The sequence below is a fragment of the Pleionea sediminis genome (genome assembly GCF_007570825.1).
In the GTDB taxonomy this organism is placed as follows: domain Bacteria; phylum Pseudomonadota; class Gammaproteobacteria; order Enterobacterales; family Kangiellaceae; genus Pleionea; species Pleionea sediminis.
The window spans coordinates 634,385-749,727 of record NZ_SUNB01000002.1 but is presented as its reverse complement, the minus strand read 5'-3'; the positions used below and the strand labels follow the sequence as shown (position 1 = coordinate 749,727).

The following is a 115,343-nucleotide window of genomic DNA, read 5'->3' as shown; positions in this document are numbered from 1 at the left end:
TGTGTAAATCCGTCGGAAATTTCTTTATTTCCCTTGGCGATCAAACATTGCATGTATTGATCCCATCCTTCGACCTTCCATTGTTCGATATCGACTTTGAAGGCATAGTTTATTTTACTTGGATTAATGTATTCCAATGTATCCACTTCGAGGTCATTTGATATATATTGAGCATCAGAGTGATTAATCCAGAATATATAAAAGAAGGGTTGTTCAACAAGTTCATCAATGACAAAAAGAAGATGGGCGTTAAAGGGTTCTTTTGTTTTTTCAAATTGAAGTTTTAAATGCTCAACGCACTGATGAGTCATACTTGAAAAGCTCAAATTGCCGTCTTCAACCTTTTGGATCAGCGCCGGAATCGGATTGTCTGATTGTTCCGGATTAAAAAGCCCATACTGTTTTTGAGTGCTTCTTTGAAATGTCAATTTCAATTGCTCAAATAGCGACACAATAGGACCTTCCGCATCTAACTCATTGGGGCGCAACTGAATTTTTACTTCAGCGCCTGGTTTTGAGCGAGTGACCTTGTGAATCGAGCAGTTTTTAATCGACATACGAACTCCTGTTGAACAATTTGGACGCCGATTATATCTCAGGGACAAGAATTAAAAAGGGGGATTGAAGAATAAAAAGCGTGATAATTCTTTAATCCGAAATAGAGAAGTAAAAAGGTTGAAAGCAAGCCTTGGTATCTGGTGACGTCGCAATTTGTACTATGAATCTTAAGGTTGAATCTTTATCAATTGCATAACTTCACAAAACCCCACTGTATATTCCAAAATGCTATATTTCGTAGGTGGAATTTCCATTGAGGGTTTTCTAGGCTTAGATCGGTAGTCATAAAAACATTCTCACCCATAAGTTTTTCAAAGCAGTTTCAAAGTCAGACATTGTGTTGTGAGTTGAAAAGGCAAATTGCTCGAAAGGGTAATACGCAAAGCCACCGGTCTAAGGGTAAGTACTTATCTACGATAGCGGGGTCGCCAACAGACGATAATTGTTGATGATTCAATTGCTTTCAATGAGGTTTGCCCGATACGCCTTGTATTGGAGTTATTAGTGAAGATCTTTCAACATTTCAGGATTCTGCTCAAACAAGGTGTTGCGCGACTTATTTTGCTGTCTTCACTTTTGGTATCGCAACTTTTTGCCGCAACCTTAAGTGGTGTTGTCAAAGATCATAACGGAAACCCAATTTCAGGCGCGTCTATTTCCTTGTATGAAGTAAATGGCAACGAAATTTCTCAGGTTGGCGACTTGTTAGCGGTTGGGGAAGATGGAGCCTTCTCATGGGTTGTTCCTAATGGCGATTATTTGATTCGCTCATTCATTAACAAAGAAGATGTCAATTTAGTAAACGCACCCGATAATGCCGCCCACTTTACTGAAGATTTCACCCTCAGTGGTGATATGACGCGTGATGTGGTTTACAACTTCGTAGAATTAACCGGGCAAGTGGTTGATCAAAATAATTTACCCGTGAACGGCTTTGAGCTGGTTACCAGCAAAGCCTGGAATGGGCCTGAACAGGGGCCAAATGGCCACGAATCACGTTACACCGTGATTCACCAAAATGGCAGTACTCAAACAAATAATAACGGGCGATACATCATGCTGTTACTGGCGACCAGCGATTGTCTGGCATCAGGAGCAACAGACTGTCATTACGATATCGCTTTTAATGCGCCAGAAAATAGCGGCTTTGATAGCACCAGTGAAGTTAACTTCACTGTTAATGGTGGAGAAACACTTAATAAACAAGTTAATTTTAGTGATCCTGTTGCGCCACAAATTATTGTTGGCCCACATATTAAAGAAATCACTAACAATTCTGCCTTAATTGAGTGGACGACGGATAAAGACGCGACAGGCTCGGTTGAGATTGTAGGCGGTAATATTTTTGTCTCTAACAAATTGACGACTCGACATAGTGTTGCGGTGTCTGGATTGTCGGAGAGTACCAGTTACTCTCTGATCGTTAAATCGACAGACAGTTTTGATAATATTTCAAATCCATCAAATACGAGTTTGACGACAACCGCAACTCCTGACACGGTTTCCCCGGTGATAACTGAAAACTTGTCGGTCGTTTCTGTGACTGACATTGGTTTTACTCTTTCATTGTGCGCTGATGAAGCCATCAACGGTTACTTTACGGTTGATGGTATTGACTATTCAATGGGAGAGGCTGCGAGTTGTCAGCAACAGACGTTTGACAATTTACAACCGGCTACCAGGTATTCTGTTTCAGCCAGAGTTACTGATCTCGCTGGCAATGGACCGGTTTCGAGTTCCGCGATAGAACTCACAACCAAATCTACCAACGATACAGACGCTGCGGTCATTACTTATGGGCCGGTTGTCACTGATGTTTCAGATAAAACGGCGATAGTCACCTGGCGAACAAATGAACCTACGACGAGCAATGTGTCTTACAACGATGGCGTAACTTATCGAGTTTTAAGCCAGCGAGAATTAACGACGTTGCACAGTGTCCAGTTAACCAGTTTGAATCCGGAAACCAATTACAACGTTTTCGTATCCTCGACCGATGCCAACGGCAATGGTCCGACCGTTTCTGATTTTCGTGTTTTTACGACGCTAGCCCTGCCAGATACTACAGCGCCTTTGTTAATAGGGCGACCACAAATTGAGGATGTTCAATCCGACTCTGTGGTGGTTCGCTGGCAGACCGATGAAGCCGCGACAACGTTGATACATTTAGGTACTGCTGCTGATCAACTCAATGAACTAAAGTCTCGTGCCGGATTTAACGCCGAACACTTAATGCCACTGACGAACCTGACTCCTAACACGACCTATTTTTTAACTGTCGAGTCTTCCGATATTAGCGGTAATACAATTATTAGTAATGTGTTGTCATTCACAACGGCAAGTGATTCATCCAGCTTGCCAGAAATTATTCGCGGTCCGATCATTGAACGAGTGACCAGTGATAGTTTAACGATTAATTGGAGTACTAATGTTAACAGTGACAGTCGTTTAGTGTGCGAATCAACATCGGGTGTTGACGAAGTAAATCGTAATGAATTAACGAAAGAACATCGGCTGACATTAATTGGATTACGTACCTCTACTGGTTATCGCTGTCGTATTTTCTCTACGGACATTAATGGTTTTATTTCCAGTAAAGTTTTTTCTACGATTACTGATAACGAAACCGATACTGTAGCACCACAATGCATTGGTGACGTTGAGGTGAGTCCTTTTTCCACGCAAGTAGAATTGAGTTGGCAAAGTGATGAGCCTGCAGTTGCCAAAGTGTTTTATCGACAGACCGGTGACAGTCAATGGTTGAAAAAGTCTGTGACGAAAGAGCAGCTCAACGGTGTAGCTCTACTCACCGGATTGTTGCCAAATTCAGAATATGAGCAACAAATCTTTTTAACCGATGGTGCGGGCAATGAAGGTGCGTGTGAAACTGGCATTTTTAACACTGGTAGTGAAGTGATCCCTGCACCTGTTTTTTTAATTCAACCGACCATTACCAACATAACTCACGATTCAGCGAAAGTAAGTTGGAGAACCGAATTAGCGTCAACCGGAATAGTTAAGTATGGTTTATCAAGCGATGCACTCGATCGACAAGAAGCGGATGGTTCTTTTTCTCGCGGGCACCAACTTCCTCTTGAAAATTTAACTCCTGAAACAACGTATTTTTTACAAGTTGACGCCTATAATTCAGAAGGTGTCATGACACAAAGTGAGATTGTCAGTTTTACGACATTACCGCTTCCTACCGTTGAGGAGTTGCCGCCAAAAATCATTGCTGGTCCTTTTGTTATTAATATTACTCAGTCAACAGCGGTTGTGGAATGGGAAACTGACAAGCCTGGTGATAGTCAGGTTAACATTAGCGGTGTCGGTGATTTTAATTTTTCATCATTAACCTCTCAACATAGTGTTCCAGTGAGCGGCTTAAGTCCCAGTACATTGTATACTGCTGTCGTTCGTTCAACTGGTGAAAACAATTTAATTTCTGAACCGAAAAGTGTTGATTTCACGACTGCTGCTTTACCTGACACAACTCCGCCATGGTACGTCGATGGCCCGACAATTATTGCACTGGATTACAACCGTTTTACCGTATCCTTTTGTGCAAACGAACCTGTTACGGGAAATATTAATGTCAGTGGTACGGATTATGAATTAACTCAATTATCGAAATGTCATAAATTAACCGTTACGGATTTAACTCCAGATACACTGTATATTTTAAATTTCGAAATTACCGATGCGGCAGGAAATGGGCCGGTTGCTGCCGGGCCTCTCGAAGTTACAACGTTAAGCAATTTGGATTTGGAAGCGCCTGAAATAAGAGGTCCTATTGTTGTCGCGATAACCGACACGACAGCAATTGTTAAGTGGACCACGAATGAAGTCGCTGATAGTCGAGTCGATTTTAATGATGGAATTTATTTCAATACGTTGACGAGTGGTGAGTTAGTTACTCGGCATCAAATTCCTTTAACCGGACTTACTCCGGCAACGACTTACACTTTAACTGTTGCTTCCACCGATGCGTTTGGTAACGGTCCAAGTGTGGCAGGGCCTGTAGAATTCACGACCGATAGTTTACCGGATACAACCGCACCGAATATTTTATACGGTCCAGAGGCTATCGATATTACCGATCAGAGCGCCGCCATTGTGTGGCAAACGGATGAGTCTGCTACCTCGGTCGTCAGGTTAGGACTTAGTGCGGATGATTTAAATCAGACGTATTCTAAAGCCAGTTTTAAGACAAACCATAAAGTCGATCTCAGCAGTCTCATTGCAGATACTTTGTATCACTATCAGGTAGAGTCTAGTGACGCTGCTGGTAATTCTGTGACCAGCAGCATTCAAACGTTTCGCACTCTTGTGACGCCAGAGATTTTACCTGAAATTATTGCTGGTCCGCGAATTGACGACGTTGCTTTTGATCGGATGACCATAAGTTGGCGAACCAACATCAATACGAACAGTCGTTTAGTGTGCCAGGGGAGCGATGGTAGTTTTGAAACGAGCAGTAGTGAACGCGTTACCGAGCATCGTTTAACGCTGACCGGCGTTAGAGCGACAACCATATATCGTTGCCGAGTAACTTCGGTTGATATTAACGGTAACTCGGTTTCAGCCGACATAAGTGCAACAACAAGTGATTCACCTGATACAACGGCTCCTCAATGCATTACACAACCAGAGGTGCTTGGTTTTGGTGACTCTGCCGAAATCACTTGGGCAACAGATGAATTAAGTAGCGCAATTGTTCAGTACCGCCCTGTTGGAGATACTCAATGGCGGCAGCAAGGAAGTTTAACCTTGAGTGTGGAAGAGCAAATGCTGTTAACTCTGTTAATTCCCGAAACCGATTATGAGCATCAAGTTACGATTACTGATGTTGCAGGAAATACAGCAACTTGTGAAGCTGGAGTTTTTAACAGCGGCATAAAAGTAATTCCAGCGCCTGAGTTTGATGTACAACCTTATGTGACGAATATTAAAGATCACAGTGCGCAAGTTAACTGGCAAACTCAAATAATGACAACGGCACTGGTTCGTTATGGTGTGTCACCAGACAATTTAGATCAAGAAATGCCCGTTGCTTCTTTGAGTAAAAAACATCGAGTGACGCTCACCGGATTAACTGAAAATACAGTTTACTATGTAAAAGTTGATGCCATTAATATTGAGGGCGTTGTGACGACCAGCGACCTTGTGAGTTTTAAAACCACTCATCCGGATAATGACTTGGACAAAGATGGCATTCTCAATGATGTCGATAATTGCCCAATAACACCAAATACTGATCAAGCTGATGCGGATGGCGACGGTGTTGGTGATGTGTGTGAAGATGCTATTGAGTTGCCCGTTGATTCCAATCAAATAACAGGCGTTAAAGTGAGTGGCATTGTGACGGGTGAAAGCGTTCCCATTGCCAGTGTAGAAGTGACTTTATTTAATCAGCTCTTCGAAGAAGTAAAAACCGTAACGACTAAAAATGATGGCTCTTATGGTTTTCGCTCGATTCCTGCGGGTGATTATTTTATTACGGCACAAGCACCGGTAGAGACTGGATTTCCGGTTACACCATTAGAAGATTTAAAAATAGGCGACGAAGATGTTGTGCATTTCATTACGTTAATTGGAGATGCGCAAAAATTATCGGGTAATGTAATCGACAATCAAGGGCGAGCGATTGATAGTGTACAAGTCAGCCTTCACTTGCAATCTAATGGAGATCAAGTGGGTAAGCGAGTGACTACCGACAGTTCCGGTTATTATGAATTTCATGTTGCACCGGGTACCTATCAGTTACGTCCGGTTATCGATGTTTTTGGTCCTCGACCTGATGGTGCCGGGGTTATCATTCCGACTTATCCTGTTCCTGATTTTGCTGCAGTATTTCATCAGCCTCAACAAATAGAGGTAGCAGGAGCGACAGACGTTGACATTGTAATGCCTTTCGCTATTGTCTCTGGCCAAGTGATTGACCCCTTGGGCTCTCCGGTTGTTGGTGTCAGTTTATTGATCGATCATCGTTTTGATAATGATACGCAAAGTTTCTATCTACAAAATTATGGAACGGATACCGGTAGTAATGCAATTACTGACACTAATGGTGAGTTTTCTTTTGCTGTATTTACCGATCAGACTTTTGATATCAGTTTAATTCCGCCAGACGAGCGCAGCGATTTAGCTGTGACAACAGTGGCCAATTACAGTGTGACGGCAGACACTAACGAAATATTTTCGTTAGTCGAAGGTTCAGCCATTAGTGGTGTCTTGCAAGATACGATGGGGCGTCCGGTGGATTACACGCGTTTAACATTGCATCGGCAAGACAATGGCAATCAAATTGGCAGGGCTATTTATACGGATGGTTTTGGAAATTATCAATTTAAAGTGGAAGACGGGAACTACAAAATTCAGGCCCACTTAAATCCATTTGGTGCCAGTGTTGATAATTCGAGCCCATCGCCCAGTTATCCATTGCCTGATTTTGCCAGCCAACTTTATGTACAAGAAAATATATTAGTCGCTGGCGATACTACTCAAAACTTAATTTTGCCTATGGCACAACTTTCGGCATTGGTGGTTGATGGCAATGGCACTCCATTGTCAAATGTTCGGCTTGAAATCAGTCATGTTTTTAGTGAAAACAATGTGACATATTATTTGGAAAGTCACGGTAAGTCAGCGGTTACACATGCGAAAACCGATGCTAATGGTGAGTTTTTAGTTGCACTGTTTACTGATCAGCCGATGGATATTCAATTTTCGCCTCCGGCGAGCAATCGTCAATTGGCCACCACGCAATTTTCCGATTACACCCTGACCGGCGATGTTAGTGATACCTTTGTTCTGACAGATGCGTTGACGTTATCGGGTTACCTGCGTGATGCAGAAGGCAATGCAATCGATAACACGCTGATATCCGTTCACCATCAGGAAAATCATCAAGCTGCTGATTTGCCAGCGACGACAGATGCAAGTGGTTATTTCGAGTTTAAACTAGCTCCTGGGCTTTATAAGTTACGGCCTTATTTGCAAATGCAAGAAGGGCAAACGAATCCGAGTTATCCGATACCCGATTACTCGGCGACTTATTATTTACCGGACAACATTGAATTGAGTGTTGATACTGAAATTGACGTTACTTTGCCAATGTCGATCTTAACAGGTGACGCACTCGATGCTAATGGCGTTGCGGTACCTGGTGTTCAATTGCAAATTGATCATGCGTATACCCAACAAGGCACGAGTTACTATTTAGAAAATCAAGGTGAATTGGCTATCAGTAATGCGCTGACCGGCGCCAATGGTGAGTTTGGCTTTGCTCTTTTTAACAATCAACCGACCGATATAATAGTTAACCCGCCCGCGGGCTCGGGATTTGCGGTTACGCGAGTCGAGCGTGAAATTGCGCAGGCCAGTAGCGAAGATATCTTTTTGCTGCACAATGATGTCGCTCCTAAGATTGTGATGGGGCCTGTGGTTACTTATATATCTGACCGATCGGCAATTATTGTTTGGGAGACCGATAAGCCGGCACGAGGTTATATTGAATTGTCCGATGGGCAAGTCTTCGAGTCGAATCAATTGTCGACCTACAACTGCCTGTTTGTTTATGGCCTGGAACCACTCACAAATTACACAGCCAATGTGCATTCTAAAGATAAAGACGAACAGGTATCAGACAGTCGAACTGTCGAATTTTCCACAACGGGCGAACCCTATGATAAAGCACCGCAATTTACCAATGGACCGCTGATCACCAACATTACTGATACTCAGTTTGAAGTGAACTTTTGCGCCGACGGCCCTGTTTATGGAACTGTCACTGTGAATGGTGTTGATTATATTTTAAATAATTTAGATGTTTGTCATTCGCTGGAGATTGATGGCTTAACTGAGAGCAGTGAATACGACGTTGTAGTGTCGCTCACCGATCCTTGGGGTAATGGACCTTCAGTCAGTACGTCGCAAACAGTGACGACATTATCGAATCCCGATGTGACTCCACCACACATATTATTAACGCCAATGATCATTGATATTTCTGCAACGGAAGCGACGGTGATCTGGACTACCGATGAGCCTTCAACCAGTGGCGTATCTTACAACGACAGTACTCAATACCACGTGGTGACCGAAGAACACTATGTTTTAGAGCATGAGTTTCAACTGACCGATTTAACTCCGGAAACAACTTATGAACTCACAGTCTCGTCGCAAGATAATAACGGCAATGGGCCAACGTTAAGTGAACCGATTAGTTTCACAACATTACCTGAGGTTGATAATGAGCCTCCGACAATGATTGGGCCCCCGTTAATTCAAAATATTACGCATCAAAGTGTTGTTATTCGTTGGGAAACCGATGAGCCCGCTTCCACGGTATTGGTGATGGGAACTTCGCCAGACAACCTGGATCGAGTAGAAACCAAAAGTGGTTTGCGCACTTTCCATAATCTGGCGATTACCGGTTTAGAACCCGAAACGATTTATTATTATCAAGTACAAACAGAAGATGCCTCGGGTAATTTATTAACCAGCGAAATTGATTGGTTCAAAACGAAAGAGAGAGGTCATCAGGGCGATCCTCATTTTATGCGCGACGTTACGGTTGATCATGTTACAGACACGTCGATCATTGTAAGTTGGGTAACCGATGTTAATGCCGATGGTCGGCTAGTGTGTATTGGTGGCGGTGAAACACTTGAAACGAGTGATACCAAACGAACCAAAAAGCACACTTTAACCTTAACCGGTTTAATACCGAACACGGCCTACGATTGCACGGTGTATTCCACCGATCATCATGACTTTACTGCCAGTCAGGTAGTGCCGGATGCATTGGCAAAATTTGGAACTGTGGACGGGACTCAATATCGAGCAAAAACATTGAATAAGAATATGACCGTTACAACTGCTAGTGTGCCAGATACGATAATTCCAACGGTTAGCGCTGGTCCTGACATTAACAGTTTTGGCGATCGAATGATCTTTAGTCTTACAACGTCTGAACCGAGTGCGCTTCAAGTACAATATCGAATTATTGGAACAACGCAATGGCAAAGTGTTGGCTCGCAGGCAATTCGAACACAACATTTAATGGTGTTAAACAAGTTATTGCCGAGCACTGAATACGAGTATCAATATCAATTGGCAGATATTGCAGGCAATAAAGTGTGGTCAACAATTGCTAGCTTTAATTCGAGCGACACCATTCGGTTGCTCACTCCTTCTTTTAGTCAGCAACCGCAAATCTCTAACTTGGCCAGCAACTCCTTAACGCTTACTTGGCAAACTAACGAATTATCATTTGGCCAAATCAGTTACGGTGTGCTCAATAATGAACTGGGTGATAAAGAAGCGGTATTTGAACTCAGTCAAAATCACTCTGTTACCATGGTACGTCTCAATGCAGCGACGCGTTATTTTATTAAAGTGACAGCATTTAATATTGCCGGTGAAGCTATCGATAGTTCCGTCGTAACCTTTACGACACCGGCAAAAAATGACAGTGCCGATAGCGATGGTGACGGCATGACGGATAGTTGGGAACTTGCAAATAATTTAGATCCGCAAGATGCTAATGACGCGGCGAGTGATTCCGATAACGATGGATTAACTAATCTCGAAGAATTTGAAGCGGGAACTGATCCATCTGTCGCTGATTCTGATGATGATGGTATGCCTGATGGTTGGGAGGTTGATCGTAACTTAAATCCTCTTGATGCTACTGATGCAACTACCGATCGAAATGGAGATGGAGAATCCAATCTTGATGAGTATCTTGCGGCAACGGACACACTGGGACCCGAAATTACTTTGTTGGAAGAGGTGACTCTGAACGCTACTGGTTTCCTAACGCCGATACCTAAAGATTCTGTTTCCGCAGTTGATAATATTGACGGTGCAATTACTGTAACGATTGATGGTGCGGATGTGTTACCTGCTGGACGACATCAGGTTGTCTGGCAGGCGATTGATTCAGCGGGAAATCGAAGTGTTGCAATTCAAAGGGTTAACATAAATCCGATCGTACAATTGGAAATGGCTCAGACAGCAGCAGAAGGTAACTCGATTCGTATTCCTTTATCGTTATCGGGAAATGCAGCGACATATCCTGTCTCTATTCCATATACCATCAGTGGTAGTGTTGATTCGAGCGACTACTCACCAGCAATTGTTGCGGGAAGGATTTCAATTGAAGAGGGCACTGAAGCGAGCCTTGAATTTCAATTGTTAGAGGATGAGTTAAACGAAACATCTGAACAGTTAGTGATAACATTTGCAGATCCAACCAATGCTGTCTTAGGTGCTAATGCCACGCATACAGTTACGATTTATGAACTTAATATTGCTCCGCATGTGAATTTGGTTGCCAGTCAAAACGGAATTCTTGTTACAACTATTACTCAAGATGGTGGAGTAGTCACTTTAACCGCAGGAGTTGAAGATGCAAATGTTCAAGACACTCATATTTATGACTGGAATAGTACAAGTAATACACTGGTGGATCTGGATAATGATCCGTCCACATTTACATTTGATCCTTCCACCGTATCCTTAAGCATCCACTCTGCACAAGTTGTTGTCACCGATGATGGATTACCTTCTCGTTCGACCCAAGATCGTCTGAATTTAAAAGTGATTGCGACAGCGCCAATATTATCACCTTCGAATGATAGTGATGGCGATGGAATCAATGATGCAGATGAAGGCATTGCAGATTCGGATAACGATGGAATTCCTGATTATCTTGATAGCGTTACAAGCACTCATTTATTGCAGCAGTTAGTTGGCGATCCAGACAACAATGTGGGTTATTGGTTAGAGTCTGAGCCTGGGTTGAATTTAAAATTGGGAGTGGTTGCTTTATCTGCAGAACAGGGCGGCGCTATGGTAGATCAATCAATCATTAATACGGTTGGTCCTTATCTAAACCATGGAAGTGATGAAGGTTACGATCCGGTTGGTGGATTGTTTGACTTTTCTATCACGGATTTACCCGCGACCGGTAGTTCTGTTTTATTGGTTATTCCGCAACGGGAATTCATTCCTGCAAACGCAGTGTATCGCAAACTTCATCCGACAAGAGGCTGGAGTGATTTTGTGGTTGATGATAATAATCAACTTTATTCGGTAGCCGGGAGTCCGGGGGCATGTCCTTCGCCTGATTTAAATGTTTATGCCAGTGGTTTAACGGAAGGGCATTGGTGCATCATGATGTCAATTGAGGATGGAGGACCTAATGACAGTGATGATGTTGCAAACGGGACGATAGTTGATCCTGGTGGTGTCAGTGAAATATTGTCTGCACCAACGGTTAGTATTAATGAAATCGCTGAGTTAACTGCCGGCGCTAACGTTTCACTTTCGGCTAATGTTAACGACAATGGAAATACAATTGTCAGTTCTTTGTGGGAACAAACTTCTGGCTCTGCAGTAACAATTATTAATGCCGAGCAACTGAATGCCAGTATTAATAATATACCTTCGGGAAATTACACTTTTCGTTTTACCGTTACTGACGGTTCGAATCGTAGCGTTAGCGACTCAGTTACGGTTGTTGTAAAAGCACAAGCAGGAAATAATAATTCGGAAAGATCCTCTAGCGGTGGCGGAAGTACCGAAGGCTTTTTTATTCTGTTAATGATTCTTTTAACTATTACTCGACAACGTCGTTTCAAACAGGGAGAACGTGTTTGTTTTGATAGTTAAAACAAACACATTCTTCACTGATCATAAATTTTTATTAGTACATCTCACTAAATGGCTTGCATAAAAAAGAAGCCACTTAGTGAGTAAGACAGCACTCATAAAAATTTTAAATAAAGAAGTCCAATTTAGAACTTCGCCAGGATTGTCGCTGAATATTTAGACTTAAGTAACTGCTGCTGGTCGGGGGCTAATTTCTCGATCGATTTAAACTCCTCGATAACTGTATTCGTGATCGGTAGCTGTAGATAACTCGACTTGTTCCCGGTCAATACACGCGTGTGGTAGTAGCCTTTGGCCGGTTCAGAGGTTACTTTACCGTCTTTGACAAGCCATATATTCATACCCGACATACCATAGTAAGTGATTACATAATCACCATCGAAATAGCTAACGCCGAGTCGATTAAAACGATTTTCGGTATCTCCGGGAATTAATGCATAGACGATAACTCCGATGATTAAGCTAACGACGATTGCGATGACGTATTTTTTCATTATTGTTACAACCCCTGTAAAGTTAGTAGTCTGAGACCTAGTCTATTTCGTTTGTGATAACCGATCAATTCTATGCCGCATTCTAATAGTGAATTATAGTCTTCGAGGTAATTTCGAGAGATGTAGTAAAGAAGTGAACAAAGTGGTTAAGTCGGATAATCTTTATTGAGACACTTAAATTTAATCAGCACCCTACGGGGTGCCGATTAGCTTAATCCTAATGACTAACCATTTAATGATTAATAAATTTATGGAATCGGTGAGGGAGGCTGAACTTGCATCATTAAATCGTTATCCCAATCTCCGCTTACTTCTATTTGCGCTGCGGCTCCTAAAAGAATGGCTTCGATGAGATTATGATTAACATAAACATAGGTTCCAGGCTGTTTAAACTCGTACAACGCTGCGACAGCTGACCCTCCGGGAACAAACCAGGTTTCAATATCAGCCAAGGCCCGGTTAGCAAACGAGCCGGCTTGCCAAACCCAATCGGCATGACCGCCAACAATGTGTGGGCGAGAATCACGTGTGGCTTGTGAGTGAATCAGTAATACATTGTCTCCAACATTTGCTGTTAATGCATTGGCACCCAAAAGGGCGCCTTTTCGACCGTTAAAGACAACATGCGAAGGTGTTAGTGTTCGCATTACTTCAAAGGTTGGCTCAAGCGCATCGGCTAAGTTGGTAAACCGGCGGAAATTACCTTGAGCATCTTGTGGAACATAGAAATCTTGCTCACCAATGTAATAGGCTTTGTCGTAAGTGACTCTTTGGTTATTACCATCGCGTAACCCGTCTTTGGGTAACACCATCATTGCTCCATTCATTCCCGCTACAACATGGTAAGGTGTGAGGTCTCCTCCTGGCGCACAGTGGTAAACAAATACGCCTGTTTTAGTGGCTTTGAAACGTAAGATGGCTTGTTCTCCAGGAGCAATGTTCGTTAAGGCCGCGCCGCCCATGGCGCCTGTAGCTGAATGAAAATCAATATTATGCCGCATAGTGTTCGTTGCCGGGTTGACTAAAGTAACTTCAACATAATCACCTTCGTGGGCAACGATCATTGGAGCCGGCACGCTACCATTGAATGTCAGGGCTTGAATAAAAACACCGTCGTCAATTTCGAGTTCCTTTTCTTCAATTGTTAGCGTAACCTCGATAATTTTAGGTTGTCCTGGCGATGTTAATTCATGAGCTGGTAATAAGGGCGGAGGAACTAAAGTTTGTTGAATTCGTTCAAGACTGATTGCTGGTTGTAAGAACATGAGAGCAACAGTAAGTAAAAAATAATGACGCATAAAAAATACCTCGAATCAATCACTGGGACGATAACTATAGTTCAGTGACGAGCGACAATTAGCGAGGATTAAAGAATAGTGATTTAGTATTAATAAGTTTCTCGATGAAGCTCATTATTTGGGTATTGTTTATCGCAAGATTAAAGAAAATAATTTGTTTGAGTTTACTGATTGAACAAGAATAAATTTGTTTCTATTTTAAATGCAATTAAAGATAAAATATTTCAAAAAACCAATAAAACTAAAAGTAATTGAACCGCTTTCTAGCTTTTAAAAAACTCAACTTTAAAAATATCTCTCAGTTTATGAGTCTCCATACATGAAGCCAATACGCTTTTGAATACCCAGATATTCGTAGACTCGTTTAGGATAAGCTCCTGGTTCTAAGACATTCACTACTTTTAAATCATCATGCTCTTGTAGATTGATTATGATGGCCTGTAAAGGAGGAATACTTGGGTTGTATAGTAATACTTCAGGGTTCATCATGTCGTTAGTATCGACGCTAACAACAAGCCCAATACTCTCGTCGTTTAACTGAACGACACTACCTGGAGGATATATACCAACTTTAGAAATAAAGTTGTTGACCAGTTGATGGTCCAGTTTTGTTTTAAACTTTGAGTATAGAGTTGCCAATGCCAACTTGGGCGTCATTGCTTGACTTGAGTCGTTTGGATTGCACAAGTTATCGTAGATATTAGCAATAGATACAATGCGCACCAATTCTGGTATTTCGTGATCTTTTTGAGGCTTAGGAAAGCCTGTACCATCGAGATACTGATGATGCTTTTCTATAATTTCCATAACCGGTTTAGGAACATCACCAATAAGCTCACACAACTTGCGACCATACTGAGGATGTTTTTGATAAATGGCCATCTCTGGTTTAGACAAGGTTGTTGTCTTATTTAAAATTTGTGAAGGTATATCAACTTTTCCAATATCATGTAATAGGGCGCCGCGTATTAGATTTCTCAGATCTTCGCCGGTGATTTCTCTTGCTTGCGCCATCATCAAACTTAGAATTGTTACATTAAGAAAGTGATTATAGAGACTGTGCCTGCCGCCGCCTAAGTTTACTAAGTTAGTCAGTAAATCTCTTTGCATTTCAAAGTCGGTCGCAATATTTTGAACCAGCTCTTCGGTTTCATGAATTGCATTAGCGGGCTCTGCTTTCATTTGTCGAGATATTTGCTGAATTTTCTTTGCCTGTTCTGCGTATTTTTTACCGATTGAATGGCGTTTCTTTCGATATTTGTCAGCGTTTTCTAACTTGGAATTTTTGTCTTGCCATTGGGCATTGGTAATTGTTTCTATACATTCAGAATCGTTTTTTTCTTCAGTTTGGCTTTCTAAAGCTATTTTTCGGTCACTTTGTCCTGGAAAAACGGTCACTTCCTTTAGTCCAAGTCGCTTAATTATTTTAATATCATTTTGAGAACGAATTTTAAACTTTGAAAAAAGAAAAGGATGCTTGCTCCATGGTAGCTCCAGATCAACCTTAAAGCCCACCATTAGCTTTTCTACTGGAACTTTAATACTACTTTTCTTGCTCATTGTTATATCTGGGCATCCATAATATAAAGGAGGATTAGATAGTTTATACTACAAGTCTAAGATACAGAGTCTATTATTGCTAGCGAACTAAACATTGTAATTTTTAAATACGATGAAAAATGTCGAATAACTTTGTTAGATTTCAGGTTCAGTATATTTTATTTCTTTCTCAAAAGAGCCCTTCTCTTGAATAAGTGGATACAGATATTGTCGTAGTAACACCTTTGTCTAATCAATTGAACGTGGTTTATATCGTTATTTATAAAATCGATTAAATAATGTTTTGGTTATTCTGCTTTTGAAAATATCAACTGAGTGAATTAAGCTGCTAAGCAACCCCTTTGAGAGAATGTTTATTTCGGTTGCTGACTTTAATAAATCGATGGCGCTATTATTTGTAGTGATATCTAATGTCAGGGTTGAAACGTAGAATAATAAATAGCGATATAAAAACTAAGGTCATTACTGTATATGAGTGATAATAGCCAGAGTCGTCCACCACAAGCGAATGCTAATGGAAAGTCGTCCATTGTCATTGTGATGATGCTGATTGTTTCAGCACTATTAGTTTGGCTTATTTTTTCCACTGAGCCGGAGGCCAAGAGAGAGGGAGCGACGAAGAAGACGCCGATGTTGGTTGAGGTTTTAAAAGTAGAGCGACAAGATTATAAGCCAACAATTCGAGCAATGGGAGTTGTTGAGCCGGCACAAGTTATTACTTTATCTGCTCAAGTATCGGGGCAAGTGATTGAGGTGTTGGATAGCTTTGAACCCGGAAGGCAGGTTACTAAAGGTCAGCCTTTGATTAAAGTTGACTCGTCTGACTATGAACTGCGCATGAAGCAATTAAAGGCTCAGCTTGCTCAAGCGAATGCGGACTTTATTATTGAGCAAGGTGAGCAAGAGCGCGCCAAAAGCGACTATCGAGCTATTAATTCAAAGTTGTCAGGATTGAGAAAGTCATTAGTGTTGCGAGAACCACAATTAAAAATTGCTCAGTCTCGACTTGATGCTGCTGAGGCAGAATTGGCACAAGCCCAACTCGAACTTTCCCGAACCTTAGTCAAAGCACCTTTTGACGGACAGATTATTTCACAAATGACAAATTTGGGTGCTATGGTTTCAGAGGGTTCTCCGATAGCCAGGCTGCAAGGTAATCGTCGTTACTGGGTGAAAGTCAGTTTACCGCTGTCTCAAATCAAGTGGCTGCCAATTCAATCAATGAATCAAAACTTAACTTGCACCAGTGAGACCTCTACGGTTGTTATTCGCAACCGAACCGCATGGAATTCTGATGAATATCGAACAGGATGTATAAAACAAGTTGTCGGGGAACTAACCGCACAAACTCGTATGGTACAGCTTTTGGTTGAAGTGCTCGATCCTCTCGCGCTTACTAGCAAAAGTGAAAACTTACCTTCATTGATGGTTGGCTCTTATGTTGAGGCGGAATTGCCGATCAAAAAATTAGAAAATATTATTCGATTGCCTCAAGATTACTTAAGAAAAAATAATACCGTATGGGTGAGGGAAGAGAATAAACTGTCAATTCGGCAAGTAGATGTTTTATTAAAGGATAAATCTTATGTGTATCTTGACCAAGGTTTGGAATCGGGCGATGAAGTGATTACGACAGATTTGTCAACCGTAAAACAAGGTGCAGAGGTGCAACTAAAATCAGAGCGTGTAGATAAAAAAACATCCGATAGTCAATCAATGATCGAAAATAACCAGGGGTCCTAATGACCGAATCTCATAATCAATCTAAAAGACCATCGGGCTGGGTTGGACCCATCGAGTGGATGGCTCGAAATTCGATTGCTGCCAATTTGTTTATGATGATATTGCTCGGTGGCGGTGTCTTCATGGCATGGCAAGTTCAAAAAGAAGTTTTTCCTGCATTCGAACTCGGAATTGTTGAAGTTCGTGTTGATTATCCTGGCGCATCTCCAGAAGAAGTTGAAAAAGGTATATTGCAGCCGATAGAAGAAGCTGTACGAAGTGTTCAGGGAATTAAAGAGATGACGTCAACTGCACGAGAGGGTTCTGGACGTGTATCTTTGGAGTTAGTGTCGGGGCTTGATCGCATGAAAGCGTTTCAAGACATTGATCAGGCTGTTAACCGAATTCGAACATTTCCTATTGATGCTGAAGAGCCTGAAGTAAACATGCAGATTCAACAACGTGATGTGATGGAAATTGGATTATATGGTGACATTGATATTTGGACATTACGTAAACTGGGAGAGAGGGTCCGCGATCGATTGTTGAATGAGCCAGCGATTTCTCAAGTCGAATTAAACAATGTTCCAGGTTACGTCATTCACGTTGAAATATCACAGCCAATTTTGCGTCAATATGGATTAAGCTTAGGGGAAGTTGCCGATAGAATTGAGTCAGGAGCTCGAGATATCCCTGCGGGAGCAATCGAAACCAGTCAAGGTGAAATTTTGTTGCGTCTGAATGAACGCAAACAATGGGCGGAAGATTTTGCCAAGATTCCAATTGTAACTTCACAAGACGGAACAAGTATTCGGCTTGGTGATCTGGCAACTCTTATAGAAGGATTTGAAGAAGATGGATTTCACTCTCAATTTAACCGGCAACCATCGATCGAAATAGAAATTTTTCGAATCGGAAAACAGTCGCCTTTAGAAATTGCTGAAGCTGTGCAAACGGTCTTGCTTGAGTTGGACTCAACATTGCCTGAAGGTGTGAATTACCGAATCGATAGTAACCGAGCTGAAGATTTTCATGATCGACTCAATTTATTACTTGAAAATGGTGCCCTGGCAATCGTTATTGTTCTTATTATTTTGGGCGCCTTCTTAGAGTACCGATTAGCGTTTTGGATCATGATGGGCATGACAATATCATTTGTGGGAGGAATGTTATTTGTGCCGATGGTCGGTGTTAGTATAAATATGATATCCATGTTCGCTTTTTTGGTCGTGTTGGGTATTGTCGTCGACGATGCCATAGTCGTTGGCGAAAATATTTACGAGTATCGTGAACAAGGATACGACTTTATGACCGCGGCTATTAAAGGTGCCAAAGATATTGCGGCCCCGGTGACCTTTACCATATTAACGACGATAGTTGCTTTTATACCTGTCATGTTCATTCCTGGTACAACGGGATTATTTTGGTGGCCTTTGCCAGTTGTGGTTATTACGGTATTAGTTATTTCTTTAGTTGAAGCGTTATTTATTTTACCGGCACATTTAGCACACAGTACAGACAAGGCAAAAACTAGACTTGGCCACTTAGTTCATCGTCGTCAGAGGGCGATTGCTAAACGCTTTAATCAATTCACTGAAGAGAAATATCGTCCCTTTTTATTTTTGTGTTTAAAGCATCGATACGTAACACTTAGTGCCGCGTTATCTATGTTATTAGTGACCGGTGCGTTTGCTTATAGTGATCACATGGGCATGATTATGATGCCACGTGTTGCAGCCGATGAAATTGAAGCTGGGGTTCGATTACCTGTCGGAACAACCCAGCGCCAAGCGGCGCGGGTTGCTAATGAAATTACAGAAGCAACACATAAAATGTTCGAAGAGCATGATTTGCACCTGGTTGCTGAGGGTATCAAAACAAATGTTCGACGGAAAAACTTTATTGATGTTGAAATTGTTATGTTGCCGCCCGATCAAAGAGATATGACTGCGGCACAGGTGATTGAACTTTGGCGTGATGAAATTGGTGATATAGACGGTGTCGATCAAATTTCGTTTGAAGCTGAGCGAGGACCAGGAGGATGGCGTGACGATATTAGTGTTGACTTAAGTCATACGAACTTAGATGTATTAGCAAAAGCGAGTAAAAGTTTTTCTGAAACGATGAAAAGTTTTTCGGCCACTCGAGATGTCAATGACAGTTATAACAAAGGCAAATTGCAATATGATTTCACAGTGTTGCCTGAAGGTGAAATGCTAGGATTGACTCCCGAGTCGATAGGCCGACAGGTACGTGACGCCTTTTTTGGTTCCGTTGCTTTACGGCAATTGCGTGGTACCAATGAAGTGGAAGTTCGCGTAAAGTTGCCTGAGGAAGAGCGGTTTCATCAAAATACTTTGGACAATTTTATAATAAAAACTTCAACGGGGACAGAAGTGCCATTATTAGATGTGGCTCAGGCAAAACTGGGAGAAGCCTTTACTTCGTTAGATCGGCGGGACGGGCGGCGAGTTATTACTGTCGGTATGGATGTAGAGCCACAAAATGCAGTCAATCGTGTGATTGATGCGATTAATCAAGATGTCTTACCTCAATTAAGGCAAGAGTATCCCGGGATAACCTGGAGTTTTCGTGGTACCCAAGCCGAAATGAGAGAGTCGACTCAGATTCTTTGGGGGGGATTTGGAATGGCCATGCTCGTCATTTATTCTTTACTGGCGATTGCTTTTAGAAGTTATTCGCAACCTGTCATTGTTATGTTGTCCATTCCTTTTGGAACTATTGGTGCGGTGATTGGACATTTATTATTGGGATATGATATTTCTCTAATTAGTATTATGGGGGTTGTTGCTCTGGCAGGCGTTGTTGTTAATGGTGCGTTGATTATGGTTGACTTGGCAAATAAAAACCGATTGCGAATGAATGTATTTGAAGCGATACATGAAGCAGGAGTGCGACGTTTTCGGCCTATTGTATTAACAACACTAACGACTTTCGGTGGCTTAACGCCTATCATTTTAGAGCAGTCGCGGCAAGCTTACCAATTGATACCAATGGCGATCTCGCTAGGCTTTGGTATCATTTTTGCGACTTCAATCATACTAGTGATTATTCCCTGTTTCTATATGGTTTTAGAGGACCTAGCTGAAAAGTTCGGTTTTTCCAAACCTGAGGCACCAATTGAAGCTTAGTGGAAGTTCTAAAATATTATTAATATCCAACCAATGATTTAAATTGAGAGTTTATTTAATTGATTAAAAATATAGTTGTATCTGGCATTCTAATTATTGTTCTACTACAAGCTATGCCGTGTTTTGCACAAGATACTAGTGAAACTGACTTATCTTCCGTTGAAGAATGGCAGCAATGGCGAGAGGTGTACCGAGATGAGCTAATAGGAGAACATGGTTGGTTAAAGTTAGTTGGACTTTATTGGTTAAAAACCGGGAGTAATTCTATCGGCTCTCATGAAAGTAATAATCACTTTTTCCCGGACAGCGCGCCTCTTTTCGTCGGAAATATTAAGTTAAAAGATGACTCTATTGAGTTTTCAACTGAAAATCCTAATGTTCGTGTGAATGGTAAGAAAGTTTCTGTTTCTCAATTATCTGTAAAAGATAAAACCGAGGTCTCTTTTGGTACTTATTCATTCTACATTATAAAACGTGAGAATAAGTTTGCTGTTCGATTGCGCGACAAAAATAGTCCGTTTTATAAAAATTTTAAAGGCGAACGGTTTTATCCTTTTAACTCCAAGTATATTGTTGAAGCTACTCTAGTACCTCATAAAACTGATCGGAAATTAAAAGTTGCTACGGTATACGGAACCCTTAGCAATGATAAGTCTGCGGGATTTGTTGAGTTTGAACTCAATGGAAAACGACATCGATTGGAAGCGGTTGATTACGGAAAAGAATATCCGCTCTTTGTCATGTTTCGAGACAAAACCAGTGGTGACACAACTTACGGAGCGGGACGATTTATTGATGTTGATTGGCCCAATGAAGAGGGGGCTACGACTATTGATTTTAATCGAGCTTATAGTCCTGCCTGTGCTCATACAGCTTATGCAACGTGCCCTTTACCACCGAAACATAACTTTATAGACACTCGACTAGAAGTTGGAGAGCTTTACAAGGTACATTAAATAAAATAGCTTCAGAACTTCCGAAGCTATTTTAAAAAATTTATTTCTTTTTTAGCATTAGTTTTAAAAACTTGCCGGTATGCGAAATTTTATTTTTTGCTATATCTTCCGGAGTTCCTGCTGCAATGATTTCACCACCTTTATTGCCGCCTTCAGGACCCAAGTCAACAATCCAATCGGCAGTTTTTATAACATCGAGGTTGTGTTCAATTACGACAATTGTATTACCATGATCGCGCAGGCGATGGAGTACTTTTAACAGTTGATTAACATCTTGGAAGTGCAAACCTGTTGTTGGTTCATCTAAGATATATAATGTTTTTCCAGTATCCCTTTTGCTCAACTCGCGAGAAAGTTTCACTCGTTGAGCTTCTCCACCAGATAGTGTTGTTGCTGCTTGACCGAGTCGAATATAAGATAATCCAACATCAATCAATGTCTGTAATTTCCTGGATATGGCAGGTACTGCGTCAAAAAATTCGCGTGCATCTTCAACGGTTAAGTCGAGAACCTCGTTGATATTTTTACTTTTATATTTTACTTCTAGTGTTTCTCGGTTGTAGCGTTTTCCATGGCAAACATCGCAGGGAACGTAAACGTCTGGCAGAAAGTGCATTTCAACTTTTATTACTCCGTCACCCTGACAGGCCTCGCATCGACCTCCTTTTACATTGAAACTAAATCGCCCTGGTTTATAGCCACGGGCACGAGCTTCTTGTGTTCCCGCAAAAAGTTCGCGAATGGGAGTGAAAATTCCAGTATAGGTGGCAGGGTTGGATCGTGGTGTACGGCCAATTGGGCTTTGGTCGATGTCGACGACTTTATCGAAGTTGTCGATGCCTTCATGATGTGAGTGGGGCGCTGCAACCAAGGTTTCATTGCGGTTTAATGCGCGAGCCATTATTGGATATAAAGTGTTGTTAATGAGTGTTGATTTTCCGCTACCAGAAACACCCGTAACACAAGTTAATAATCCAACAGGAATTTCCAAATCAACATTTTTTAAGTTATTTCCGGTTGATCCAAAAAGCTTAAATGTTTTTTCTTGATTAAAAGGATGGCGCTCTTTGGGAATACTTATTTCTAATTTTCCCGAAAGATATTTTCCGGTTAGTGACTTACGAGATTTACAGATTTTATCGACGGTGCCTTGAGCGATAATTTCGCCGCCATGAACACCTGCGCCTGGACCAATATCAATAACGTGGTCGGCCATACGAATTGCGTCTTCGTCGTGTTCGACAACGATAACAGTATTTCCTAAGTCGCGTAGGTGGGTTAATGTTTTTAGTAAGCGGTCGTTATCGCGTTGATGTAAGCCAATGGAAGGCTCATCGAGAACATACATAACGCCAACGAGTCCGGCTCCAATTTGACTGGCCAATCGAATGCGCTGTGCTTCTCCGCCCGATAAAGTGTCGGCACTGCGCTCTAACGTTAAGTATTCGAGACCTACGTTAACTAAAAATCCGAGACGAGCACGAATTTCTTTTAATATTTTATCCGCGATTTTTCCTTTAGCGCCGGCCAACTTTAATTTTTCGAAATATTCAAAACATTCACCGATGGCCATGTGCGTCACTTCGGGTAGTGACTTTTTCTTAATTAAAACACTGCGAGCATCTTGTCGCAGTCGGGTTCCCTCGCAGCTTGGGCATGACTGATGCGTCATATACTTGCTTAATTCTTCACGGACAGCTTGTGATTCTGTTTCTCGATACCGACGCTCCATGTTTGGAATGACACCCTCGAAAGGATGATTACGTACGTAAATGTCACCTCGATCATTCACATAGTTGAACTCTATGGATGTTCGGCCACTGCCATATAAAATAACTTTCTGAATTTTTTTCGGTAAGGATTCAAAAGATTCTTCAATATCGAACTCATAATGCTCGGCTAAAGATTTGAGCATGTGATAATAATAAACACTGCGACGATCCCAACCTCTAATGGCTCCGCCTGCTAGTGATAGTTCCGGGTTATGGATAATTCGGTCGGGATCAAAAAAATTATCAACGCCTAATCCATCACATTCGGGGCACGCGCCGGCCGGGTTATTGAATGAAAATAATCTGGGCTCTAATTCCGTTAAGCTATGCCCACATTCTGGACATGCAAATTTAGCAGAAAAAAGTAGGTCGTCTTTTTCGCCATCCATAAAGTGAATTTGTGCCAGCCCATCGGCCAGATCGAGCGTTGTTTCAAACGACTCGGCAATTCGCTGTTGCAGTTCGGGGCGAACTTTAAAACGATCAACAATGACTTCGATCGTATGTTTTTTATGCAGGTCGAGTTTCGGCGGCGATGATAACTCATACACTTCGCCATTAATTCGGGCACGAACATAGCCTTGCGCTTGCAGTTCTTGAAAGAGTTGTACGTGCTCGCCTTTTCGATTTCGCACAACAGGGGCCATGAGCATGACTTTGGTACCTTCGGGTTGCGCTAATACTTGATCGACCATTTGCGAGACGGTTTGAGCTTCGAGGGCGATTTCGTGGTCTGGGCAAAACGGAGTTCCCACTCGGGCAAATAAAAGACGTAAGTAATCGTAAATCTCAGTAATGGTACCAACGGTCGAGCGAGGGTTGTGCGATGTTGATTTTTGCTCAATAGAGATGGCTGGTGATAACCCTTCGATATGGTCGACGTCGGGCTTTTCCATTAAAGATAAAAATTGTCGAGCGTATGCGGACAAAGATTCGACATAGCGTCGTTGTCCCTCTGCATAAAGTGTATCGAAAGCGAGAGATGATTTGCCGGAGCCTGAAAGTCCGGTAATGACGATTAATTGGTCGCGCGGCAATTCAAGATTAATATTTTTCAGGTTATGTGTGCGTGCGCCACGTACTTCTATTTTATCCATCGTGTATAATAGCCGCCTTTTTGCCAGTTGAATGATGTTTATACGTCGGTTGTCGAAAGCCGAACCAAGCCAGCGATCATAATATGGAAGAGACTCAACAATCCAGTGCCATGAACTCGACCGAAAAGCGTGCCGCGCTTTCGCTAAGTTCAGTATTTGCCGTACGTATGCTGGGGTTATTTATGATACTCCCGGTATTTGCGGTTTTAGGTCAGTCACTAGAGGGAAGCACGCCCTTTTTGGTGGGGCTTGCTATTGGTGCTTACGGTTTAACCCAGGCAATATTTCAAATTCCTTTTGGTCGAATGTCGGATAGATTTGGTCGGAAGCCGGTTATTCTTGTGGGTTTAGCGTTGTTTGCAGCAGGTAGTGTGGTAGCGGCATTGTCGGAACATATCGTGTGGATTATTGTGGGCCGTTTGCTACAAGGATGCGGTGCAATTGCGAGTGCAGTGATGGCGCTTGCGGCTGACTTATCGCGTGATGAGCAGCGCAGTAAAGTGATGGCCTCGATTGGTATGAGCATTGGTGGCGCTTTTACGATTGCGATGTTTGCCGGACCATTTATTGCAGACTTCAGTGGGCTGAGCGGACTATTCTGGAGCAGCGCACTCCTTGCTGTTGCGGCCATTATAATCATTCTTTTTTGGACGCCGACACCTCATCATCGTTACTCTCAACGAGATGCTGTTGCTGCTAAAGGTCAAATCCGACACATCATCAAAGAGCCTCAATTATGGCGACTCAATTTCGGTATATTTTCACTGCACTTCTTATTAACGGCGTTTTTTGTCGCATTTCCGTTAAAACTACTCGCGTTTGATATATCGCTGAAGGAAAGTGGCTGGATTTACGTTGCCGTCATGGTTCTGGCCGCGTTTATTATGGTGCCAATGATTATTTTGGCGGAAAAGCGCTGGAAGCATAAGCAAGTAATGGTCCTAACAATGTGTGCCATCGCCGCTTTGGAATTAGTTATTGGCAACACGAACAATAACTTATGGTCGCTAATATTATTTCTGGGCATCTTTTTTGGCGGTTTTAATGTGATGGAGGCGCTATTTCCTTCGTTAATTTCTCGAATTGCACCGGCATCGTCAAAAGGTGCCGCACTAGGTGTCTATTCGACCTGTCAATTTTTAGGAGCGTCTTTAGGCGGACCTGTGGCAGGATATTTGGCACAAACTTATGGATTATCGGCAACTTACACTGCAGGTGCAGTTATTGCCATACTGTGGGCTATCGCTGGCATTGGATTAAAATCGCCGCCACGATTGACCTCGTATACGTTCACGGTACATCATATAGGCGATGAAGATTCAATAAACGCTCTTTTGGATGATATTCATGCAATTGAAGGTGTTGCTGAGGCTGTCGCGTTGCCTGAAGCCGGCGCCGTCTATTTGAAAGTTGATCAGCAGCAGCTTGATGTGGCGGCATTAAATCAATTAAAAGCAAAACGTCAGCCTTAATTGCGCTTGAAACGAATTTATATAATGTAAAATATACGGCGAGAAACCGTAGAGGAGAAGCAACAATGGCCAGCAGAGGCATCAACAAAGTCATTTTAGTAGGGAACCTTGGGAATGACCCTGAAATTCGATATACCGCTAATGGGGGCGCTATTGCCAACCTTTCGGTAGCCACTTCTGAGCAATGGAAGGATCGAAATACAGGCGAACCAAGAGAAAAAACTGAGTGGCACCGTGTGGTGATTTTTGGCAAGTTGGCTGAAGTTGCTGGAGAGTACTTGCGCAAGGGATCTCAAGTGTACCTTGAGGGCAAGTTGCAGACTCGTAAATGGCAAGATCAACAAGGGCAAGATAAATACACAACAGAAGTTGTTGTGGATATTAACGGCGTTATGCAAATGCTCGGTGGTGGTGCAAGATCCGGTGGGGATGCTTCGTTTGGTCAAGGTCAACAGAAGTCTTATGGACAACCTCAGCAACAAAATTACCAGCAACAACAGCCTAACCAAAATCAACCACAGGGCACTTCGAATCAACAGGACTCTGGATTTAGTGACAATTTCGACGATGATATTCCATTCTGAGTTAATAAGAAGAATCATTTAATGAAAAGGGGCTTTAAGTCCCTTTTTTTATATCCTGACTTTAGTAAAGAATAAGGGCAAAAGGATAATCTACAATATTTCAACTATGCTTATTAAAACGTAAAGGTGCTGAAAAACCTCTGTTTTTAGTCAATTGACAAGGAAATTTGAAAGCAAATGAAATCAATAGTTTCTCGAATCATTGCTTTGTGGGCAGTTTTGCTAATCCTGTGCTTTTATTTTATCACCCTGGCAAACGAGGCCTATTCTGAAAAAGAAAAGCAACAGCTGTCACAGTGGTTAACAACGCAACAAGCGATAGTTGCTCAAAAGCTGAAAGATGCAGAAATTGATGATACAACCAATAGAAGGCATCTGATTAGTGAAATATCTTTAATTCCATCGGTAAATTCGGCAGCAATTATTTCCGGCAATGATGTATTAACTGCTTATGAAAAGTCTCCAAGTGAACAACTGACTTTTTATTATCGTTATCCACTCAAAAGTCAAAGTTATAAAAATGCATTTTTAGAAGTTCAGTTCCTTGCTGAGAATTTAAACATTAACTTCTTCTCTTGGTACTGGTTCATAGTTTTGAGTTTATTAGTTGTTGGTTCGGTAATTCACTACTGGCTTTTTCAACCTATGTTTGAGCTTGAAAAAAAGGCGGAAGCCATATTGACCGGAGATTATAATCCAGAGCATTTTTATCTTTCAGATGAGCATCCAATGACATCTGAGCTTGCGATTAACTTGTTGCTTAATGAACATCATATTAATCGACAAGAACAAACGGAGCTGTCTAATCGCTTACGAAAGCATTCGTTTGTCGATGCAATTACAGGACTAGGTAATCGAGAGTATTTTGATGCTGAACTTGAAATTCATTTAAGAGCAAAAGATGAGTCGATTCATGGTGCGGTTGTTCTATTTTCATTTGAACCAATTTTAGAGTTGGAGCATGAAGAAAAACAGCGTTTTTCTGATTTGCTGAAACAAATAGGAACTTACTTTCAGCGCTTTATCGATGAAGAAGACTTATGTTATGTCGCCAGACGTGGTGGTGTAGACTTTTCATTGTTAATTCTTGAGCAAGCCCCTGAAAAAGTGCAGCGGCTATGCAATAAAATTATAAAAGACTTAAGTCGTTCGGTTTTTGATGTTACCGAGTTTCATCACCATTTCACTAGCGTCGGTGTGACTTTTTTCAATACCGGCGATGATGCTTATGATATTCTTGCCAGTGCTGATATGTCGTTACGAAATGCGCAGCTTGAGGGTGAGAATAAGGTTCATATTTACCAACCTAAAAACTTATCGAAAGCACAAATTAAAGGGAGTGTTCGCTGGCGTTCATTTTTACAAACGATACTCGACCGTAGGCAAGTCATTTTAATTTATCAACCACAGATTTCGGTGTCTGATGATAAAAGTCGATTTGAGGTTCTTGCTCGGATTGAAGAGCATGGGAAAATGATTGCTGCTTCTGTTTTCTTGCCTATGGCCAATCGATGTGGAATGGCCTCTGACTTTGATCGATTAATTATTGATACAGCATTAAAGGAATTATCCTTTAGTGATGATTTAGCAGATACGGAATTATCGATAAATTTATTCTCTGATAGTTTACTTAATAAGAAGTTTATTATATGGCTTACACAGCGTTTATCGTTGGTTAAAAGCATTTGTGAACGAATTACCTTTGAGATATCTGAGTTTTCTGTTTTTCGGTTAAAAGACCAAATTAAAGAACCGATGCAAGAAATAGCCAGTATGGGATGTCGCTGGTGTGTGGAGCATGTAGGAAGTCCGACTGCTAACTTATCCTATTTGTCAGAATTACCTGTTTCTACTTTAAAAATTAGTCGTACAACGATTAGGGATATCGTTCAACAAAGTGAAAAGCAGCTGTTTGTTCAAAGCATCATAACCGCAGCAAATCAGGCTGGTTTGAGCGTTTGGGCTGAAGGCGTCGAAGTTGAAGAAGAGTGGAATGTATTAATGGATTTGGGTATCAGCGGTGGCCAAGGATATTTCTTTGGGAGTCCTCAAGTAAAGTTGTTAATGAGCGATGAGTTCAGTGAAGAAGTGTAGGGCTTATTGATTTATACTTATTTTTTCTTTTAAAAGCTTATCCTGATAAATGCAAATACAATGCTAAAGCATTATTTTTATTCGCCAGTCGGGCTCTTTATAACGATATAAAAGTCGTTCTTTATTAAAAGATCTAACACTTGAGAGATATTCCTTTACCGATGCTTGGCTAATCAAAGGATTTTTTTACATAACAGTTATTAACTCATGGTTTTTAGTCGAGAGAGTAGTTGGTTATAAAAAAAGGCGCCTTATCGGCGCCTTTGGGGTTTAGAGTTACCAACAATTATTTAACCACTTCGTCGACCGTTTGTAATTTACCTTTGTCGTAGGGAATTGACTTGTTATCAAGTACGGAGACATTAACGACCTTCTTAACGGATATCGGTTGCGAGATGTCTCTACCATCTAAGTCCCAGTCGTTGTCCATCAACTCAAATACAATTGAGGCACCTTGTACTCCGAGCGCATAATGGTCGGGGACAATAGCGAAAGAGCCAAAATTGAACTTGGTATTCAGTAAAGGACGAACACCCACTAAAACAGGAATGTCGGTTTTTGCTAATTTGGGAATCCATACTTGACCGATAGAGCGACCGTTGAGTAGCTCATTGTCATTTAGAACCCAGATAGCATCTACTTTTTTGTCCACTAACTCAACGACAGCTTCATCCAACTTTTTATTCATGTTGGACGTTTTGTTGGGAAGCTTGATAGAGATTAACTTAATGCCTTCAGCACTCAGATACTTTCTGTTCTCTTCGATAATGCTATCCATCCATTCACGATGAACCACTCCCACAGATTTCAATGGCTTTTTGATAATGTCTCGCATATTAATAAGACTTATCACCGCAGGTATTTCATAGCGAATACCTGTTGCATTTTTTATGTCGTCAATAAATCGGTCGACAAAAAGAGCTGCCAAAGCAATGCTTGGAGGAAATTGCATTTTGGGGTTTGCTTTTTGAAACTTGGTATAAAGGTTGATGGATGTATTGCCTATCAAGATTACAACTTTGGGTGAAAACTTTTTCATACCATCTTCAATAACATCTGTGGATGATTCTCGATTGATATAAAAAGTTTTGAATTCTAGTTCACCTTCAATGTCATCTGAAAGTCCCTGGATAACTTTTGCAAATTCATCGCCTTTTGCTGTCAGAACAAGTGCGTTGCCTTCCGAAGATAAAGCACTCGATGAGAACGACAACAAGGCAATAGCAATAAATAACCCAGTGGCTAGCTTGGATTGGATTAATCGAATTAGAGTGATTGCCATTTGTCGACTCCTAATGTTGCGTTCAACGACTCATCAAACTTCTTCACACAATCAATAAACTTGTCTTTAGCGGCCTTTTTATTCAGCGCTGTGCCAGCAAGACCCACTTTAATATTGAGTCGTGTAGCAACAAGGTTGAGGTTTGATTTCGACTTGATATCTTGATACGTCCGTTCAGAAATAAAAATCGCGTCGGCAGAGCGGAATGTTAGTAGCGGCAGTAAATCTTCAGGTTTTGTAACACGTTTGATTTTTACGTCAGCTTGAAAGAGTTGCGATACAAATTGGCCCATCGGTTTTCGACCGAGTAAATCAACTACGCCGATCTTTTTGTCTTTCAAACTGTTTAAGTCTAAGGCCTGATCGATAGATACCAGCACGTAATCTTCTTCCATATTACCGTTGTGCTGTCCTCGCATAATCGTGTTGTACGAATTGCTGTGTTCGATAACAGGGATTAACGATAAAATAGCATCAGGACTTCCTTCTTCTACTTGCTTTCTAAAGTCCTTTCCTCGACCAAATACTGTTACAGTGATATCAGGACATGCCTTCTGAATATCATTTTGGATTGCTGTCGCTCTTACACTGGAGGGGACAAATACATAGAGCACATCTGCCTTAGCCTCCCAAAAGATATGAGCCAGCAATATAAAAGAGAGTAATAGATACCTTTTCATATAAAGCCTCATTTTGCCATTTTACCGCAATAAGCCACGTTACTGCGCTCCTACCCAACCAGTTTTTTAATGCCTCCAACAACGGCATCTCCGTTAAAAGGTTTGACTATCCAACCTTTTACCCCAGCCGCTTTACCCCGTTCTTTCATTCGGGGATCACTCTCTGTAGTTAGCATAATAATATTGACAGCTGAATTTCCCATTTCTCCACGAATTTTTTCAACCATGGTTAGTCCATCCATATTCGGCATGTTGACATCTGAAATAACAAGTTTTATGCCTGAATCCGCTTTTAACTTGTCAAGACCGTCTTTCCCATCTTCTGCTGTCGCGACATCAAACCCTTGGTTTGATAAAAAGCCGCTGACTTCGTTTCGTACGGTTGCCGAGTCGTCAACTACGAGTATTTGAGCCATATTAATTTCCTCTACCTATATACTTTTTATTTCAAAAAGCGAACTGTTGACTTGAGAACAAAATAAATTATGAAAAGAATTTTTCTTATAACCTACTATCTCAACCTCTCTATTCATTGTTGAAGTAATATTAGAAAAATTCAAGTTCACCTGCACTTACCATATCGTCTGTTTCTTGAGTACTTTCTTTGAAAAGCTCTGGTTGCCAGCTTAAATTAAAAATAATTTTTTGATAAATCGTAAAATCAGGGTGTTCTCCAGTATTATCTTTAACCGTGTATCGAAAGCATAGATGAGGTTCGTTTGACCCAAATGATATGAATCGATGCTGATGGTTCACCAGTGTTGGTACATGTATTTTTGAGGCGTAATCTTCTTTACCGTCGCTATCGTCTTCAATAAAAAACTTCGATTTTAGCGAGCCCCATATCATATTAGTCACCTCAGAGAGAATGTGGTTCACATCTCGAAAGGTTGGAACATTAGTGATCAGACCTGTTTTACCGGCGGAAATGATTTGCTTAATCTCTGCTTCTGTTGTTTGCAGCATCATAAATCCGCGACACCAATTACTCTCCAGAGGAATTAGACTGAAGAGTTCGCCATATATAATTTGATCTTTTACAAGATAAGGGGGATCGACGGTAACACTGATGTTATCAATTGCCGTTTGGAAACTATCTTGTGATATCTGTTGAATGCCGCGAATGAGAGGAATTGGATAGTGTTCGTTGAATAAATGTTTATTAACAAGTTCTTTGAGATGAACTTCATCGTCGATATGATAACTGCCTGCAAAGTAATGCTCATAACCATCGGGGAGATTGGAGTCTGGGTTATTCATTCGAATAAAAACGGGAATCTCTGGGCGAATTTGGTGGATTTTCTTACCCAACTCCAAACCACCGATACCATTACTATCTTGAGTTTCACAGAGAAAAGCGGCTCCTAAATCGGTGTTGCGATTAAAGATATCAAGTACATTCATCTGGCTATCTTTTAAACCAGTAAGGTTATTTTCCGTAAAAAAAGCTTTTAACTTAGACTCTGCGTCACTATCGACTTCGTGAATAAGTACTTTACTGGTTAACTCATCTTGTCCCATGGTTTTCTCCAATTTAATGCTTTAGAAGAACTCAAGCTCTCCCGCCTCAGATTGTGTCTCCTCCGACAGTCGGGCATTCGACATATCCACTTGTATTTTTTCTGCGGCACATAAATAGTAACTCGCACCAAACAGTTCTTGACCATTGAAGCTTACCGTTGCTGTGTGTTTGTCGATGACATCCAGCTCTTCAATATAGCTTAGACAATAGTCGTCCAGAATATTTGGCGTAGACATTCCTAAACTAGGAACGACATTACCTAAATTTCGTTTAAATCCGCCACAAAGGCTATTGCCCACTTCTTTAAGATAGTCATGAATCTTATCTTTTCCTAGCTTTTCGCCACCTGATTTTAGACCTGCGGCAACAAATTTATGGCAAGTTTCGTTGTAACTGAAGTGTAAAATAAGGACGATTCTAAAGAGATGGGAGCTGACCGTGAGTAATATAATTTTGGGGTAGCTTTCATGTTTTAACTCTCTATTTTCTCGGTAATCCCAGTTAGCGTCTGCAACAGACTCATTCATACTTTGCTTGAGACACTTGATAAATTCATTTTTTAAAAACCTTTCGAATTCGTTATCTGCCATGGTTAACTCACTGATGTCGGTTGACGATTGAGTCTACCAGCTGAGAAGCGGTATTAACTTCAGTTAGAATCATTTTTCCGCAAGCTTGAATATCTTGAAAGGTCGTTGTGGTTAACAGGTCGTTTTTATTCAAGTTGTCACGATAAATTTCACTGAGCTCTTGTGACTGCATCGCCAAAAAGCGAACTTCGTCGGCGACAACTGCAAAACCACGGCCAAACTCGCCTGCTCGCGCTGCCTCGATGGCCGCATTAAGTGCCAAAATGACAATTTGTTTTACTATTTTAAAGAACTCCTCGTTTTGTTGGTGCATGACTCGATTGTGCTCCATAAGGCCATTGAGCGATTCATGCCAACGTTCAAAAGTAACTAGCAAGTCCGAGAGGTCAGACAGGTTTCCTTTAACTTTTCTGAATTCATCAATAAGTTGAGCGGTTTGTTGTGAATAAGAATCTTTCAGACTATCAAGCTCACGATTGAGCTCTGAAATTTCTGACTGATGGCGAGTATGTATTTCCGATTTCTGCTGTTCGAACTCTGTCTTTAGTAAGTTTTGCTCTTCAACGAGAGCTTGCTTTTCTTCTTCAAGTTGATTTTTTTGGTCTTCGAATTGATTTGTCCAAGTTGATTCTTGATCGCTTAAGCGTTGTTGCCAGTCTACTTCAAGCTGGCTTTTTTGCGACTGAGAGCGTTTTAGCATGACAAACCAAGCGACACAGGCGCCGACTGCCAAGCCGAGTAAAAACATCATGATTTCAATAAGTTCCTTACTCTGAGTTTTATTGGACAAGGATATAATTCGGGTTTATAAAATATACTAGCTTAATTTTCGGGAAGTGCATGAAAATTGACATTTTCTCATCTAAGCTTTAGTGAAGCGTGTGTATGATTAACTGTTCTTAATAGCTCGAGAAAACCAAAAATACTGGAGATAAAGCTTTGAAATTTAAGAGTATTCGTTCCAAGCTGATTACCAAGGTCAGCTGGATTTTTATCATCAGTTTCACGATAGTCTTGTCACTGGTTGCTTATCTAAACTTGTCAGCCTCGGAAGAGAACTTGGCAAAGTCGGAAGAGAGCATTAGAAGCTCTTTGATCGCCAAAGGATCCACACTGGTAAAAAATAATAGCCAGGCACTTCGAGGTATGGTCGAAGATAATGGCTTTTCTGCAGTGCAAGAGGTTGTCGCGAATACCGTCGAAAGTGATAGCGATATTGTCTATGGGGTTTATATGACACCCGAAAGACAACCGTGGGTATTTGCAACTGAAGAAAATCCGGAAGGGACTATTACACCCGGTGAAGCTCTTGAGGGGGAGAATCACGAGTGGGCTTCACAACTCGAGGCATTTGAATTCAAAACTTTTGATTGGCAAGGATATGAAGTTTATGAGTTTGTCGCTCCTGTTGGATACGAAGATGATATTTTGGGGTATCTCCGTTACGGTTTTACGACGAAAACGATGAAGCAGCAACTCAAAGAAGAGTCAGAAGCTTCGAGACAAGCATTAATTACGACGATCGCAATTCTTTTGGGTGTTGGCATTTTAGCTGTTCTCGGAGGGTTTAATGCAACCCGAAACATGGCTATTAAAATATCCAAGCCTTTGAACGAATTGACTTCCGCAGCGGAGAATATTGCTAGCGGTGATTACAACAATGAAGTTAATGTTCGGACTGATGATGAAGTCGGTGTGTTGGCAGAAAACTTTGAAACGATGCGAGCCACCATTAATAAAAAGATGAAAGACCTCGCGACGCTGAATGAAACTGGTGAGGTATTGGCATCATTACTCGATCAAAATCGAGCATTAGAAGAAGCGCTTAAAACAATGCATGACCATTGTGGTGTTAGCCAAGGCTCTGTTTTTCTAATGAACGACAAAAATGAGCTCGAGGTTAAAGGCTTTTTCCCACCCAAGGTGATTGACAATGAAGTTATCCCTGCGAAATTTAAGTTGGGCGAAGGTGTTATTGGTAGTGCTGCTGAAGCCAAAAAAATTGTATTTGTGCCGAATACTGCTGAAGATACGACGTTTCTTAAAGGTGAGACTACTGAGAATCCAAGAGCACTACTCTGCATTCCATTGCTCGATAAAGATGTGTTGATTGGTGTCATGAATTTTTCGGGTGAGGTTGGCGCAGTTACTTTCGAAGACAGTGATTATGAGTTTGCTTCTTCGATAGCTCGTCTTCTCGTGATTACGATCAAAAATATTCGTATGAGAGAAGTGATAGAAGAACAAAATCGAACCTTAGAATTGAAAGTTAAAGAGCGCACAGCAGAGTTACAGGTTAAAACCAATGACATTTTGAATATGATGCAGAATATGCACCAAGGTTTATTCACTGTTATGGAAGGCGGTGTTGTACATCATGAATATGCAGCTTATTTAGAAGAGATTCTTGAAACGAAAAAGATTGCGAAACGAAACTTTATGGACTTGCTATTCAATCAAAGTAATTTAGGTAGTGATCGATTAGATCAAGTAAGTACAGCAGTTGAGTCATTGTTAGGATCGGATGAAATGATGTTCGAATTCAACTCTCACTTATTGCCTACTGAATATAATATTTTGAATGACGACAAATCGGTTCATAAAGTAGTTGAGTTAGATTGGGACCCCATCGTTTTTGATGGAGAAATTGATAAGATCATGGTGACAGTTCGTGATGTTACTGAGCTTAAGGCACTTCAAGCAGCCGCAGAAAGTCAGAAACAAGAGCTCGAAATTATCGGACATATATTAAGTGTTGATACGAATAAGTTTAACGAATTCATTTCTACTTCTTACCAGTTTATCGACGAGTGTCGTTCATTGATTGAGTCTAAGGATGAAAAAGATCCTGATGTCGTGGCGACGTTATTCAGAAATATGCATACTGTAAAAGGAAATGCTCGAACATTTGGATTTTCCTATATCACTAACTCAGTGCATGAAGTTGAAACAACGTATGATGAACTACGTAAAAATGAAGACAAAGAATGGAACAAAGAAGAGTTACTTGAAGAGCTATTGCTCGCAGAAAATGATGTGAAGCGCTATGAAACAGTTTCTCAAGAAAAGCTAGGGCGTGGTTCTGGTGATTCTGATTCCGATTCGGGCATGGCTTCTATTGATCGCAAAAAACTTAATAGTATTTTAGAAAGTATGCATCAAGTTGATACGAGCAGTTTAAATGATGATATTAAACAATGCTTCAAAAGTGCCTACCAAATGTTGCTCGACTTTGAAGCCAAGACGATTGATAAAGTATTGAGTGAAGTTATTGAGTCTGCCGGCTCTATTGCACAAGAAATGAGTAAACCAGTGCCAGAAGTCGTTATTCATGGAGATAAAGCGTTTATTAAAATGGACGCACATAACATGTTGAATAACATATTTATGCATGTTTTCCGAAATGCGGTTGATCACGGTATAGAGGGACCGGATGAAAGAAAAAGTAAAGGAAAGACGGAACAGGGTAAAATTGAGTTAACCGTTAATGCTAAAAATGACCATTTAGAATTTGTCGTAAAAGATGATGGTAAAGGGTTAGCACTGAAGAAAATTTATGAGAAGGCGATTGAAAATAAAATTTTTAATGAGAGCGATAACCCTGCGCCAGAAGAAGTTGCAAATTTGATTTTTAGCTCTGGCCTATCAACTGCAGAGGAAGTCACTGCCGTCTCTGGTCGCGGTGTGGGAATGGATGCCGTTAAACAATTTTTAGAGAAAGAAGGTGGTGGAATCGAAGTTGTTTTAGATGATGGAGAAGAAGGAGCTGACTTTAGAACATTTTCAACAGTGATTCGAATTCCAGAAAAATATTATTATGTCGTTTCTGATGAGTTGGCAATGAGTTAATCAAATTAAATAAACAATAATAAAAAAGGGCCGTTAACGGCCCTTTTTTATTGCTATAAAGTGCCGTTTAGAATTTTTGCTCTAAACCAACACCAAACCAAGAATAGTCATTTCCGGCAGCATCGTCTGATGATGTGTAAAATGAAAATAATTTAGTTTTCTTACCTAACTTAATATCCCAGCCGATACTTGTCATTTCTTTATCGATCGATTTTTCGTCACTCTCTCCTGTTTGTAGCTTGAGAGTATGATCGCCTGTTTTGTAAGCAACACTGAAAATGTAACCTTCTTCATCAATGGTTCCATTATCGTGCTCATTGTAAATTGCGCCTAAAGTCCAGTTGTCTAATTTTAACTGAGTAGTCACGCGATTGGTTTTAGTATCTTGGCCTGATACATCAGAATCTTGAGCAATGGCTACAAAAAGCATGTCTGTTGAGTATTCGATCGAGAATGAGCTTGCATCTGTAGCTTCGTTAGCGTCGACAACAATGTCTGGAGTATTCACGTCATCGTCGTGATCGCCTAAGATATTACCTTCTTTAAGGCCTTTAACAGTCATTGTTGCGAACTTAAATTTTAAGCCGCCAGCAAACTTAGGAGAGGTGTATTGAAGGAAGTTATCTGCACGAACATCGCCTTCGATTACATTTTTGATATCGCCCTCAAGATCGTTAAATAAGTCTACTTTACCTTGCGCTTTCTTCAACGGAGTGTCGTGACGGCCGGCAATGACTTCACCAAATCCACCGGCTAATCCAACGAATTGATTTCGAGCTTTTAAATTATTGTCGTCAGAATCAGCGTTATCTGTCGTATCAACTTGCCATTCGAGCTTGTAAATTGCTTGAACAGAATCCGATAGTTTCGCTTTTCCTTTAAGCCCAAAACGAGACGCGTTGCTTTTTAGTTCTGCACCATCAAGACTGCCATCGTCAGTTTGTTGGTAAGTAACGTTTATTTTCCCATAAGGGGTTACAGTTATATCGTTCGCATGTGATGTTGCGATCATTGATGTACCTGCAATCGTAACGGCTGTAGCTACGAGGCATTTTTTGAAGTTCATGTTTTTCTCCCAGTTATGAATCTAAATTTTCTCAGAATTTTAGATTGAATCAGGCCGTATAATAGTTTTTTAATGTGACAAAATTATTTCAGTTGTCACGATAATGACATTAAATTTACATTATTCTTTCATTTTATTGTCAAAAACGGTGTTGAGCATGGTTTTACAGAGTCGCCTTTAGCCTTTCGTTCCTGACGAATTTTTCAATTATTAGCCTTTTGTTGACACCGTGAAAACTACCTTTTTATTGTTGAAAAGTCCATAAAAAACAGCAGGGTAAACCTGATTATCATTGTTATGTGACAAATATGACAATGTGTCATATAACTGTAACAAAGCCCCCCTACAATGGCCGGACTAATAAAGGCATAAGTGAACCATGAACGATTTAAGTCGAGAATTCGAATCTGTTAAAGATAAAGTCCGGGGCTTGCTTGATAAGCAGACTTCCAGTGGCCATCATACTTTTCGCAGATCCAAAGATTTATTAGCAAAGTACGGCATTGCTTTTGGTGGCGTGTCAGTAATTATTGCTGTGGTGATGATATTCTTTTATCTGCTTTACGTTGTATTTCCTATCTTCAAAAGTGCAGAAATTGAGCCAAAACAAGAGTATACCTATCAACTAGATTCTACGTTGATGTGGGGCACCGAAGAATATGGCGAGATTGCCTATCAATTAAACAGTAATGGCGACTTCATATTTTTTGATACCGCCAACGGAAATGTCATCGAAAACTACTCTTTAGAGCTGGAGCCTGGCGAATCGGTAACTCAAGTAAAGTATGCGAATCGTGAAGAAAACTTGTTGGTTGCTGGTTTATCATCGGGTCGTATTTTATTGCTAAAACAAGAGTTTAAGCTCAGTTATCCTAATGGAGAACGAGTCATTACTCCGAATGTTTTATACCCTTTTGGTACCGAAGGGATTGAACTACAAGATGTTCCTGTTACTGCTATTGCTGCCGCCAAAAATGGCGAAACATTAAGTATCGTAACCGCTGATACAGAAGACAAATTAACCTACATCACTTTTTCTATTCAAGAGTCTTTCCTTTCTGATGAGGTGACTTTAGAGGAAGATAATCGACAAGAAATTGAAAGCGAAATTGCAGTCGATTACTTATTACACGATCCTACTGCCACTTGGGTATACGTTATTTCATCGCAAGGAGAACTCCATAGCTATTGGGTTGAAGACAGCGAGCTCATCAGTAACGAACGTACCTCATTGGTAGGCAGCACAGTATCGGTTACTGATGTTGAGATGCTAGTCGGTGGAATTTCTCTGATTGTTGGTGATTCAACGGGACAAATTAGTCAGTGGTTTCCTGTCCGTGATGAGAACAACACCTATCGATTGAACAATATTCGGAACTTTGAATTTAGCGATTCACCGGTAAAAGACATTTATCCAGAAATTCGTAGAAAAGGTTTTGTTGCTTTAAGTCAGGCAAATGAACTTGGATTGTTTTATGCAACCTCTCATCGTTTAGCTTTGCTGGAAAAAATAGAAGGGTTGGCTGATAGCGCTAAAGTGATTATCAATCCTCGCGCAAACTTTCTCATGATTTCTTCTGATTCAGGCGTTCAAACTTGGCAAGTCGAAAATGAGCATCCTGATCTTTCATGGTCGGCATTGTGGGGAAAAGTTTGGTATGAGAGTTATCCTGAACCGACTTATACCTGGCAATCTTCGGCATCGACTACTGACTTTGAAGCGAAATTCTCATTAGTGCCATTAAGCTTTGGTACTTTAAAGGCCGCTTTTTATGCGATGCTGTTTGCGATGCCTTTGGCCATTTGCGGTGCTATTTTCACTGCGTATTTTATGGCCCCGCAAATGCGCTCGATGGTTAAACCTTCTGTTGAAATTATGGAAGCGTTACCGACCGTAATACTCGGATTTTTAGCTGGCTTGTGGTTGGCGCCTTTAATGGAAATGAATTTACCAGGCGTTTTTCTCATATTAATTTTAATGCCGGTGCTAATTGTCTCTTTCGGGTATTTTTGGCATCGTTTGCCGGCCGAGTTTACCGGTCGAGTCCCTCCGGGGTGGCAGGCTGCATTACTTATTCCACTCATTATTTTCGGTACTTGGTTGTGTTTCGAGTTGAGTTACCCGGTAGAAAAACTTTTATTCGACGGCGACATGCCACATTGGCTTGATGCGGAAATGGGGATTAGTTACGACCAAAGAAACTCTATGGTTGTAGGTATTGCGATGGGGTTTGCTGTTATTCCGACTATTTTCTCGATAGCTGAAGATGCCATATTTAGCGTTCCCAAACATTTATCAAATGGTTCTCTCGCGTTGGGTGCGAGTCAGTGGCAAACATTGGTACGAGTTGTTTTACCGACAGCGAGCCCTGGTATTTTCTCTGCGGTAATGATTGGTCTTGGACGTGCCGTTGGTGAAACCATGATTGTACTTATGGCGACCGGTAATACACCTATTATGGAAGCGAATATATTTGAAGGTATGAGAACACTATCGGCGAATATCGCCGTTGAAATGCCCGAGTCAGAAGTTGGTTCATCGCACTATCGAGTACTGTTCCTCGCTGGCTTCGTGCTGTTCGTTTTCACTTTCGTATTTAATACTCTTGCGGAAAATATTCGACATCGCTTACGTCGAAAATATGGTTCGCTATAAGTTGGTTACAGATTAGGCATAATGATGAAAGATAAGTTTTTTAAATCTGGAGAGTGTTGGGTCTGGTTTAATGCAGGCGCAATCGCAATCGCTCTTGTAATGGTTATTGGTCTTGTTTTGCTAATAGCTGCGAGAGGATTGAGCCACTTTTGGCCATCTGAGATTACGATTTATGAAGTGCAATTAGAAGATGGTTCTAAGCAACTTTCTATGGGTGAAGAATACGGAGAAGAGTTACCCAAAGGTGGAGATCCAATAGCCGACAAGCAGATACTGTTAAAAGTCGGTAACCGTGAATTGTACGGACTCGATTTTCGCTGGCTTAAAAATAAAAATGTTGTAAAGACCGAATTAGCCACCGATGTGGTTGTTATCGAACGGCGTGAGTGGGGGAACTTTTACGGTTTCCTTGAACAAGTTGAATTTGATGGCCAGGTTTTTACGCAGAATGATGAAGATGTTCTTTTAGCGAAAATGCATGAGGCAATCGATCGAGCAAATGAATTGCATGAAAAAGCTCGAGATCTTGAAAAGGATGATATCGGTGCCATCAATTACGATCTTGAAGAACTTCGATTGGAGCGACGTCGTTTAGAGCTTAAAGATGAAGATACTCCAGAAGTTTTGGCTGAGATTGCCAGTCAGGAAAAAGAGCTGAGAGAAAAGTTTGAGGTTGTCCAAGCTGAATTATTTAAGCTGCATGAACAAGCCAAACGAGATACTGTATCTTTAGTTACTATTGATGATAAAAGAGTCAATATTGTTGCTGAAAATATTGTCATGGCGTTTAAGCCTAATGAAATGAGTTTTTTACAGAAGCTGGGGCATTATTTTCTAAAAGCAGGTGAGTTCGTTTCTGATGAGCCGCGAGAAGCTAATACTGAAGGTGGCGTTTTTCCTGCGATTTTCGGTACTGTTTTGATGGTCTTGCTAATGTCAGTTATGGTGACCCCTTTTGGTGTTGTTGCCGCTGTTTATCTTCATGAATATGCAAAGCAAGGATTTTTAACACGCTTAATTCGCATTGCTGTGAATAATCTTGCTGGTGTTCCTTCGATTGTATATGGCGTTTTTGGCCTCGGATTTTTCGTTTACTTTTTGGGTGGTTCCATTGACGACTTATTTTACCCAGAGGCGAAACCAGCACCCACGTTTGGTACTTCGGGACTAATGTGGGCGTCCATTACCTTAGCGTTGTTAACTTTGCCAGTTGTTATTGTGTCAACTGAAGAAGGTCTTTCTCGTATTCCCAAGTCGATTCGAGAAGGAAGCTTGGCATTAGGAGCAACGAAAATTGAAACTTTGTGGCGAACGGTATTACCGATGGCGAGTCCAGCGATGATGACTGGATTAATTTTGGCAATTGCTCGAGCAGCTGGTGAAGTTGCTCCTTTGATGTTAGTTGGTGTCGTTAAGCTGGCTCCAACACTGCCATTAGATGCAAATGCGCCGTTTTTGCATTTGGATAGAAAGTTTATGCATCTTGGTTTCCACATCTACGATGTAGGTTTCCAAAGCCCGAATGTAGAGGCTGCTCGGCCACTGGTTTATGCCACAGCATTCTTACTAGTTTTAGTGATTATTCTATTGAATATTTCTGCTATTAAAATTCGAAATCGACTTCGAGAAAAGTTTAAGTCACTGGAAAATTAATTCCGCAATTTAATTCCAGTAGATAATTAGGTGAACGTATGAGTACAAATGTAGAGTTAGATTTAACTAAAGAAGATTCCAACGATGGCATCAATTTTGAAGCGCTTCAAAATGAGAAAATCGCGATAGAAGTCGAGAACTTGAACTTGTTTTATGGCGACAAGCAAGCGCTGCATGATATCAGTTTGAAAATTCCAGAAAAGAAAGTAACCGCATTTATTGGGCCAAGTGGCTGTGGTAAATCTACGTTACTTCGTTGTTTTAATCGTATGAATGATCTGGTTGATATTGCTCGTGTAGATGGAGCCATTAATTTAAATGGTGAAAATATTTACGGTAAGGGTGTCAACGTTGCTGATTTACGCAGAAACGTCGGTATGGTATTTCAAAAACCCAATCCTTTTCCTAAGTCGATTTATGAGAATGTCGCTTATGGTTTGCGTTTACAAGGGATCAATAAACGCAGTGTTCTCGACGAAGTGGTTGAGTGGGCGTTAAAAGGTGCTGCTTTGTGGGATGAGGTTAAAGATCGACTCGATGATAATGCATTAGGAATGTCTGGTGGTCAGCAACAGCGATTAGTCATTGCTCGCTCTATTGCCGTTCAACCTGAAGTTTTATTATTGGATGAGCCTGCATCGGCTCTGGATCCTATTTCGACATTGAAAATTGAAGAACTCATTCACGAGTTAAAAGAACAGTACACCATTGTCATTGTTACTCATAATATGCAGCAGGCAGCGCGAGTGTCCGATTACACTGCATTTATGTTTATGGGTGATATGGTCGAGTTTGATAAAACCGATACAATTTTTACCAATCCAAGAAAAAAGAAAACAGAAGATTATATTACAGGTCGTTACGGTTAAGTTTAAAACCCTGATTTTTTTGCAAAAGAGAGAGCGTTATGGAGAAAGGTTTATTTACCAAGCATATTTCGCAGCAGTTCAATGAAGAGCTCGAAAATGTGCGTCAGAAAGTTTTGACGATGGGTGGGCTTGTAGAAGAGCAAATTGAACAGGCATTAGAATCGTTATCTACACTTGACTCTGATCTTTCTAAAGAAGTGATTGAGAGAGATCAAAAAGTAAACACCTACGAAGTGAACATCGACGAAGAGTGCACTCGCATACTGGCAAAGCGTCAACCCGCTGCTGGAGATTTGAGATTAGTTGTTGCGATCATAAAAACAATTACTGATCTTGAGCGAGTGGGTGATGAGGCAGAAAAGATTGCTCGAATGGCCAATCATATTGCGCTTTCTATGGATAACTCTCTGCCCTCAAAAAAGCAGTTTGGTGCAGTGATGAATTTGGGTAACCACGTAAAGTCAATGATCAATCAGGCACTCGATGCTTTTGCTCGTTTGGATGTTGATGCTGCTTTACGAGTAGCTCAAATGGAAAAAACGGCGGATAAAGAATACGACGCGATAACCCGTCAACTAATTACTTATATGATGGAAGATCCTCGCAGTATCTCACCGGCTTTAGACGTTCTTTGGTCTGCTCGATCATTAGAGCGGATTGGTGACCATGCGAGAAATATCTGTGAGTACGTTATTTATCTTGTTGAAGGTAAAGATGTAAGACATGTGAGCTTAAAAGAAATGCAAGCTTTAGCATCATCAAGTGAAAATGCTGATAATTGATAAAAATTAAAAAAGGATAACGGTTATGAGCGCAACAATCATGGTTGTCGAAGATGAACGCGATATTCGAGAGATGTTGGTTTTTTCTTTAGAGCAATCGGGTTACTCGACTTTGCAAGCCGGTACAGCAGAAAAAGCGCTATCATTGTTACAAGAGCAAGCCATTCCTGATTTGTTACTGGTAGATTGGATGTTGCCCGGTGCTTCAGGAATTGAAATGACACATAAAGTTAAAAAGAACACTCAATTCCAGCATGTTCCGGTGATATTGTTAACGGCTCGCGGTGAAGAAGATGACCGGATTAAAGGATTGGATGCTGGCGCTGACGATTATGTTATCAAACCTTTTTCACCGCGAGAGCTTATGGCAAGAATTCGTGCGGTATTACGTCGAACGGATCCTAGTGTTTCCGAAGAAAGAGTTATCGAGACTGGAAGATTAAAAGTTGATACTGCAGGACATCGTGTGTCAGTTGATGGCCAAACGGTGAAGATGGGTCCAACAGAATATAAGCTATTATTATTCTTTCTAGAGCATCAGGAGCGTGTTTTCACCCGTGGCCAATTACTCGATTCGGTATGGGGACACCAAGTTATTGTAGAAGAAAGAACGGTCGATGTTCATATTCGTCGACTTCGCAAAGCACTTGCTCCGTACAATTTGGAAAATTATGTGCAGACTGTTCGCGGAGCTGGATATCGCTTCTCACACAGAATATAAAACTATTTATAGATAGAATAAATAATCTCCAGTAGGGGGCATAATGAGTAGCTTCCGATATTGGGGCGTCGAGATATGGGTTGTTTCTGTCGTATCCTTGATTGCTTTATTAATCGGTGTATTTACGAGTACTACCTTTGAAATTTTATTTGCTTTAATTTCAATTTACTTGGTTTGGCATGTTCGCCAGATAGTACGCTTGAAACACTGGTTAACTGAATCTCGCGATTTATATCCTCCTGACTCTTTGGGCATATGGAGTGATATTTTCCACAGTATTTATTTGCTGCAAAGGCGAAATAGAAAGTCTCGTAAACGTTTAACTTCTATTTTAAGTGAGTTTAGAGCTTCAACCGCAGCCTTACCCGATGGCGCCATTGTTCTAGGCGAAATGAGTGAGATCATCTGGTTTAATAAATCAGCTGAAAATTTACTGGCACTTAATAGTAAAAAGGATATTGGCCAACGTATTAGTAATTTAATACGAAACCCTCGGTTTGTTGAGTATTTGGATAATGGCGACTATTCTCTGCCAATAGAATTAACTTCCCCGATTGATGAACACATTAAATTAAGTTTGCGATTAACATCCTACAATAATAATCAGCGGCTATTAATGGTTCGAAATGTTACCCGTTTGTATCAGCTTGAAAAAGTCCGTCAAGACTTTGTAGCGAATGTCTCTCATGAGTTACGAACGCCATTAACTGTAATTAATGGATATGTAGAAATTATGTCCGACTCAAAAGAGCATTTGCCTGCGTTTTTTGAGCGTCCGATTGAACAAATGGGGCAACAAATTCATAGAATGCGCTCGTTGGTGGATGATTTACTAACATTGTCGAAATTGGATTCTGGAAATGAACCGATTCGAAATACACCTATAAAACCGCATGTCATGCTTAAGAGGATTACTGAAGAAGCGGTAGCCTTAAGTGATGGACAGCATTCTATTTCGTTTGAGTGTCATTCTGAAACGGCGATTTTAGGCAATGAGAAAGAACTTCATAGTGCGTTTTCAAATTTGATCTTTAATGCCGTTAGATACACGCCTTCCGGTGGACGCATAACCATTTTTTGGGAACAGCAAGCGAAAGGTCTAAGAATGGCGGTTGAGGATACGGGACCAGGGATTGATCCAATGCATATTCCTCGATTAACCGAGCGGTTTTATCGTGTTGATGATGGGCGTGATCGGGCTGTGGGCGGAACAGGGCTTGGATTGGCGATTGTTAAACATGTCTTGGAGCGTCATGGTTCGAAATTACAGGTTACCAGTGAAGTTGGGAAAGGAAGTTGTTTTTACTGTTATTTTAAACCTGTCAAATAAACAGCACAAAAGTGTCACGTAAAATCAAGTATCGTCCAAAACGAATTTTCTAAGTTATTGATTTTAAATAAAAATAAAAAAGTGTCATATTGTCATAAAAGCGAAACATTTGCTCTCTATCATGGCAGATATCCAGTTTTGGGTTATACATAAAATTGTTTGGGAGAGTATGATGAAACTTCTTAAAAATATTGCTTTAGCAGCGAGTATGGCAGCGACGGTTGTCGTTTCTGCAGCAGGTGCTAAGGTTGATCCTAATTTATCGGATTATGAAAAAACTAGCGGTATCTCAGGTAACCTATCTTCGGTTGGTTCCGATACTTTGGCTAACTTAATGACTCTTTGGCAAGAAGAGTTCAAGCGCATTTATCCTAATGTAAATATTCAAATTCAGGCTGCGGGTTCTTCAACTGCACCACCTGCATTAACTCAAGGCACCTCTAATTTCGGTCCTATGAGTCGTAAAATGAAATCAAAAGAAATTGCTGCATTTGAGAAAAAGCATGGTTATAAGCCTACAGCTATTCCTGTCGCGATTGATGCTTTAGCTGTTTATGTTAACAAAGACAATCCAATTAAAGGATTGACTATTCCTCAAGTTGACGCAATCTTTTCTTCAACGAGAAAATGTAAAGCTGAAGGAGATATAGCTTCTTGGGAACAAGTGGGCGTTGATGGTTTAGGTGTGATTCAATTATTCGGACGCAACTCGGTTTCTGGTACTTACGGTTACTTTAAAAAGAAAGGTTTGTGTAAAGGTGACTTTAAGAACAGTGTAAATGAGCAACCTGGTTCTGCAGCTGTTGTACAAGCGATTAGCCAATCTAAAAATGGAATTGGTTATTCAGGAATTGGTTATATTACTTCTGGTGTTCGTTTAGTTCCTTTGGCTAAAAAAGAAGGTCAGCCTTTTGTTGAAGCAACGCCAGAAAACGCGTTGAATGGCTCTTTCCCATTAAGCCGTTATTTGTATGTTTACGTTAATAAGCATCCTAACAAACCTCTTTCTCCTTTAGAGCGCGAGTTCTTGAAGTTGGTTGTTTCTAAGAAAGGACAAGAAGTTGTTGTTAAAGATGGTTATGTTCCTTTACCTGCAAAGGTTGCAGAGAAAGTTCTTAAAATGATTGAGTAATAATTCAATTAATTTAAAGTTTCGTAAAAAAGCCACCCGTAGGTGGCTTTTTTTATGTGTTCTTTTTGATAAATTCTGCGGCCTTTTGAGCGGCGTATTTCAGATTTTCTTCTTGTGTTAACCCAGATCTTTTTCTTGGCTTAAAACTATGATCCCCATCGATTATTGATTCGATATGAATCTTTTTACTCAATTGATATTCACTGATCTCGCTAATCGTACCGAAGGTATCTCTTTCGCCTTGCAGAATAAGACAAGGCTTCGCTATTTTAGTCAGATGTTCTGTTCTAAGATTTTCGGGTTTTCCTGGGGGATGAAAAGGATAGCCGAATCCGATACAGCCGGTGACATTGTTATGATCGTTGCACATGGTCGCTACACGTCCACCCATTGATTTCCCCCCAATCCAAATGGGTTTTTTATTAAGTGTGTCTATTTGATTGCGAAACTCTTCGATCAGTTTCGGTATTCGATCGGGCGGACGTCGTTTATTTTCCTTAAGGGCTTTTTCCATATAAAGAAAATTTAATCGTAAAACTTGAATTCCAAATTGTTCAATAAGTTCTTTAAGTTGATTCATAAAGTTAGATTGAGCGGATTCTCCAGCGCCGTGGGCGAGCAATAATGTATGCTTTTTTCGTGGATTGAAAGGATCGATGATAGGCATAAAATGTATTAACTTATATCTCCAATAAGAATAAATAGTAAAATAATTTCCCATTATCAGCCATTTCTTGACGAATTTCGCTGTTTTTTTTGGAAAAGTTAGTTGTAAGCGCTACAATGCACGTATCTGAGCGTATTGGTTAATAACTATCCAGTATGTTTGGTTCCATCAGTAATATGAGGTTGTGACAATGAGTAATACCCCGTCTGCGCATTTTGCAGAAATTAACGGAGAGCGTTGCTACATTGGTCCTGAGCGTCGAATAGATCGACGTCGCACGAACAATAATCGCCGACTTGAATCTTTGTTAAATAACTTTGGGTTGGATAGGCGTGGTCGAAGTGATCGAAGAGATCAAAATACGTCTTGGCTGATTATGTCTCGTGCTGCAAATCTTTAAGATTGAAGACCAAATAGAAAGTATCCTGATTAGGAAATGTTGAGATGCCCCGGATGGCTTTGTTAGCAATCGGTTGGTGCTTTTTACTTGATTTTTGAACCGCCACTATTCCATCATTCTAAACTACAAGAGCTCTTGTCACCTGAGTGGGAAGAGTCTGTTCGGTTATGGGTTAAACGTGATGATCTTATACATCCGGTAATTTCTGGAAACAAAGCTCGTAAGTTATCACTTGAGTTAAGTCAGTGGAATATAGAACAACCCTCACATGTCGCCTCTATGGGGGGAAATCGTTCAAATTTTTTACATGCATTGAGCTTTGTGTGTTTTTCATATTCAATTCCTTTTACTGCTTTTATACGCGGTCATGAACCTCAGGATTATGGCCCTACTTTGACTGATATGGTGAGTTGGAATACCAATCTACAATTTATTAATAAGGCGGCGTTTAGAAATTTAAGAGAGGAACCCGGAGCAACTGGCTTGGTCCCTGAAGATGCTATATGGATACCTGAGGGTGGAAGTAGTGTATCTGCTCTTGAGGGCGTTATCCAATCTGTTTTTGAACTTGATAAGGAACCTGACTACATATTTGTACCTGTGGGAACCGGTTGTACTGCGCTTGGCATTGCGCTGGGTATTCTTGAAAAACAGTGGAAGTCGAAAGTGATTGGAGTCGTTGTGCTTAAAGGCGCTGAAGACATTGAGAGCTCTTTGCTTTCTTTGGTAAAAGAGTCGGGAAGAGATTGGCCTGGCAATCTTGTTTTAGAGCACCGTTTTTGTGATAAAGGATTCGGAAAGTTAAGCAGGGATGTTATCAATGATTTGAGTTATTTCGAGTCCCTGTGGTCTGTTAAGTTTGAACCAGTTTATTCGGCTAAAATGTGCAATGCTTTTAGAGCTTATTGTCGAGAGGGGTTGATGGCGAATAAACAGGTGATTTTATGGCATACAGGTGGTTTACAAGGAAATCGCTAAGGTAACTCAAGCTATTGATGCTCTTGAGTTATTACGTATTTCATATAAGCTTAAATAACAATATTAAAAGAATCTCACTTATCAACATGCATTTAAATAAATCTCTTTTTGTTGGTGTTGCATGTCGGTGATACGTCGACTTTTCGCTTCAGCGATACTAATCACTTTTACGGTTTGCTCTCAGCTAGTGACTGGAATCTCTTACCAGATGCAAGTCATTGGCGTGGAGGATGGTCTACCACAGTCGACCGTGAGAGCCATTGCGCAAGACAAATATGGTTTTCTATATTTTGCGACGGATGAAGGAATCTCCCGGTATGATGGTGTGAGTCATCAAAATTTAAATAATCGAAAATTTGACAAACGTTCTTTATTTAGCTTTTCAAAAATTTGTATTAATGACGGAATATTGTGGGCGACGTCATTAGATGGCGGTGTATTGCGTTATGACATTGAACAAAATGAAGGATTTCAAATTAGTCTGAATGACATCTCTGGAGGCAGAGGTGGGCGTCAAGTAATTTCATGTGATGTTGATGCTTCTGGGCAAGTTTGGTTTATTAGTGAGTTAGGATTATTTCATTTGATTACCTCAAATGATTTGAGCACTTATACCAGTAAATTTTATTTTTTGTCAGAGAGGGAAGCTCCAGATGATGAAGTGACTGACTTTATCATAGATTCTGATAATCAAATATTTGTTGCCACTACAAGCGGTGTTAAAGGCTTTGCACAAGGCCAATATTATGAGATCCCAAAACTAACAACTTCTGAGCCGGTAAACAGGATATTTCAAGACCAAAAAAGTCGATTTTGGATATTACTTAAAGATTCTGTTCGCGTTTATAAAAAACATCCTCAAGGATGGAGAGAAGTTGAAAGCCCATCATTGAGTGAACTGAATAGTAAAATTAAAAAACATAAATTGAACTCCATTGATGAGACGCATAATGGCGGAGTTTGGATAACAAGTGATACAGGGGGAGCTTGGTCTTATCAGTACGAAAATGAAAAAATTGCTAACTTCAGTCCGAGTAGTGATTATTTCAAAATTCCTGATGAGCATGTTGTTAGTATCTTCCAATCTGAAGATGGTATCATTTGGATTGGTACATGGTTAAATGGTGTGATAAAACTAACGCCAAATGTGAATGGTCTTGAAGTCTTCAGTAAGTTTGAGCTTAAGGATAATAAAGTACTGGAAGAGCCGAGTATACGTGCGATCTATCAGGACCCTTCTGGTCAGATTTGGGTAGGCACGGATGGCTCTGGTATTTTAACAGGAAATGAAATTTCTGAAGAAATGAGGCTTATTGATCGAGAATCTGACTTTAAGAACCCTTTGCTTAGTAATTTTATTCGAGTCTTCTACACAGATAAAAATGGAAACTTGTTAGTTGGTACGGAGAAAGGACTCGTTCGTTTTTCTGAAGAGTCAGGATTTAACTACTTTTCTGATGATATGAATATTGCTCTTCAGCCCGGAGAGTTAGTTCGGGCGATTATTGAAGATGACATGGGGCGTCTTTGGGTTGGAACTTATGACAAAGGTTTGTTTTGGTGGAGTGAAACAGAAAATGTTTTTAAGCAATATAAGTTAAACCCTTCAAGAAGTATCGAACGTATTTCGACGTTGATGAAAGATAAACAAGGAACTTTATGGGTTGCTACCGATGACTCTGGAGTCCATGTAATTCAACCTAGTAATATGTCAAAAGTAAGTCATTATCATGGAGGACTGGATGAACGACTTCATACTCCAAGCAATTCGATATGGAGTTTATACCAAGAAAATGATACGACAATGTGGATGGGTTCTTATGGTCGAGGCGTTGCAAAACTAAATTTAACATCCGGTGTTTTTCAGTATTATACATCTGAAGATGGTTTACCTAACGATGTAATTTATTCCATTATGGATGATAAGTATGGTTGGTTATGGTCGACGACAAACAGAGGGTTAACGCGTTATATTCCAGAGCAGCAACAGTATATAACTTATAAGAAGACACATGGCTTGCCGCATAATGAGTTTAACTCTGGTGCATACTTTAAATCTAAAGACGGAAAGTTTTATTTCGGAAGTTTAAAGGGTATGGTGGTCATTGATCCCGGAAAAATTAGTCGAAAAGTAGCGAATCACCGAGTTTACTTAAATAGTTTACGGATTAATGGAGAGCGAGTTGATACTTCAACTGAAAATTACAAACTGAAAGGTCCGGTTTACCGACTTGAAAATTTGAGAGTTAGTGAAAATTATGATCGAATAGAGTTCTCACTGACAACAAATGATTTTGTGGCTCCAGATAAAAATTCATTTATATATCGGCTTGTGGGCTTTCAAGACAAATGGCAAACAACTGAGCATGATCTTCGTCGTATTAGCTTTAGTTCTTTGCCAGCTGGAGATTATCGTTTAGAGGTAAAGGCAAAAAATAGTTTTGGTGCTTGGAGTCATGACACTTTGGTTATTCCAATAGAGTTGGTTCCACCGTGGTGGTTGACGGGGTGGGCTTATGTACTTTACGTCGTACTTTTATTTTCTTTAATTTGGGGCTCGGTTGAAGGTTGGACCCGTTATCAAAAGCGCAATAAAGAGATGCTAGAGCGGCTGCATTACCTTGTGAAGCATAGAACTCAAGAGTTAAAGTCGAAAAATGAACAGCTGGAAGGTGTCAATCGAGAATTGAAAATTGCTAATGAGAAACTTGAGAAAGTGAGTATGACGGATGCTCTAACCGGTTTGGGTAATCGACGATTACTCTATCATTATTTAGAACGTGATATTGGCAATGTAAATCGAGCGTATATCTCTTTAAATTCAGATTTCGACAATCTGGAAGAAGTACAAAAGCATGATCTTTTATTCTTTATTATTGATATTGATAACTTTAAAAAAATTAATGATACCTATGGTCACGCAGTGGGCGATAAAATTCTAATTGAAATTACCAATGTTGCGTCGAAGGTGATTCGTAAAGGTGATTATATTGTTCGCTATGGTGGTGAAGAATTTTTATTTGTGATGCGTGATACACAACGGAGTGAAGGACCTATTATAGCTGAGCGAATACTTCAAGCATTTATGGAACATAAATTTCCTATTAGTAGAGAACTGACGTTAAATCTCACATGTTCTGTTGGTTTTGCGCCTTATCCTTTCTCCAGTTACGATGCTTCTCAGATGCTGCCAGAACAAATCATTCAAATAGCCGATTTGTGCTTGTATTGTGCGAAGCAAAGTGGCAAAAACTGTTGGGTGGGACTTGAAGGGGTTTATGGCGAAAAAGAAGTTAGTATTTCTGAAGTTATGAAGTCGTCGCTTGCTTTAATCGAGAGTGGATTAGTGAAGCTGCACTCATCCAGAAACAAGAGTGAGTTAAATTGGTCACCCAAAAGTGAGTGACCAATCGGTTTTTATAACTTTGGAGCAAGCAGTGTGTAGTCTAGTTCAAGAACAACATGGTCATTTTTTAGATTAACCGGTGTCTGCGCTAAAATTTGCTGTCGAATGTCTTCTTGGCAGTTTTTAAAACCATAAGTTTTCACCCTTAACCAACCAATATCACTTCTTGTTTCGAATTCGCCTTTATCCATAATAATTGAACGGCAATAAATGGTATCTCCAGCGAAACTTGGATTAGCATGTGCTCCACCATTGATTGAGGCTAACCATAATCCGTTTGCTAGACCGTTATAACTTAAAGCCCGGCATAGAGACATGATATGCCCACCGTAAACTAGACGATTTCCATGTCTTGAGTGTTGCATTGCATAAGCGTCAAAATGTACTTTTGCATTGTTTTGATAGAGGCGAGTTGCCAACGAATGATCGGAGTCGTTAATTGTCATACCATCAACGTGCTCAATCGATTCTCCTGGAGAGTAATCGGACCAAAGGTGATTGCTTGCTGTCCACTCCTGACTAAATTGCTTAAAGCTTAAAGTGTCCGGAATTAAATCTTCGGTCATTTCAACTGTAGGTAGTGTCTCTGGTTGTGAGTTTATTCCGGTGGGGGCAGAAGGTACTTTCTTGTTGACCATCACCCAGCGCTTCCATTCTACCAAAGTTGTGTCTGATTGATTTTTTGCAATTGAATGGACATAGACAATGCCTGTTTTTCCATTGCTGTTTTCTTTCAAACCAATAACTCTGGAAACAACTGATACTGTGTCACCAGTATAAGCTGGATTGATAAAGCGACATTCTGCATAACCAAGATTGGCAACGGCATTGAGCGAAACTTCTGGAACCGTTTTTCCGAAGGCAACATGGAAAAGTAACAAATTATCGATTGGAGTCTTTTCGAAACCGCATTCTTTTGCAACCGTATCTGCACAGTGTAAAACGTGTCGGCTGCCGGTTAAGGCGATATAAAGAGCGACATCACCTTCGGTAATTGTTCTTGGAGTACCATGAACAATGACATCGTCCAAGTCAAAGTCTTCGAAAAAATTTCCGGCAAACGTTTTTTGTTGAGCCATCATTATTTCTCCGGACCACAAAGTTCGCTTTGACCAATTTCATGCACGGTTTCGTAAACTGCTATAACTCTTTGTGCCCACTCAGTGAGAGATGGCTCAATTAATCGATCATCAAGTACTGCCATTGAACGATCGGCTTTATTCGCTTCTTCAATTGCTTTGAGAATACGTTTAGCTTTATTGATCTCATCGCGCTTAGGAGTAAAAGCATCATTTGTATAATCGAGTTGAACAGGATGAATAACTGTTTTTCCGTCAAATCCGAGATCTCGTGCTTGACGACATGAGTACTCACAAGCTTCAACGTTTTTTAGATCAAAGTGGGGGCCGTCAATAACGTATTTTTTAAAGGCTCGAGCGGCAAGAATGACCATCGATAAACTAGTGAGTAAGCCAGTTCGGTCAGGTGTTTGGTTCAATTTAAGTTCATTCGCTAAATCCGTCGTGCCAAGAACAAGCACTTCTAACCGGTCGTTGGCTGCGATTTGTTGTGCATTAAGCACACCCAGCGGGCTTTCTATGTTCACCATTATTTTTAAATGTCCACCGCCAGCATTATCTAGATGATAAATAGATTCCTCGAGTTGTTCCGCACTTTCCATTCTCGGGAATAGTACAGCATCTACGCTTAAGTCTACCAAAGTTTTAAGATCGTCAAGTCCCCATGGAGAATCTAGAGGATTAATGCGAACAACTTTTTCGGAGTGACCAAAGTCAGATTTGGATAAATACTTTAATAAGTTTTCTCGTGCTTTGTCTTTTAATTGAGGGGGAACAGACTCTTGCTGATCAAATATTATTGAGTCGGCATCTAAGCCGCGAGATTTTTCAATATGACGTTCAATATGTGCTGGAACATACAGCATGGTCCGTCTCGGACGATAGTTAAAAGGCATAATATTACTTTGATTTTCTTGATTCATAATTATTGCTCCCTGCTTAACTGAGCGATAAGTTCTTTTCTGAGGACTTTGCCATTTTTGGTGCGTGGGAAGTCATCGTAAAAGTGAACAATTTTAGGGGCTTTATATTTTGCTAAATGTTCGCTACCAAAGGTTAAAAGTTCTTCTTCAGAAGCTGTTTTTTCTGGGTGAGTAATAACACAAATGGAAACTAGCGTTTTGTCTTTGCTTATTGTTTCACCAAGTGCGACACAGTCAGCAACGGCAGGATGAGTTTTCATAACGCGCTCAATTTCATGAGGTGAAACTCGATAACCAAAGGTGTTGATAATGTCGTCTTTTCTACCGATAAACCAAATGTAACCTTGCTCATCAGTACGCGCGTAATCACCTGTCAAAAAATATCCGTTTTGACGTGCTTTTTCAGTTTCTGCGGGCAGTTTCCAGTAACTAATAAATAAGCCTGGATCGGTAAGAGGAATACAGATCATTCCTTCTTCGCCCGGTTGTACTGGTTCAAAGTTTTCGTTGAGTAATTGAACATCATGACCGGGTTGTGGAAAACCGGCTGCACCTGGACGAATAGGCTTTGCTTTGTGCTGTGAAATGTAATAAGACAATTCGGACATACCTATTGCTTCATAAACATCTTGCTCAAAGCGAGAACGCCACGCGAGTAACATTTCATCCGACAGGTGTTCGCCTGCGCTCATGCAATGTCTAAGCGAAGGAACATCTTTTTTGGTCATTTCTGTTTTTTGAATGATTTGTCGATAAATTGTAGGCACGCCAATAAATATTGTGCATTTGTGTTTTTGGATTAGCCGCGGCCAGGTAGTTGCGTCATTTGGGCCCTCATAGACGACAACCGTTTTGCCATGAAATAGAGGATCCATTAATGCTGAGCCCAATACATAGGTCCAATTAAACTTGCCGGAATGTAAAATTCTGTCGTCTCGATCAAAATCAAACCAATAGTCTGATGCAGGAAGTCTTCCGATCATTGCGCGGTGGGCATGCAATACACCTTTAGGAAATCCGGTCGTTCCCGAGGTATAAACCAGGTAAGCAGGGTCGTTTGCCAATGTCCGATGACACTGAAATTCTGTTCTTTGGCATTTGAGCTCAACATCCAGATCAATCAGTTGGATATTTTGTGATGATGGTAAGTCGTGAATGCTGCCTTCACCGGTTAAAAACACTTGTTTCAACTCGTTACATTCAGACAAGGCTTCAGACAGTTCTGGCCACATGGATTTAGCAGTAACCAGGGCTCGAGCGCCAGAGTCCTTCGCTAAGTAGGCAACTTCCTCGGCTGCTAGAAGCGTGGAGGTTGGAACGGCAACCGAGCCGTATTTCAAACTGCCGAAAAATGCGGTTGGATATTCTAATGAATTAGGCAAGCGAATAAGTAACCGCTCACCAACTGCAAACTTCAAGTTAGCTAGTAAATTAGCAAAGGCATTTGTTTTTTCTTGCAATGCACTATAAGTGAGCTCAAAAGTGCCTTTGTCAGCATCTTCTAAAATAAACGCTACATTATCACCGCGTCCATCCGTTACGTTTTGATCGACACAAGCATAGCCAATATTGAAGTGTTCCGGGATTTGCCACTCCCATTGATCTTCACCATTTTCAATGTCGTGTTGTAAATAATTTTTTAGCTTGCTCATTGGGTTACACCTTCCCGTATGGCCAGTTTTCTCGAATTACATGAACAGGGAGTCTTTTAAGAACATCCATGGCAAAAGCTTTGTGTTCGGGGCTGAGGGATTTGAGCGCATAAGCTCTTAACAGGGTCTGTAAAGCTTTTCCAAACATGGGTGGATCAAGCATTTCCCCTTCGAATCGAATTGCTCCGCCAAGTAACGCATCTGCATCAATCGCTGCTTGGAGGACGCGCACATTGCGGTCAATTTGCAAAGGGCTCGGAGTGAAAGCAACTTTACATAAATGGATATGATAGGGGTGTATAACTTGCTTTCCGGTCAATCCCATTTGTGCTTCTTCAATTGCATGGCGATGCACAACATGAGAGTTATGGTCGCCATGTAAATCGAGCCAACGTCTAACATCGTGAGGCTCAATAAAATTCTCTGGCATAGGAGTGTCGTTAATAAGTACTTCCACACCTCCTATTACACCTTTTCCCGCTATTCTCGCTTCTAGTAGTAAGTTACGTAAGTAGGTACGTAATTCGTCGATCCAACCTTCGGGAGTAAGGTGGATAGCCATCGCTTTGGAAAAATCGTGGATCCCAAAAACAACGTGAGTTACTGACGAAAATTGCATTAAATCGGGAGCGAGTTTTAATGAACGAGGATGTTCAATAATCGGTTGAATCTCAATCTTGTCATTAACGCCGACCAGCCAAGCTGACAAATCTCGAATTTCTGCAGCACCGTAAACCTCACCTGCTTTTGCCAGAATAATGACATCAATATGCTCTGAAACGGCTTTAATAAGTTCGAGGTCTTTTTCGTATTCTGGTGTGCGGAAGGGGTTAATTCGTAGTGCAATTTGAAATTTTCTTTCTGGAAATTTTGGCAGCTCTTGCTTGAGCAGTTCGCGACTCATTTCTTTTTGTCGACAACCATCTTCTAAATCAAATAGTAGCGTGTGTGCAGGGCAGTGGTGGGCGTGTTTTCGAATTCGCTCGGCAGCCTGCTCCATGGTTTCGTATTCACCTTTCGCAGGGTTGTACTTCACAGGGGGATAATAGAGCTGGATCCCCGGCCAGAAGCCACCCAGCACCAGTTGTTCATCGACGTTGTCGAGAAACGCGTACTCGTAGTTCATTACCTAGTCCTATCGTATTGTACTTTGTTGCAGTGTTACTTGCAGAAGCCGGCGGCTGTAACAAGTGGTTTTCTTTTTGGTTTGATATTGCAGCGCAATAGTAATAGAACACACTTAAACGCTCATTTCAATCACTTGTTTGAATTTTTCTTGCTAACCCAATCTGAGTCTAGTAAGGTTGTAAGCGGTTTATTGCGGTGCAGAACTCATTCAAAAATAACAGCGACGCGCATTAAGTTTATACAATAAAGTAACTTATTGCTTATTAATAAAAAGTTATAGGAGGATGGCTATGAGCCAGAAGGTGCACCCAAACGATGCATTGTTTGAGGGTGAAAAACCGTTTCCAGTTATTCCAAGTTGCGAACATTTTGCGGGCAGCGAAAAGCTAATCCGTAAAGCGTTGGAATTACAAGATAAGATAGGTCCGGTATTCGATATTACTTGCGATTGTGAAGATGGTGCTGCTGCAGGTAAAGAAGTTGAGCACGCGAATATGGTCGCGTCAGTCATAGGATCTGACGCCAACAAGCATAATATGGCAGGGGTTCGAATTCACGATTACTCGCATCCTGATTGGCGCCAAGATGTTGATATTTTGGTTCCCGCAATAGGTGAGCGTGTTGCTTATATTACCTTACCCAAGTCGACAGAAGCGGCACAAATTGCTGAGATGGTTCATTACATCCAGCAAGTAGCAAAAGAAAATAAAATTGAACGAGAAATTCCAATTCACGTTCTCATTGAGACGCATGGCGCTTTGCGAGATGTCTGGAAAATTGCCAAGTTACCTTGGATTCAAGTACTAGATTTTGGCATGATGGATTTTGTCTCTGGGCATCATGGAGCGATTCCGGCTTCTGCGATGCGATCGCCCGGTCAATTTGATCATCCGATTTTAGCGCGAGCCAAGTCAGAAATGGTTGCTGCTGCATTAGCCAACGGTGTTATTCCGGCGCACAATGTGACTTTAGATTTAAAAAATCCATATCAAACGTATAAAGATGCCGAGCGAGCACGCAATGAGTTTGGCTTTTTGCGGATGTGGAGTATTTATCCTACGCAAATTAAGGCAATAATTGATGCGATGAAGCCTGATTATTCTGAAATTGAAGATGCTTTAGGTATACTCACAGCTGCACAAGATGCTGAGTGGGGGCCTATTCAATTTAAAGGCGAGTTACATGATCGAGCAACTTATCGCTATTATTGGGAGTTATTGCAAAGAGCCCATGTAACAGGTTTAGAGTTACCCCAAGAAATTAAACAAAGATTTTTTGAATAGTGCTCAGTAAGTATTGTGATTAATAAAAAAGGAAGCGTTGGCTTCCTTTTTTATTGCTAAATAGAAAGGGTATTCTACTGTTCAGAGTTTATGGGGATGGTTACTTTAAAATGAGCACCTTTATCGACAGGTAAGCACAAAATATCCCCGTGAAGTTTTTGCGAAACCAGATTGTAGCAAATATGAAGCCCAAGTCCGGTACCACCTTTGGTTCTATTGGTGGTAAAAAAAGGATTGAAAATTTTATCGCGAATGTTATCCGGAATACCTTTACCATTGTCAAAATAATCGAAAATGATATCGCCATCTTTTTGGCTAACTATAATGCGAATGACTCCTTGTGATTTATCCTCTCCAAACCCGTGAATTACTGAGTTTACAATTAAGTTCGTAAAAACTTGTGCGAAGATACCTGCAAAAGAGTGAATGCGAAAATCGGCTTCGCCTTCAATGTTCACTTTATGCTTTTTCTGTTTGAGTTTATGTCGTAAGTTTTGAACGACTTCATTTAAATATTCCCTTACGTTAAAGTCTCGAGCTTCATCTGTTGTTTGATCAACTGAAACTTGTTTGAACGAACGAATTAAATCGCTGGCTCTGACTAGGTTTCGGTTTAAAATCGTACTAGATTCATTGAGCTCATCCATTAAGTGCTCAAGATCCGAACGTTTCATTTCCCCAGAATCGTATTTCTTTTTGAAGTCTTCTAGCATATCAGTAATGTGTGTAGCTGATGTAACACTAACGCCAACAGGAGTGTTTATTTCATGAGCGACACCTGCAACGAGCCCGCCTAGTGCGGCCATTTTTTCTGATGCAACCAGTTGCTCTTGAGTTTCTCTTAGTTCACTGTTGATTCGCTCTAGTTCAGAATTTTTTTGCTCTAATTTTTTATTGGTTTTTTGTTTTAGCTTGGCACTTCGATAGATCAAAATTATGATTATGACAATAAAAACAATTATTGCAATTGAACCATAGAGCGCCGTGGTTTGGCTTTTTATTATTAAGTTTTGTTCTGCTAGTGATTCTGTTTGGCGTTTGATTTTTTCTTGAAAAGCTTCGAGCTCTTCTCTTTGCTTATTAAGATCGTTAGTTTGATTAATAAGGAGTTGCTTGTTTTTCTTAATTAACTCCGACATATTTTGGATTTCTGATTCCTTTTCTTGTAACTCTTCTTGTTTTACTCCTAATAATTCGTTATTCGAGCTCAGCTCTTGTCTACTCACCTGAAGTGAATCAAGCATACTTTGATAGTCGGCAGAGATTTCGTCGAGTTTTTTCTGTTGTTCTTCAAACTTTTGCGTTTGTTCTTCGAGTTTTTTTGATTGAGCATCAAGCAACTTTTGTTTACTGGTTACTTGGTTTTGGACTGACTTCAATTCTTGGGTTTGCTTGCTTAATTGTTCGCGTGATTGTTCGAGACTCCGTTCCATATCTTTAACAAGGGTCGCGATTTCTATTTCAGTTCCACCCAATATGATAATTTCTGATTTTGCGTTTAATTGTTGGTAGAGCAAATTATATCGGTTGACCTCAAATGAAAGTGTTTGGTCTTTGCGCTTAATAAAATTGATACCAATTTTTGACTTATCCTCAATTCCCTCACTAATCAGTAGAGTTGCCTTTTTGCCCAGTTGTTGGGCAATGGTTTTAAATTGACTATTTTTGGCTGGGCCGATCACTAAAATATCGGTAGGAAATACTTGTTGAACGGATGTTGCGCGTCTCAATTCAAATTTTTGTCTTCTGACTGATCGCTTTTTCAGGTTTTGAAGAGAGTTCCAATAATTTTCGTTATCCCCAAAAAAAGTAAGCGTAATGCTTTTTTTAGAATCCCCTTCATCTGGCCAGCTAATGTACTGTGTAAAGTTGTAGATATAAGCCGACTTTAAAGCTTCTTCTGTTGGCTGACTGGCGCTATTGGCAGCACCAATCAGGCCTTGAGTTAAAGCCGTGAGAAAAATGTAAAAACACAGTCGTCGCATCCAGTGACCCTTACTGTGAAGTTAATCGATGCAATTTGGGTAAGTATAGTTGAAAAACTGGAGAGTTAGATGAGAAGCAGCTATAACTTATAGTGAGTCAATATGCATACAATAAGAGATTGGCAGCAGGTTATGGGTGATCTAGACGACAAGTTAGTTTTTGCAGATGAAAGTCCTGAGGATGAGAGTGGAAAGGATGCTAATTATGAGCGTTGGGAATTGTTGGTGGTTGATGACGAATCTGAGGTTCATGAGGTTACCAAGCTTTCGCTGAAAGGTTTTGAATTTGCTAAGCGAAAATTGAGTATTGATTCTGCGTTTTCAGCCGCAGAAGCTCGCTCTGTCCTCGCAGAGAAAGATTATGCAGTCATTCTTTTAGATGTGGTGATGGAAACCGATCATGCGGGTCTCGATTTGGTCCACTGGATTAGAAATGTTCATCAAGATCAGCACGTACGAATCATATTGAGAACAGGTCAGCCTGGGCAAGCACCAGAAAAAGCCGTTATTCAAGAGTACGATATTAACGATTATAAGGAAAAAACGGAGCTTACTTCCAATAAATTACACACTCTAATGTATGCCAGTTTACGCTCTTATCGAGATATCATTTCTTTATTTCGAAACAAACAGGGATTAGAGAGCATTATTGTTGGTGCCGATAAAATTTTTAGTCAACATTCTTTAATGGATTTCACCCAAGGGGCACTTGAACAATTGACCTCTCTTCTTAAAGCCGATGAGGGGGCGTTTTTTGGTAATATCGAGGGACTGGCTGCGACGCTCGAAGAAAATGAGACGACTGTTTTGGCAGCTACGGGACCTTATAAACCTTACTTGAATCGCCGGCTTGAGGCGGCTTTAGCGAAAATTCCTGAAGTTGAGGTACATAATGCGATCGCCAGTGAGGGACTTATTTTTGGTGATGACTACTTCATTGGCGTTTATCGCTCTCATCTCAAACGAAAAAATATCCTTTTTATGGACGGGCTGCCAAAACTTACCATGCTTGATGAGCGATTATTGAAAATGTTTTGCTCACATCTCGGTGTTGCTTTTGACAATATAGCCTTGATGGAAGAAGTTGAAATAACCCAAAGAGAATTGGTCTATCGAATGAGCGAGGCCGTGGAAAGTCGGTCCAAAGAAACCAGTAATCACGTGAAACGAGTAGCCCATATTAGTCGATTGCTTGGTGAGTGTATCAAGCTCGATGAACATGAGTGTGATGTTTTATTTATGGCGGCACCGCTTCATGATATCGGAAAAATTGCGACACCGGATCATATTCTTAATAAGCCTGGTAAATTAACCGATGAGGAGTGGGTTATCATGCGCCAACATGCCCAGACCGGGCGTGATATTTTGGCTGATTCAAAACTTGAGGTGCTCAGTGCTGGATCCGCAATTGCTGGAGATCACCACGAAAAATGGGATGGAACGGGTTACCCTAAAGGAAAGAAAGGAGAAGACATTCATATTTATGGAAGAATCGTCGCCATCGCTGATGTATTCGATGCTTTGTATAATAAGCGCTGCTACAAAGAGGCTTGGTCAATCGGTGAAATTATTCAATTGTTCAATGATCAAAAGGGCAAGCAGTTTGATCCTGAGCTAGTTGATAAATTACTTTATAATGTTGATAAAGTTATTAATATTCAAAACACTTACCCTGATTAACGCTCTAAATACTTTTTAAATACACTTACACTTTTATTGCTTGTAGCGCATAATACCTTCTTGTGCGCTACTTGCGACAAGCCTGCCTTGACGGTCAAAAATCTTTCCAAGCACAAAACCTCTTTGGTGAGACGCAGAAGGGCTATCAATTACATAAAGCAACCAGTCGTCAAAACGAAATTCTCGATGAAACCACATGGTATGATCAATCGTTGCCATTTGTAATTTAGGAGTTAAGTAAGATACTCCGTGAGGCAATGCCGCTGTTGGCAGAAAACTAAAATCAGAAGCGTAAGCTAACACGTATTTGTGAATTCTTAAGTCGTCGGGCAGTTGTCCATTGGTTTTCATCCAAATATGTCGTTGTGGCTGTGCTTTTTCGGGTTTCAGCGGATTATTAAATTCAACCGGACGCATTTCTATTGGTTTGTCACAGACAAACTTGGCTTTTAAGCTGTCAGGAATATGGTCGGCATATTTCCTGGCAATCTCCAGTTCTGACGGCAAATTATCTGGCAAAGCGACATTTGGCATAGAAGATTGATGTTCAAATCCATCAACTCCGGTATGAAAGGATGCCGTCATATAAAAAATGGTTTTTCCATTTTGAATCGCCTTGACACGTCGCGTCGAGATACTTCGACCATCTCGAATACTCTCAACATCGTAGACAACTGGACGAGTTGAGTCTCCAGGCAGTAAAAAATAACTGTGGAATGAGTGAGATACTCGATCCGCTTCTAGTGTTTGTTTTGCAGCAGAGAGTGCCTGTCCTATAACTTGACCGCCAAATAACTGTGGAAAACCTAAATCTTGACTTTGACCACGAAAAAGATTGGATTCTATCGGTTCAAGTTTTAATAGTTCGACAAGTTCATTCAATACATTACTCATATCAAGCTCTCTTTTATCCCGTTGCTCTATATATTGTATGTGATATCTAAATATCAGCAACAACATTGACTCTGCTTACCACAAACAGGAAAATGGAAATAAAAATGAGGAGATAACTTAATGTCGCGACAACTGGGTCTTTTCATCACGATATTCATGACTTCTTTTGTTGTATTTGGATGCTCTAAAATGAAGACTTCCATTGAAAAAAGTGAGTCAACATTAATTGAGGACGCTAATCAAGGGGATGTGTCGGCCGCTCATGCTTTGTGCTATCGATACAGCTATGGTGTAAATATCGAAGCAGATGACAAAAAAGCTTTCTATTGGTGTGAGAGAGCAACAATTACACAAGATCCTCGCTCAATGACATTGTTGGCTGATTTGTTTTATGAAGGGCGTGGAACGGAAAAAAATTATCGGAAAGCAGCAAAACTTTACTATTTCGCTGCTGAAAGGGGGATTGAAAAAGCAATGTTTATGCTCTATCACATTTATGCTAATGGGCAAGGGGTGGTGAAAGATGAAACAGAAGCGAAGTATTACTTAAATCGTGCGGCGCAAAGAAACTATCAACCTGCGTTAGAATTAAAACAAAAGCTATTTCTCGATGATGTCTAGTAAGCATTATTTAGAGACGATTCGATTAATTTTAAACAAGAAAATAAATATGAAGTATTTTAGCGCTCTTTGTTTGGTTTTATTTTCACTCTCTGGATTTTCGCAAGAATTTAAGATTAGCGATTGGTTTAATGAGAAAGCTAATTCAGTTGTTCAGCTTTCTCCCGATGGTAAGTTGGTAGCTTGGCTCACTTATAATAATCGTATTTTAATTCAACCCATTGATAAGGGAGCAAGCCGATCTATCCAGTTAAGCGCTGGGCAGCGATTTATTGATGGTCAGTTTATTAATGATGAAAAGTTTGTTTATGTCGTTCAAGACGGTGATGAATACCGCGTAATTTCTCATTATTTGCCAAATGCAACTCAAAAGCTTTTATACACCAGTCGGTTTTTTAAAGTATCGCTGGCGCAAGAGCACCGCAAATCAGAGGTCGTTTGGCTAATTGTTAACGGTCAGTTAAAACCATTTGATTTGTTATCACGTTCTTTGGGCAAAGCAGTTCCTTTGCCGAAGAATAGTCAGTTTGTTGGATTGGCGAATAATAAACCTTGTTATTCAATATCTGACACTAAAGATGTTTTCATCCTAAAAGAAAATGAATGGAAAAAATTTGAACCAGTCGAATCTATTTCTCAAGTCTACGCGGATAAAGATTGTCATAATTTTTGGATATTGGCGACGCACGAAAAAAACACAAAGTCGTTATTTAGGGTAACGTCTAAGAAAAGTGAGTTAATTTACTCACAAAAATATTACGATATAGCCGATGTTATTTTTGACAGTAACAAAAAAAATGTTGCAGCAGTGTTTTATGAAGCGGAACTACTGCAAGTAAAAACCTTCTCCAAAAATGCCCAGAAAATAGATTCAATAATGCAGCGATCATTTCCCAAAAGCTATTGGCAAGTCATTGCTCAATCTGTCGATGGAAAGAAGTCTTTAGTATCGGTGCAATCCCCGAAAATTCCTCCTCAAGTTATCTGGACCGATGTAGAGACAAATCGAGTCGTATCATTACAGCGCCGACTTCAAAATTATGATAAAAGTCGTTGGTACAAAACATCGGTAGTCAGTGTCGATAATGGTGCTAAGCCTGCGTTATTTGGATATTTAACTCAACCTGATAAGTTAAACTCACATGTTCCTCTTATTATTCGTATTCATGGTGGACCTTTTGAAATCAGAGATCGCTGGCGTTTTGATCCAGAAGCTCAATGGTTGGCAGACCAAGGTTTAGCGACATTGACTTTTAATTATCGCGGCTCTTCAGGAATGGGAAATGCTTATCGGAGAGTTGCATATGGTGATTTACGTTCAGTAATAGAAGAAGATATTGAAGAAATACTAACAGCCCTGGAGAGTCAATTTAACTATGATCCGGTAAAGCGATGTTTATATGGAGCAAGTTTCGGAGGTTATGCAGTACTGTCTGAATTAATTTCAAATTCAGATGACTATGTGTGCGGCATAATGGTGTCGTCGGTGGTCAGCCTGCCAATGTTTTATGAATCTTTGTCCGATGAAATGACCAAAGCGACATTTGCAAAACAGTTTGGAAATTATGATGATCCTGATTGGCGTGAAGAGAACAATTTGTTGCTACATCTTGGCGAAATTGATGCAACGACACTCGTCATTTACGGAAATCAAGATAAGCGAGTCAGTCCACTGCAAAGTGAAGCGCTTATTGCGAAGATGAAAATCCTGAAAAAACCTTTTACGGTTAAAAAACTAGAGAACTCTGACCATGAGATTGAAGTTCTTGAAGACAGACTCGCCGTATATAAATCTATTCAGCAATTTTTACAAGAGCATTTACTGAAATCCCTTAAATAAGGTTAATTAAAGGTTTGCTTTTCTGGTTAATCGAACTGAGGGTCTAACTCATAACTTTGTAATCGTCCACTAAATGGGCAGGTGAAAGCTAGTTTCACCGATGACAGCATTAAGTCGACATCGTGTCGATTGCCATAGAGACGATCACCAATGATAGGAAAGCCTGATTGTGCTAGATGACGACGAATTTGATGTTTTCGACCCGTTTCAATTTCAATTTTCAATAGTGTTGACTGATCCGTTGCCCGATATGAAATTAGGTGAACGTGGCTGATAGCATTTTTGTTATCGATAGGGCTATCAATCGTTTTGCGCTCCGTTAGGTCCCATTTACCTTCAACCCGCGCGATATAATGCTTAACAATGTCGCGTTGAGCAAAAAGCTCAGAGAGTTTTGCCGCAGCCTGTTTACTATGAGCGATTAGAATAATTCCACTAGCACTTTTATCTAGGCGGTGAACTGTAAAGGCATTTCTCTGAGGAGACAGGTTTTGCTCGGCCCATCGAGTGATGGTGCAATGATCTCCCCACTTTGAACCTTGAGAGAGTAATCCTGAGGGTTTATTCCATATACTGTAATTCTGCTCATCAGCAATTAAGGTTGGTTCCACTGGAGTTGATTCTATGATTCTCGAGTCATAGTAGATATGCAGTGATTGTCCCTTTGTGAAACGTGACTTAGCTCGCCTTACTCTTTGAGTGCGGTTGTTACGAGTTAACCAAACACAGCCTTTTTGCATCGCCGCTTTTATTTTTTGTTTTGATAACGGTGTCGCACTTTTCAAGGCATCAACAATGAGAGGTCTCTTGTCGTCGGCTTCGAGGTGCTTTTCTAACACAATTGGTGAGTCTGGCACGGCGGTTCCTTGGTGAAAGTTATTCGGTGTTGGATGGTTAGGAATTTATTGCAACATTAACCATGGCGATTTATGCCTTTCATTTCTTTAGTACTTGTTAAGCATATTTAATATAGGTTTTGATTATTTAACAAAGTGTAATATTAAAAATGAATCAAAACTATTTCGAATGCTTGTAACGAACTGTTTCAGCCGATACATATTTAAATATCAAATTGAAGCCGATTGTATGAACTAACTTCTTAAATATCAAAGAAAAAAGTCAATTTACAATCAATATACAGGGCTGGGAAATTCAATAAAATCTCATGTGGAGGTAAAATGTTACATTTGCCTGGTTAATTTACATACACTGTTAACACTTCTTTGCGAAACTGTATCTGTCTTAACGAAAACTAGCGCAAAGAGGTATATGTAATGAAAAACATGATTCGGAATGTTTTATCTGTTGTAACAATGGTTGGTATTGCTGGTACTGCAGCTGCAGAGAATAAATATGTGGCGGCTGACAATAGCCCTATTACTAAATTATGTGTTTCTGCTGCAGTGGATTCCAAAACCAAATTTAACCTAAACATGCATCGTAGTCATTTAACAGACCGTTATATCAGAAAGAACATTTCTTGTAATGGCGTTGAAATAGCTCAGTTCGCTAAAGAGGCGGGTAATTTACCCAATTACTACATGCTTGAAGCGAAGCCTAACGTACGCGTCGATATCTACCAAACCTCTCAGCGAAACAAAGATTCTAAAGATCGTGTAATTATGGTTGCAGGTAATTAAGTTTATTTAAAATGTGATCGTACTTTTACGTTATCCATTTCTCTGTCTTGGGCGTCTGTATTGACGCTCTTTTTTTGCCCTCAAATTCTCTGAACCTTGCGAATTTAGTGGCCCTCGCGTAATATTATGCCCCTTTTTTAGTGCCACAAAAGCACAAAGCATGCATGACCGGAAGCATCATTCCGGCTTTCAAACCTTGGCCTTATAGGATTATTTATGCGAAGTCATTACTGTGCAGACCTCATCACCGCAGATGAAGGTACATCGATTGCAATTTCTGGTTGGGTGCACCGTCGCCGCGATCTGGGTGGTTTAATCTTTTTGCAAGTGCGCGATCGAAGCGGGATTGTTCAGGTTACCGTTGAGCCAGACCAAGGCGAGGTTTTTGATGCTGCAGACCAGTTACGGTCTGAATTTGTTGTTCGTGTCGAAGGAACGATCCGGAAGCGTCCAGACAACATGATTAATAAAGACATGCCGACCGGTGAAATAGAAATTGTTGCTCAGTCGATTGAGTGCCTTAATAAATCGGAAACTCCAGCAATTTTGGTTGACGGTCATGAAGATGTTTCTGAAGAAACCCGCCTCAAATATCGATATTTAGATTTGCGTCGCCCTGAAATGACCAATAAGTTTGTATTTCGTACTCGAGTGACTCAATCGTTGCGACGCTATCTCGATGATCAAGGTTTTCTTGATATGGAAACACCGATCTTGACGAAAGCTACCCCTGAAGGAGCTCGAGATTATTTAGTTCCTAGCCGAACGCACAAAAGTGCATTTTTCGCTTTGCCACAGTCTCCACAATTATTCAAACAGCTATTAATGATGAGCGGCTTTGATCGTTATTATCAAGTGGTTCGCTGTTTTCGAGATGAAGATTTACGGGCCGATCGGCAACCAGAATTTACTCAGCTGGATATCGAAACTTCGTTCATGGATGAAGAAGGCATCATGGGAATGATGGAAAACATGATTCGCAAAGTTTTCAAAGATTTGCTTAATGTCGAGCTGGCTAATCCGTTTCCCCGTATGCCTTACAGCGAAGCAATGGAAAAATACGGCTCCGACAAGCCGGACTTACGTGTTGATATGCCAATTCACACCGTCGATGATTTAGTCAAAGACGTTGATTTTAAAGTATTTAGTGGCCCAGCCAACGACGAAAAAGGTAGAGTTGGTGTTCTTAATTTAAAAGGCGGTGCGGAAAAGGTCAGTCGCAAGAAAATTGACGAATACACCAAGTTTGTTGGGGTTTATGGAGCGAAAGGTCTGGCGTTCATCAAAGTTAACGATCGAAGTGCTGGTCTTGATGGGTTGCAGTCACCAATTGTTAAGTTTTTATCCGCAGAAGTTGCTGAGCAGCTGTTAGAGCGTGTTGGAGCTGAAACGGGAGATATTTTATTTTTTGGTTCTGACGATTCTCGAGTTGTTGCTGATGCACTGGGTGCATTGCGATTAAAATTGGCGAACGAATTTGAGTTAATGAGTGATGACTGGAAGCCATTATGGGTCGTTGATTTTCCTATGTTTGAAAAGGAAGATGGACAATTGCACGCCTTGCATCACCCGTTTACTTCGCCAAAAGAACTTGATCCTGAAGCGCTGAAAGCAAATCCGACCGGAACTTTGTCGCGTGCATACGATATGGTACTTAATGGTTGCGAAGTCGGTGGCGGATCAATTCGTATTCACAACACCGAACTCCAACAAACTATTTTCGATATTCTCGGTATTGGAGAGCAAGAAGCGCGCGATAAATTTGGATTCTTATTAGATGCTCTTAAATACGGCTGTCCTCCTCACGGTGGTATTGCCTTTGGGTTGGACCGCTTGGTAATGTTGATGGTTGGTGCGGACTCTATTCGTGATGTGATTACTTTCCCGAAAACGACAACGGCAAGTTGCCCGTTAACGGAAGCGCCTGCAAAGGTTTCTGAGCAACAGTTGACGGAGCTTGGCATCGCGATTAGAGAGTCAAAAAAAGCCGCTGAAGAGTAAGCTTTAGAAAGAAAAATTACTCTGGGGCACCTGATTAGGAGCCCCTGATCATGAAAGTAAATATCGGAGAACAATATGGCTGGACACAGTAAATGGGCCAATATTAAACATCGCAAAGCTGCACAAGACGCTAAGCGCGGCAAGATTTTTACTAAAATAATCAGAGAGTTAGTTGTTGCAGCTCGTTCTGGTGGACCTAATCCAGAAGATAATCCAGCTCTAAGAGCTGCCATTGATAAAGCGCTCGGCGCGAATATGAAAAAAGACACCATTGAAAAAGCCGTGGCGCGTGGTGCAGGAAACAACGATGGTGAAAACTACGAGAACCTTTCTTATGAGGGCTATGGCCCCGGCGGCGTCGCTGTTTTGGTGGAATGTTTAACTGATAATAAAAATCGTACCGTTGGTGAGGTTCGGCATGCGTTCACTAAGCATGGTGGAAATTTAGGCACGTCAGGTTCGGTCGCTTATTTATTTGATAAAAAGGGCCAACTTATTTTTGATGATAATGTCAGCGAAGATGAATTAATGGAAGCGGCATTAGAAGCCGGGGCTGAAGATGTCGTGAATCATGATGATGGCAGCTATGAAGTGTTAACAACCCCTGAAGATTTTTTATCGGTAAAAGATGGACTGAAAGAAGCTGGTCTTTCGCCAGAAAATGCTGAAGTCGCGATGTTACCCTCGACACAGGCTGAGCTTACGGCGTCTGATGGTGCTAAAGTACTTAGGTTGATTGAGCGCTTGGAAGACTTGGATGATGTGCAAAATGTTTACACGAATGCAGACATTCCTGCGGAATCGTACGAGCAGCTATAGTAAAAGCGCAGTGCCAATGTCTCTGATTTTAGAGGTTCAGATTACTTTTAAAGTAGGAAAATTGATTGTCCATTATTCTCGGCATTGACCCTGGGTCTCGGATTACTGGTTTTGGCGTCATCGAAACCCAGGGGAAATCTTTTCAATACCTCACCAGTGGATGCATCCGGTTAAAAGAGGGTTCTCTGAGTGAGCGACTGCAGCAAATATACGATGGTTTATCGACGGTGATCCGTCAGTACAATCCAACCGAAGCCGCGATAGAACAAGTTTTTATGTCAAAAAATGCGGATTCCGCATTAAAGCTTGGCCAGGCACGGGGTGTTGCTATTGTTGCTGCAGCATCGCACGCGTTAGATGTAGCGGAGTATTCCGCAAGACAAATCAAGCAGGCGGTGGTTGGTCATGGTGCGGCAGATAAATCACAAGTTCAACATATGGTAACATCACTACTTAAGCTATCAGCAACCCCACAAGCGGATGCGGCAGATGGGCTTGCTGTTGCTATTTGTCATTGCAACACAATGCAGTCAATGGTGGCGCAAGCCGGAGCAAATAAAAGAAGAAGAGGTCGATTGCGTTGATTGGACGATTAAAAGGTATCTTGGTAGAAAAGTCTCCACCCGAATTATTAATTGATGTAAATGGTGTGGGGTATGAAGTTCAAGCACCAATGACAACGGTATTCAGCTTACCGGATAATGGCCAGGAAGTGACTTTATTTACTCATCTATCCGTGAGTGAAAATGCGCATAATTTATTTGCATTTGGAACAAAAACGGATCGTCAATTGTTCCGTGAACTGATTAAAGTGAATGGAGTTGGACCTAAGTTAGCTATAGCCATTCTCTCGGGAATGACCGCCGATGAGTTTGTCCGTTGTGTGCACGATGGTGAAGCGACTGTTTTGGTTAAGCTACCGGGAGTAGGCAAGAAAACAGCAGAACGCCTTATCATTGAAATGCGTGATCGGTTAAAAGATTGGGGCAGTGCGACGGTTAATAATATTGAAGCTCCGAATATGATTTCCAATCAGACTTCAAAGAAAGATATTCACCGTGAAGCTGAGAGTGCATTAATCGCACTGGGATACAAACCTCAAGATGCAGCGAAAGCGATAGGGCGAATTAAAGAAGATGTTGATTCGAGTGCTGAGCTTATTCGTTTAGCACTAAAAAATATGGGCAAATAAATAACGCCAACAATAGTTAGGATTAGGCATGATCGAAGAAGATCGAATTATCGCTGGTGGTACACAGACTCAAGAAGAAGATCGATTTGATCGGGCAATTCGTCCGACCAAATTAGCTGATTATGTCGGGCAGCCGCAAGTTAAAGAACAGATGGAAATATTTTTGCAGGCATCGAAGGCTCGTAATGATGCTTTGGATCACGTGCTTATATTTGGTCCTCCCGGATTGGGGAAGACAACTTTAGCTAATATTATTGCCAATGAAATGGGCGTGGCGATTAAATACACATCTGGGCCGGTACTTGAAAAAGCGGGAGATCTTGCTGCGCTGTTAACTAATCTTGAAGAAAACGATGTGTTGTTTATTGATGAAATACATCGTTTAAGTCCAATGGTTGAAGAAATTTTATATCCAGCAATGGAAGATTATCAAATTGACATCATGATCGGTGAGGGACCTGCAGCGCGGTCCATAAAGCTTGATCTTCCCCCGTTTACTTTGGTTGGAGCAACAACGCGGGCTGGGTTATTAACCTCCCCGCTTCGTGATCGTTTCGGTATTGTGCAGCGATTGGAGTTTTACAATGTTGATGATTTGACCAATATTGTTATGCGAAGTGCTTCAATTTTAGGGCTTAAGGCAGAGCAGCAAGGTGCTAAAGAAGTCGCACGTCGCTCGCGAGGAACGCCGCGTATCGCCAATCGATTATTGCGCCGAGTTCGTGATTATGCCGAAGTCAAAGCCGATGGTGTTATTTCAAACGATTGTGCTGCTAGAGCTTTGGATATGCTTGAAGTGGATCAGCAGGGCTTTGATACCATGGACCGTAAATTGTTGCTGGCTATTATTGATAAGTTTTCAGGTGGACCTGTGGGACTGGATTCTCTTGCTGCTGCGATTGGAGAAGAACGAGATACCATTGGCGATGTGATTGAACCCTATCTTATCCAGCAAGGCTATATTCAGCGCACGCCAAGAGGACGAATCGCAACTGCGCGAGCATATCAACATTTCGACATTGTGCCCAATCAGTCTGACTTATTGGGCGAATGATGTAACTATGACAGGTTCATGACAATTCCACTTAAGTAATTTGATTTAATAAACTTAATGTGAATGAGATGAATTTGGTTTGCTTTTGAAGCGATTCACACATTTATAAACGATTTTGTGGTTTCATTGCGTTGTGGAAATTGGTTATAGTTGGGCGAGTTAAAAGTGCGTCCTAGGTGGCTTGATGTCATTCGACGCAATGAATTCAAACTAGAATAACCGTGGTATTTTAATGGAATTTATTTTTCCGGTCAGAGTCTACTATGAAGACACCGATGTTGCAGGTGTTGTTTACTACGCAAACTATTTAAAATTTATGGAGCGTGGCAGGACCGAATGGCTTCGTTCGTTTGGTGCTGATCAAGATGTTTTAATAGAACAGGATATCGCGTTTGCGGTCAGAAAAGCTGAAGTTGATTATTACAAACCGGCACGCTTTAATGATGCGCTGGATGTCATTTCAACTGTTACCGAATCGAAAGGTGCCAGTGTTATTTTTCACCAAAAAATTTGTCGACAAGATGCTCATCAAACCGTTTTGTGCGAAGGCGTTATAAAAGTGGTTTGTGTGACTATGAGTACGATGCGACCGCGAGCGATCCCATCGTCATTACTTGAGGAATTGAAACGTGACGCATAATCAGTTATCTGTTTTTGATCTGTTTGTAAATGCAAGTTTAATTGTTCAGTTGATTATGTTGACTTTGGTCATTCTTTCATTTGTTTCCTGGGGAATGATTATTGATCGATTTCGTACATTAAAATTGGCGACGGTCTCGAGTAAAAAGTTTGAAGACAAATTTTGGTCAGGTATTGATTTGAGCAAACTTTATAACGAACTGGGCGCGAGACGAGTACCACCAAGTGGTATGGAACTGGTGTTCATGTCGGGATATCGTGAATTTGTTCGTTTGCGTAATCAAAAAGGTACCAGTCCTGGGGCGGTGATGGAAGGTGCACACAGAGCAATGCGTGTCGCACATTCGCGTGAAATCGATAAATTGGAAACGAATTTGTCATTTTTAGCGACAGTTGGATCGACAACGCCATATATTGGATTGCTTGGAACGGTTTGGGGAATTATGAATTCTTTCATTGCTCTTGGCTCTGTGAAACAAGCAACGCTTGCAATGGTCGCTCCTGGTATTGCCGAAGCATTGATTGCAACTGCAATGGGACTATTCGCTGCCATTCCTGCAGTCATCGCGTATAACAAATTTAATCACTCTGTTCAAAAAGTGGAAAATCAGTTTGATAATTTTGTCGAAGAGTTTTCAGGCATTCTTCATCGTAAAGCTCATAGTGCTGCAGTAGCCGGAGCTTAATCAATGAAGCCTAACCGAAGAAAACCAATGGCAGAGATCAATGTCGTTCCATACATTGATGTAATGTTAGTACTGTTAGTTATTTTTATGATAACAGCGCCCTTGATTACTGCCGGGGTTAATGTTGATTTGCCAGAGGCCGATGCTGACCCAATTTCTGCCGATGAAGAATTACCATTAATTGCCAGTATTGATGCCAGCGGTAACTTTTATTTATCGGTGGGAGCGAATCCTGATCAATCTTTGGAAGCTCATGAGGTGGTTGCATTAGTTGCAGAACATCGAGAGAAAAATCCAAAATCGATGATATTAATTAATGCGGATAAAAATGTTTCTCATGGCCAGGTTGTAAACTTGATGAGTATGCTGCAAAAAGAAGCGGGTATTGCTAATGTTGGCATAATGACTGAGCCTGCAGGATAGTTGGGATAGTAAGTTGAGTAAACGACTCGTTATCTCTCTTGTATTTTCTGGTGTCGGTCATGTAATCGCGCTAGCCATTTTATGGCTCAACTTTTCGTTTGATAGAATTGATGTTTCAAAAGAGAAGGTTGCTCCCAATATTAATGCGATTGCTGTAGATGGTGAAGCGATTCGCAAAAAAATTGAGCAGCAGAAGAGTAAGCAACGCCCAAAAAGACAGCCAGAGCGAAAGAATAATGACAATGTTAAAAAAATTAAAGATGGAGAACGGCAAAAAAAGATAAAGGCAGAGCAAGATCGCAAAAAGAAGATCGCTCTAGAAAAAGAAAGAAAACGTAAGTTAGCAGAAAAAAAGAAAAGAGAAAAAGAACTTGCGGAAAAAAAGCGACGCGAAGCTGAGCGAAAGAAAAAAGAGTTGGCTGAGAAAAAACGAAAAGAAGAGTTAGAAAAACAACGACAGCTTGAAGAGCAATTGTTGGCAGAACAAATGGCTGAAGAACAGCAGGTAATGGCCGCAAAGAGACAAGCAATCATGTCGGAAGTAGATATTTATACAACTCGTATAAGAAGTAAAATTGAGCGATATTTTAACAAGCCAGAAATTCCAGGCGTATGTCGATCTAAATTAAGGCTTTCTCCAGGTGGGCTTGTTATTGACATATCCGGAACAACTGGAGATCGAATCACTTGTAATGCTTCTATTTTGGCTATTAAAAAGGCAGAACCTCTGCCAGTTCCTAGTGATCCAGAAGTACTGGATGTTATTAGGAATATAAATTTGTGCTTGGGAGATTTATGCGAGCAGTAATTAGTATGATTAAAAACAAAGTAGTTTTCTTATTTCTGGCTATTGTGTGTGGTTTTGCTAATGCAGAAATAGATATTGTTATTACAGAGGGAATGAGTTTTGCTCGTCCGATCGCTGTTGTTCCATTTCAGTATGAAGGTTTGGCAGAGCAACCACCGCACGATATGTCGACTATTATCGCGGCTGATTTAAGACGCAGTGGACGATTTAATCCTATGGCGTTAAGCGATTTACCTGAACAACCTACGCGTTACGAAGATGTTAATTTAGATAAATGGAAAGATGAAGGTATTGAAGCGGTAGTCGTTGGTAAGATTGAACAAAAGACACCGGGGCAGTTTACCGTTACCTATCAATTAATTGATGTGTTTAAACCAAAACAAACGTTAATTGATGGTGAATTAGTTTCAACAAACGATTATGTTTTGTTAGATAAAATTGGGAGCACTAACGACAAAAACTTTCGTTTTTACTCTCACCAGGTTGCCGACAATATTTATGAAGCTTTAACGGGCCAAAAAGGTGCATTCGCAACTCGAGTAGCTTACGTTACTGTCGATCGTTCTTTGCCACAACCTTATCAACTCTATATGGCAGATTCTGATGGATATAATCCGATTAGAATTTATTCCAGTACCGAAGCGATTATGTCACCAACTTGGTCGCCCGATGGTAAATCTTTAGCCTATGTTTCATTTGAAAATGGTCGTTCAGAGATTTACTTGCAACAAATTTATACCGGACAACGAAAAATGATCGCGGCATTTCCTGGCATTAATAGTGCGCCTGAATTTTCACCAGATGGTTCTAAATTAGCGTTAACATTATCAAAAGATGGAAATGCCGAGTTGTATGTTCTAGATTTAGATACAAGAAAATATCGTAGGTTGACTCGTACAGGTGTTAATGTGATCGATACTGAACCATCTTTTTCGCCCGATGGACAACATTTAGTCTTTACGTCGGATCGAGGTGGGCGCCCACAAATTTATCGTATCTCAATTCACGGTGGTCGAGCAGAGCGGATAACATTTGAAGGCGAGTATAATGCAAGTGCCAACTATACACCGGATGGAAAAAGCATTATTCTCGTAAATAGAACCAATGGTGTGTACCACATCGCAAAACAGGATGTAGAATCTGGTATTATGCAGGTACTCACAGATACAATGCTGGATGAATCTCCTAGTTTAGCTCCGAATGGAAGCATGGTAATCTATGCTACGATTCATAATGGTCGGCAAGTGCTCGCGGCTGTTTCGACTGATGGACGATTCAAAGCAAGATTACCCGCTAAACGTGGTGAAGTTAAAGCACCCGCATGGTCGCCATTTTTAGTAAAATAGTTTAACTTTATAGATAAAAAACAATAGGAGCATTAAAAATGTCAATCAAAGGTTTGGGGAAAAGCCTCACCATATTCTTAGCATCCTTGCTTATGTTTGCTTGTGCATCTAACACTGAAGATCAAGGTCCAACAGAAACAGTTGTGGATCAAAATGATACTGAAGTAGTAGAAGACACTGGTCCAAGTCAAGAAGAACTAGAACGTCAAGCGAATGAAGCTGCGCGTCAAGTGCGTACAATTTATTTCGATTTTGATGACTCAACGGTTAAAGCGAAATTCCAAGATTTACTTCGTGCGCATGCTTGGTACTTAAGCCGTAATCCTGGTGTTCAAGTAACCATCGAAGGTCATTGTGATGAGCGCGGAACACCTGAGTACAACTTAGCGTTAGGTGAGCGTCGTGGAAACTCTGTAAAAGATATCTTAATCAGTTACGGTGTGAACTCTTCGCAAATCCGTACGGTAAGTTACGGTGAAGAGAAGCCAGCGAATCCAGCGCATAACGAAGAAGCTTGGGAAGAAAATCGTCGAGCTATTCTAGATTATGAAGGCTAATTATTCTCGTTTATTGAGAAAGACAGCACTGTTTACAGTGCTGTCTGTGTTTTCGGCGGTTGGTTTTTCGCAATCGGTTGAAGAGCGTTTAGAACGATTGGAACAAATGGCTGAATCTCGCGGTCAATTGCAAGCTGACGTCATGTTTCAAATCAACGCGATTCAGGAAGAGCTGCAAAATCTTCGTGGTCAGGTTGAAGAACATGAATATAAGCTTAAGCAGCTTCAAGATCGTCAACGAGATTTGTACAAAGACATTGAGCGACGTCTGTCTCAACTCCAAAATATGGGGCAAGTATCCTCCTCAAGTTCGAGTGACTCTTCTGAATCATCAGATAGTAGTTCAAATCTATCATCCATAAAAAGTGATGATGTGCATGGCGCTTACCAAGAAATTTTTTCGAAAGTAAGAGCAAAAAAATATGCTGAAGCAGTAACGGAATATAAAGCTTTTTTGACTCAATACCCGAACAGTCAGTACGAAGCCAGTGTTCATTATTGGCTCGGGCAGATTTATTTCATTCAACAAAACTTGGATGCAGCATTAAATGAGTACAAAATTGTCACGTCAAAACATGGCAATTCTTCGCGAGCTCCTGATGCAATGGTTAAGCAAGGCAAAGTATTGGTGTTGCAGAATAAGCTTGATGAAGCGAAAGCGATTTTCAATAAAGTCATTGAAAATTACAGCGGTGCTCCTCAGCAATTAGCCAAAAATGAGCTTCAGAAACTGAAAAATAGTAATCGATAATCAGTTACCGCGTTAGATACTATAGAAAACCCGCCAATGGCGGGTTTTTTTACTGCTTTACCACAGACTCTCAAATCATTAGAATGTGCGCCCTATTTGATTAAACTTTATTCATACTGTGGCTCGACTTCGTATAACAGAAATATTTTATTCTCTTCAAGGGGAGACCCGGACACTCGGGCTTCCAACGGTATTTGTGCGTCTGACAGGATGTCCGTTGCGGTGCCATTATTGCGACACGGAATATGCCTTTACTGGCGGAGAGTATCAATCGATTGACAGTATTCTTGAGGAGGTATCAAAGTACAATCCTCGCTATGTTACTGTGACGGGCGGTGAGCCTTTAGCTCAAAAAACGAACTGTGAGCTGTTGTTGAGTCAATTGTGTGACGCCGGATATTCTGTTTCGATAGAAACGAGCGGCGCAATGGATATAAGTCAGGTCGATGAGAGAGTTAATGTTGTCTTAGACTTAAAAACCCCAGACTCGGGCGAAATGTCGAAAAATTTATGGGATAACATTGCACACATTAAGACGACGGATGAAATTAAATTTGTGATTTGCTCTCGTAAAGATTACGACTGGGCAAGAATGAAAATTTCTGAATTAAATTTGGATGAAAAAGCTGAGCTTTTATTTTCGCCTTCCTTTGGGCAGCAAAATGCAACTCAGTTGGCAGACTGGATTATAGCCGACAACTTGCCCGTTAGATTTCAATTACAGCTTCACAAAATACTTTGGAATGATGAGCCAGGGCACTAAATAAAAGCCTGATGTTATTTGCCTTAATTTAAGCGAGTCGATGAGAATGAAAAAAGCCATTGTTTTGTTATCCGGCGGTCTAGATTCAACTACCTGTTTGGCTGTAGCCAGAGAGCAAGGTTACCAATTGTTTGCGCTTAGTTTTTCTTATGGTCAGAAGCACAGTGCAGAACTGGAAGCGGCAAAAAAATTGGCAACCGATTTTAATGTTAAGTCGCATCGAATTATTCCAATTGATTTGGCTGGATTTGGCGGTTCTGCTTTAACCGATGACTCTATCGATGTTCCCACCGATGGGACTGAGGGCATTCCTGTCACTTATGTACCGGCACGTAATACTGTTTTTTTATCAATTGGGTTAGCCTGGGCTGAAGTAATCGCTGCTGACGCAATATTCGCGGGCGTCAATGCAGTCGACTATTCTGGCTACCCAGATTGCCGACCTGAATATATTAATGCATTCCAGAAGATGGCTGACTTGGCGACAAAAGCGGGAATTGAGGGGCATGGTCCTAAAATAGAAACGCCACTTATTGATAAAACGAAAGTTGATATTATCCGCTGGGGTCATCAGTTGGGTGTGGATTATTCAAAAACCGTATCTTGTTATCAGGCAAATAGCGATGGTGCCGCATGTGGTTTGTGCGATAGCTGCAAAATTCGCAGTAAGGCTTTTGCAGAGGCCGGAATTTCAGACCCAACAATATATTGCGTGTAAGCTTGGTCAGAAGTAGGTTTTTTAGGCAACCCCATGTATAATGTGCCGCCGAATTTGTAGAGCGGTTTTAAAGCCTGATAAAGCTTAGAAATTACTCTAGTAAAAACTAATAACTCATTGAAATAAATACCATTTGGAGAATTAAATGGCCGTTGAACGTACGTTTTCTATTGTTAAGCCTGATGCCGTTGCTAAAAATGTAATTGGTGAAATTTATAGCCGTTTTGAACGTGCAGGATTAAAAATTATTGCTTCAAAAATGATGCATTTATCAAAAGAAAAAGCGGAAGGTTTCTACGCTGAGCATAAAGAGCGTCCTTTTTTCGGTGCTTTAGTTGAGTTTATGACTTCTGGTCCGGTTATGGTTCAGGTTCTTGAAGGTGAGAATGCAATCAAAGCAAATCGTGAAATAATGGGTGCTACTAACCCTGCAGACGCTGCTCGTGGTACACTTCGTGCCGATTATGCGGTTACTGTTGATGAAAATGCCGTTCATGGGTCAGATTCTCCAGAATCAGCAGCTCGTGAGATTGAGTATTTCTTCTCTTCAGACGAGATTTGCCCTCGTACTCGCTAATCCCTCTGAGATATTTTCAAGCCTTTTTCGACTCAGTCGTCTTCGGAAAAGGCTTTTCTCTACAGACGACTGCTAAACTTTATCTTTGTTAGCTTGTCCTAATAAGTCATGCGACAAGCAGAAGATCGCTAAAAGGTGACTGTAATGAGTAACGAAAAAGTGAATTTACTCAACCTGAATCGCGATGGAATGACCCAGTTTTTTGTCGAAATGGGCGAAAAACCTTTCCGTGCTACTCAGGTTATGAAATGGATCCACCACATGGGCGTGGATGATTTTGATGAAATGACAAACTTGAGTAAAGCATTGCGCGCGAAACTTAAAGAAGAGGCTTATGTTCAAGGGCCAGAAGCTATTGCTGAGCAAATCTCAGATGATGGCACAATTAAGTGGGCTCTTAGTCTGAATGGCGGTCAAGCCATAGAAACTGTCTTTATTCCAGAAAAAGGTCGCGGAACCCTGTGTGTTTCTTCGCAGATAGGGTGCGCTTTGGAGTGCAGCTTTTGTTCCACTGCTCAACAGGGATTTAATCGTAATTTATCAGTTGCTGAGATAATTGGTCAGGTTTGGTATGCGGTTAAAAAATTGGGCAGCCAGAAATTAACCGGTGAACGCCGTGTATCTAACGTTGTTATGATGGGAATGGGTGAGCCGCTGCTTAATTTCGATGCATCCGTTAAAGCGATGGATATTATGATGGATGATTTGGGCTACGGTTTATCAAAGCGGCGCGTGACCGTAAGTACTTCAGGTGTGGTGCCGGCTCTCGATAAGTTAGCTGATCATATTGATGTTGCACTTGCTCTGTCATTGCATGCTCCCAACAATCCCCTGAGAGATGAATTAGTTCCACTTAATAAAAAGTATCCAATTGAAGTGTTAATGCCCTCGGTTAAGCGATATTTAGAACGATCAAAAGCGTCTGAAAAGGTGACGATCGAATACGTTATGATAAAAGATGTGAACGATAGCCCAGAGCACGCTCGTGAATTATCTAAGTTATTGAAAGATGTGCCAAGTAAGGTAAACTTGATACCGTTCAACCCGTTTCCGCAGACGCAATACGAAACGTCTTCGCAACGTACGATAGATCGTTTTACTCAAATACTGTGCGATAACAAATTCACAGTAATCACTCGTCGTACGCGTGGTGATGATATCGACGCGGCTTGTGGTCAGTTGGTGGGTAAGGTGAACGATAAAACAAAGAGAAAGCTTCGCAAAGAAATCCCGGTGCAACAAATAGCAGGGTAGATATATGACAAGAAAGACTGTTTTGATGGTGTTAATCGTCTTGGGTCTGGTTGCTGGGTGTACAACACACTCAACCCAGAATATTTCCAATTACGAGGGACAATCGACGGTTGTTAATCGATTCGATGAAAGCCGTGCTGCAGAAAGCCGAGTTCAGGCTGCGCAGCGCTATTTGCAGCAAAATAGTCTTCAGCGAGCTAAATATCATCTAGATAAAGCTGCTGAACATGATGATGACTTACCTAGCTTGCATTTTACTCTTGGTTACTATTATCAAATGGCTCGCGATTATGAGCAAGCGGATGATTCATTTAAACGAGCATTGCGCCTGGACTCCAAAAATCCTGAGTTTAAAAACGCTTATGCGCAGTTTTTATGCCAACGCGGCAAATATGATGATGCAATGGAGTATTTCAAAGAGGCGATAGATACACCAACTTATACCAATATTTCTCAGGCGTATGTCAATGCAGGCCGTTGTTTACGCACTCAAGACAAAAATAAAGAAGCAATTGATTATTTTCGACGTGCGTTGAATATTAATAGTGAATTGCCAACTGCTTTAATTGAGATGGCTCAGTATGAATATGACCAAGAAAGATTCGAGCGAGCGGTAAGATACATAAAGCGATATCGTGATGTTGCAAGGCATATTCCCCGAACTTTATGGTTAGCACTCAGAGCTGAGCATAAATTGGGAAATCGAGACGCAGTTGCCAGTTATGCGTTGCAGCTTGAAAATCTTTATCCAGACTCAAGAGAGACTCTGGAGTATTTGGACTCGCGTGAACAATGGCAGTAGAACAAGCCATCGATACAGCAACCAAACTAGAGTTTGGTGAGCAATTTAAAGCAGCCCGTTCTGCTCATAAGCTGACGATCGAAGATGCCGCAAAGAAATTAAATTTGCCGGTTGCTCGAATTATAGAAATAGAAGAGTGTAATTTTGATGCAAGCATTTCTGCTGCATTTTATCGTGGTTATATACGTTCTTACGCTTCTCTTTTACATTTGGAACCTGACGTTATTGTTAATGCGTTTAATCAAGCCTCTCAAGGTGACACTGAAATAACGTCTCCTCAGCGACTGCAACCGTTTAGTGCAAGTCGAAATGAGGTAACAACCGGTTCAAAACTGTTTAAGTGGATTAGTTTAATCATAGTTTTGGTGATTATCCTGGTTGTTGGTTGGGGAATAAAACAAAAGTTTAGCGGTACAGACAGTTTGTCCAGTGAGTTGTTAGGTGAAAATGACTCGGTTGATGAAGAAGTCAATAACGAATCTTCAGCAACGCTAAGCTCATCATCTCAAGAGCAACAAGATGAGAGTTCCGAACTTGCTGCGCCTAAACGTGGTACTGAAGCAAGTTCATTTCCATTATCTGGAACGCAAAATCAAGCTACGGGAGAGGAAGTTCTTTCCGAGCAGCAAAGCAGCTCTGGCGTTTCAAAAATAGAAAATTTTTCCAACACCCAATCTGCAGCTCCAACTGAGGAAGATTCAAATCAATCGGAAGTTTTGCAACAAAATGAGTCAGGACAAGACACAACACAACAAGACACAATACAAGATCAAGATGAGTTGGTATTGGCATTTTCTGGTGATTGCTGGGTTAAGATCGAAGATGGAACTGGTCAGGTTTTAACACAAGACTTGATGAAAAGTGGTCGAACATTGAGATTGTCTGGGGTACCTCCTTTTAAAGTATTGTTAGGCGATCCGTCGGTTGTCAGTATGCAGCACAATCAGAATGAATTTGATTTAGCAAAATACAGTGCGGGCCAGGTTGCAAGGTTTAGCATTGATTAGTTTAGATATTTAAGAGTTTTATCATGAAAGGTTTGTCTTGGATTAAAAGACGTAAGTCGAAAAAAATTTGGGTTGGCAATGTTCCCATCGGCGGAGACGCGCCGATAGCTGTTCAGAGCATGACAAATACAGATACGTGTGATGTTAAGGCCACTCTGGGACAAATCAAATCTCTAGAGGATGCTGGTGCGGATGTTGTTCGTGTTTCGGTACCCACCATGGACGCAGCAGAAGCGTTTAAGTTGATTAAAGCACAAGCGAATATTCCGCTCATTGCAGATATTCATTTTGATTATCGAATTGCACTGAAAGTTGCTGAGTACGGCGTTGACTGCTTGCGCATAAATCCTGGAAATATTGGCAATGAAGAGCGGGTTAAAGCGGTTATTGACTGTGCAAAAGATAAAAATATTCCGATTCGAATTGGAGTTAATGCTGGTTCTTTGGAAAAGGATTTACAAGTTAAATATGGCGAACCGACGCCTGAGGCATTGGTGGAATCTGCAATGCGCCATATCGATATTCTAGAGCGTCACAATTTTGAAAATTATAAAATTAGTTTAAAAGCATCAGATGTTTTTATGACCGTCTCGGCTTATCGCATATTGGCCAGTCAAATTGAGCAGCCTTTGCACCTTGGTATTACCGAAGCGGGGGGACTTCGTTCGGGGTCAGTTAAGTCATCTGTAGGGTTGGGATTGCTATTATCTGAAGGTATCGGAGATACAATTCGAGTTTCTCTTGCTGCCGACCCAGTCGAAGAAATTAAAGTTGGGTTTGATATTTTAAAATCACTCGGATTGCGACAACGTGGAATCAATTTTATCGCCTGTCCCTCCTGTTCGCGTCAGCAATTTGATGTAATAAAAACGGTTAACGAGCTTGAGTCACGTTTGGAAGATGTTCGAGAGTCAATGGATGTCGCGATCATTGGTTGTGTTGTTAATGGTCCAGGAGAGGCGAAAGAAGCTGATATCGGTTTGACCGGTGGAAGTGGGCAGAGTTTACTCTATAAAGAAGGTGATAAAGATCATAAAATAAGTAACGAACAACTGGTCGACGAACTTGAAAAGGAAATTCGACAAAAAATTGCCGCTAGAGAAAGTGCTATACAAGATAAGACGCGACATCAAGAAGTGATAAAAGTCGGTTAAAGTTTGATTCAATAACAACAATTAAACATCAAATGTCTTTCTTTGAGCTTCAAGTGCTTCATCAGCAGGAAGTGGTTTTGAAAAATAATAGCCTTGAACATAATTGGCATTGAGCTTTTGAACGAATTTAAGTTGACCTTCTGTTTCTACGCCTTCGACGACTGTTTTTAGTTTCAAAGATTTTGACAGAGAAATAATCGTTTCTATTATCGCTTCACTTTCTGGTTGCTTACCAATTTGCCAAACAAAGTTTTGATCGACTTTAAGTTTATGAATAGGCAGTTCATGTAAATATTTAAGAGAGGAATAACCTGTACCAAAGTCATCTAAAGTTAGTTCAATGCCTAATTTTGCCAAGTCTCGAATAATCGGTAATGAGTTTTCAATATCTTCCATTAACAAATTCTCTGTCAGCTCAAACTCAATTTTCTTAGGGTCGATGCCCAATGAGCGAGTCTCTTTTTCCATAAAGTTAACAATCTCGTGATGCTTTAAGTGATGAGCAGACAAATTAATTGCAATACTTGAGTCATAACCTTTAGATTGCCAACGCTTTACTTCTTTTAACGCCATTCTTATAAATAATTCGGTTGCTGGTATTATAAGGCCCAAGTCCTCTAATACTGGAATAAATTGGTTGGGTGGAATTAGATCTCCTATCGGGGTTTCCCAACGAGCTAATGCTTCGAACCCAATGATCATTCCAGATTTTACATCTACTTGAGGCTGATACACGAGGAAGAACTCTTCGTTTTTCAAAGCTCGTCTTACTTGATTTTCCATTGATAGTTTATTTTGCGCTTCCTCATTCATGGTCGATTCAAAGAATTGAAAATTGTTTCTGCCAGAACCTTTGGCATGATACATTGCCATATCAGCATGTTTGAGCATTTCATCTGGAGACTTACCGTCATCTGGGTAAATTGAAATGCCGATACTTGGAGAGGTATTTATTTCATTTTTTGCTATGGTAAATCCTTTTCGCATTTTATTCAGAATGACATTGGCTATACGACTTGGAGTGTTGATACTTTTAATATCTTCAAGCATGACGACGAACTCATCTCCACCCAAACGGGCTGCTGTATCGTCTTCTCTAATTGATGATTTAAGAATACGCGCGACTTCGATTAACAATAAGTCACCGACCTCATGGCCTAATGTGTCATTGATTTTTTTAAATCGGTCGAGATCGATAAACATCACTGAAATTTTTTGTTTGCGACGATGGCTGTGTTCTATGGCATGAGTGATTCGGTCCATTAACAAAGCTCGATTAGGTAATCCGGTAAGCGGATCATAATTGGCTAATTTTTTTAATTCTTCTTGAGCCGCTTTTTGCTCACTGATATCAGTGACCGTAATAACGTATCGTTTTTCTCCATCTTTGTTTTTGAAACAGGTACCATTAATAATGACAGGTAATGGATCTCTATATTTTCGTAATATGTAACCTTCTGACTCGCACTGGTCGACACTTGATAGTTTATCTTTTAGAGATTGTAAAATAGATACTTTAGACTCGGGTTTAATTAAGCAGTCCATTGTTTTGTTGATGATCGTGGCTTTCTCTAGACCCGTGATTTGATAAAACGCATGGTTTACAGCGGTTATTTGATAGTATTCGTTAAGAATTATAATAATTTCTCGAGTATTGTCGAAAGCTTCAAAGAACAGCTGCATTTTATCTTCAATATCTTTGCGCTCGGTGATATCTGTAAAAGTACCTGTAATCCTGGCGGGCTTTCCTTGACTAGTTTTTTGCGCAACTCGAGCCAAATCTCTATACCAACGCCACTCACCATCGAGAGATTTCATACGATAACTGTGATTAAATGACTCTTTATTCGAACTTAAAAATTGCTGCCACTTTTCTTTAAAAGGTGTTGTATCATCTGGGTGAACGTATTCCAGTTTTTTATCGAAGCTTACTTGCAATTCATTTTCAGAAATGACCCCCTGAAGTCTCGGTTCATAAATATTGTCGGTTTCAGACTGCCAGTCCCACATTCCGCTATCGCTTCCTGATAGTGCAAGTTGAAGGCGCTCTTCACTCTGTGTGACTGCTTCGTGAGCTTCTAATAGAGCGATTTGTCTTTTTCTTTTCTGATAGTAAATTACGAATAATATGCTGCCAATGACAAGTGCATAGGCAATATATGCCCACATAGAAAACCATGGAGCGGGGAATACTCGAATTTTAATGTTTAAAGGGTTTGTTGGTAAGCCAGTTTGATAATCTAAGGCGATAATTTTAAGCGTGCTTTTTCCTGGATTAAGCTTGGGAAAAAAGAGCTCACTTTTGTTTGTAGTCGTTGGCTCTGTTTTTGAATCCCCCTCAATCCAATATTGATAACGAATTTGATTTCTCTTATTAAATATTAAAGCTGAAAACTTGACGTTTAAACCAAAATCATCATGAAAAACTTCATAAGTTAATTTTTCATGGGCTTTGTTTTCTGGTTTTGACAGTAAAGATATTTCGGTCAGCTCAACTTTTGGCTCAAAATCGCGTTTTGCATTTAACTTATCCAAATCAACTTGTACAATTCCTTTGGTTGTCGCGAGTAGTGCCGTATTATCTTCCAGTAACTGTGCAGTTCCACCCATAAACTCATCGGATGGAAAGCCATCTTTTCGATTAAAAAGTTGAGTAGAATAGTTTTTACTGTTTATTTTTATTAATCCATCATTACTTGTGCTCCAAACCACATTGTTTTTATCCTTAAACAAGTCGAGTAAATTATCGCTACCAAGGTCACTACCGGGCAAGAATTTAATTTCATTACCTGTCGACTCATCAATAATGTAAATACCTAGGCCATAGTAGCTTAGCCATATTTGGCCGTTTATTTTTAACATGCTTTGCGCATAAACTTTCCCAGCTTTCTCTTCAGGGACTTGATGAAGCTTGGTAATTGACTCTGTTGCTGGGTTGTAATAGTCCACTCGATTGTACGTTGATAAAAGTAATGGTTCACCTTCTTCATAGTCGTTTGCGTTGAGCACATTGAAATAGGGAGTCTCATCTTTTGCTGGTTTTAAGGCCTCAACTTCTTCAAAGGATTTACTATTTCTATCGTAAATAAACGCATTGCCTCTTTGCATTAAAAAGAGCTTGTCATCATTTAGCTTTGTCATGCCGTAGAATCTTGATTTAAACATTTCTTGTGCTTCGGGCGACATCAGCTCTTGTTTCTGAGACATGTTGGTCGGATCTAAAACTTTTGTGTCTGCTAATCTGGCGACCCAGTATTCATTATTGAATTTAACAACTTGAGTGATAGATTCTCTTCCATAGACTAGTTTTTCATCATCGTTTACAAAAAACATTTCGGTTTCTTGCGTTTCAATATTTAGCCTTGCTAGTCCATGTGTGGTACCAACAATAAATTCATTCTCTGATTCTTGGAATAGTTCCCAAGTGGAGTTACTCGGTAGAATTTTTTGTTTTCCACGTTCATTACTAATAAATTTCTTTATGCCGCTGGTAGGATTCCACATGAAAAATCCATCTTCACGGCTACTTAACCAGAGGTTGCCTTCGCGATCGACTTCTAGAGCGGTAATATCGTTGTCAAATACATTATAAGGCAGGTCAGAAAAGCGAAACTTAAATTTTAACTGTGTACCGTTTTGCAATTCGTACAGGCCATCATCAGTCGCTAACCATGTTTGATTATTTATTTCGACGATATCCCAAATGTTTCTGTTGGGTTCGATCTGTTCCGTTTTTATATCGTTGGATTTAGCAAGAGCTGAGGTTAGCTGATCAAAAGGGATTCGAGAAAGCCCTTCTACTGTACCGATGTAGAAGTAATCATTGGAAAGCCGGAATAATCCTTTGATATTGAGCTGGTCTCCTGATGGAGATTCCAGTGGCGAGTGTGATAGTTTTCTACCTTCTTTTGTTTCCGTATTGTACGTATAGAGACCGAGAGTGGTGCCAATTAATAAGTGTTGGTCAATTTTGTAGAGCGTTCTAATTGCAGAGCGCTCACCATCTTCACCAGCAATGACTTCTTTGAGTTCGGTTATTTTTTTGAACGATTTCGAAAGGTAGTCGTACTGAAATATTTCTCTTATGTTGGAAAGCCAGAGGAATTGACTATCTTCTAATGCAAAACTAAATCTCTCAAAACCACTGTTGTCTTCAGTCCGCTCAGGCAATTCGATTAGTTCAAAAGAGTGAGTTTCAGGCTCATAAATAAAGTTGTAATTGGGTTCGGCACTTATCCATAAACGATTGAGTTTATCTTGATGAAGTAACGTAATATTCTTTGAGTCGAGACTGTTGTTTGGACCTTCAATGACTTGAAATCGATAAGCATCAAATAAATTGAGACCTTCCTTTGTGCCAACCCAAAGATATCCTTTGTCATCTTGGAGTAGCCGCACCACCTCGCTTTGCGACAGGCCATCTTCGGTTGAAAAGTGCTCTAAATTTACCACGGTTCTTTGTGAACACAATGCTTGAAAGCTACACAGAGTGGTTAGTATTAAAGCAAAAATGCTGTAATTCATTGTTTTCATTTGTAAAATGGCCGGGTTCTATTGAGTATAGCAGTAGATTTTTGAGCTGCATGATTTCTGACTAATTGGGCATCGATTTGTCGCAAAAACACCTCCATTTATCGCTGAATTCGGCTATAATGCCGCGTTTATCTGAACGTCTCGTTGTCCAAGGAGTTATTTTTGAAAGCCAAGTTTCAAGCGATTAAAGGCATGAACGACTTTTTGCCCGAGCACACGGCTGCTTGGCAAAAGCTTGAAGGCTTATTGCGTTCCTTAATGAAGCAATATGGTTATCATGAGATTCGAATGCCGATTGTCGAGAAAACCAGCTTGTTTAAGCGCTCTATTGGCGAAGTCACTGATATCGTCGAAAAAGAGATGTACACCTGGACTGACTTGAACGAGGACAGTTTGACTTTACGCCCTGAGGGAACCGCTAGTTGCGTGCGCGCCGGTATTGAACATGGTTTGTTGTACAACCAACAACAGAAGCTGTGGTATATGGGGCCCATGTTCCGTCGTGAAAAGCCTCAGAAAGGACGCTATCGACAATTTCATCAGTTAGGCGTGGAAGCTTTCGGTTACGAAGGACCTGATGTGGATGTTGAGCAAATTCTGCTCACACATCGTTTGTGGCAGGCGATTGGTATTGAAGATAATGTTGTTTTGCACATTAACTCTTTAGGTGACTCTGATTGCCGAGCAAAGTACAGAGAGCTCTTGATCGAATTCTTTAAAGAAAATGAAGACCAGTTGGATGAAGATAGCTTGCGCCGACTGGAATCAAATCCAATGCGTATCTTGGACAGTAAAAATTCAGCCATGCGTTCTTTGATTGAGCAAGCACCTAAATTGAATGAGCATTTGGACGAAGCATCGCAGGTACATTTCGAACTGCTTAAGCAAAGATTAGAGGCCGCGGGAATTCGCTTCATTGTTAATCCCTGTCTTGTAAGAGGCTTAGATTATTACAACCGAACAGTATTTGAGTGGATGACCGACAAGCTCGGTGCTCAAGGGACGATTTGTGCGGGAGGGCGGTATGATGGTTTAACAGAGCAGTTAGGCGGTCAGGCGACACCTGCATGTGGATTTGCGATGGGCATAGAGAGAATAGTCGCTCTGCTGGAAGGTAGTGACTTTTTTGCCGACTTGGATGATGAGCCTCACATCTATTTGATACATTTGGGTGAGAAAGCAGAGCTGAAGGCAACCGTTTTGGCAGAAAAACTGCGAACTCAACTGCCGAATTTGCGTCTAATGGTCAACCATGGTGGCGGGAACTTTAAAAAGCAGTTTAAAAAGGCCGATCGTTCGGGTGCTTTGTTAGCCTTGATTCTTGGTGATGACGAAGTCGATAAGGGAATCGCGAATGTTAAGTTCCTTCGAGAAAAGAGAGAACAAGTTGAAGTACAGCAGTCTGAATTAGGCGACTTTGTCGCAAATGAATTGAAGCTGTGAATTGGTGCTTGATAAATTATTTTGAATAGACATTAAATTTTGAGTTAGGAGTTACAGGTGGATTACAACACAGAAGAAGAACAGATTAAGGCTCTCAAAGATTGGTGGAGTGAGAATGGGACATCAATCATTATTGGTGTCGTTATTGGTGTCGGCGGATTTTTGGGATACAACTGGTGGCAGGATAAGGATGCGGCAACTAAAGAAGCTGCTTCTACAGCATACCAATCGATGGTTGAAATCGACGCTGAGAAAAACAAAGATGAGTTTAATACTGCGGCAAACCAACTTATAGAGAACCATAAAGATACGACCTACGCCGTTTTGGCTGCTTTGCATTTGGCAAAGCAGCATATTGAATCAGGTGATTTTGCTGCTGCGGAGTCACAATTAAATATGGCTGTCGCTCAAACTAAAGGAGAAAGTATTTCTTCGATCATCAAAATTCGACTGGCTCGAGTCCTTAATGCTCAACAAAAATATGATGAAGCTTTGAAACAACTTGATTCCATTAAAGACATTGCTTTCCTGGCCATGAAACAGCGCGTGCTGGGAGATACTTACTATTTGAAAGGCGAAAAGGATAAAGCCCGAGCTGCTTATGAATTGGCAAAAGAGTCGACAGAATCTTATGTAGTTAAGAACGATCTCGAAATGATGGTTAATGATCTTGCTCCAGTTAATAGTGTTGTTTCTTCGGATGAAGTAGTAACTGAAACACCAAAACCTGATGCGCCAAAAAATGAAACATCAGAAACCAGTCAGGATTCATAATGACATTTAATAAATCAATATTGTTGTCGATAGTCACTGCTGTATCTATCGTAACGTTAACCGGTTGCGGTGACGATGACGCTTTACAACCAAATCCATTACCTACTTTGACCGAAACGAAAGTCAAATATGATGAGAAGTGGAGCATTAAGTTTGGTGGCGGCATTGATGAACAGTTTTTAAAACTTGTGCCCGCGGAAGGCTATGGAAAGATTTTTCTAGCCGATGCGAAAGGCGCATTACTTGCGTTGGAGCCTCAATCTGGCAAGGTCGTGTGGCGCACAAAAACAAAAAATGCAATTTCTGCCGGGGTAACTGTTTCTAGTCGAGTCGTTGTTGTGGGAACTCGAGAAGGCGAAGTTATTGCGTTTGATGTTGATGATGGTTCTAAAAAATGGGAAGCGATTGTTTCCAGTGAAGTAATCGCCCCTGCTGCAGTTAGCGATGGTTTTGTCGTTGTAAACACGGTTGATGGAAATGTTATAGCGCTCGATGCAGAGTCGGGTGAGCGTAAATGGTTTTATGACAGAAATCTTCCTGCTTTGACGTTGCGTGGAACTTCGGCTCCTGTGATTGCTCATGGAGCTGCTATTGCTGGTTTTGCGAATGGCAAAGTCGGGGTGTTTATTCTTCAAAATGGGCAGCTTGCCTGGGAAAAACAAATAACTGCACCAAGTGGTCGCTCAGACTTGGAGCGTTTAGTTGATGTGGATTCACAACCGATAGTTTTTGGTACGACTTTGTATGCGTCTTCATTTAACGGTAATTTGTCAGCTTTGGATTTGCAGTCAGGTGAAGCTAAATGGTCGCGCGAGTTATCTTCTTATCAAGATATGTCAGTCGATAACCAAACTCTGCTGGTGACTCATGACAATGGTTATATTAGTAGCCTAAATAGAAATAACGGCGCTTTACTTTGGACCCAAAAAAGTTTGTTTTTACGTGGTTCAACATCACCGGTTGCGTTTAATGATCACATCGTTGTTGGTGATAACAGTGGCTACTTACACATGATGGACAAATCTGATGGTGGGCTAATTGGCCAACTTAATATCAATCTTAATGTGAATTACTCAGACTGTTACTACGGCGAAGAAGCCTGCCGCTTTCATAATCATGAGCAATATGGCGTCGCATCAAAACCTATTGTGGTCGATGATGTATTGTTAGTTCAAACAAGAAATGGCCACATCATTGCTTATCAGCAAAGAAAGCCAGATATTAACGAATAGTGTAGTAAATAGATATGGTTCCTGTAGTTGCCTTGGTGGGTCGACCAAATGTTGGTAAATCTACTTTATTTAATCGATTAACGCGTACTCGCGATGCGTTAGTTGCCGATTTGCCAGGGTTGACTCGCGATCGACAATACGGACATGCCCGGATCGAAAATAAGCCCTATATCATAATCGATACCGGTGGAATCACTGGTGGTGAGGTCGGAATTGACGGACATATGGCGGAGCAATCTAAAGCCGCTGTACAGGAAGCGGACGTCGTTTTATTTTTAGTTGACGCGCGAGCTGGTTTAACATCTGTTGATGAGAGTCTTGCCCGCGAGTTGCGAGCTTTTAACAAGCCGGTGCATCTAGTCGTTAATAAAGTAGACGGTATTGATGCAGATGCTGCTCTTGCCGACTTTTATGCACTGGGTTTTGAAAGCGTTAATCCCATTGCGGCAGCTCACGGACGAGGTGTGACATCACTTTCAGAGCAAGTTCTTTCTCCTCTTTCCGAAGCGTTAGAGCTTGAAGAAGACGGAAAAGATCGTTCGAAACATCCTAAGATTGCCATTGTTGGTCGACCAAATGTTGGTAAGTCAACACTAGTAAATCGCATGTTAGGAGAAGAGCGAGTCGTTGTTTTTGATATGCCCGGAACAACGCGTGACTCCATTTACATTGATATGGAGCGTCGTGACAAGCCTTATACCATTATTGATACGGCGGGTGTTCGTCGCCGAGGTAAAGTTAAAGAAACGGTTGAAAAGTTTTCTGTTTTAAAAACATTGCAAGCGATAGAAAACGCCAATGTTGTCATTATGGTTATAGATGCTCGTGAGGGAATTACCGAACAAGATTTGTCTTTGCTGCACTTTGTGATGGACGCTGGACGCTCTCTAGTTATTTCAATCAATAAATGGGATGGCATGAGTGCTGAAGAGCGGGAGGGTGTTAAAAAGGACGTCGACCGACGAATGGTATTCGCTGATTTTGCTCGTATGCATTTTATTTCTGCGCTGCATGGTTCTGGTGTGGGTGATTTATTTGAGTCAGTAGATGAAGCTTATCAATGTGCTAATGTTGAGATGTCTGCTTCAAGATTGACGCGCGAACTGGAAATTGCTGTAGCGAAACATCCGCCGCCCACGATTAAAGGATTTCGCAGTAAATTACGTTATGCACATCCAGGCGGACACAATCCACCGCGTATCGTCATTCATGGTAATCGAACCACTAAATTACCGGAATCTTATCAAAGATATTTGATTAAACACTTTATTAAAGCACTCAAAATTGTTGGTACTCCCATTAAATTAGAGCTCAAAGAAGGGCATAATCCTCATGAGGGTAAAAAGCAAGAAATGACTCGACGTCAAAGATTGAAGCGGCGCAGAACGATTAAGAAGTTCGGAAAAAAATAATAAACTTTAAAAAAGCGCATTACGCGCTTTTTTTATTCTGTCTCAACAACTTTGCTAAATATTCTACCTGTTTTTAGACGCGTTTCGATGGTTTGGCCAACTGATACCTGAGATGAAGAGTTAATGAGTGTTTCATTGTGTAAGGTGATCGAGTAGCCGCGATCCAAAGTTGCCAGAGGGCTCACCGTATTGAGTTGAGCTGCAACATAAGTAAGGGCGTTTTGTTTATTTTTAAAATAAGTTCGGGCGGCAAATGATAGTCGCTTTTTGAGCGCATTGTTCTGTGACTCAACTTGCGACAATTGCTTTTCTGGATGATATTGTAACAGAGCAAGCTGTGACGAGTGTAAACTTTCTTTTAGCTCCTGAAGGTTAGATGTCATTGCGTGTTTGAGGCGCACATATAATCCTTCCAACTCAGATGCGTGAGACTCGAGTAATGGTTCTGGATCGGCAAGACGAAGTAATAAATAAGAAAGTCGTGCTTCAAGCTCGGCCGTTAATCCATCCATTGACTGAATTAAGCGAAACCCCAAATCATCAATATTTTGCGCGACTTGATTTTGATCTCGTGTAACCAACTCGGCTGCGGCAGAAGGTGTTGGCGTTCGAACATCTGCGACGAAATCGGCTATGGTAAAATCTATTTCATGACCGACAGCCGAAATTGTCGGCAAAACAGATTGATGGATTGTATGAGCCAAAGCTTCTTCATTAAAACACCAGAGATCTTCGAGTGAGCCTCCGCCTCTAGTTATTAAGAGAACATCGACTTCTTTTCTTTGATTAGCTGATTCAATCGCATTAATAATCGAATGGTGGGCTTTTTTCCCTTGTACCTGACAGGGATATACAATAATTTCCGTCATTGGAAAACGGCGGTGCATAACGCTAATAATATCGCGAATGGCGGCACCTGTCGGCGATGTGACTACGCCGACACGTTGTGGTGTTTGTGGTATCGCTTTTTTGACCCTCGGATCGAACAAGCCTGCTGCATTGAGCTTTTCTTTTAATTGCTCGAATTGCATTTGAAGATTACCCAGTCCCGCTGGTTCCATATAGTCGACCGCGAGTTGATAATCACCGCGTGCTTCGTACAGGGTCACTTTGGCTCGTAAGTAAATCTGCATTCCACCTTCTGGTCGAAATTTCAAATGCTGATTTCGGCCTTTCCACATGGTGCATTTCACCTGTGCAGAGGCGTCTTTTAACGTGAAATACCAGTGTCCTGATGCCGCAGCGACAAAATTGCTGATTTCACCTTCAATTAATACCTGTCCAGCCTGGTTTTCAAGCAATCCCTTAACCTTTCGATTGAGTTCTGAGACCGAAAGGTATTTTTTCTCACTTGGTTTTTTGGGTTGAAGTACAGGCTTAAGCATAGTGTGCGTAAATATCCTCTTATTTTAATTAACAATTTGATTTTCAATGACTAATTCGAAAATAAGTAGTTCAATTTTTTGTCGTTATTAACCCATGCTTGAAAAGCTAAACTGTACCTTTTGTGCATTTATATTAAATCTTCCAAAATAAGAGAGAAAAGCATAACTTTACTATCTATCCCGGTCGGTTGGGCATTGTTCTTGATTCAGGATGAATGCTATAATCCCGCTTTGGTTTTCCAACCGTTTTAATCTAAGGTGATTCTCAATTATGCGAATTATTCAGGAAGCTCTAACTTTCGATGATGTTTTATTGGTTCCAGCGCATTCTAACGTATTGCCCCACCAAGCTGAACTGAAAACTCAGTTAACTCGAGGAATTTCACTCAATATCCCTTTGGTATCCGCCGCAATGGATACGGTTACCGAGTCGCGACTAGCCATTGCACTCGCTCAAGAGGGAGGCTTGGGGTTCATACATAAAAATATGAGTATTGAACAGCAAGCTAACGAAGTTCGGAAAGTCAAAAAGTTTGAAAGCGGTGTGGTGAACGATCCTATTACAGTAACCCCCAAAGCAACTATTGCAGAGCTGAAGCAGATTACCGCTGAGAATGGTATTTCTGGTGTCCCCGTTGTTGAAGGCGACGAGCTTGTTGGTATCGTAACCAGTCGTGATGTTCGCTTTGAAACTCATCTTGACCGGCCTGTTTCAAGTGTGATGACTCCTAAAGAACGTTTAGTCACGGTGAAAGAAGGTGCTGAGACAGAAGAAGCGCTGGCTTTAATGCACAAACACAGAATTGAAAAAGTGCTGATGGTTGATGAGCAATTTCATTTGAAAGGTCTGATTACCGTCAAAGATATACAAAAAGCAGAAGATAAGCCCAAAGCCTGTAAAGACGAGTACGGTCACTTACGAGTTGGTGCCGCCGTTGGTACTGGGGCTGACACTGAAGATCGAGTGGCTGCCATTGTCGCGGCTGGTGTTGACGTTGTTTTGGTAGATACTTCTCACGGACACTCTCAAGGCGTTTTAGATCGCGTTAAGTGGGTTAAGAAAACTTACCCTGATGTGCAAGTTATCGGTGGAAATATTGCAACGGCTGCAGGCGCTTTAGCATTGGCGGAAGCTGGAGCGGATGGCGTTAAAGTCGGTATTGGCCCTGGCTCTATTTGTACGACGCGAATTGTTACCGGTGTTGGTGTTCCACAAATTTCTGCTGTTGCCAGTGTAGCTGATGCGTTGAAAGACAAATCGATCCCACTTATTGCAGATGGCGGAATACGATACTCTGGCGATATGTGTAAGGCATTTGCTGCTGGAGCTTATGTTGTTATGGTTGGGAGTATGTTGGCAGGTACTGAAGAAGCACCGGGTGAAGTTGAGTTGTATCAAGGCCGCTCTTATAAATCGTATCGTGGAATGGGCTCTTTGGGCGCCATGTCGCAAAAGCAAGGTTCGAGCGATCGATATTTCCAAAGTTCGAATGCTGCAGATAAATTAGTGCCAGAAGGTATTGAAGGACGAGTGCCTTATAAAGGCTCTCTTGTTTCTATCATTCATCAAATGATGGGTGGCTTAAGAAGTTCAATGGGACTGACCGGTTGCGAAACAATGGAGCAAATGCGAACAAAAGCGGAGTTTGTCAAAGTGACAGCGGCGGGAATGAACGAGTCCCACGTACACGATGTGCAAATTACGAAAGAAGCACCAAATTATCAGGTGGGTAAATAAAATAGTTAAATAATCGAAAAGCCGAGGGTTCACCTCGGCTTTTCTTTATTCGTCCTAACTATATTCAGAAGTGAATGCCGCAACGCGTGCGAACAAAAGGTAATTGTTATGTCTAAAGACATTCATTCTAGTCGTATTCTAATATTAGATTTTGGTTCTCAGTACACACAACTGATTGCTCGACGCATTCGGGAAATAGGTGTCTATTGTGAGCTATATCCTTTCGATTTAAGTGAAGAAGCCATTCGAGAATTTAATCCACAAGGCATTATTCTCTCTGGTGGTCCAGAAAGTGTGACCGAAGCAACGACACCCCGTGCATCCGATGTGATTTTTGAATTGGGTGTTCCTGTATTAGGTATTTGTTACGGTATGCAAACTATGGCTGCTCAATTGGGCGGGGAAGTATCTACTTCGACTGAACGTGAATTTGGTTACGCTCAGGTACGCCATGAAGGTGTTTCAGAATTATTTAGTGGTATTGAAGATCACGCCGATGAAACAGGTGAGGGGCTGCTCGATGTTTGGATGAGCCATGGTGACAAAGTGACAGCTTTACCTAGTGGATTTCAACAAATTGGTTCAAGTACTAATGCGCCTTTTGCAGCAATGGCGAATGAAGATAAGCATTTTTACGGTGTGCAATTTCATCCTGAAGTAACTCACACTCGCCAAGGTGGTCGAATACTCGAGCGTTTTGTTTTGAAAATTTGTCAATGCGAAGCCTTATGGACCTCTGGAAATATTATCGAAGATGCTGTTGAACAAATTAAACAACAAGTCGGCGATGATGAAGTTATTTTAGGTTTATCCGGCGGAGTTGATTCGTCAGTAACCGCGGCACTTTTAAACAAAGCGATAGGTGATAAGTTAACTTGTGTTTTTGTTGATAACGGTTTGTTACGACTTAACGAAGCTGATCAGGTCATGGCGATGTTTGCCAATCATATGGGATTAAATGTAATTAAAGTTGATGCTGAAGATCGTTTCCTTAACGCGTTAAAAGGTGTTGATGAGCCAGAGGCTAAACGAAAAATTATTGGTGGCGTTTTCATTGATGTTTTTGATGAAGAAGCCAGTAAGTTGAAGTCAGCAAAATGGTTAGCTCAAGGAACAATTTATCCCGATGTCATTGAGTCAGCGGGAGCCAAAACCGGTAAGGCTCACGTAATAAAGTCGCATCATAACGTTGGTGGATTACCGGAAGATATGAACTTGAAGCTTGTAGAGCCGCTGCGAGAATTGTTTAAAGATGAAGTAAGAAAGATAGGGCTTGAACTCGGTTTACCCTACGATATGCTTTATCGTCATCCATTTCCTGGTCCCGGTCTTGGCGTTCGAATCTTGGGCGAAGTGAAAAAAGAATACGCTGACTTATTGCGACGAGCCGATGCAATTTACGTTGACGAACTTCATAAGCACAATCTTTACCATAAAACTTCTCAAGCATTTACGGTTTTTCTTCCAGTTAAATCCGTGGGTGTTATGGGAGATGCAAGAAAGTATGATTACGTCGTATCTTTACGAGCCGTAGAAACCATCGATTTTATGACTGCTCGTTGGGCTCACTTGCCTTATGATTTTCTAGAGCATGTATCCAATCGAATTATTAATGAGATTGATGGTATTTCTCGGGTGACTTACGATATATCATCTAAACCACCTGCAACGATAGAGTGGGAATAATCAGTTTTTGCCTCATATTGTTGGTATTTGTAGAATACGTTTCTAAATATAATGCGTAGCTTGGTAAAACCAGGGCTATGCATTATATATCCTTTCTTTTTGTATGGTAATAAAGACAAGCTCTGAATGAACGATAATACTCACACGATTGAATTCTCGGATAGCGATCGCGAGTTTATGAGTCGAGCAATTGATCTCGCGTTGCAAGCAGAAGTGGTTAACGAAATTCCTGTTGGTGCTGTTTTAGTAAGAGACGGAACAATAATTGGTGAAGGATTTAATCAACCAATTCGCAATCATGATCCATCCGCTCATGCAGAAATTGTTGCTTTGAGAAATGCCGGACAAACCGTCGAGAATTATCGATTACCTAATACGACGCTTTATGTCACATTAGAACCCTGTGTTATGTGTGCTATGGCCATTGTTCATGCGCGCGTTGAGCGAGTTGTTTTTGGCGCAAAGGATTTGAAAACAGGCGCTGCGGGTTCTGTTTTTGATATTCTGAATAGTGATAAACACAACCATCGGGTTCAAGTCGGTCAAGGTTTGGAAGAAATCACTTGCTCGAAATTATTGTCGAATTTTTTTCGTCGTCGCAGGCAAGAAATTAAAGCCGACAAAAAAGGTTGAAAGTCTTTCCTGTAGCCCTTTCTTTAATTGTGTTGATTTCAGCATGAGATACAGTCTTTCATTCATAAATTTGATCTAAGTCATATATTAAAAACATATCATTAAATATACATCTTACCGATAGTTGTTTACTGAATTGGATGCACTAAACTTAAGTAAGTAATGCGACAGCAAGGGATGTTTGTATGTGTGATATTTTGGTTGTAGATGATGATCCTATGGTTCGAATGGCCCATGAGCGTATGCTATCGGATAATTTTGATGTGGAAAGCTTGGGAACCGGCAAAGAGGTCATTAAGTACCTTGAGAGTAACCATCCGGATGTTATTTTACTCGATGTTGGATTACCTGATATTGATGGCTTTGAAGTTTGTAAGCAATTAACGGATAAAGAGATACACCACGAAACTTCGATTATTTTTGTTTCTGGTCATACCGATCTTGCAACACGAATTAAAGCGTTTGATAGTGGAGCTGATGATTTTATCGGAAAGCCACTAAATCCAAATGAGCTTGTTTCAAAAGTAAACGTTCTTAAAGAGCGAAAGAAAAATATGCTTAACATGGCGAAGGAATTGAAGTCAGCCCATCAGACAGCTCTAACTGCAATGTCAACGAGTAGTCAGTTAGGTCGGGTAATGCAATTCGTCGAGCGCTCCTTTTCTATTTCATCGGTAGAGCAATTGATTACTGTTACATTTGAGTTATTGCAAAGCATGGGTTTGAATGCCGTGATTTCAACTGAAATTGAAAATGAAGCTCAGTTTTTCTCTCCTGAGGGGCAAATTAAACCCATCGAACAGGAGCTATTAGAAATTCTGCGTTCAAAAGGCCGCTTTTACGATTATCAGCATAGAACACAAGTGAATTATGCGTTGGTTTCACTGTTAATTAAAAATATGCCCATTGATAATCCGGATGAATATGGACGCGTTAAAGATTTATTACCTGCAATTGTCGGCTGCTTAAATTCTCGGCTTTCGGAAATTGGAGCTCAAGAAAATATTTTGGCTCAAGCTCAAGATTTGATAGGCGCCTTTGATGTGATTCAATCAACCATGACAACGCTCACTCAGTCTTTGGGCTCCAACCAAAAATCGGCGACTGATCGACTTCATAAAATGGTGGATGAGCTGCAAGTTTTTATTCAAAGATTGGGGTTAGAAGAAGATCAGGAAGTGCGCGTTATTCAGTATGTTGATGATTCAGTGGAAGAGTCTTTAGCGTTGCTTGATGCCGGAGAAAAGATCTTTTCTTCTTTTCAAGAAATATTGGCCAATTTGCAGCAAACGGTCGAAAAGCAGAATAAGATTGTTGAGAAAATTATGGCCGAGAAGAAGGACGTGGTTAATCGAGCCGATGTGAGTGAAGGATCGGATGTCGAATTGTTTTAAGTAATACTAGGCCAGTTTCTATCTCATCGTTTCCTGGTGCCATTCTTTTCTCTAATGAGTTTAACTCATCGGACCTCATTAGAGAAATACCTGATTTTTCCGACTAATTTGATGTAATTTTTCATAAACTTCCATTCAGTGGTAAAATTTGCTCCCTTATTTATCAATTAGCAATCTGTCTGTTATTTAACCTGTATTTGATTCAATAGAGTGATGGGTTATTCAGTCGAAAATGGCAGAAAATAGGTGACGGTTATGGCCGATAAAGCAGTTCCTTATCAATCTAAAAATAAAGTTCGAGTAGTAACAGCCGCTTCCTTGTTTGATGGGCACGATGCGGCAATTAATATCATGCGTCGTATTATTCAATCGACAGGATGCGAAGTTATCCACTTGGGTCATAATCGTTCTGTACAAGAAGTGGTCGACTGTGCGATTCAAGAAGATGTTCAGGCGATTGCTATGACGTCCTATCAAGGTGGACACGTCGAGTACTTGAAATATATGCACGACTTATTGAATGAGCGTGGCTGTGGTCATATTAAAGTCTTTGCTGGTGGCGGAGGTGTAATTCTACCTGATGAGGCAAAGGAATTGCATGAGCATGGCATCACTAAAGTTTATTCTCCGGATGATGGTCGAGAGTTAGGCTTACAAGGAATGATTAATGATTTGGTATTAAAGTCTGACTTTAGTACGGGAGAGAACTTAACAGATGAAATGAACCGGTTAGTTCCGACAGACAGTTACGCCATAGCCAGACTTATTTCTGCCGCAGAGAATCATCGTGAAGAAAACATTGAATTATTTGAATCCATAAAAGCGAAAGCTGAGGCTTCGACGACACCTGTGCTTGGAATCACTGGTACCGGTGGAGCCGGAAAATCGTCATTAGTTGATGAGTTAGTGCGTCGCTTTTTATTAGACTTCGATGATAAGTCGATAGCGATTATTTCTGTTGATCCATCCAAAAGAAAAACCGGTGGGGCTTTATTGGGTGATCGAATTCGTATGAATGCGATAAATTCTAATCGTGTTTATATGCGTTCGCTTGCCACGCGTCAGTCAAACCTAGCGCTCTCGCCGCATGTTCAAGACGCGGTTAATATTGTAAAAGCAGCAGGGTTTGATCTAGTCGTATTAGAAACATCAGGAATTGGACAGTCGGATACTGAAATTGTCGAACATTCTGATATGTCAATGTACGTTATGACACCAGAGTTCGGTGCTGCTACTCAATTAGAAAAAATTGATATGCTCGATTTCGCTGATATTGTTGCGATTAATAAATTTGATAAGCGCGGTGCATTAGATGCTATTCGAGATGTAAAAAAGCAGTATCAGCGTAACAATCAATTGTTTGAGAAAGATGCCGAAGAGATGCCAGTTTATGGCACGATTGCCAGTCAGTTTAATGATCCTGGAACAAATGCTCTTTATCGGGCCATTATGAATCAGTTAGCAGATCGAACGGGTGCGGAGTTACAGTCTGATTTTGGTCATACTGAGGAACAGTCTGAGAAAATTTATATCATTCCACCTCGGCGTGTTCGTTATTTAGCAGAGATTGCTGAAAATAACCGAAAGTATGATGAATGGGTTGAAGAACAAGCCCAAATAGCAGACAAGTTGTACGGTTTAAATCAGTCGATGATCACCATCAATGAAATGTCAGACAGTACCGGCGAAGATGTCGTTAAGCAGCTGGAAAAAGCTTACGAAGATGTTGGTCTTAAGTTGGATGGGCAAAATAAAAAGCTACTAGACGAGTGGGATGATAAAAAATCGAAATACGAAAGTGATGAGTTTATTTATCAAGTACGTGGTAAAGATATTAAAGTTGAAACCAAATCTTTGTCGCTATCACATAATAAAATTCCCAAAATTTCAGTACCAAAATATCGAAGTTGGGGTGACATTTTAAAGTGGAGTCTGCAAGAAAACTTTCCAGGAGAATTTCCGTATACCGCTGGTGTATTTCCATTCAAACGGGAAGGTGAAGATCCAACTCGAATGTTTGCTGGTGAAGGCGGTCCTGAAAGAACGAATCGACGTTTCCATTATGTTTCATTAGGAATGCCTGCAAAGCGTCTTTCAACGGCTTTTGATTCGGTCACTTTATACGGAGAAGATCCTGATTTTCGTCCTGATATCTACGGCAAGATTGGTAACTCAGGTGTTTCGATCTGCTGTTTAGATGATGCAAAAAAATTGTATTCCGGTTTTAATCTTGCAGACCCTAAAACTTCTGTTTCCATGACGATTAATGGCCCTGCTCCAATTCTTGTTGGCTTTTTTATGAATGCCGCTATCGATCAGCAATGTGAAATTTATATCAAAGAAAATGGATTAGAAGCGGAAGTTAAGCAAAAAATTGAAGCCATTTATCAAGAGAAGGGGCAACCTGTCCCAACTTATAATGGTGAATTACCAGAGGGTAATGATGGTTTAGGATTGATGCTGTTAGGAGTAACCGGAGATCAAGTTTTACCACAAGATGTTTATGCTGATATCAAAGCGAAAACTCTGACCGCTGTTCGTGGTACTGTTCAGGCAGATATCTTAAAAGAAGATCAAGCCCAAAATACTTGTATTTTTTCAACGGAGTTTGCACTTCGTTTGATGGGTGACGTGCAAGAATATTTTATTGACCACGGTGTTCGTAATTTTTATTCGGTGTCTATTTCTGGTTATCATATTGCTGAAGCTGGTGCTAATCCGATTTCACAATTGGCTTTTACTTTGGCTAATGGATTTACCTTTATTGAATATTATTTATCGCGTGGTATGGACATTGATAAGTTTGCACCAAATTTTTCATTCTTTTTCTCAAATGGAATGGATCCCGAATACGCAGTAATGGGGCGTGTTGCGCGACGAATCTGGTCTAAAGCTTTAAAGAATCTTTATAAAGCTAGTTCACGCTCACAAATGTTGAAATATCACATTCAAACATCGGGACGGTCTTTGCACGCGCAAGAAATCGATTTTAATGACATTCGTACGACTTTACAGGCTCTTTATGCAATTTATGATAATTGTAATTCTCTTCATACCAATGCTTATGATGAAGCGATTACTACGCCTACGGAAGATTCTGTTCGTCGGGCGATGGCAATTCAATTAATCATTAATCGAGAGTTAGGATTAGCGAAAAATCAAAATCCATTACAAGGTGCTTTCATCATTGAAGAGTTAACCGATCTGGTTGAAGAAGCCGTGCTTATAGAGTTTGAACGAATTTCAGAACGTGGTGGCGTATTAGGTGCAATGGAAACTATGTATCAACGCTCAAAAATTCAAGAAGAATCTTTGTATTACGAAACATTAAAACATACCGGTGAGTTACCGATTATTGGGGTTAATACTTTCTTGTCATCAAAAGGTTCGCCAACAACGATACCGCAAGAGGTAATTCGTTCGACACAGGAAGAGCGAGAGTATCAAATTAATACGGTAAAAAATCAGCATTCGCGGTTTGAACAAGAAGGAAATACCGTGTTGAATGAAGTTCAACAGGCGGCTTTAAATAATGAAAATGTTTTCAATCAAATTATGGAAGCCACAAAATATTGCACTCTTGGCCAAATATCGGGCGCTTTATACGATGTTGGTGGTCAATATCGCCGTAATATGTAGTGATTGATAGATGCACTTTGTAATGATCAATGAAGCGGCGACAGCCGCTTCTTAATCTAGCTTTTCATTTTAAATGCTCGCCAGCGTCGATCGGCCCACTCTGCTGATTGCTTCATTTTCTTTTGAAATACACGTAACCACTTTTTGGCGATTGGGTATTCAATGGCGAGTACTCCGAGTGCTAATGGAATGATAAGAACTGCTGGTCCAGGTAAAATAATAAAAACGACGCCTATGAGTAATAATAAAAGTCCAGTGGCAGTAACTAATGCTTTTTTAACCAGTTTCATTAAGTTGTTATCCTTTAACTGAAAGAAATAAAATATTGGTCGACAGAAGTAAAGCAAAAGCTAAGCCAATTAATTTATTCTTTTAAAACAGAGAGATATGATGTTCAAAGTTATATTCTTTGATAGTCTTGGCACTCTTTTAGTAAATTTAACCAATGTTAGTGAGAGTTTGAAACATGAGTAAGGAAACAAAATCGATTCAGCATATTGTTGTTTTGATGGCGATGGCTGAAGAAGCCGATCCAATAATTCAGTCATTGAAATTAACGCAAGTCGAAGTTCTACCTGCTAACCTTCCGTTTCAATGTTATCAAGGACAATTTAAAGATCTGACTGTTAGTGTTGTTATTAGTGGTGTTGATCCGCGTTATCGGGTCGATAATATAGGAACACAGGCAGCAACTTTGATGAGCCATGTTGCAATAGAAAATTTACATCCCGATTTAGTTATTAGTGCCGGAACCGCTGGTGGCTTTTCCAAAAGAGGTGCAACAATAGGGACCGTTTATTTGAGTAATGATCGATTTATTTATCATGATCGCCGAGTTCCACTGGAAGGATTTGATGAGTCGGCGATTGGTCATTATCCGGCATTAAATGTTTTAAAAATGGCGAAGGATTTAGAACTCCCCGTAGGCGTTGTTTCGACAGGCAGTTCGCTTGAGAAATCAGAAAAAGATGTTGATGTCATAGAGCAATATGGAGCAGTCGCAAAAGAAATGGAAGCAGCTGCAATAGCTTGGGTGTGCTGGTTGCACCAAAAGTCTTTTGTTGCGGTAAAATCAATTACAAATTTATTAGATGAAGAGGGAACCTCAGAAGAACAGTTTGTGAAAAATTTGGAATTGGCTTCTGCTAAGTTAAGTCAACAATTGGTCAAAGTGATTGAGTATTGCAATAAAAAATCAATTTTTGAATTAGCTGATTAAATATGAATGTTACTCCATTGCTTATAATCGGGACATGTCTTCTGGCAGGTCTTTTACTCAGGCGGTTTTCTTCCTTTCCTGACAACTCGGCTGATGTATTGAATCGATACGTTATATGGATTGCATTACCTGCCTTAATTTTGAGTACCGTTCCCTCACTAACTCTGGAACCAACTGCTCTTATTCCTATGGCAGTGGCGTGGATTATTTTACTCGTCTCAGCTTTTGTTGTGATTGTCGTCTCTAAGCAATTACAGTGGGCAAACTCGACACGTTGTGTACTTTTGTTATTGGTACCCTTAGGAAATACGTCATTTGTGGGAATTCCCTTAGTTTCTGCTTTGATTGGAGAGGAAGGAGTCGTCTACGCAATTTTATACGATCAGTTGGGCAGCTTTCTTGCATTGTCATCTTACGGTCCCATTGTTTTAGCGATTCATGGTGATGATCGCGTATCTTTAAAAAGTGTTGGCCATAAAATTATTACGTTTCCTCCATTCATTGCTCTTATCGTTGCTGTGTTACTGAGTTTTATCGGTATGCCTAAAAATATCGAAACTGCTGCGCAATCGATAGGTGCAACATTAGTTCCCGTTGTGATGGTTGCTGTGGGATTTCAATGGCAGTTTAAGTTGCCTGGAGAGGATCGTTTGCCCATGGTTTTTGGGTTAGTTTTCAAATTATTCTTGGCGCCAGCTTTAGCTTTTATATTGTTAATTCCTTTTACTATGGATGACTTTATACGACATACAGTCGTATTAGAGGCAGGAATGGCGTCAATGGTTTCTGCAGCAGCGCTTGCTATCAGTCATGGTCAAAACCCAAGGTTAGCATCAGCACTCGTTGGCTATGGTATTTTGCTGTCTTTAATTACTGTGCCGGTGTGGTTTCAGTGGTTGATACATTAAGTTGATTTAGGAAGTTGAGCTTTTTAATTAAGCGACTTTGCTTTTCAATGAAGCTTCATCGCGCATTAAGTTTCTTAAATGGGAGTTCATAGCTTGAACCATTTGAGCTCGAGTAATGGGTTGAGTGTAAAGCTGTTCTGAATCAAGTTCGCGTTCGGCAAGTCGAAGCAGTTCAACCTGCCAGTCTATTGTATTTTCACCTAAAACCATTCGTTGTTGAGTCAGGTTTCGATAGTTTTTGTAGACAAGATGCTGTAGTTTTTTAAGCGTGTCAGTTACATCTTCTGGAATTGATTGATTGGCTGGCAGTGACTCGCCATTCAGAACCATCTCAAGTGCTGTTTTTGGATCTTGCGGTGGTTGACTCTCCGAAGAGGTTGGTTTTCGAGAAAATGCTTTGCTTTTTAACAAAATAAATGATCTTTTAATAGGAGCCGTTTTTCGTGATCGATACCATTTAATGCCTTTCGGTAGTACGAGAAGGGATATGGCAAGCGCAATAGCGATGATTCTCGGTAATGTTTCGACGGTTGTCGATAAGCCGATAAGGGTCGCGGCAGCGATATAGATAAAAAATATAAATTTAGGCATTTGTTCGGTACTACTGTCAATCTCGAGGGGCGATTATAAAGGCGAATGACTAATTCTCAAGTTTCTGGTCTTGTGAATAATACCGGGTGCTCAGGTAACTATTTGATAAATAAAGATTATTTTTATATTTGTGTGAAAATTCACCAAAAAGCAGTGAAAAGCGTATCGGTTTGATGATGAATCCTCTATAATGCGCTCGAAATTTTGACGTAGTTATTCACTATTTACCCCCACTTTTTTGGAAAATCCATTTTATGTCACAAGACTCTCCAGCTGATTTTTCTCAGCTCAGTTTACCTCTATCCATTCTTAAAGCTCTTGAGTCCATCGGCTATGAGAAACCTTCGCCGATTCAAGGTGAGTGTATTCCGCGCCTTATTGAAGGAGCCGATTTAATCGGTCAGGCGCAAACAGGGACAGGAAAAACAGCAGCATTCGCATTGCCCACTTTGGCAAAAGTCGATATCGAATTAAAACAACCACAAGTATGTGTTATTTGCCCGACAAGAGAATTGGCGATTCAAGTCGCTGAGGCATTTAGTGAATACGCTAAGTTTATGAAAGGTTTTAAAGTGTTACCCATTTATGGTGGTCAGCCTTATCCTCCACAATTGCGCCAACTTGAAAAAGGTGTTCATGTCGTTGTCGGTACGCCAGGACGAATCATGGATCATATGCGCCGCGGTTCATTAAAATGGGATTCACTCAAAACATTAGTATTAGATGAAGCTGATGAAATGCTTCGTATGGGATTTATTGATGATGTTGAGTGGATTCTTGAGCATACACCCGAATCAAGACAAATTGCGTTGTTCTCGGCCACGATGCCCAAGCCAATTAAGAAGGTAGCAGAAACCTTTTTAACGAATCCCGAACATATTCGAATTGAAAGTAAAGCAAAAACAGCAAGCACTATTGAGCAACAGTTTTTAACTGTGTCGAATAATTACAAATTGGAAGCGTTAACTCGAATCCTCGAAAGTGAAAATACTGATGCAACTATCATTTTTATGCGTACTAAGAGTAGTTGTGATGAATTGTCCAGTCGTTTAACAGCTCGTGGATTTTCTGCAGAAGCTATTCATGGCGACATGCAGCAAAAACAACGTGAGCAAATTGTTCAACAACTAAAAGACAGTAAAATTGATGTTGTTATTGCAACAGATGTCGCCGCACGTGGGTTAGATGTTGAACGAATTTCGCATGTTATTAATTATGATATTCCTCACGATTCAGAATCTTATGTTCACAGAATTGGACGAACAGGTCGTGCTGGACGTAGCGGAAAAGCCATTTTATTTGTTACTCCACGTGAACGTCATTTATTACGAATGATTGAGCGCAACAATAGCACTAAAATTGCACGCATGAGTTTACCCTCTGTTGAAGTTATTAATAATGAGCGTACACGTCGATTTTTGGAAGATGTTCAGCAACAAATTATTTCGGATGAGCATTCAGAATATCTTAAGATAATTGAGCAAATTCAAGCTGAACATAATCAGTCAGGAGCTGAAATTGCTGCTGCGTTAGCGAGTTTGTTATTTAAAGATAAACCATTGTTACTCGATTCATTACCAGACGTTCCTGATTTTGAGTCGGGAGATAATAGTGCAAAGCGTAAAGATAAAAAATCGAGTCGTTCCAAAGCGCCAATAAAAGTAAAGCCAGAGCCGCTAAAAGGCGATCCTGAGGTTGAGCTTGAACGCTATGTTCTTCATGTTGGTCGCGACCACGGAGTAACGCCCAAAAATATTGTTGGTGCCATTGCAAATGAAGCTGAAATGGAAAGTCGTTATATTGGAAATATCAAACTCTACAATGATGTTACAACGGTAGACTTACCTGCGGGTATGCCAAAAGAAGTGACTCAAATTTTGAAGAAAGCCCGAGTTTGCGGTCAGGCACTCAATATTGAGTTGGCAACAGACTATGTGAATGATACGAATCAGAAACCTAGAGATGGTAAAAATAGACGTCGTAAGCCAAGCTCAAAGCCACCAAGGAAGGGTGATTCTAAAAGCAACGATTCCAAGGGAAAAAAAGGTCGAGGCCAAGAACGTAAAAAATCGTAATAACTAAGAAAAACAGCGAGTTTTAGAGTTTGATCGAGAGTTCGTTGTTTAAAGTTGTCTCTACTTTGAAATGATTCTCAGTAGAGATCTTCAGCTTTGTAATAATATCTGATATTAAAAACTGTTTTGTATAGCGGTTGTAAGGCAGGAAGAGTGGTATTTTTATACAGTATGGTATCTCAAGACTTAAATCTGTCACAATTTCCCTGTACAATTCACAGCCGTTTTGAAATCTGGTGAGATAATCTCGCTAGTTAGCAACATTTGTGGAGAGTTTTGTGGCAGTAGTATTTCGTAATTCCGTGTCTATTCTTTTCTTATTGGCTTTTAGTGGTGCAACTTTAGCGGATATACCTGAGGGATATTACGACACAGTTGATATATCAACTGGTGAAGCTTTACACCAGTCTCTTCATGAAATTATCGATGACCATACGCGATTTCCTTACACTTCAAGCCAAACTGATACTTGGGATATTTTAGAACAAGCCGATCAAGATCCTGATAACGCTTTAAATATTATCGATGTCTACAAAAATGCTTCGTATCCGAAACAAGGTGGTGGAAATAGTTTATACAATCGAGAACATGTCTGGCCCAAGTCGTACGGTTTTCCCGATGACAATGATGGCAATTATCCATTCACTGATACTCATCACCTGTTTTTATCTAACGATGATTACAATAGCGAACGCAGTAACAAGCCTTTTGACAGTTGCGACTCAGGTTGTGTTGAGTTTGCAACTGAATTAAATAATGGTCGTGGTGGTACGACGATGGACTCAAATTTTACCTCAGGTGACTTTACTGATGGTAAATGGGAAACGTGGCGAGGTCGTAAAGGCGATGTCGCTCGAGCAATTTTCTATATGGCGGTTCGTTATGAAGGTGGTACACACGGAGAAACCGGCAGTGAAGAACCTGATTTGCGGATCACAGACGACCGAGAGTTAATTGATACCTATCGCTCAAGTGAGAATGGTGAAATTGGTTATATGGGTCTGCGCACCGTTCTTTTACAATGGCACGAAGATGATCCCGTAGATGATTTTGAGCGCCGCAGAAATGATACTATTTATAGTTATCAAGGTAATAGAAATCCCTTCATCGATCATCCCGAATATGTTGTCTGTGTTTTTAATGCTGACTGTTCTGATTTAGGCGGAACTGATGGCGATACTCAAGCTCCAGCTGCACCTCAAGGTCTAGCTGCTACGGAAAGTGAAATTGATATCGTATTAAATTGGACGGCTAATCAAGAAGAAGATTTGGCGGGTTACAATGTATATCGTGCTGCAGAAGGTCAGTCTTTCTCGTTACTAAATAGTGCTTTGATTGAAGGCACGACCACTTACTCTGACTCGACAGCAGAGCTAGGCGTGGCTTATCAATATTATGTCACTGCCGTAGATACTTCTTCGAATGAGTCTTCTGCTAGTGACACTATTTCTGCTTCAATTGTTGATAACGCACCTGCTCAAATTACAGGCGTAACGGCAACTGCGGACAGTGATTCAATTGCGGTGAATTGGAATGCAAACAATGAGGACGATTTAGCCGGTTACGATGTTTATCGAAACTTAAATGGAGCTGGTTTTTCAAAGGTGAATACTTCTTTGATTGTTACAACTCAATACATTGATAATGATTTATCGCCCGGTGATAGTGCTACTTATTATGTTGTTGCTGTAGATAACGCTGGTAATGTATCAGAACAAAGTGCTAGCGCTTCAGCATCAATTGCTGATGAAGAAGAGCCTCAAGAGCCAGAAGAGCCTGATACAGGGAATAATAGTAGTGGTGGCGGAAGCTTATCTTTCTTTGCTTTAATACTTCTTGTTTTATCTCGATTTAGAAAATTGAAGTAATTGTATTTGCCGCTTAAGTGGTGAGTTTTTTCATCACTTAAGCGGAAGCAACTTTCCATTCCAAATCTAACGTTTCTTTATTCAATTCGTTGTACATTTTTACTACATCACCAATAATGATGATTGCCGGTGACTCAATCTGTTTTTGCTTTACGTCTTTGACAATGGTTTCGAGCGATCCAATCGCCACTTTTTGAGCAAAGCGAGTTGCATTTTGAATGACCGCAACGGAAGTTTTACTTTTAAGGCCATGAGCAATTAATTCTTTTGTTATAGTTTTTAAGCCGGTTAATCCCATGTAAATAACCAATGTATTATTTGTTTGTGCAAGCGCTTGCCAATTTAAATCAACGGTACCATTTTTTAAGTGTCCAGTAGCAAAAGTAACAGACTGAGCATAGTCTCGATGTGTTAATGGAATACCGCAAAACGTCGATGCTCCAGCTGCAGAAGTAATACCTGGAATGACTTGAAAAGAAATGCCTGCTTTAACCAATGCTTGAGCTTCTTCGCCTCCACGGCCAAATATATAAGGGTCGCCCCCTTTTAGCCGAACAACACGTTTACCCTGTTGCGCAAACTCGATCAGTTTTTTATTAATGTCTCCTTGTGGCACACAGTGTTTCGCTCTTTGCTTTCCAACATAGAGTTTCTGTGCGTCTCGTCTTACAAGATTTAAAATACTTTTAGAGACAAGGCGATCATAAACTACGATGTCCGCTTTTTGCATTAAACGTAGAGCCTTGAAGGTTAAAAGATCAGGATCGCCGGGGCCTGCACCAATCAAATACACTTCGCCCGGAGTTGATTGCGTTTTAAATTTATATTGATTTAATAGTTGGGTAAGTTGTTGCTCTGCTTCAGTATCTTTATTAGCAAATACAGCTTCTGCTGTTGCTCCTTCAAATATGTCCTCCCAAAAGTTTTTTCTTTCCGTCCCTGTTTTTAGTGTTTGCTTAACCCGTTCACGAAACTTTTCTGCTAACTTTCCCAGTTTCCCATATGCCGCCGGAATCATAGACTCTAACTTGCCGCGAATTAATCGCGCTAATACCGGAGCCTTACCACCACTGCTGATTGCGATGGTGATTGGTGCACGATCGACAATTGCTGGAGTAATAAAGGAACAAAGCTCTGGCGTATCCACAACGTTAGCAAAAATTTTGTGTTGTTCGGCATCTTGGTAGACTTGTTGGTTAACTTCTCGATTATTCGTTGCCGCAATCACTAAGTAAACGTTAGTTAAAAAACTAGAATCGTAACTCTTCTGAATAATTTTTAGATTTGAATGGTGTAGCGCTAATGATTGAATCGTTGAGCAAACTTCTGGGGCTATAACGATAACCTGAGCCATTGCTTGTAGAAGCAGTTCTATCTTTCGGGTGGCAACTTCACCTGCGCCAATCACAAGGCAATGTCGACCTTCTAGTTTTGTAAATATCGGAAAATAGTCCATTGCTTGTTTACCCTTGAATAGTGAACAGTCATGAGTTATGTCATACGATTGTCAACTATTGGTAGTTAAGGGACAAATAACGGTTGGCAGGTAGCTATTTACTTTTGGTTATAAGGTAGCCTTAATATGGATGAATGGGTTTAGAATACTACCTGCTAGATAGGAAGTGTCTTAATTTTTCTGTTCTTGCTTTTTATCGGAGTAATGGACCTGTCCATTTTCATCAACCCATTTATAAACTTCTGATTTTTTGACGCTTTCTTCAGTTGTTCTTTTTAACGATGTTGAAATTTCAGGGGCGAGTTGTTTAAGTTTTTCTGAGTATTGGCCGGCTTCTTCGGACATAATTCGCTTAAATAGGTCCGTAATTTTTTGTGAGTTTAATAGTTCGATGACGCTGCCTTGATTAATAAGTTCTCTAAGTTGTGGGTCATTAACCACAGCTTGGGCTTCAGGATCATTTCTAACAAATTGAGCTCTGGCCCACATATCTCTCATCTTTTCTGCCATTTGATCTGCCGCTGGAAGTTCACTGTCATTTTCAATAACTCCTTTACTGATGGCCTGAAAATGTTCATTGGCCATTAACTGATTAAAAGCGGGAATTCGTTTTATTTGTTCAACGTCGCCGGTATTGAGAATTTGCTGATTACGTGCCGATAAAAAGAGTTCGCGAAACTCATTGCTACCTGATATGCCTCTTAAGTGGGCCAGTGATTCTTCTGGAGACTCTAATATTTGTGCGGTCAGCTCTGCTATTTCTGGTTGATCGGTTGTCATGGAAATAGCTGACTTTATCGCTGAGCTTGTCATTTCTCGCGCCATTTTTTCGATGCCGCTTGCTTCTTCTTTTTGTGCGAGAGCATCAACATCCATCGTTTTTTGGTTGAGTAACTGTCCGCCCACAGAAATAAACCAAATTAACAATATTCCCAGAACACCACCAAAGACAACTCCCGCAACACCTCCTGCAATTTGAGACGCCTGCGATAATGCGAATCCGGTTTTATTGATCATTTTTTCGATAAGTCCAAACAAAAGACTCAAGATAATGCTGGTTAAAATAAATAAAGTTATTCCAGCAACAATGAAGCCTAAAATGCCATTTAAAGGACTGTTTTCGTTTAGATAGTCAGCCAGATCGGCGGTAAAGAGTATGGCAGAGGCGTATGCACCCAATAAGCTCAAGAGTCGAAAAGTAAGTTTAATTATGCCTTTTTTGTATCCTAGAAAACCAAACAAAACAATAGACACAATTAATATAAGGGTAAAGATCGCCATCGTTTTCCTCGCAAAATTTTCTTAAGTTTGAACGACTTATTTAATTTTATCAATTTTTGTTCTTGCTTTATCTCATACCCGTAAGTGGTTATCGGTTTCACTGCCTATTTTTATACTGTTTTTGGATGTTGAAAACTTGTATATTCTTTTTGTGATAATTATAATTTCAGAAATTTCTGAAAATTGGTAAGCTAATGAATATTCCGCCGGACATTGAATCTTTTGTTGTTCATTTTGGAGAAATGGGTAGCCGCTGGGGATTTAATCGAACAGTGGGTCAGATGTTTGCACTTATTGTGCTGACTGAAGAAGCACTCAATGCCGATCAAATTGCCGATGCATTAGGTATCTCTCGCGGCAACGTCAGTATGGGATTAAAGGAGTTGCAGTCTTGGCGACTGGTTCGAACGCAACCACAACCTGGCGATAGAAAAGATTATTTCCGGCCTAATGGCACTGTTTGGGAATTGGCTATGCAAGTTTTATCTGAGCGTCGCAAACGAGAAGTGGATCCAACACTCTCGGTATTACGAAGCGAATTAATGAATTCACAAGACGAGCAAAATTCTTACTCACACCAAAAGATGCGCGAGATACATGATTTGCTCGAGTTATTTATTGGATGGTTTGATGATATTCACAAAATGAGTCCGGAGAATCTAAAAACGTTACTTAAACTGGGTTCTGGTGTTGGCAAAGTACTGGATATGAAAGATCGGCTATTAACGAAAAATTAACGCTGCTTTGCCATCGATTTTTTAGTTGTAAACCAAAAAGGAGGGTCTGACTTTGGAGACTCTTGCTATCAGTACAGAAATGTTATCGCGTATTCAATTTGCGGTTAACATTAGTTTTCATATCTTATTTCCTAGTATAACTATTGCGCTAGCCTGGTTACTTTTTTATTTTAAAATCAGAAGTCACTTATCGAGTCATCCTGTTTGGATGCGAGCTTACCGCTTTTGGGTCAAAGTATTTGCTTTAACTTTTGCTTTGGGCGTTGTTAGCGGTATCACCATGTCCTTTCAGTTTGGTACTAACTGGCCAGGATTTATGGAAACAGTGGGTAACATTGCCGGACCTTTGTTGGGTTATGAAGTCTTAACTGCCTTTTTTATGGAGGCAACATTTCTTGGAGCAATGTTGTTTGGTATGAATCGCTTACCTGCCTGGTTTCATACATTATCAACGTTGTTGGTTTCATTAGGAACGACTATGTCTGCGTTTTGGATCTTAGCTCTCAATTCGTGGATGCAAACGCCTCAAGGTTTTGAAATGATTGATGGCGTTGCTCATGTTACCAATTGGTGGGACGTTATTTTTAATCCATCCTTTCCCTATCGATTAATGCATGTATTGCTCGCATCTGGATTAACGGCTTGCTTTTTAATGGCGGGAATCTCTGCGTATCGAATTTTAAAAGGAGATAAAAAGCGTGCGCCCAAGTTAGCTTTGAAAACGTCAGTCTATAGTGCTGCACTGTTAATTCCTTTGCAAATTTTAGTGGGCGATCTTCATGGACTAAATACTCTTGAACATCAACCACAAAAGGTTGCTGCAATGGAGGGCGTTTGGGAGACTGATAGAGGTGTGCCATTACTATTGTTTGCAATTCCAGATGAAGAAGAACGGACCAATCATTTAGAAATTGCGATCCCTAATTTAGCAAGTCTCATTTTAACGCACGATGCTCAAGGTGAAATAAAGGGACTGAATGAATTTGAAGATCGACACCCTCCTGTTAAACCTGTTTTTTATGGTTTTCGAATTATGGTGGGTTTAGGTGTTTTAATGTTGGTCGTTAGTTGGACGGCATCTATTTATTTTATTCGTAAAAAGGAATTACCTACTTGGCTTAACAAGACATTTTTGTATATGACGTTTTCTGGCTGGGTTGCAACGCTTGCGGGGTGGTATGTTACAGAAATAGGTCGGCAGCCCTATCTTGTTTCTGGAGTGCTGACAACGGAGCAAGCAGCAACAACCATTGCTCCAGGAAATGTAGGCTTTTCATTGTTTTTATATTCAATTGTTTATCTTGCTTTATTAGTTGCTTACATCCAGACCTTATTCTACATGGCTCGAAAGTCAGTTGAGGTCGATGAGTTTCAAACGATGGATTTTTCATTAAAGCAAAAGAGTAATGACTTACAGAAGGAGGCCGCTGCTCATGTTAGCTGAAGCCTTACCCACGATTTTTTTATTATTGATGGCCGTTGCCGTTCTTGTTTATGCGATTCTTGACGGTTACGACTTGGGAGTTGGTATTTTATTGCCAATGGATCGCTTGGAATACCGCAATACGATGATTGCTTCTATAGGTCCATTTTGGGATGCGAATGAAACCTGGCTTGTGTTGGCTATTGGAATTTTATTAATTGCTTTCCCGATGGCGCATAATATTGTTTTACGAGAAATGTATTTACCTGCAGTTATCATGTTAGTTGGCTTAATTTTGCGAGGCGTTGCTTTTGACTTTCGTGCGAAAGCCGTGACTCGCTATCAACCGTTATGGGATAAGCTTTTTCGTTTAGGATCTTTGATAGCGGCTTTGTCTCAAGGTTTTATGTTAGGAATGTACGTTAGTGGGTTCATTTATACAGCGCTTACCATTCTATTTTCTTGCTTAACGGCAGTTGGTGCGGTTGCTGCTTACGTTTATATTGGTGGAGCCTGGTTAGTGTTAAAAACGGAGGGAGAGCTTCAAATCTTTGCGGCTAAGCGAGCTCGAAAAGCCGGTTGGTTAATGGCTCTTTCTTTTGTTGCCATTTGCATC

At 40.7% G+C, this 115,343-nt stretch carries 84 protein-coding genes and 1 riboswitch (2 of these 85 running past the window's edge); of the genes, 58 read left to right on the top strand and 26 right to left on the bottom strand.

Going from position 1 to position 115,343, the window contains the following annotated elements:
- A protein-coding gene (locus FAX86_RS13145; protein WP_144393868.1) for a nucleoid-associated protein crosses the window boundary here: on the bottom strand, window positions 1-557 show its 5' portion. Its footprint begins 457 nt before the window's first position; the window shows 557 of its 1,014 coding nt (coding positions 1-557); it begins with the start codon at window positions 555-557; its stop codon lies beyond the left edge, outside the window.
- A 345-nt stretch (window positions 558-902) separates the two neighbouring features.
- Window positions 903-991, top strand: a riboswitch (cyclic di-GMP riboswitch).
- Between the two features lie 71 nt (window positions 992-1,062).
- On the opposite strand from FAX86_RS13145, the gene FAX86_RS22860 reads away from it, so the two are divergent.
- On the top strand, window positions 1,063-12,240 hold the full coding sequence (locus FAX86_RS22860) for a fibronectin type III domain-containing protein (RefSeq protein WP_144393867.1): 11,178 nt from the start codon (window positions 1,063-1,065) through the stop codon (window positions 12,238-12,240).
- A 125-nt stretch (window positions 12,241-12,365) separates the two neighbouring features.
- On the opposite strand, the gene FAX86_RS13135 is transcribed toward FAX86_RS22860, so the two are convergent.
- The 3 genes from FAX86_RS13135 to FAX86_RS13125 form a co-directional block, all read right to left on the bottom strand.
- Window positions 12,366-12,734, bottom strand: coding sequence for a hypothetical protein (locus FAX86_RS13135; protein WP_144393866.1), 369 nt, complete (start codon window positions 12,732-12,734; stop codon window positions 12,366-12,368).
- Between the two features lie 248 nt (window positions 12,735-12,982).
- On the bottom strand, window positions 12,983-14,032 hold the full coding sequence (gene nirK / locus FAX86_RS13130; protein WP_144393865.1) for a copper-containing nitrite reductase: 1,050 nt from the start codon (window positions 14,030-14,032) through the stop codon (window positions 12,983-12,985).
- A 303-nt stretch (window positions 14,033-14,335) separates the two neighbouring features.
- Window positions 14,336-15,592, bottom strand: coding sequence for a cyclic di-GMP phosphodiesterase (locus FAX86_RS13125; RefSeq protein ID WP_144393864.1), 1,257 nt, complete (start codon window positions 15,590-15,592; stop codon window positions 14,336-14,338).
- 471 nt (window positions 15,593-16,063) lie between these two features.
- On the opposite strand from FAX86_RS13125, the gene FAX86_RS13120 reads away from it, so the two are divergent.
- From FAX86_RS13120 to FAX86_RS13110, 3 genes are read left to right on the top strand one after another with little or no spacing between them, the layout of a single operon-like run.
- Entirely contained in the window at window positions 16,064-17,335 is a 1,272-nt protein-coding gene (locus FAX86_RS13120) for an efflux RND transporter periplasmic adaptor subunit (RefSeq protein ID WP_144393863.1), read from the top strand.
- On the top strand, window positions 17,335-20,466 hold the full coding sequence (locus tag FAX86_RS13115) for an efflux RND transporter permease subunit (protein ID WP_144393862.1): 3,132 nt from the start codon (window positions 17,335-17,337) through the stop codon (window positions 20,464-20,466). Before FAX86_RS13120 ends, FAX86_RS13115 begins: the two co-directional genes overlap by 1 nt.
- Window positions 20,467-20,525: 59 nt before the next feature.
- Entirely contained in the window at window positions 20,526-21,422 is an 897-nt protein-coding gene (locus FAX86_RS13110) for a DUF1684 domain-containing protein (protein ID WP_144393861.1), read from the top strand.
- Window positions 21,423-21,462: 40 nt separating this feature from the next.
- Here FAX86_RS13110 and uvrA read toward each other — a convergent pair whose 3' ends face one another.
- Entirely contained in the window at window positions 21,463-24,291 is a 2,829-nt protein-coding gene (uvrA, locus tag FAX86_RS13105; RefSeq protein WP_144393860.1) for an excinuclease ABC subunit UvrA, read from the bottom strand.
- An 83-nt stretch (window positions 24,292-24,374) separates the two neighbouring features.
- Here uvrA and FAX86_RS13100 point away from each other — a divergent pair, with 83 nt between their 5' ends.
- The 3 genes from FAX86_RS13100 (at window position 24,375) to FAX86_RS13090 (ending at window position 28,441) form a co-directional block, all read left to right on the top strand.
- On the top strand, window positions 24,375-25,763 hold the full coding sequence (locus tag FAX86_RS13100; protein ID WP_144393859.1) for an MFS transporter: 1,389 nt from the start codon (window positions 24,375-24,377) through the stop codon (window positions 25,761-25,763).
- Between the two features lie 65 nt (window positions 25,764-25,828).
- Entirely contained in the window at window positions 25,829-26,347 is a 519-nt protein-coding gene (gene ssb, locus FAX86_RS13095) for a single-stranded DNA-binding protein (RefSeq protein WP_144393858.1), read from the top strand.
- A gap of 177 nt (window positions 26,348-26,524) precedes the next feature.
- Window positions 26,525-28,441 carry an EAL domain-containing protein gene (locus FAX86_RS13090; RefSeq protein ID WP_144393857.1) on the top strand — a complete coding sequence of 639 codons (1,917 nt, stop codon included), beginning with the start codon at window positions 26,525-26,527 and terminating at the stop codon, window positions 28,439-28,441.
- Between the two features lie 286 nt (window positions 28,442-28,727).
- Here the strand turns inward: FAX86_RS13090 and FAX86_RS13085 are convergent, their stop codons facing one another.
- From FAX86_RS13085 to FAX86_RS22765, 6 genes are all read right to left on the bottom strand, one after another.
- On the bottom strand, window positions 28,728-29,723 hold the full coding sequence (locus tag FAX86_RS13085) for a type 1 periplasmic-binding domain-containing protein (protein ID WP_144393856.1): 996 nt from the start codon (window positions 29,721-29,723) through the stop codon (window positions 28,728-28,730).
- A complete protein-coding gene (locus FAX86_RS13080) occupies window positions 29,708-30,403 on the bottom strand; it encodes a hypothetical protein (RefSeq protein WP_144393855.1) in 696 nt (231 codons plus the stop codon). Before FAX86_RS13080 ends, FAX86_RS13085 begins: the two co-directional genes overlap by 16 nt.
- A gap of 50 nt (window positions 30,404-30,453) precedes the next feature.
- The gene (locus tag FAX86_RS13075; protein ID WP_144393854.1) at window positions 30,454-30,819 is read right to left on the bottom strand and encodes a response regulator; all 366 of its coding nucleotides are present in this window, start codon (window positions 30,817-30,819) and stop codon (window positions 30,454-30,456) included.
- A 130-nt stretch (window positions 30,820-30,949) separates the two neighbouring features.
- A complete protein-coding gene (locus FAX86_RS13070) occupies window positions 30,950-31,924 on the bottom strand; it encodes a chemotaxis protein CheX (RefSeq protein WP_144393853.1) in 975 nt (324 codons plus the stop codon).
- Window positions 31,925-31,945: 21 nt separating this feature from the next.
- Complete coding sequence (locus FAX86_RS13065; protein WP_144393852.1) at window positions 31,946-32,515, bottom strand: hypothetical protein; 570 nt, start codon at window positions 32,513-32,515, stop codon at window positions 31,946-31,948.
- 7 nt (window positions 32,516-32,522) lie between these two features.
- Window positions 32,523-33,266 carry a methyl-accepting chemotaxis protein gene (locus FAX86_RS22765; protein WP_205859194.1) on the bottom strand — a complete coding sequence of 248 codons (744 nt, stop codon included), beginning with the start codon at window positions 33,264-33,266 and terminating at the stop codon, window positions 32,523-32,525.
- Between the two features lie 188 nt (window positions 33,267-33,454).
- Between FAX86_RS22765 and FAX86_RS13055 the strand changes: the two genes are divergently transcribed.
- Window positions 33,455-36,364, top strand: a complete 2,910-nt coding sequence (locus tag FAX86_RS13055) for a HAMP domain-containing protein (protein ID WP_144393851.1) — start codon at window positions 33,455-33,457, stop codon at window positions 36,362-36,364.
- 67 nt (window positions 36,365-36,431) lie between these two features.
- Here the strand turns inward: FAX86_RS13055 and FAX86_RS13050 are convergent, their stop codons facing one another.
- Entirely contained in the window at window positions 36,432-37,430 is a 999-nt protein-coding gene (locus FAX86_RS13050; RefSeq protein ID WP_144393850.1) for a porin, read from the bottom strand.
- 379 nt (window positions 37,431-37,809) lie between these two features.
- Here FAX86_RS13050 and FAX86_RS13045 point away from each other — a divergent pair, with 379 nt between their 5' ends.
- The 7 genes from FAX86_RS13045 (at window position 37,810) to FAX86_RS13015 (ending at window position 46,573) form a co-directional block, all read left to right on the top strand.
- Complete coding sequence (locus FAX86_RS13045; protein WP_144393849.1) at window positions 37,810-40,086, top strand: ABC transporter permease subunit; 2,277 nt, start codon at window positions 37,810-37,812, stop codon at window positions 40,084-40,086.
- Between the two features lie 24 nt (window positions 40,087-40,110).
- Window positions 40,111-41,739, top strand: a complete 1,629-nt coding sequence (gene pstA / locus FAX86_RS13040; protein ID WP_144393848.1) for a phosphate ABC transporter permease PstA — start codon at window positions 40,111-40,113, stop codon at window positions 41,737-41,739.
- A gap of 38 nt (window positions 41,740-41,777) precedes the next feature.
- Window positions 41,778-42,608, top strand: a complete 831-nt coding sequence (gene pstB / locus FAX86_RS13035; protein WP_144393847.1) for a phosphate ABC transporter ATP-binding protein PstB — start codon at window positions 41,778-41,780, stop codon at window positions 42,606-42,608.
- 38 nt (window positions 42,609-42,646) lie between these two features.
- Window positions 42,647-43,390: a phosphate signaling complex protein PhoU gene (gene phoU, locus FAX86_RS13030; protein ID WP_144393846.1), complete on the top strand. Its 744-nt coding sequence runs from the start codon at window positions 42,647-42,649 to the stop codon at window positions 43,388-43,390.
- A 25-nt stretch (window positions 43,391-43,415) separates the two neighbouring features.
- The gene (phoB, locus tag FAX86_RS13025) at window positions 43,416-44,111 is read left to right on the top strand and encodes a phosphate regulon transcriptional regulator PhoB (RefSeq protein ID WP_144393845.1); all 696 of its coding nucleotides are present in this window, start codon (window positions 43,416-43,418) and stop codon (window positions 44,109-44,111) included.
- Between the two features lie 43 nt (window positions 44,112-44,154).
- On the top strand, window positions 44,155-45,441 hold the full coding sequence (phoR, locus tag FAX86_RS13020) for a phosphate regulon sensor histidine kinase PhoR (protein WP_144393844.1): 1,287 nt from the start codon (window positions 44,155-44,157) through the stop codon (window positions 45,439-45,441).
- A 172-nt stretch (window positions 45,442-45,613) separates the two neighbouring features.
- The gene (locus FAX86_RS13015; protein ID WP_144393843.1) at window positions 45,614-46,573 is read left to right on the top strand and encodes a PstS family phosphate ABC transporter substrate-binding protein; all 960 of its coding nucleotides are present in this window, start codon (window positions 45,614-45,616) and stop codon (window positions 46,571-46,573) included.
- A gap of 52 nt (window positions 46,574-46,625) precedes the next feature.
- Here the strand turns inward: FAX86_RS13015 and FAX86_RS13010 are convergent, their stop codons facing one another.
- Complete coding sequence (locus tag FAX86_RS13010; protein WP_144394047.1) at window positions 46,626-47,240, bottom strand: alpha/beta family hydrolase; 615 nt, start codon at window positions 47,238-47,240, stop codon at window positions 46,626-46,628.
- A gap of 190 nt (window positions 47,241-47,430) precedes the next feature.
- Here FAX86_RS13010 and FAX86_RS13005 point away from each other — a divergent pair, with 190 nt between their 5' ends.
- From FAX86_RS13005 to FAX86_RS12995, 3 genes are all read left to right on the top strand, one after another.
- Window positions 47,431-47,640: a hypothetical protein gene (locus tag FAX86_RS13005; RefSeq protein WP_144393842.1), complete on the top strand. Its 210-nt coding sequence runs from the start codon at window positions 47,431-47,433 to the stop codon at window positions 47,638-47,640.
- A gap of 87 nt (window positions 47,641-47,727) precedes the next feature.
- Window positions 47,728-48,618, top strand: coding sequence for a 1-aminocyclopropane-1-carboxylate deaminase/D-cysteine desulfhydrase (locus FAX86_RS13000; RefSeq protein ID WP_144393841.1), 891 nt, complete (start codon window positions 47,728-47,730; stop codon window positions 48,616-48,618).
- Between the two features lie 121 nt (window positions 48,619-48,739).
- Window positions 48,740-52,024, top strand: coding sequence for a ligand-binding sensor domain-containing protein (locus FAX86_RS12995; protein ID WP_144393840.1), 3,285 nt, complete (start codon window positions 48,740-48,742; stop codon window positions 52,022-52,024).
- 11 nt (window positions 52,025-52,035) lie between these two features.
- On the opposite strand, the gene FAX86_RS12990 is transcribed toward FAX86_RS12995, so the two are convergent.
- Genes FAX86_RS12990 through FAX86_RS12975 form a run of 4 tightly spaced genes read right to left on the bottom strand, consistent with a single transcriptional unit; the run spans window position 52,036 to window position 56,804 of the window.
- Complete coding sequence (locus FAX86_RS12990) at window positions 52,036-53,106, bottom strand: MaoC family dehydratase (protein ID WP_246128597.1); 1,071 nt, start codon at window positions 53,104-53,106, stop codon at window positions 52,036-52,038.
- Window positions 53,106-54,026 (bottom strand): HpcH/HpaI aldolase/citrate lyase family protein, encoded by a 921-nt coding sequence (locus tag FAX86_RS12985; RefSeq protein WP_246128596.1) that lies wholly within the window; start codon window positions 54,024-54,026, stop codon window positions 53,106-53,108. Before FAX86_RS12985 ends, FAX86_RS12990 begins: the two co-directional genes overlap by 1 nt.
- Window positions 54,027-54,028: 2 nt before the next feature.
- Entirely contained in the window at window positions 54,029-55,678 is a 1,650-nt protein-coding gene (locus tag FAX86_RS12980; protein ID WP_144393839.1) for an acetate--CoA ligase, read from the bottom strand.
- A gap of 4 nt (window positions 55,679-55,682) precedes the next feature.
- Window positions 55,683-56,804 carry an HpcH/HpaI aldolase/citrate lyase family protein gene (locus FAX86_RS12975; RefSeq protein ID WP_144393838.1) on the bottom strand — a complete coding sequence of 374 codons (1,122 nt, stop codon included), beginning with the start codon at window positions 56,802-56,804 and terminating at the stop codon, window positions 55,683-55,685.
- A 292-nt stretch (window positions 56,805-57,096) separates the two neighbouring features.
- Between FAX86_RS12975 and FAX86_RS12970 the strand changes: the two genes are divergently transcribed.
- On the top strand, window positions 57,097-58,089 hold the full coding sequence (locus FAX86_RS12970; RefSeq protein WP_144393837.1) for an HpcH/HpaI aldolase/citrate lyase family protein: 993 nt from the start codon (window positions 57,097-57,099) through the stop codon (window positions 58,087-58,089).
- A 74-nt stretch (window positions 58,090-58,163) separates the two neighbouring features.
- Here the strand turns inward: FAX86_RS12970 and FAX86_RS12965 are convergent, their stop codons facing one another.
- A complete protein-coding gene (locus FAX86_RS12965; RefSeq protein WP_144393836.1) occupies window positions 58,164-60,074 on the bottom strand; it encodes a YfiR/HmsC family protein in 1,911 nt (636 codons plus the stop codon).
- 102 nt (window positions 60,075-60,176) lie between these two features.
- On the opposite strand from FAX86_RS12965, the gene FAX86_RS12960 reads away from it, so the two are divergent.
- A complete protein-coding gene (locus tag FAX86_RS12960; RefSeq protein ID WP_144393835.1) occupies window positions 60,177-61,754 on the top strand; it encodes an HD domain-containing phosphohydrolase in 1,578 nt (525 codons plus the stop codon).
- A 33-nt stretch (window positions 61,755-61,787) separates the two neighbouring features.
- On the opposite strand, the gene tesB is transcribed toward FAX86_RS12960, so the two are convergent.
- Window positions 61,788-62,648 (bottom strand): acyl-CoA thioesterase II, encoded by an 861-nt coding sequence (gene tesB, locus FAX86_RS12955; protein WP_144393834.1) that lies wholly within the window; start codon window positions 62,646-62,648, stop codon window positions 61,788-61,790.
- A 120-nt stretch (window positions 62,649-62,768) separates the two neighbouring features.
- Between tesB and FAX86_RS12950 the strand changes: the two genes are divergently transcribed.
- Complete coding sequence (locus FAX86_RS12950; RefSeq protein ID WP_144393833.1) at window positions 62,769-63,269, top strand: tetratricopeptide repeat protein; 501 nt, start codon at window positions 62,769-62,771, stop codon at window positions 63,267-63,269.
- Between the two features lie 49 nt (window positions 63,270-63,318).
- Window positions 63,319-65,109: an alpha/beta hydrolase family protein gene (locus FAX86_RS12945; protein WP_164503569.1), complete on the top strand. Its 1,791-nt coding sequence runs from the start codon at window positions 63,319-63,321 to the stop codon at window positions 65,107-65,109.
- 26 nt (window positions 65,110-65,135) lie between these two features.
- Here FAX86_RS12945 and FAX86_RS12940 read toward each other — a convergent pair whose 3' ends face one another.
- Window positions 65,136-65,966 carry an RluA family pseudouridine synthase gene (locus FAX86_RS12940; protein ID WP_205859192.1) on the bottom strand — a complete coding sequence of 277 codons (831 nt, stop codon included), beginning with the start codon at window positions 65,964-65,966 and terminating at the stop codon, window positions 65,136-65,138.
- Between the two features lie 417 nt (window positions 65,967-66,383).
- Here FAX86_RS12940 and FAX86_RS12935 point away from each other — a divergent pair, with 417 nt between their 5' ends.
- From FAX86_RS12935 to ispG, 20 genes are all read left to right on the top strand, one after another.
- Window positions 66,384-66,749, top strand: a complete 366-nt coding sequence (locus FAX86_RS12935; RefSeq protein ID WP_144393831.1) for a DUF3718 domain-containing protein — start codon at window positions 66,384-66,386, stop codon at window positions 66,747-66,749.
- Between the two features lie 216 nt (window positions 66,750-66,965).
- Entirely contained in the window at window positions 66,966-68,750 is a 1,785-nt protein-coding gene (gene aspS / locus FAX86_RS12930; RefSeq protein ID WP_144393830.1) for an aspartate--tRNA ligase, read from the top strand.
- A 75-nt stretch (window positions 68,751-68,825) separates the two neighbouring features.
- On the top strand, window positions 68,826-69,569 hold the full coding sequence (locus FAX86_RS12925; protein WP_144393829.1) for a YebC/PmpR family DNA-binding transcriptional regulator: 744 nt from the start codon (window positions 68,826-68,828) through the stop codon (window positions 69,567-69,569).
- 65 nt (window positions 69,570-69,634) lie between these two features.
- Window positions 69,635-70,153, top strand: a complete 519-nt coding sequence (ruvC, locus tag FAX86_RS12920; protein ID WP_144393828.1) for a crossover junction endodeoxyribonuclease RuvC — start codon at window positions 69,635-69,637, stop codon at window positions 70,151-70,153.
- Entirely contained in the window at window positions 70,150-70,761 is a 612-nt protein-coding gene (gene ruvA, locus FAX86_RS12915) for a Holliday junction branch migration protein RuvA (RefSeq protein WP_144393827.1), read from the top strand. The genes ruvC and ruvA overlap by 4 nt, the downstream gene beginning before the upstream one ends.
- 28 nt (window positions 70,762-70,789) lie before the next feature.
- Entirely contained in the window at window positions 70,790-71,815 is a 1,026-nt protein-coding gene (gene ruvB / locus FAX86_RS12910) for a Holliday junction branch migration DNA helicase RuvB (RefSeq protein WP_144393826.1), read from the top strand.
- Window positions 71,816-72,047: 232 nt separating this feature from the next.
- Window positions 72,048-72,455 carry a tol-pal system-associated acyl-CoA thioesterase gene (gene ybgC / locus FAX86_RS12905; RefSeq protein ID WP_144393825.1) on the top strand — a complete coding sequence of 136 codons (408 nt, stop codon included), beginning with the start codon at window positions 72,048-72,050 and terminating at the stop codon, window positions 72,453-72,455.
- Window positions 72,445-73,140 (top strand): protein TolQ, encoded by a 696-nt coding sequence (gene tolQ / locus FAX86_RS12900; protein WP_144393824.1) that lies wholly within the window; start codon window positions 72,445-72,447, stop codon window positions 73,138-73,140. Before ybgC ends, tolQ begins: the two co-directional genes overlap by 11 nt.
- Before the next feature lie 3 nt (window positions 73,141-73,143).
- Window positions 73,144-73,563, top strand: coding sequence for a protein TolR (tolR, locus tag FAX86_RS12895; RefSeq protein ID WP_144393823.1), 420 nt, complete (start codon window positions 73,144-73,146; stop codon window positions 73,561-73,563).
- A gap of 13 nt (window positions 73,564-73,576) precedes the next feature.
- On the top strand, window positions 73,577-74,371 hold the full coding sequence (locus tag FAX86_RS12890; RefSeq protein ID WP_144393822.1) for a cell envelope integrity TolA family protein: 795 nt from the start codon (window positions 73,577-73,579) through the stop codon (window positions 74,369-74,371).
- Window positions 74,359-75,717, top strand: coding sequence for a Tol-Pal system beta propeller repeat protein TolB (tolB, locus tag FAX86_RS12885; RefSeq protein WP_246128594.1), 1,359 nt, complete (start codon window positions 74,359-74,361; stop codon window positions 75,715-75,717). Before FAX86_RS12890 ends, tolB begins: the two co-directional genes overlap by 13 nt.
- Before the next feature lie 38 nt (window positions 75,718-75,755).
- Window positions 75,756-76,274 carry a peptidoglycan-associated lipoprotein Pal gene (pal, locus tag FAX86_RS12880; RefSeq protein WP_144393821.1) on the top strand — a complete coding sequence of 173 codons (519 nt, stop codon included), beginning with the start codon at window positions 75,756-75,758 and terminating at the stop codon, window positions 76,272-76,274.
- Window positions 76,264-77,025, top strand: a complete 762-nt coding sequence (gene ybgF, locus FAX86_RS12875; RefSeq protein WP_144393820.1) for a tol-pal system protein YbgF — start codon at window positions 76,264-76,266, stop codon at window positions 77,023-77,025. The genes pal and ybgF overlap by 11 nt, the downstream gene beginning before the upstream one ends.
- A gap of 118 nt (window positions 77,026-77,143) precedes the next feature.
- The gene (queE, locus tag FAX86_RS12870; RefSeq protein WP_144393819.1) at window positions 77,144-77,788 is read left to right on the top strand and encodes a 7-carboxy-7-deazaguanine synthase QueE; all 645 of its coding nucleotides are present in this window, start codon (window positions 77,144-77,146) and stop codon (window positions 77,786-77,788) included.
- Window positions 77,789-77,834: 46 nt separating this feature from the next.
- On the top strand, window positions 77,835-78,506 hold the full coding sequence (gene queC / locus FAX86_RS12865) for a 7-cyano-7-deazaguanine synthase QueC (protein WP_205859209.1): 672 nt from the start codon (window positions 77,835-77,837) through the stop codon (window positions 78,504-78,506).
- A gap of 145 nt (window positions 78,507-78,651) precedes the next feature.
- Window positions 78,652-79,083: a nucleoside-diphosphate kinase gene (ndk, locus tag FAX86_RS12860; protein ID WP_144393817.1), complete on the top strand. Its 432-nt coding sequence runs from the start codon at window positions 78,652-78,654 to the stop codon at window positions 79,081-79,083.
- A gap of 144 nt (window positions 79,084-79,227) precedes the next feature.
- Complete coding sequence (rlmN, locus tag FAX86_RS12855) at window positions 79,228-80,337, top strand: dual-specificity RNA methyltransferase RlmN (protein WP_144393816.1); 1,110 nt, start codon at window positions 79,228-79,230, stop codon at window positions 80,335-80,337.
- 4 nt (window positions 80,338-80,341) lie between these two features.
- Window positions 80,342-81,139, top strand: a complete 798-nt coding sequence (gene pilW / locus FAX86_RS12850) for a type IV pilus biogenesis/stability protein PilW (protein ID WP_144393815.1) — start codon at window positions 80,342-80,344, stop codon at window positions 81,137-81,139.
- Window positions 81,130-82,146, top strand: coding sequence for a RodZ domain-containing protein (locus tag FAX86_RS12845; RefSeq protein ID WP_144393814.1), 1,017 nt, complete (start codon window positions 81,130-81,132; stop codon window positions 82,144-82,146). The genes pilW and FAX86_RS12845 overlap by 10 nt, the downstream gene beginning before the upstream one ends.
- A 23-nt stretch (window positions 82,147-82,169) precedes the next feature.
- Window positions 82,170-83,300, top strand: a complete 1,131-nt coding sequence (gene ispG / locus FAX86_RS12840) for a flavodoxin-dependent (E)-4-hydroxy-3-methylbut-2-enyl-diphosphate synthase (RefSeq protein ID WP_144393813.1) — start codon at window positions 82,170-82,172, stop codon at window positions 83,298-83,300.
- Window positions 83,301-83,321: 21 nt separating this feature from the next.
- On the opposite strand, the gene FAX86_RS12835 is transcribed toward ispG, so the two are convergent.
- On the bottom strand, window positions 83,322-87,833 hold the full coding sequence (locus FAX86_RS12835) for an EAL domain-containing protein (RefSeq protein ID WP_144393812.1): 4,512 nt from the start codon (window positions 87,831-87,833) through the stop codon (window positions 83,322-83,324).
- A 162-nt stretch (window positions 87,834-87,995) separates the two neighbouring features.
- Here FAX86_RS12835 and hisS point away from each other — a divergent pair, with 162 nt between their 5' ends.
- The 4 genes from hisS to der are packed head-to-tail and all read left to right on the top strand — an operon-like array spanning window position 87,996 to window position 92,694.
- Window positions 87,996-89,276 (top strand): histidine--tRNA ligase, encoded by a 1,281-nt coding sequence (gene hisS, locus FAX86_RS12830; protein ID WP_144393811.1) that lies wholly within the window; start codon window positions 87,996-87,998, stop codon window positions 89,274-89,276.
- Window positions 89,277-89,333: 57 nt separating this feature from the next.
- Entirely contained in the window at window positions 89,334-90,050 is a 717-nt protein-coding gene (locus FAX86_RS12825) for a YfgM family protein (RefSeq protein ID WP_144393810.1), read from the top strand.
- Entirely contained in the window at window positions 90,050-91,282 is a 1,233-nt protein-coding gene (gene bamB, locus FAX86_RS12820; RefSeq protein WP_144393809.1) for an outer membrane protein assembly factor BamB, read from the top strand. Before FAX86_RS12825 ends, bamB begins: the two co-directional genes overlap by 1 nt.
- Window positions 91,283-91,296: 14 nt before the next feature.
- The gene (der, locus tag FAX86_RS12815; RefSeq protein WP_144393808.1) at window positions 91,297-92,694 is read left to right on the top strand and encodes a ribosome biogenesis GTPase Der; all 1,398 of its coding nucleotides are present in this window, start codon (window positions 91,297-91,299) and stop codon (window positions 92,692-92,694) included.
- 32 nt (window positions 92,695-92,726) lie between these two features.
- On the opposite strand, the gene xseA is transcribed toward der, so the two are convergent.
- Window positions 92,727-94,079 (bottom strand): exodeoxyribonuclease VII large subunit, encoded by a 1,353-nt coding sequence (xseA, locus tag FAX86_RS12810; RefSeq protein WP_144393807.1) that lies wholly within the window; start codon window positions 94,077-94,079, stop codon window positions 92,727-92,729.
- A gap of 268 nt (window positions 94,080-94,347) precedes the next feature.
- Between xseA and guaB the strand changes: the two genes are divergently transcribed.
- The 5 genes from guaB to FAX86_RS12785 all read left to right on the top strand — a co-directional run bounded on the left by guaB (window position 94,348) and on the right by FAX86_RS12785 (window position 103,169).
- Window positions 94,348-95,817 carry an IMP dehydrogenase gene (gene guaB, locus FAX86_RS12805; RefSeq protein WP_205859208.1) on the top strand — a complete coding sequence of 490 codons (1,470 nt, stop codon included), beginning with the start codon at window positions 94,348-94,350 and terminating at the stop codon, window positions 95,815-95,817.
- 108 nt (window positions 95,818-95,925) lie between these two features.
- A complete protein-coding gene (guaA, locus tag FAX86_RS12800; protein WP_144393805.1) occupies window positions 95,926-97,503 on the top strand; it encodes a glutamine-hydrolyzing GMP synthase in 1,578 nt (525 codons plus the stop codon).
- 126 nt (window positions 97,504-97,629) lie between these two features.
- Window positions 97,630-98,136: a tRNA adenosine(34) deaminase TadA gene (gene tadA, locus FAX86_RS12795; RefSeq protein WP_144393804.1), complete on the top strand. Its 507-nt coding sequence runs from the start codon at window positions 97,630-97,632 to the stop codon at window positions 98,134-98,136.
- Between the two features lie 185 nt (window positions 98,137-98,321).
- Window positions 98,322-99,530: a response regulator gene (locus tag FAX86_RS12790; protein ID WP_144393803.1), complete on the top strand. Its 1,209-nt coding sequence runs from the start codon at window positions 98,322-98,324 to the stop codon at window positions 99,528-99,530.
- Window positions 99,531-99,785: 255 nt separating this feature from the next.
- On the top strand, window positions 99,786-103,169 hold the full coding sequence (locus FAX86_RS12785) for a methylmalonyl-CoA mutase family protein (RefSeq protein WP_144393802.1): 3,384 nt from the start codon (window positions 99,786-99,788) through the stop codon (window positions 103,167-103,169).
- A 56-nt stretch (window positions 103,170-103,225) separates the two neighbouring features.
- On the opposite strand, the gene FAX86_RS12780 is transcribed toward FAX86_RS12785, so the two are convergent.
- On the bottom strand, window positions 103,226-103,459 hold the full coding sequence (locus FAX86_RS12780; protein WP_144393801.1) for a PGPGW domain-containing protein: 234 nt from the start codon (window positions 103,457-103,459) through the stop codon (window positions 103,226-103,228).
- Between the two features lie 176 nt (window positions 103,460-103,635).
- On the opposite strand from FAX86_RS12780, the gene FAX86_RS12775 reads away from it, so the two are divergent.
- Both FAX86_RS12775 and FAX86_RS12770 read left to right on the top strand, forming a co-directional pair.
- Window positions 103,636-104,388: a phosphorylase family protein gene (locus tag FAX86_RS12775; protein ID WP_144393800.1), complete on the top strand. Its 753-nt coding sequence runs from the start codon at window positions 103,636-103,638 to the stop codon at window positions 104,386-104,388.
- A gap of 2 nt (window positions 104,389-104,390) precedes the next feature.
- Entirely contained in the window at window positions 104,391-105,296 is a 906-nt protein-coding gene (locus tag FAX86_RS12770) for an AEC family transporter (RefSeq protein WP_144393799.1), read from the top strand.
- 27 nt (window positions 105,297-105,323) lie between these two features.
- Here FAX86_RS12770 and FAX86_RS12765 read toward each other — a convergent pair whose 3' ends face one another.
- Entirely contained in the window at window positions 105,324-105,887 is a 564-nt protein-coding gene (locus tag FAX86_RS12765) for a hypothetical protein (protein ID WP_144393798.1), read from the bottom strand.
- Between the two features lie 254 nt (window positions 105,888-106,141).
- Between FAX86_RS12765 and FAX86_RS12760 the strand changes: the two genes are divergently transcribed.
- Window positions 106,142-107,962: a DEAD/DEAH box helicase gene (locus FAX86_RS12760; protein WP_144393797.1), complete on the top strand. Its 1,821-nt coding sequence runs from the start codon at window positions 106,142-106,144 to the stop codon at window positions 107,960-107,962.
- Between the two features lie 278 nt (window positions 107,963-108,240).
- Complete coding sequence (locus FAX86_RS12755; RefSeq protein WP_144393796.1) at window positions 108,241-109,830, top strand: endonuclease; 1,590 nt, start codon at window positions 108,241-108,243, stop codon at window positions 109,828-109,830.
- Window positions 109,831-109,867: 37 nt separating this feature from the next.
- Here FAX86_RS12755 and cysG read toward each other — a convergent pair whose 3' ends face one another.
- Together cysG and FAX86_RS12745 are read right to left on the bottom strand one after the other, a co-directional pair.
- On the bottom strand, window positions 109,868-111,286 hold the full coding sequence (gene cysG / locus FAX86_RS12750) for a siroheme synthase CysG (RefSeq protein ID WP_144393795.1): 1,419 nt from the start codon (window positions 111,284-111,286) through the stop codon (window positions 109,868-109,870).
- A 171-nt stretch (window positions 111,287-111,457) separates the two neighbouring features.
- Complete coding sequence (locus tag FAX86_RS12745; protein WP_144393794.1) at window positions 111,458-112,567, bottom strand: CvpA family protein; 1,110 nt, start codon at window positions 112,565-112,567, stop codon at window positions 111,458-111,460.
- A gap of 194 nt (window positions 112,568-112,761) precedes the next feature.
- On the opposite strand from FAX86_RS12745, the gene FAX86_RS12740 reads away from it, so the two are divergent.
- The 3 genes in view from FAX86_RS12740 to cydB are tightly spaced (at most 52 nt apart) and all read left to right on the top strand, a layout consistent with a single transcriptional unit that may run on beyond the window.
- A complete protein-coding gene (locus tag FAX86_RS12740; protein ID WP_144393793.1) occupies window positions 112,762-113,304 on the top strand; it encodes a GbsR/MarR family transcriptional regulator in 543 nt (180 codons plus the stop codon).
- Window positions 113,305-113,356: 52 nt separating this feature from the next.
- Window positions 113,357-114,748, top strand: a complete 1,392-nt coding sequence (locus tag FAX86_RS12735) for a cytochrome ubiquinol oxidase subunit I (RefSeq protein ID WP_246128592.1) — start codon at window positions 113,357-113,359, stop codon at window positions 114,746-114,748.
- Window positions 114,738-115,343, top strand: partial view of a cytochrome d ubiquinol oxidase subunit II gene (cydB, locus tag FAX86_RS12730; RefSeq protein WP_144393792.1) — the 5' portion only. Its footprint extends 390 nt past the window's final position; only the first 606 of its 996 coding nucleotides appear in the window; the start codon lies at window positions 114,738-114,740; the stop codon falls past the right edge of the window. Before FAX86_RS12735 ends, cydB begins: the two co-directional genes overlap by 11 nt.

Bases quoted from the DNA above. Each gene is read 5' to 3' on its own strand.
- FAX86_RS13135 (WP_144393866.1), bottom strand. From the start codon at position 12,734: ATGAAAAAATACGTCATCGCAATCGTCGTTAGCTTAATCATCGGAGTT.
- nirK (WP_144393865.1), bottom strand. From the start codon at position 14,032: ATGCGTCATTATTTTTTACTTACTGTTGCTCTCATGTTCTTACAACCA.
- FAX86_RS13125 (WP_144393864.1), bottom strand. From the start codon at position 15,592: ATGAGCAAGAAAAGTAGTATTAAAGTTCCAGTAGAAAAGCTAATGGTG.
- FAX86_RS13120 (WP_144393863.1), top strand. From the start codon at position 16,064: ATGAGTGATAATAGCCAGAGTCGTCCACCACAAGCGAATGCTAATGGA.
- FAX86_RS13115 (WP_144393862.1), top strand. From the start codon at position 17,335: ATGACCGAATCTCATAATCAATCTAAAAGACCATCGGGCTGGGTTGGA.
- uvrA (WP_144393860.1), bottom strand. From the start codon at position 24,291: ATGGATAAAATAGAAGTACGTGGCGCACGCACACATAACCTGAAAAAT.
- FAX86_RS13100 (WP_144393859.1), top strand. From the start codon at position 24,375: ATGGAAGAGACTCAACAATCCAGTGCCATGAACTCGACCGAAAAGCGT.
- ssb (WP_144393858.1), top strand. From the start codon at position 25,829: ATGGCCAGCAGAGGCATCAACAAAGTCATTTTAGTAGGGAACCTTGGG.
- FAX86_RS13090 (WP_144393857.1), top strand. From the start codon at position 26,525: ATGAAATCAATAGTTTCTCGAATCATTGCTTTGTGGGCAGTTTTGCTA.
- FAX86_RS13085 (WP_144393856.1), bottom strand. From the start codon at position 29,723: ATGGCAATCACTCTAATTCGATTAATCCAATCCAAGCTAGCCACTGGG.
- FAX86_RS13080 (WP_144393855.1), bottom strand. From the start codon at position 30,403: ATGAAAAGGTATCTATTACTCTCTTTTATATTGCTGGCTCATATCTTT.
- FAX86_RS13075 (WP_144393854.1), bottom strand. From the start codon at position 30,819: ATGGCTCAAATACTCGTAGTTGACGACTCGGCAACCGTACGAAACGAA.
- FAX86_RS13070 (WP_144393853.1), bottom strand. From the start codon at position 31,924: ATGGGACAAGATGAGTTAACCAGTAAAGTACTTATTCACGAAGTCGAT.
- FAX86_RS13065 (WP_144393852.1), bottom strand. From the start codon at position 32,515: ATGGCAGATAACGAATTCGAAAGGTTTTTAAAAAATGAATTTATCAAG.
- FAX86_RS22765 (WP_205859194.1), bottom strand. From the start codon at position 33,266: ATGATGTTTTTACTCGGCTTGGCAGTCGGCGCCTGTGTCGCTTGGTTT.
- FAX86_RS13050 (WP_144393850.1), bottom strand. From the start codon at position 37,430: ATGAACTTCAAAAAATGCCTCGTAGCTACAGCCGTTACGATTGCAGGT.
- FAX86_RS13045 (WP_144393849.1), top strand. From the start codon at position 37,810: ATGAACGATTTAAGTCGAGAATTCGAATCTGTTAAAGATAAAGTCCGG.
- pstA (WP_144393848.1), top strand. From the start codon at position 40,111: ATGAAAGATAAGTTTTTTAAATCTGGAGAGTGTTGGGTCTGGTTTAAT.
- pstB (WP_144393847.1), top strand. From the start codon at position 41,778: ATGAGTACAAATGTAGAGTTAGATTTAACTAAAGAAGATTCCAACGAT.
- phoU (WP_144393846.1), top strand. From the start codon at position 42,647: ATGGAGAAAGGTTTATTTACCAAGCATATTTCGCAGCAGTTCAATGAA.
- phoB (WP_144393845.1), top strand. From the start codon at position 43,416: ATGAGCGCAACAATCATGGTTGTCGAAGATGAACGCGATATTCGAGAG.
- phoR (WP_144393844.1), top strand. From the start codon at position 44,155: ATGAGTAGCTTCCGATATTGGGGCGTCGAGATATGGGTTGTTTCTGTC.
- FAX86_RS13015 (WP_144393843.1), top strand. From the start codon at position 45,614: ATGAAACTTCTTAAAAATATTGCTTTAGCAGCGAGTATGGCAGCGACG.
- FAX86_RS13010 (WP_144394047.1), bottom strand. From the start codon at position 47,240: ATGCCTATCATCGATCCTTTCAATCCACGAAAAAAGCATACATTATTG.
- FAX86_RS13005 (WP_144393842.1), top strand. From the start codon at position 47,431: ATGAGTAATACCCCGTCTGCGCATTTTGCAGAAATTAACGGAGAGCGT.
- FAX86_RS12995 (WP_144393840.1), top strand. From the start codon at position 48,740: ATGTCGGTGATACGTCGACTTTTCGCTTCAGCGATACTAATCACTTTT.
- FAX86_RS12990 (WP_246128597.1), bottom strand. From the start codon at position 53,106: ATGATGGCTCAACAAAAAACGTTTGCCGGAAATTTTTTCGAAGACTTT.
- FAX86_RS12985 (WP_246128596.1), bottom strand. From the start codon at position 54,026: ATGAATCAAGAAAATCAAAGTAATATTATGCCTTTTAACTATCGTCCG.
- FAX86_RS12980 (WP_144393839.1), bottom strand. From the start codon at position 55,678: ATGAGCAAGCTAAAAAATTATTTACAACACGACATTGAAAATGGTGAA.
- FAX86_RS12975 (WP_144393838.1), bottom strand. From the start codon at position 56,804: ATGAACTACGAGTACGCGTTTCTCGACAACGTCGATGAACAACTGGTG.
- FAX86_RS12970 (WP_144393837.1), top strand. From the start codon at position 57,097: ATGAGCCAGAAGGTGCACCCAAACGATGCATTGTTTGAGGGTGAAAAA.
- FAX86_RS12965 (WP_144393836.1), bottom strand. From the start codon at position 60,074: ATGCGACGACTGTGTTTTTACATTTTTCTCACGGCTTTAACTCAAGGC.
- FAX86_RS12960 (WP_144393835.1), top strand. From the start codon at position 60,177: ATGCATACAATAAGAGATTGGCAGCAGGTTATGGGTGATCTAGACGAC.
- tesB (WP_144393834.1), bottom strand. From the start codon at position 62,648: ATGAGTAATGTATTGAATGAACTTGTCGAACTATTAAAACTTGAACCG.
- FAX86_RS12950 (WP_144393833.1), top strand. From the start codon at position 62,769: ATGTCGCGACAACTGGGTCTTTTCATCACGATATTCATGACTTCTTTT.
- FAX86_RS12945 (WP_164503569.1), top strand. From the start codon at position 63,319: ATGAAGTATTTTAGCGCTCTTTGTTTGGTTTTATTTTCACTCTCTGGA.
- FAX86_RS12935 (WP_144393831.1), top strand. From the start codon at position 66,384: ATGAAAAACATGATTCGGAATGTTTTATCTGTTGTAACAATGGTTGGT.
- aspS (WP_144393830.1), top strand. From the start codon at position 66,966: ATGCGAAGTCATTACTGTGCAGACCTCATCACCGCAGATGAAGGTACA.
- FAX86_RS12925 (WP_144393829.1), top strand. From the start codon at position 68,826: ATGGCTGGACACAGTAAATGGGCCAATATTAAACATCGCAAAGCTGCA.
- ruvB (WP_144393826.1), top strand. From the start codon at position 70,790: ATGATCGAAGAAGATCGAATTATCGCTGGTGGTACACAGACTCAAGAA.
- ybgC (WP_144393825.1), top strand. From the start codon at position 72,048: ATGGAATTTATTTTTCCGGTCAGAGTCTACTATGAAGACACCGATGTT.
- tolR (WP_144393823.1), top strand. From the start codon at position 73,144: ATGAAGCCTAACCGAAGAAAACCAATGGCAGAGATCAATGTCGTTCCA.
- tolB (WP_246128594.1), top strand. From the start codon at position 74,359: ATGCGAGCAGTAATTAGTATGATTAAAAACAAAGTAGTTTTCTTATTT.
- pal (WP_144393821.1), top strand. From the start codon at position 75,756: ATGTCAATCAAAGGTTTGGGGAAAAGCCTCACCATATTCTTAGCATCC.
- ybgF (WP_144393820.1), top strand. From the start codon at position 76,264: ATGAAGGCTAATTATTCTCGTTTATTGAGAAAGACAGCACTGTTTACA.
- queC (WP_205859209.1), top strand. From the start codon at position 77,835: ATGAAAAAAGCCATTGTTTTGTTATCCGGCGGTCTAGATTCAACTACC.
- ndk (WP_144393817.1), top strand. From the start codon at position 78,652: ATGGCCGTTGAACGTACGTTTTCTATTGTTAAGCCTGATGCCGTTGCT.
- rlmN (WP_144393816.1), top strand. From the start codon at position 79,228: ATGAGTAACGAAAAAGTGAATTTACTCAACCTGAATCGCGATGGAATG.
- pilW (WP_144393815.1), top strand. From the start codon at position 80,342: ATGACAAGAAAGACTGTTTTGATGGTGTTAATCGTCTTGGGTCTGGTT.
- FAX86_RS12845 (WP_144393814.1), top strand. From the start codon at position 81,130: ATGGCAGTAGAACAAGCCATCGATACAGCAACCAAACTAGAGTTTGGT.
- ispG (WP_144393813.1), top strand. From the start codon at position 82,170: ATGAAAGGTTTGTCTTGGATTAAAAGACGTAAGTCGAAAAAAATTTGG.
- FAX86_RS12835 (WP_144393812.1), bottom strand. From the start codon at position 87,833: ATGAAAACAATGAATTACAGCATTTTTGCTTTAATACTAACCACTCTG.
- bamB (WP_144393809.1), top strand. From the start codon at position 90,050: ATGACATTTAATAAATCAATATTGTTGTCGATAGTCACTGCTGTATCT.
- der (WP_144393808.1), top strand. From the start codon at position 91,297: ATGGTTCCTGTAGTTGCCTTGGTGGGTCGACCAAATGTTGGTAAATCT.
- xseA (WP_144393807.1), bottom strand. From the start codon at position 94,079: ATGCTTAAGCCTGTACTTCAACCCAAAAAACCAAGTGAGAAAAAATAC.
- guaA (WP_144393805.1), top strand. From the start codon at position 95,926: ATGTCTAAAGACATTCATTCTAGTCGTATTCTAATATTAGATTTTGGT.
- tadA (WP_144393804.1), top strand. From the start codon at position 97,630: ATGAACGATAATACTCACACGATTGAATTCTCGGATAGCGATCGCGAG.
- FAX86_RS12790 (WP_144393803.1), top strand. From the start codon at position 98,322: ATGTGTGATATTTTGGTTGTAGATGATGATCCTATGGTTCGAATGGCC.
- FAX86_RS12785 (WP_144393802.1), top strand. From the start codon at position 99,786: ATGGCCGATAAAGCAGTTCCTTATCAATCTAAAAATAAAGTTCGAGTA.
- FAX86_RS12780 (WP_144393801.1), bottom strand. From the start codon at position 103,459: ATGAAACTGGTTAAAAAAGCATTAGTTACTGCCACTGGACTTTTATTA.
- FAX86_RS12775 (WP_144393800.1), top strand. From the start codon at position 103,636: ATGAGTAAGGAAACAAAATCGATTCAGCATATTGTTGTTTTGATGGCG.
- FAX86_RS12770 (WP_144393799.1), top strand. From the start codon at position 104,391: ATGAATGTTACTCCATTGCTTATAATCGGGACATGTCTTCTGGCAGGT.
- FAX86_RS12765 (WP_144393798.1), bottom strand. From the start codon at position 105,887: ATGCCTAAATTTATATTTTTTATCTATATCGCTGCCGCGACCCTTATC.
- FAX86_RS12760 (WP_144393797.1), top strand. From the start codon at position 106,142: ATGTCACAAGACTCTCCAGCTGATTTTTCTCAGCTCAGTTTACCTCTA.
- cysG (WP_144393795.1), bottom strand. From the start codon at position 111,286: ATGGACTATTTTCCGATATTTACAAAACTAGAAGGTCGACATTGCCTT.
- FAX86_RS12745 (WP_144393794.1), bottom strand. From the start codon at position 112,567: ATGGCGATCTTTACCCTTATATTAATTGTGTCTATTGTTTTGTTTGGT.
- FAX86_RS12740 (WP_144393793.1), top strand. From the start codon at position 112,762: ATGAATATTCCGCCGGACATTGAATCTTTTGTTGTTCATTTTGGAGAA.